Raw genomic sequence first — 111,976 nt, 5'->3', positions numbered from 1 at the left:
GGGAGCAGGAGCGGGCGGTGCCTGAGGCGCTCAGCCAAGAACAGGTCCGGCGGCTGGTCTGCGAAAACCTGGAGCAGCAGGAGCTGGCCTTGTACCGGGCGTTTCGCCAGCCGCCATACGGGCTGCGTTTCCCCGGCGGCGCCGAGCAGGCGCGGCAGGTGTACGGCCAATGGCTGGATGTGCTGGGGCTGGCCCCCGAACAGCAGCCCCAGGTGATCAACTGGGTAGGCAACCTGGAACTGGACTGTCAGGCGCCGGACATGGGCCCGCACCTGCAGCCCTGGAGTGACTATTTCGACGAAGGCCTGGAGTGGTGGGGCGTCTGGTGCCTGACGGTGTGGAACCCCGTGCGCCGGACCCTGAGTGTGCTGGCCGCCAGCGCCACCGATTGAACAAGGAAAAAGGATCATGGAACACCTGGAGCGCCATCCCCTGAGCAGCGCCATGCGCGAGCGGGTATTGGCCGAGCTGGCGCGGATCGAGCGCGAGCGCAATGTGCAGGTGCTGTACGCCTGCGAATCCGGCAGTCGGGCCTGGGGCTTTGCCTCCACCGACAGTGATTACGACGTGCGTTTCGTCTACGTGGAAAAGCCCGAATGGTTCATCCAGGTGGATGCCGGGCGCGATGTGATCGAGCGGCCCCTGGACGACGAGTTGGACATCAGCGGCTGGGAACTGCGCAAGACCCTCGGGCTGTTGCGCAAGTCCAACCCGACCCTGCTGGAGTGGCTGGATTCACCCCTGGTGTATCGCAGCGAAGCGGCCGCCGCCGCGCGCCTGCGGGAGCTGGCGGAGGCGTTCTACAGCCCGCCGGCAGCGCGCAATCATTATCTGTCGATGGCCAAGAAGAACTTTCGCGGTTACCTGCAAGGCGACAGCGTGCGTTTCAAGAAGTACTTCTACGTACTGCGGCCCTTGCTCGCGGTGCGCTGGATCGATCAAGGCCGCGGCCGACCGCCGATGACCTTCGCCGACCTGCTGACCACGGTCGACCACCCACCGCTGCTGGACGAAGTGGCCGAGCTGCTGGCCTTGAAACGCAGCGCCGAGGAGTCCGCCTACGGGCCGCGACGCCCGGCACTGCACGCCTTTATCGCCGCCGAGCTGGAACGCCCGGTGCCGAAACTGGCGCGCACCCATGAAGACAATGCGTTGCTGGACGCCTACCTGCGGGAAACCGTCCGGCACTAAGCCTGAGGAATGAGATGAAACAGGATGTAATCGAACTGGACGGCGCCATCGGCGGCGGCCAGGTACTGCGCAGCGCCTTGAGCCTGTCGATGCTCAGCGGCAAGACCCTGCGCATTCATAATATTCGTGCCCGGCGCAGCCGCCCGGGGCTGCTGCGTCAGCATTTGACGGCGGTGCAGGCCGCGGCCCAGGTCTGTGGCGCCAAAACCTCGGGGGTCGAACTCGGCTCCCAGGCCCTGACCTTCGAACCGGGGCCGATCCGTGGCGGTGATTACCGCTTCGCCATCGGCACTGCGGGCAGTTGCACCCTGGTGCTGCAGACCCTGCTGCCCGCCTTGTTGCATGCACCGCAACCCAGCCGCGTGAGCATCAGCGGCGGCACCCATAACCCCCTGGCGCCACCAGTGGATTTCCTCCAGCAGGCTTGGTTGCCGTTACTGCGGCGCATGGGCGGGCGGGTCGAGCTGCAACTGCTGCGCCACGGTTTTGTCCCGGCCGGCGGTGGCGAGCTGGAGGCCTTTGTCCAACCGTCGGTGCTGCAGCCCCTGCACCTGCAAGAGCGTGGCGCACTGCTGGGCAGCCGGGCCTGGGCGCTGAGCGCGGGCCTGCCCGAGCATGTGGCGGAGCGCGAGTTGCGTCGGGTGCACAATCGCCTGGAACTGCCGCGGGAGCACCTCACCCCGGTGCAGCTGGATGAACAATACGGCCCGGGCAATGTGTTGTTGCTGGAGTTCGCCTTCGAGCACCTGACCGAGCTGTTTTGCGGCTTCGCTCAGAACAGCCTGCGGGCGGAGAAGGTCGCTGACCTTGCCATCGATCAGGCCCGGGACTGGTTGGATTCCGGCGCCGCGGTGGCCGAGCACCTGGCCGATCAACTGTTGCTGCCCATGGCCCTGGCCGGTGGCGGCAGTTTCACCACGCCGCGCATGACCGAGCACCTGGAAAGCAACATCCGGGTGATCGAAGCGTTCCTGCCGGTGCGCATCGAGGCACGTTCGCTGGGCGCGCACCTGTTGCGGATGGAGTGCCACGGCCTGGGATGACAGCCCGGGGCGCGAGGCCCTGGCGCGGCTCAACCCGCTGTTGCAGATGGCCACCCTGACGGCCGTAACCTCAGCGACAGCGCGGCGATCCTGATCCGCCTCGGCCTGGAGTGTCGCGACTCCGGGCTGCTGCCTGAAGCACCGTCGGCCTGCGCATCTGCACAGGCGCTGGCTTGCTGGCGGCCCCCTCGGCGGCCCCCCGCTTCTGCAGTAGGCGGGGTGAGGGCGACAGATTGCAGCGGCAGTTGAGTTTGTACCGGCGAAACTGGCAGTCTGCGCGCCCGCGCTGGTGTCGGTTTTTCTCACAAGGATGTACCCAATGGATGGCAATACCTGGCTCAAGGCCTTGAACGCACTGCTGACGTTTCTGCAACGCGTGGTGTTGCTCAGTGGCTGGTTTATCGCCGCGCTGATACTGGGGTTCACCATCAAGTCCGGGTTGCAGCCCTTTCTGGCGATGTTCCTGGCGTCGCTGCTGGGGGTGGTCGCGCTGGTGGTGCATGAGGGCGGGCATTACCTGGGGGCACGCGGGTGCGCAATGCCGGTGTTGCAGGTGCGGGTGGCCGCGGTGGAAATCCAGGTGCAACGACGCGGCTGGCGGTTGCGCTGGGCGCCGCAGCTCAAGCGCAATCGCCTGGGCGGTTATGTGGTTGCCGTGAGCAATCTGCAACGCCCGCTGCGGCGGCAGTGGATGGTGGTGGTCCTCTGCGGGCCGCTGCTGAACCTGCTGCTGGGCGCCGCTGCCCTGGGGCTCGGGCTGTCCTGGTCCGGGGTGCCCGGGGCCATGGCCCTGGCGTTCGCCGCGATCAATCTGGCCATGGGCCTGGGGAACCTGATGCCGGCCTGGCGGGTGTCGCCCAGCGACGGCATGCTCCTGCTGGGCTGGTTTATGCATCGCGACGATCAACGCCCGGAACTGGCCCAGGCGCGCCTGCTGGCCCAGACCGTGGCCGGGGTGCCCAGCGCGGAGTTGCCGCAGGAAGATCTGCAGCGTTTGGCCGAAGGCGCCATGCCCGGGCCGCTGCTCGCTTTCGGCTGTCGCCTCAATGCCCTGCAGGATCAGGGTGACTGGCCGGCCGCGGTGCAGATGGAACAGGCGCTGGAACAGCTGCTGGTGGCCCGGGCGACGGAGCTGAACGGCATGAGTGGCCTGATCGAATTGTTGCGTAGCGAATTGGCCTTCTGCCGCGCTTTTGCGCAGCGTGACGTCGCCCCCTTGAACAGCCCCCCGATGAGCGCCGAAGTGGATTGGAATGCACCCTGGCTGCGACCGCGCTGCCTGGCCTTGCAAGCCTTCCTGGAGGGCGACCGGCAGCAGGGCGAGCATCATCTGCAGCAGGCGCTGCAAGCGGCCAATAACAGCGTGGTGCTGGCCCAGGGCAAGAGCGAAGCGTTGCTGGCCGAATACCTGCGGGCGATGCCGGCACCAGGCCGCTAAGGCCCCGGCCCACGGCATCGAACAGGCCGTTGTGCCGGCGCGGGCTTGCCTGCGAAGGTTTGCCGCAGGGGGACCAAGGTCTGTGCAGCGCCCAGCCGGTTTCCGGTGTGATGGGGGAGTGGGCGGGGTGAAAATAATCGGTTCGCGGCGGCAAACCTCTTATACTCCGGCGCCTTATTTTCCCTACCAGCCAGAGGAACGCCCCGTGGCCAACGAACCGGATCAGGATTTCTACAACCGTGCCGATGCCATCATCGAGTTGACCAACTCCCACATCGCCGACAGCAGCCGGGGCAAGGCCAGCGCTTCGCTGATGTACGCCAATGCGCGCTTCAGCGCCTGGGTCAGCGCCTGTGGCTGCCGTAATGCCGAGGAGCTGGCGGCGTCCAAGCAGCAGGCGGTGGACTATTTCCTTGAGGAGTTCCGCCTGATGCTGGAGGAGAACCTCACCGACTACGTCGAGAACTACTCGCGCTACATGAACGCCAATCCGGATTGAAAACAGTCGACGCGGTCTTGCCTGGGCCGCTTTCGTGAGACTGTCGGGCAGTCGCTTGCTGCCGCGCTGCAACCCGGGCACTTATCGCCTCGGGTTGTCTGCCGCCCACCTTGCATAACCCTTTGATCTGAGTGTTCCAGGACTACGGCAACCGTTGGTCCTGTTGTCTTGCGGCCATCCCGAGCGCCGCCAGGGGCTCAACTACACTGCGCCTGCGGCAAGTCTTGCCGGGCGTCGTACCTCCTCCTCAGGGAGGCCGATGGCACGGTGGCTTCAGGCCCCGCGACAGACAGGAACACATCCAATCAGCAAGGAGTGCCAACCATGATCGTCATTCCACAACGTGTCATTGAAAACGGTAGTGTCATCTCGCTGCGCGGCGACTCGGGCAACTATATGTCGCGGATGGGCGCGACCGGGCTTGAGCTTTCCAAGGGCTCCATCGACCAATACTGCAAGTTCCGGGTGGTGCTGGTGCAAATCGGCACCGACAAGAAACTCGCGCTGCAGGGCGACACAGGCAAGTTCATGTCGCGCATGGGGGCGACGGGGCTGGAGTTGTCCAAGGACAGCATCGATCAGTATTGCCAATTCGCCTATGCCATCGATACCGCCAGCGGGCAGGTTTCCCTGCGCGGCGACAACGGCAAGTGGATGTCGCGGATGGGCGAGACCGGGCTCCAGTTGTCCAAGGACGGGATCGACCGGTTCAGCCAGTTCATGCTGGTTCTGGAAGGTTGATGCCCGGGTGATTGGGTAGCTCCCTGGCGCTGGCCGGGGCAAGACGGTGACGGTCATTCGCAGCTGCGAGCATTCGTCCACCGATTGAGCCCGTGGTGCAGGGCCGGACACACTCTGTCGAACGCGAGTGCTGTCATCAGCGCCGGTGCCGAGTCGCTCGCGGGTATTCACACACACATTCTGGTCACACAAAACGTGATCGGCGTCACTCTTTTCTCAAGTGATCCATGACCTTGGTCGATAAGCTCTGCATGCCTATTGATACGGAGTTCGTCATGGCCTTGCTACCGGTTCGTCTGTCTCATCGTTTGACCCTCGGCAGTGTGCTGCTGTTGCTGTTCACGGCGTTGGCGGTGTTCGCCGTGATGACCTTGCGGGGGCAGCCCAGAGTGGTGGCGGCGAGCTCGGCCCTGATTGAACAGACCGGCAGCGCCATTGTCCGGCAACTGGCCTTGCAGTTGGCCGGGATCGAAGGGGTGACGGCCAGCATGGCCCATCTGGTGGAAGGGCTGCCCAAGGAGCAGGCGCTGGTGATGGCCACCTTGCCCAAGCTGATCGATCACGAAGGCGACAAGGCGATCGCCGGGGGCGGCATCTGGCCGCAACCCAATGCCTTCTCTGCCGGGGTCGAGCGCCGCAGCTTCTTCTGGGCGCGCAGCGATGCCGGGTCCCTGACGTTCTCCGATGACTACAACGCTGCCGGCAGCGCCGGCTATCACCATGAAGCCTGGTACACCGGCGCGCGCAATAGTGCGCCGGGGCGTTGCCTGTGGTCCGAGGCCTACCAGGACCCGGTGACCCAGGTGCCGATGACCACGTGCAGCGTGCCCTATCGTCAGGACGGCGCCTTCGCCGGGGTCGCCACCATCGACCTGCGCCTGGATGACTTGGCGCGTTTCCTCAAGGAACAGGGCGCGGTCACCGGCGGTTATGCCTTTGCCCTGGATCAGGCCGGCAATGTCTTGTATTTCCCCGATGCCCAGGCCAGTGCCGGTGGGCAGATGCTCAGCTTCGACGCCTTGAGCAAGCAGCAGCCCTGGCTGCATCCGGTGGCCGAGGCCCTGGCCAAGGCGGCGCCTGCCGGGCAGGTGCGCAGCCTGGATCTGGCAGAGGATGGCCGGCTGATGGAAGCGGCGCGGGTCAGCCTGTTCAGCATGCCCGGCAGCGGCTGGACCATCGGCCTGGTGACCCCCGAGCAGAAGGTCACCGGCCTGGCTCGGGCCATGACCACCGAGATCCTGCTGTTCCTGCTGCCGTTGCTGGCGCTGTTGTTGTTCTTCGCCTGGCTGGCCGGGCACAAGCTGATTGCCCAACTGGAGGAAACCACCCAGCAGATCGATGCCCTGGGCCGTGGTCAGGCCACGGACAACGCCGAGCTGCATGTGGCCCGGGCCGATGAGATCGGCGCCTTGCGCGGTGCGGTGAACCGCTATGCCGGGCAACTGCGGCAGATGTTGCAGAAGATCGCCAGCGAAGCCCAGCAGTTGCAGAACGAAGCCGCGCGCCTGGGTGAACTCAGCAGCACCCTGGCCCATCGCGCCGAGCAGCAACGTCAGGAAAACACCCAGTTGGCCACGGCCATTACCCAGATGTCTTCCAGTGCTCTTGAAGTGGCGCAGAACACCAACAACTGCGCCGACACTGCCCGCCAATCCCTGGTGGTGGTGCAGGACGGCCAGCAGCGGGTCGCGGCCAACAGTCAGTCGATCCAGCTGCTGTCCACGGAAATGGCCGAGGCCACTGCGGTGATCCAGCGTCTGGAACAGGACAGCCAGCAGGTCGGCGCGGTGTTGGATGTGATCAAGGCCATCTCCGAGCAGACCAACCTGCTGGCGCTCAACGCCGCCATCGAGGCCGCTCGGGCCGGGGAGCAAGGCCGCGGCTTTGCCGTGGTGGCGGATGAAGTACGGACCCTGGCCGGCCGGACCCAGACCTCGGCCAACGAGATCAGCGGCATGATCAGCGATTTGCAGCAGGCGTCACGTCAGGCGGTCCAGGCGATTCAGGCCGGTGAGGCGCGGACCCGTGAAGCCGTGGGCGAGGCCTCTGGCGCGTCGCAGGCGCTGTCGAGCACCGTCACCAGCTTCGACGATATTTCCCAGCGCGCGCAGCAGATTGCCGTGGCGGCGCAGCAGCAGAGCCATGTGACCCAGGAGATCAACGAACTGGCGGTGCGCATCCACGGCATCAGCGAGGACAACGCTCGGGACGCCCAGGCACTGGACAAGGTCAGTGAGGCCATGCAGGCCCTGTCCGGGCGCTTGTCGCACCTGAGCCAGGGCCACAGCTGAAGACTCACTCACCCGGGCCGCCGGCGGCCCGGGTGAGTCTCAACTCCCTCTGCGGGGCGCTGTCGTCGCCCCGATTCAGTGTTGGCTGAACAGCACCAGTTGAAAGTTCAGCAACAGCCCCAAGGCCACCCCGCCAAAACCCAGCAGCCCGCTCGCCAGCGGTTTGCCCGCGGCCCTGTGCGTGGCCAGGAAGCGGGCAATGGCGGCGCCGACCAGCGCGCCCGGAAAATCGAACAGGTAGAACAGCCAGCCCATGCTGTCGATCGGGGAGGTGATCCACAGGCAGAACAGCTGCAGGTGCGCCGCCAGGGCCAGGGCCACTCCGGTGAACAGCGCCGGCGTGGGCCGGGTGCACAGCAGCAGGCCGAGGATCAGCCCTTGGGGCAGCCAGTAGGCGGCGAAGTTTTCCCAGAAATAATCCATCGGCTGCCAGGCCCGAACGATTGCCAGGGACAGCCCCCAGAGCAGCGCGACGATGGCGGGTAGGTACCTGAGGGGGGCAACGGGTACGGCTAGTGAGGGTGAGGGCATTGCAGAGTCTCGACGATCAGGGGCATCAGCGGTGGTGGCCGCCGGCTAGGGTATCTGTGGTGTCGCTGCAGAGTTCGTGGACGCATTGGCGCAACCAGCGATGGGCCGGGTCGGCCTCCATGCGCGGGTGCCAGAGCAGGGAAATGGTCAGCTCCGGTAGCGGTACCGGCAGGCGGAAACTGTGCAGGCCTTCTCGCAGGTTGCTGGTGTGGCGCTCGGGCACCAAGGCGATCAGGTCCGAACCCCGGGCCAGGGCCAGGGCCGCGGAAAAACCGCTGACCAGGGTGACGATCTGCCGCTGCCGGCCCAGGGCCTGCAGCGTATCGTCCATGCGGCTATGGTCGTGCCCCTGGTGGGACACCAGGATGTGCTGGCCGGCCAGGTAATGGTCGAGACTCACCGGGCCGCGGCTCAAGGGGTGGTCGCTGCGCACCACGCCGATAAAGCGATCGCGAAATAGCGCCCGGGTGCGCAACTCGGGGCTGGTGTCGGCATCGATCACTGCGGTTTCCAGATCGACGCTGGCCTCGCGCAGGGGCTTGCTGTCGCGGTCCAGCTTGGGCACGAAATGCACCCGTACCGCGGGCGCTTCGGCCCGCAGGCGGTTGATCAGGGCCGGGCCGAAGTTCTCGACGAAACCGTCGCGGCTGCGCAGGGTGAAGGTGCGCACCAGTTGCCTGAGGTCGATCTGCTCGGCCGGGCGCAGGGCGGCCTGAGCTTGCTCCACCAGCGGTCCGACTTGCTGGCGCAGCTCCAGTGCCCGGGGCGTGGGCACCAGGCCGCGTCCGGCGCGGACCAGCAGCGGGTCACCGGTGGCCTGGCGCAGGCGGGACAGGGCCCGGCTCATGGCCGACGGGCTCAGGTTCAGGCGCAGGGCGGCCCGGGCCACACTGCCTTCGCTCAGCAGTACGTCCAGGGTCAGCAGCAGATTCAGATCGGGAGTCGACATGGGCGGAATCTAGCACGCCCAGGGCTGACATGGCGTTGCATGCATCAATTAACTGCAAAGGCTGCGTCTTCCGCCAGGTCTGGCGCGGACATAGGCTGGCGGGCAAATGCCTTGATGGAGTCTGCGCAATGCCCACCCTTGAGTCGAACCGTCCCGCGCTTCGATCCCGTGCACGCTGGGCCCTGGCCAGCCTGTCGCTGGCGACGCTGATGCCGTCCCTGGACACCAGCATTGCCAACGCCGCGCTGCCGAGCCTGGCCCGGAGCCTGGAGGCATCCTTTCAGCAGGTGCAGTGGATTGTCCTGGCCTACCTGCTGGTGATCACCACCTTGATTGCCAGCGCCGGGCGCCTGGGAGATCTGCTGGGCCGGCGCCGGGTGCTGCTGGGCGGGATCGCCCTGTTCACCCTGGCTTCGCTGCTCTGTGGTCTGGCGCCAAGCCTCGGTTGGCTGCTGGCGGCCCGGGCCCTGCAAGGCCTGGGGGCGGCCCTGATGCTGGCCCTGAGCATGGCCCTGGTGGGCGACGCGTTACCCAAGGCTCACATGGGAACGGCCATGGGCGTGCTGGGCAGCCTGTCGGCCCTGGGCACCACTGTCGGTCCGTCCCTGGGCAGCCTGTTGCTGGCCGGCGTCGGCTGGCGCTGGATTTTCCTGGTCAATGTGCCGTTGGGACTACTGGCGTGGCTGCTGGCCTGGCGTTGCCTGCCACAGGACCCCAAAGCCACCTCAGCCAGCGCTTTCGATCTGCCCGGGACGCTGCTCCTGGCCCTGAGCCTGGGTGCCTATGCCCTGGCCCTGACCCTGGGTGACAACCCGCTGGCGCTGTTGAACCTGGGACTGTTGTCGGTAGCGGTGGGTGGGGGCGTGCTGTTGGTGTGGGTCGAGCGACGGGTCGCCGCGCCGCTGTTTCAGCCCGCCTTGCTGCGCCGGCCGCAACTGCGCCGCAGCCTGCTACTGAGCCTGCTGGTGTCCACGGTGATCATGACCACTCTGGTGATCGGGCCTTTCTATCTGTCCCAGGGGCTGGGGCTGGCGACTGTCTGGGTGGGCCTGTGCCTGTCCCTGGGGCCGCTGGTGGCGACCCTGAGCGGGGTACCCGCCGGACGCCTGGTGGATAGGCTCGGCGCCCGGCGCTTGTGCCGGCTCGGGCTGCTGGGCATGTTCTTCGGTCTGTGCCTGCTGGCGCTGTTGCCCGTGAGCCTGGGGCTGGCGGGGTACCTGCTGCCCATTGCCCTGGTGACCGCCAGCTATGCGCTGTTCCAGGCGGCCAACAACAGCCTGGTGATGCTCGACGTGGCAGCGCAGCAACGGGGGCTGACGGCGGGCCTGTTGAGCTTGTCACGCAACCTTGGCCTGATCAGCGGCGCGGCCGCCATGGGGGCGTTGTTTGCCGTGATGTCGCGGCCGGGCGAGGGCGGTCCTGCCGATGTCGCGGCGGTGGCCCGTGGCATGCACTGGACCTTTGCGGTCGCTGCCGTCCTGATGCTGCTGGCGCTAATTGTCGCCTGTTTCGACCGGTTGTCCGAGGCGCCTGATCCGGCTTGTCGGTTGCCGCGCCCGAACTAAGCTTGGCCTGCACACCCCACCAAGGAGCAGGTCACCGTGAGTACACTTCGCACCCCTTCTTTAGGCCCGATTGTCGGGCACACCACCGATACGTCCTGCCGTTTATGGATCGCTGCCTCCGATGCCCTGGACGAGAAGGGCGTGGCGGAGGATATCCGCACCATCGGCGTGATTGGTGTGGTGGGTAGCAATGGTCGGGTCGCGGCGGACAACATCTTCTATTTTCGCTTGCGACGCGAGTACCACCGTACCGGCACTTTCAATCTCGGTGTCGACACCAGCCTGTGGAGCAACCAGGCCGCGCGCAAGCAGCTCAAGCCCTTTGTGCTGACGCCTGACACCCGGTATCGGGTGCGCATGGCGTCGCTCAACGTCGATGACGCGGGCAGCAACGATGATGATGTGTCCAGCGAGTCGGTGGTGCAGCGTCTGCCCGAGCCTGGCGCCTGGGCCAATGATCTGAACCGCACCGGGGCCGACAAGATGTACGTCGAAGCCGAGTTCACAACCCACCCCAGTGCCGGCGCCAAACCAGCGCCCCTGAGCTTTCTGCTGGGGTCTTGCCGCTACCCGGGGCTGCTGTGGAAACGCAAGAATTCCGACACCATCTTCGGGCCGATGCTGGCCGACCATGGGGATGCGCAACTGGTGCTGATGGTGGGCGACCAGATTTATGCCGACCTGTTCAACCGCCTGGTGCCGGTGGGGCTGGCGGATACGTTCGAGGAATTCGAGGAGCGCTACCACAGCGCCTTCGGCTCGCCGAACATCCGCCAATTGCTGGCCCACCTGCCCACCTACATGATCCTCGACGACCACGAGATCGAGGACAACTGGACCCAGGACCGGATTCGCAAGGACCGTGACAAGCGCCTGCTGTTCAACCTCGCCATGGGCGCCTACATGAGCTACCAGTGGAGCCATGGACCCCGCTTTGCCGACAGCTATGTCCATGGCCGGGCCATGACCGGTGACGACAAGTACCTGCAGCACTTGCAGACCAACCAGCTGTTCTACGACTTCTCCTGTGGCGACTACCCGTTCTTCGTGCTCGACACCCGTACCCAGCGCTTTCTCGATGATGTGCCGGACGCCCTGGAGGACAACCATCTGCTGGGTCGTCCTTCACTGCACCCCAGCGAACCGGGTCAGCTCGACCGGCTGTGTGCCTGGTTGCGCCACATGCAGGAGGATCGGGGCAACATCCCCAAGTTCGTGGTCACTTCCAGCGTCTTTGTGCCCAACGGTGTGGATACCGTGGGCACAGACTCTGATGCCGTGCGCCACAAGAACGACAGCGACTCCTGGTCGGCTTTCCCCTCCACGCGGCGCGCCGTGCTGGAAACCATGATCGAGCACCAGGTGCAGAACGTGGTGTTCCTGTCCGGAGACATTCACTGCTCGAACATTTCCCGGTTGACGTTCAGTGCCGCGGGTCAGGCCCTGAAGTCCTATGCCGTCACCTCGTCGGCCTTCTACTGGCCTTTTCCCTTTGCCGACGGTGACCCGGCCGGTTACGTGCACGACTCAACGGCGCCGCAGACGCCCGATAGCTTTGCGCTTCTCGACGGTACCCACACCATGGATTACCACACCTGGGCCTTTACCCAGGCCGATAACTTCGCCCGTCTCGACTTGCATCCCGACAGCGCCGAGTTGGTGGTGCAGTTCTACGGCGCCGACGGTGCGCCGCTGTTGACCCGCAAGCAGGACGACAGCGTGAACAACCAGGAGGAACGGCTCCGGCTGGAGCCCTGGTAACGGCGCCTTACAACCCCAGTTCCAGCGCCAGCAAGTCCGCCAGGGGCTGGCGCCGGCGGATCAGCTGTGGCTGGCCGTTGGCGAACAGCACTTCCGGCAGCAGCGGCCGGCTGTTGTAGTTGGAGGACATGCTGGCGCCATAGGCGCCGGTGTCGTGCAGCACCAGCAGGTCGCCAACCTGGGCCTGGGGCAGCAGGCGCGGGGTCAGGCATTCGTCGTCCTGGGTGAAGATATCGCCGGATTCGCACAGTGGGCCGCCGACCACGGTCAGCTGTTGCGGGCGCTGCACCGGCTGGCCGCTGGCGTCCAGCAGGCTCATGCCGTGGTAGGCGCCGTACATGGCCGGGCGCATCAGGTCGTTGAAGCCGGTGTCCACCAGCACGAAGTGATGCTGGCCGGCGGTCTTCACCACCCGTACTTCGCTGACCAGGCAACCGGCCTCGGCCACCAGGAAACGCCCGGGCTCGATTTCCATGCGCACGCCGTGGCCCAGGTAGGCCTCGATCTCCCGGCGCGCAACGCTCCAGGCGTTGGCGTAGCGCTGCACGTCCACCGCGGTGTCGCCGTCGCGGTAAGGGGTGGACAGGCCGCCACCAATGGAGAACGCCTCGATGTCGTGGTCCAGGGATTTCACCGCCGCCACCATGGCCGCGCCCACTTGTTCCAGGTGGTCGTAGTCGACCCCGGAACCGATGTGCATGTGCAGGCCCACCAGGTGCAGGCCGTACTGGCGGATCACCGCCAGGGCTTCGCCGACCTGATCGTGCCAGATGCCGTGTTTGCTGTTCTCGCCGCCAGTGTTGGTCTTGCGGCTGTGGCCGTGGCCGAAGCCCGGGTTGATCCGCAGCCAGACCCGGTGCCCCGGGGACTGCTCCCCGAGTTGACGGAGCATGTCGATGGAGCCGGCGTTGACCTCCACTTGCAGTTCCACCACGCGCTTGAGGGTGGCTGCGTCGAACAGGTCGCAAGTGAAGACGATGCCGGCATCCACCGGGCTGAAGCCGGCCAGCAGGGCACGCTCGATTTCTCCCAGGGATACGGCGTCGACCCGTACCCCGGCTTCGCGGATCAGGCGCAGCAGGTGCAGGTTGGACGAGGCTTTCTGGGCGTAGCGCACCACGTCGAAGGCCTGCAGCTGGGCAATGCGCGCCTGGATGGTGGCGGCGTCATAGCACCACAGTGGAGTGCCATATTGGCGGGCGGCGGCGGCGAGTTGAGCAGGAGAGAAGGGAATGGCCATGGCGATTGCTGTCTGTGGTCAGTGAGAGTGGCTGCAGCATGCCGATTTCCGGTCATTCAATAAAATATCTATTATTTGTAGCCTGATTCAGATTTGATATGGGTTGAGCGATCAAGCGAGCCTCTGTTCATGGACATCTCCCTGCGGCACATCGAAGTCTTCCGCGCCATCATGCAGGCCGGCAGCGTCACCGGCGCCGCGCGCCTGCTGTTCACCTCGCAGCCCACGGTCAGTCGCGAACTGGCGCGGCTGGAGGCGCTTTCCGGTCTGCGCCTGTTCGACCGCGAAGGCGGGCGCCTGCTGCCCACGGCCCAGGCCCTGCTGTTGCTTGAAGAGGTCGAGCGGGCCTATGTGGGGCTGGAGCGGATCAACAGCGTGGCCCAGTCGATCCGCCGTTTCGAGCACGGCCAGTTGAGCCTGAGCTGCCTGCCACTGTTCTCCCAGACCCTGCTGCCGCGGGTGTGCCAGCGCTTTTTGCAAGCGCATCCGGGGATCGGCCTGAGCATCACTGCCCAGGAGTCGCCGTTGCTGGAAGAGTCCCTCAGCGCCCAGCGCCATGACCTGGGCCTCACTGAAAGCGAGCACCTGCCACGAGGTACTCAAGGGGAACTGCTGTTCTGCGCCGATATGGTCTGCATCCTCCCGGACGATCATCCGCTGTTGGCCAGGCCACGGCTGACTTCGGAGGATTTTCGCGGGCAGAACTTCATCAACCTCTCGGGCCTGGATATCTACCGGCAAACCCTGGACGAGCATTTTCGCCAGGCCGGGGTCGATCGCCGGGTGGTGGTGGAAACCACCAACGCCGCCTCGGTGTGCGCCATGGTGCGCCAGAAACTGGGGGTGGCGATCATCAATCCCTTGAGCGCCATGGAGGAAGTGGGGCGTGGCTTGGCGATCCGTCCGTTGCAGCTGTCGGTGCCGTATCGGGTGATGCTGATCCGCCCGGACTACCGGCCTTCATCGAGTTTTGTCGAGGGCTTTTGCCAATCGTTGCGGGCCCAGGCCAAGGGGCTGCAAGAGCAGGTGGGGCGGATAGTGCAGGGCGCTTAGGGGCATTCGAGGCCTATGTGCAATATCGAGAGTGGAACCTGGCTCTTCAGGGAAACATGTCCCTCTCGTCTGGCTGTCGACAATTACCGAGGATGGCCTCAGCTGTCGACTGAACCTCTCAAGCGAGTCGGGCGACAGCATTTCAATCCCTACCGACTGAATCCGCTGACGGGTTCCGGAGTTGAAGAAAATGCCTATCGCCATCCATGCCCGCAATAACACCGCTGCTGCGCAGCAAGTTGCCATCAGGGGCACTGCCCAGGGCAACAACCTGGCCAATGTGAACATTCCTGCTCAAGGCAATGTGGTTCTTTATGTTCTGCAAGCGGATGCCAATGCCACTCTGTATTTGATCTGCAATGGGGTGACAGCCCAGGCCACCCAGTTGAATGTGGTCTATCACGGCTTCAGTAGTGTGGAACAAGACAGTGACTGGGCCCGCCAATGGACGGTCGAGGGCGCGCCGGACGGTGTTCAGCTTGACCTGGCGTAACCAGGAGCCAGCTTTTTCTGTAGGGGCCAGCTTGCTGGCGAAGGCGATCTTGAGGGCGCCTTCGCTGGCAAGCAAAACGCCGTTCGGCCAGCGCCTTCACAAGCTTGTCTGGCATTGGCGCAGGCGGCGATTTTCGCCAGTAGCAGGCACAGGGTCCGTGCCTTGCTGGCGTTGACCAGCAGCACTGCGGCGGCACCGGCGTTGAGCGACAAGGCGTGGGGGCTTTCAGGGCAGGTTGGGATGCAGCAGGTCTTCGCGGATGACGGCCTGGATAGTGCTGTAAGGCATAATCATCTTGGGTTTGAAATCGCTGCTGGCCGCCGGTTCAAGAAAGTTCTCCAGCAATGGAAGGCCAGCGAGTGGCAGGGTTGGCGCAATGCCGGTGAATTTCTGCCGGCTGACTTCGTATTCGCCAATCAGGTGTCCCAGGTAGTCGTCCATGGTCTGCAGATTATCTGTCAGGTGTTTGGCGTCGTAGAAGGCCTTGGCGCTGGTCCTGATATCCCGCTTGAGATTTTCCAGCTCAAATTGAGCCTCATTGATCAAGTCGAAGAAAGTGTCGTATTGATTCAGCGAAAGCTGGCGCACTGTACCTATAAGCGTCATATGCGCTCGGGTCATGCGCCGGGCTTTCTTGGTCTTGCTATAGGCGTTCATGGTCCTGGAAAGCACTGAGGTCAACAGCGATTCTCGGTATTCGAAACGCTTCTGTTGCAGGTCGCGCTGTTTTTCGCTGGCTTGACGGGCTTGCTCCGCGGTTCTGTCGGTAGCTTGTCGTTCGCGCTGATACTCAAACACCAGCAACGAGACGGTTGTGCCGATCACCGAGACCATCAGCAGTTGTAGCGCCGATTTGCCGATCTCGCTGGGCAGGCCCGTCATGGAGGACGAACAACAGACAGAGAGTGTCGCCAATGTGCTCAAGCTCAAGAGGGCAATGCAGATTAGCGTTAAGGCGATCCATTTCTTCATGATGCAATCCTTGCAAACGGCTTAGCGGGTGGTACTGGACTGATTCACTGATAGGGACCAGACCATCGAGGTCAGGATGCTCAGGTCGAGCAGCAGAAGAACCTTACGCAAGGCGGGGTAGTCGGCCTTGGTTCTCTTGAAGCTGGTTTTTTCCATTATCTGGATGTACCGGGTAATCGCCGTGACCGCCAGTTCGGCGAGCGGTTTCTCGGTGGTGGACGTGGTCAGCTCCGGCTCCTTCAGGCGGCTCTGGAAGGCGTCGATGGCGTCTTTTTCCTCGTCCGTACCGGGCTGGTAGACGATCTTCTGCTCAGGCGCATCTGTGCTGACTTTGTTGAACGGCACGACGGATTGGTTGACGTGTTGCAACGCCAGCGCCTTGGCCTGCGCCAGGTTGGCGAGTATCTGAATTCCCTCTGAGATCTTCATGCTGCCTCCCGCTCGTTGGCGCGGGCACGACCCCGTACTGTTTCAGCGGTGAGTCAGTAGGAGTAAGTGTCGAAAAGCAGGATCGCGCCAGCCGTACAAGTTGAATGTAGCTGACGGCTATAGCGCCGCTAGCGGCTTGCGTGGGCCATCGGTCAGGTCGCGAAATGCACTCGGCGCACGGGTAAGTGCGCCGGGTGTGTTGCCGACAGGTCGCCGGGTATCGTGGGTCCGGGGGCCAGCCGTGAAGCGCGATAGCGGCTTAGCGCTCGATGGCCAATGCCACGCCCTGACCGCCGCCGATGCACAGGGTCGCCAAGCCTTTCTTGGCGTCGCGCTTGAGCATTTCATGCAGCAGGGTCACCAGCACACGGCAACCCGACGCGCCGATCGGGTGGCCGATGGCAATGGCGCCACCGTTGACGTTGACCTTGTTCGCATCCCACGCAAGCTCCTTGGCCACGGACAGGGATTGCGCGGCGAAGGCTTCGTTGGCTTCGATCAGGTCCAACTGGTCCAGGGTCCAGCCGGCCTTGTCCAGGCAGCGGCGGGTGGCCGAGACCGGGCCGATGCCCATGATCGCCGGGTCGACCCCGGCGTTGGCGTAGGCGGCGATCCTGGCCAGTACTGGCAAGCCCAGGGCCCGGGCCTTGCTGGCGCTCATCAGCATCACCGCGGCGGCGCCGTCGTTCAGCGCCGAGGCGTTGCCGGCGGTGACGCTGCCGTCTTTCTTGAATGCCGGCTTGAGCTTGGCCAGGGCTTCGGCGGTGGTGCCGGGGCGCGGTTGTTCGTCGGTGGCGAAGGTCAGCGGTTCGCCCTTGCGCTGGGGAATCTGGATCGGGGTGATCTCGTCAACAAAGCGCCCGGCCTCGATGGCCGCTGCGGCTTTCTGTTGGGAGGCGGCGGCGAAGGCGTCCTGGGCTTCGCGGCTGATGCCGTATTTTTCCACCAGGTTCTCGGCGGTGATGCCCATGTGGTAGTCGTTGAAGGCGTCCCACAGGCCGTCGCTGATCATGCTGTCGATCATCTGGCTGTGGCCCATGCGCAGGCCGGTGCGGGCGCCGGGCAGCACGTAGTTGGACAGGCTCATGTTTTCCTGGCCGCCGGCGATGATCACTTCGGCATCGCCGCAGCGGATGGCCTGGGCGCCCAGGTGCAGGGCTTTAAGGCCAGAGCCGCAGACCTTGTTCAGGGTCATGGCGGGCACGGCGTGGGGCAGGCCGGCCTTGATCGCGGCCTGGCGCGCGGGGTTCTGCCCGGCGCCGGCGGTGAGCACCTGGCCCATGATCACTTCGTCCACCTGGGCCGGGTCGATGCCGGTCTGGGCCAGCAGTTGGCGAATCACCGCGGCGCCCAGGTCGACGGCGGGAATGCCCGCCAGGGAGCCCTGGAAACTGCCCACGGCGGTACGAGTAGCGGCAACGATAACGACGTCTTGCATGGTGGGGCTCCTTAAGCGAACTGCATTTCAGGCACGTGGTCCGGCACGATCAGCTTGCCGGCGGTCTTGCTGACGATTTCCTCGACGCTGACCCCGGGGGCGCGCTCCTTGAGGATGAAGGCGCCGTTCTCGATCTCCAGGTAGGCCAGGTCGGTGAGCACGCGCTTGATGCACTGGGCGCCGGTCAGCGGCAGACTGCAGCGGCTGAGCAACTTGGATTCGCCGTCTTTCGAGGCGTGGGTCATGGTGACGATGATGTTCTCGGCACCGGCCACCAGGTCCATGGCGCCGCCCATGCCCTTGACCAGCTTGCCGGGGATCATCCACGAGGCGATGTTGCCCTGCACGTCGACTTCGAAGGCGCCGAGTACGGTGAGGTCGATATGGCCGCCGCGGATCATCGCGAAGGATTCGGCGGAGGAGAAGATCGAGGCGCCGATGCGTGCGGTCACCGTCTGCTTGCCGGCGTTGATCATGTCAGCGTCGACTTCGTCTTCAGTCGGAAAGGCGCCCATGCCCAGCAGGCCGTTTTCCGACTGCAGCATGACTTCCATGCCGTCGGGGATGTAGTTGGCCACTAGGGTCGGAATGCCGATGCCGAGGTTGACGTAGAAGCCGTCCTGCAGTTCGCGGGCGACGCGCTGAGCCATTTGTTCGCGGGTAAGAGCCATGTTGGTTGTCCTTGTTAGTCGGGCTGGGGAAGGGCGATCACTTGCGCACGGTGCGCTGTTCGATGCGCTTCTCGAAGGTGCCGCAGATGACCCGGTCAACGTAGATGCCAGGGGTGTGGATCTGCGTCGGGTCCAGCTCGCCCGGCTCGACGATTTCTTCCACTTCGACCACGGTGATCTTGCCGGCGGTGGCCGCCAGGGGGTTGAAGTTCTGCGCGGTGTGGCGATAGACCACGTTGCCGAAATGGTCGGCCTTCCAGCCCTTGACGATGGCGAAGTCACCGGTGATGGATTCTTCCATCAGGTAGGTGCGGCCCTTGAACTCGCGGGTTTCCTTGCCGTCGGCCACTGGGGTGCCGACGCCGGTAGCGGTGAAGAAGGCCGGGATGCCGGCGCCGCCAGCGCGCATTTTTTCCGCCAGGGTGCCTTGGGGAGTCAACACCACTTCGATTTCGCCGCTGAGCAGCTGTTTCTCGAACAGGGCGTTTTCACCGACGTAGGAGGCGATCACCTTGCTGATCTGGCGGTCCTCCAGCAGTACGCCCAGGCCGAAACCGTCGACCCCGCAGTTGTTCGACACCACGGTCAGATCGCGGGTGCCGCGGCGCTTGATCTCGGCGATCAGGTTCTCGGGGATACCGCACAGACCGAAGCCGCCGGCGATCACGGTCATGCCATCTTGCAGACCTTCCAGGGCTTCCTCATAGGACGCCACGCGCTTATCGAAACCTGCCATTTGCACCATCCTCTTTCTTGTTCGTTGGCGGCTGGCCAGCCGTTTGCGGATCAGTGTTGCGCTGCACGATTGATTTGTTAAGTTGATTTTTAAGGTTGATTGATTTGAAAAGAAGCATAATCAGCTCCAAGCTTGCGGCCTGAAGTTTATAGCTTGCCGCTGCCCCCCATGAGGATGACAGATGACGGTTAAACAGATTCGGGCCTTTCTGGCGGTGGCCCACAGTTTGAGCTTTGCCCTGGCCTGCGAACGCCTGCACCTGTCGCAGTCGGCCTTGAGCCTGACCATCAAGGCCCTGGAAGAAGGCTTGGGCGGACGGTTGTTTACCCGCAATACACGCAATGTGGCGCTGACCCCGGAAGGCGAGGCTCTGCTGCCCCTGGCCCGGCGCCTGATCGCCGATTGGGACAACGCCGAGGACGAACTGCGCCAGCGTTTCACCCTGCAGCGCGGGCGGGTGACGGTGGCGGCCATGCCGTCCTTTGCCGGTAACCTGCTGCCGCCGATTCTCAAGCACTTTCGTGCCCGCTACCCCCAGGTCAACGTCACGGTCAATGACGTGGTCAACGAGCAGGTGCTGGAGATGGTCCGCGACCGCGAGGTGGAGCTGGGGGTGGCCTTCGAGCCTCAGGACAGCACTTCCTTGCTGTTCACCCCGCTGTACATCGACCGTTTCGTGGCCGTGGTGCCCAAGGATTCGCCCCTGGCGCAGCGCAGCCGCATCGACTGGCAGACGCTGCTGCAGGAGCCCTTTATCACCCTGCAGCGGCCGTCCACGGTGCGGGTGATGCTGGAGGACCATCTGCGGGCCCGGGGCGTGCAGTTGCCGGTGGAATTCGAAAGCCACCAGTTGGCGACTGTGGGGCGCATGGTCGCCAGCGGTCTGGGCGTCAGTGCGGTGCCGGCGCTGTGTGCCCAGCACATGCGCGAGCTGGGCGGGCATTGCCTGACCCTGGATGATCCGGTGGTGGAGCGGGCCATCGGCGTCTTGACCAAGCCGGGGGAGGAGTTGTCCACCGCGGCCCAGGCGCTGTTCGACATCCTGCGCGAGGAAAACCTCGACCAGCGCGTGGCCATGCTTTGAGGCTTAGCGCAGCAGGCGTTCGGCCAACAGCGGCAGGAGCTGGTCACAGGGCTCGCCGAGCTTGAGGTCCAGCAACTCGTCGGCGCGGGTCTTGCCGAAGTTGATGGCCAGCAGCGGCTTGCCCTGGTCCGCCACGGCGCGGCACAGGCGAAACGCCGAATACGCCATCAGCGATGAACCCACCACCAGCAGGCCGGCGGCCTCGTGCACGGCACTCAAGGCCCGGGCGGCGGTGATCTGGGCCACGTTCTCGCCGAAGAACACCACGTCGGGCTTCAAGCGGTCACCGTCGCAGTAGGGGCAGCGGGGCACCTGGAAGCGTTCCTCGAAGGCCGGGTCCAGCAGGGTGTCGCCATCCGGTGCCTGCACCGCGTCGACGCCGGCCAGGTAGGGATTGAGCGCCTGCAACTGCTGCTGGATGGCATCGCGCTGGCTGCGTTGGCCGCAGTCCAGGCACAGCACCCGGTGCAGGCTGCCGTGCAGCTCGATGACGTCCAGGCTGCCGGCCTGATCGTGCAGGGTGTCGACATTCTGGGTGATCACCCCGGCGATGCTTCCTGCCGCCTGCAATTGCGCCAACGCCTGGTGCGCAGCATTCGGCCGGGCCTGGCGCATGCGCGGCCAGCCGAGCATGGCCCGGGCCCAGTAGCGGCGCCGGGCTTCGGCCTGGCCGAGGAACTCCTGGTACATCATCGGCTGCTTGCCGCGGCGCACGCCGTCGTTGTCGCGGTAGTCGGGGATGCCCGACGGGGTGCTGATGCCGGCGCCGGTAAGGACCATGAACGGCTGGCCGTGCATGGCGGCGGCGAGTTGTTCGAGCGGTGGGGCAGTAGGGCGGTCGATCATGGGCTGCACTCGTTTCCAGTGACCAGGGACGCCTACCAGAAATAGACGCAAAGCCTTCGCGGCGCCAGTGTCTTACCCGCGGTTCAGCGCCGGGGGCCGAACACCGACTTGGGTGACTTGCCATAGAACCGGGTAAAGGCCGCGCTGAAGTTGCCAGGAAAGCGGTAGCCCACCTGATAGGCCGCCTGGGCCACCTGGCAGCCGCCTTCCAACAGGCGGTGGGCATGGCCCATGCGGATTTCCAGGAGCATGCGCTGCGGCGTGGTGTGGTAATGCTCGCGCAGGCCCTGCTTGAGCTTGAACTCGTTCAGCCCCACAGCGGCGCACAGATAGGCCACGCTCAAGGGCTGGTGCATCTGCTCGAACATCAGGTCGCGCACCTGCTGCAGCCGTTCAAGATCGGCGGCCTTCAGGCGCCGGCCCGGGGCGACAGGGGCGGGGGCCAGGGCCTGCAATTGCAGGGACAGCAGGCTCAGGGCGTGAATGTGCAACTCCAGCGTCGCTGGCTGCTGCCGGCCCCAGGGTTGGGCCAGGGCACTGAGATGGCCGGCACTGGCCCGGGAGGTGGGCCCGCAGGCCAGCAATTGCACGGCGTCCTGGCCCAGCAACTGGCGAGCCCGGGTGGGGCCCAGGTACTGCTGGAGCAGGGTTTCGCCCACCAGCAGGCGCAGTTGCTCCACCGTTTCATTGGCGCCATAACGGCGTTCGCCGCGGCTGGCCTGGAAGGCGCTGACGCTGGTGTGCCCGGCGCGAAACACCAGGCTCGAACCCTTGGCGTCGAGGTAGCCCGAGGTGCCTTGCAGGGCACAGGTGATCACCAGTAGACGGCCAGCGTGGCAACTGCTGGCCTCTTCGATCAAGGGGCGATTGGGGTGGTAGCGCGAGCGCACCAGGGTGAGGTCCTGGGCCAGGGGCAGGCTGTCGCTGTAGCAATCGCCCAGGGCCTGGGGCAACTGCTGGCGTGACCCGCCGCCCGGGGCCTGGCGGTGCTCGCGTGGTGCGTGGCACGGCAAGCGATAGGACTGGGAAGAACCGGGTGCAACGGCCATGTTCGCGCTCCTGCAATGGATGTTCTGCGTTTGCCATGGGAATGGATCCGTTTCCCATATGAACACGCATGATAAGCATTCTCGCTAGAAAGTAAGCTGTTTCCCAAGCAGGGGTGAGCGTCGTCACCCGGCGGCGCGCCACCTGCCACGGAGCAAGGGATGAACCCTCAGAGCTTGAAAAACGCCAGTCCCCGTGGGCTCTGGCTGCGTACGGTGCTGGTGTGTGCCATGGGCCTGCCGATGCTGATCTTCTATGCCATCGGCGCCCTCGGGCCCCTGCTGATCGCCGATCTTGGGATTGCGCCCCACTGGCTGGGCTGGCTGCTGACCAGCGCCTTTGGCCTGGCGGCATTGCTGTCCCTGTGGGCGGGGCCGCTGGCCAGCCGACTCGGCATCCGCCGGGGCCTGGCCTTGCTGTTCTGGGCGACCCTGGCGGGGTATGGCCTGCTGGTCAGCTTGCCGGGCTTTGCCGGGGCGCTGCTGGCCCTGGCGATCTGCGGAGTGGCCCAGGCCCTGGCCAACCCGGTGACCCAACTGCTGGTGGCCGAATGTGTCGAGGCCCGCAGCAAGGCCGCGGTGGTGGGGCTGAAACAGTCCGGGGTGCAGTTGTCCGCGCTGATCGCCGGCCTGTTGCTGCCGCCTCTGGCCGGGTCTCTGGGCTGGCGCGCAGCCCTGGCCTGCCTGCTTGTGCCGACATTGCTGCTGGCCCTGTGGGGGCCCAGGGTGGCGCCGGACAGCGCCGTGGGCAAGGCCGTGAGCCTGACGATTCCCCGGCCCAATTCACGGCTGACGCTGCTGCTCAGCGTGCAGCTGTGTGTCGGCCTGGTGCTTTCGTCCTTCGTGACCTTTCTTGGGGTATTCGCGGCCCGCCAAGGAGTGACGGTCGGCGAGACCGGGGCCATGGTCGCCGGGTTCGGGGTCATGGGCATCCTGGCCCGAACCCTGCTGACGCCATTGGCGGCCCGCATGGCCGAGGAGTCCTGGCTGCTGCTGACGCTGATGCTCCTGGCCAGCCTGGCCCTGGCGGTGACTGCCCAGGCCACGCCTCAGGCGCACTGGCCCTTGTGGTTCGGCGCTCTGGGCATGGGCCTGAGCGCCGTGGCCACCAACGCCATCGCCATGAGCATGCTGCTGCGCGATCCGGCCTTTGGCAGCCCGGCCTGCGCCTCGGGTCTGCTCTCGGCAGGCTTCTTCGCCGGGTTCGCCCTGGGGCCGGTGCTGTTCGGCGCCGTGCAGCAGGGCGCGGCGGGTTTTGCCAGCGCCTGGCTGATGCTGATCGCGGTCCTGCTGCTGGGTGCGGGGCTGAGTCTGATGCTGGTGCGTGCCCGAGCGCTTGAGTCGGGCAGTGCCAGTGCCAGTCCTAGAGCCTGAACACACTTACCTGCTGTTCCAGGTTCTGCGCCAGTTGCTGCAGGGAGCGAGCTGTCTCAGTGGTTTCCTCCACGGCCTGGCTGTTCTGCTGGGACATCTGGGCGATGCGCTCGACATTGCGCGCCACATCCTGGCTGGCGGCGGTCTGCTCCCGCAGGGCCAGGGAGATTTGGTCCACCACCCGCACCACATTGCCGGACGAGGTGCGGATATTGACGATGGCCTCACCGGCCTGCTGGGCCAGTTCGACGCCGTTTTTCACCTGATTGACCCCCACGTCCATGCTGCTCACCGCCTCTCGGGTGCCCAGCTGGATCTTGCCGACCATTTCGGTGATTTCCTGGGTCGAGTTGGCCGTGCGCTGGGCCAGCAGGCGCACCTCATCGGCGACCACGGCGAAGCCGCGACCCTGTTCCCCGGCCCGGGCGGCTTCGATGGCCGCGTTGAGGGCCAGCAGGTTGGTCTGTTCGGCAATGCCCTTGATCACGCTGACAATGCTGGAGATCTGCTCGGCGTGCTGGCCCAGTTCACCAATCTGGGTGGCCGAAGCCTGCACGGTCTCGGCGATCAGGCGCATGCTGCCCAGGGTGTCCTGGATCACGCTGCCGCCTTCCTCGGACTGGCGCCCGGACTCGCTGGACAGGGCGTGGGCATCCCCGGCGTTGTCCGCCACATGGTTGATGCTCACGGTCAGCTCTTCCACCGTGGCCGCCATGGAGGAGGCCGAGTGGGACTGCTCCTGGGCCGAGGCCGAGAGCTGCAACGAAGCACTGGAAATGCTCTGGGAGGCGCTGACCAACTGGTCGGCCCCCTGCTTGATCTGGCTGATCATGCTCCGCAGGCGCTCCTGCATGGCGGCGAAGGCCTGCAGCAGGTTGCTCACCTCATCACGGCCGGTGGCGCTGATGCTGCTGTCCAGGCGGCCGGCGGCGATGGCCTTGGCCACGTCCACGGCCTGGCGGATACGGCCCACCAGATTGCTGGACAGCGACCAGGCCACCAGCATGGCCAGCACCGCCGCCAGCAAGCCACCGCCGATCAGGATCGCCAGGGCCGAGGCCTTGGCGTCGTCCATGGCCTGGCTGCGGGCGTCCTGCAGGCTTTTTTCCGCGTCGCGCAATTCACTGGTGAGCTGGCGCATGGCGTCCATCTTGGCCTTGTCGCGACCGGCGCTGATCTGTTCGGCCATGGCGGTAGCCGGTTGGCTGCCGGCGTTGATCGCCCGGCGCAGGTCCAGGTTGCCCTGGACGTCGTCGCGCAGCCACTGGTCGTGCAGGGCCTTGAGTCGCTCCAGGCGCGCCTGCTGCTCGGGGTTGTCGGAGGTGCTGCTTTTGATCCGGGCGTAATAGTCGGCAAAGGCTTTTTCGCCTTGCTCCAGAGGTTCGAGGAAGCTGTCGCGACCGGTGAGGGCATAACCGCGCATGCCGGTCTCGACATTGATCAGGCTGCGCAGCAGGGCGTCGGACTGGCTCAGGACCTCGTAACTGTGGATGTTGCTTTTGACACTGCTGCTGACCTGATCGAAACCGCGCAGGGCCGCTAGCACCAGCAGCAGGAGGATCAGCAGGACGACGCCGAAACCGGCATAGAGCTTTTGTGAAATGCTCAGATTGGAAAACATAGGAAGGACTGCTCCTAAACCGTTGACTGAATGCTTCACAGGGCTGTGTCTCGACGAGGCAGCGTGATAGCTCAATGATGTTCAAATGACATCAATGGTCCGACTTTTCCTGTACAAAAAAAGTTTCATGTACAGGAAAATATTTTTTGCGGGGCGTGTAGAGGGGCGCATCGAGCGTCGCCCGAAAGGGCGCTGCTCGATGTCCGGCAGGGTTCAGCTGGAATGGGCGCTGCTGTCTTCTTCGGGGTCGACGTTTTCAGGTTGCCCCGGCAACTCGGTAATCACGCTGAAGTCGCTGACTTCCACCGCGCCCAGGCCGTAGCCCAGAAGGTGGAAGGAGAACGCCTTGCGGGTTTCCGGGTTGTCGAAGCTGAAGTCCATCTGCAGCGGCTGGTCGGGGGTTACCAGCATTTCTTCCGGCAGGCCCAGGGGGACGTCCTGTTCCAGTTCCTTGCCCTTGAGCAGGATGTAGGCGTTCTGCTGCGGGTCGGCGGAGCGCACGGTGAAACGCACCCGGGTCTGGGAACCCTTGGGCATTTCCAGGTACTGGGCGCCGATCAGGTTGTCGGCCCAGTCATCCTTGATCTGCGCCTGCAGCGGGATGATCGCCGGGCTGCCGAACTGATAGTGCTGGTTCAGCGGCGATTGCAGCAGGCTGCGATCCAGGTGCGTGGCTCGGGCACTGATCTGCCGGGCCCGCAGGCCGCCGTACTGACCCTGCAGACTGGCGCTGTCGGCGATGAAACCGGTGCTTGAGTAGTAGCGGCAGCGCTGCTGGAAATCACATTCGGTGAAGGTGCCCTGGCCGTCGTGGTAGCGCAGCTTGCCGTTGGTGTAGGACATGATTTCCCGGCCCTGGGTGTAGTCGCGGAACAACGAGCGGCCGCTGAGGCTGGCGGGCACCGGCAGGCCGAAGTAGTCCAGCACCGAGGCGCTGAGGTCGACGTGGCCGTAGGTCCCGGACTTGAGATGGGGCAGCAGGTCCTGGTCCGGGGCCAGCATCAGGTTGAAGCCCCAGGACGAGGCCAGGCGCACGCCGTCGATGCCGTGGGATTCATCGGAGGTGATGATCACCAGGGTGTCCTTGAGCACGCCCTTGCGTTCCAGCCCCGTGAGGAACTGGTCGATGGCGTCGTCCAGGTAGCCGACCGCCGCCTGCTTGGGCGTCTCGTAGCGCTCCAGGTAGTCCTCGGGCGCGGAGTAGGGCTGGTGGGTGCCGACGGTCAGCAGGGTGAGCATCCATGGCTGTTTTTTCTTCTTCAACTGATCCACGTAGCTCAGGGCGCCTTCGAAGAAGGCCTTGTCGTCCTTGCCCCAGGGGAATTCCAGGTAGTTGTCGTTCTTGAACCACTCAAGGCCATGGGTCGCGTCAAAGCCGATGTGCGGCATGATCTTGTCTTTGGCCATGAAGCGCAGGCCGGCGCCTTGCAGGTAGTGGGTGTTGAAACCGAACTTGTGCATCTGCGCCGGCAGGCAGGCCTGGTTGCGCTGGTTCTGGGTGAGCATCTCGACGCCTTTGGGGGTGCCGTTGTCGAGCTTGTCGTAGTCGCCGCAGAGCATGGCGTACAGGCCGCGAATGGTCTGGTGGCTGTGCAGCACGTAGTCCGGGGTGTTCATGCCACGCTCGGCCCAGGCGCTGAGCTTGGGCATCAAGTCTTCCTGGTAATGGCTGTTCAGGGCCTCGCGGTTGGTGCGGATATAGGCCCCGGGAATGCCTTCCAGGGTAATCAGCAGCACGTTGCGCGCGCGGCCGGCGCTGGGCAGCAGCGGCTGGCCTTCAAGGTCGAGACGGGTCAGCCCGGCCATGGGCGGCGGCACATCGGCGACATCGCCTTGCAGCCAGTCTTCCAATTGCATCTGCGCCTGGCCGGTGGCGGTGGCCAGGGCCTGGTGGGGCAGGTTGAACAGCTGCCACTGATCGGCTTCGCTGGGTTTGAGGTATTGGGTGGCGCCGTGGGCCAGGAGCAAGCCCAGTGGCAGAATCCAGAGCGTGCGTGGCAGTGTCGGGGTTTTCACTGCACGACTGCTGCGCTGGACCACCAGCCACAGCACCAGCCCCAACACCAGGGTCAGCCCCAGCTCAGGGTGGGTCAGGCCGCCGCCGGTGGAATTGCCGACAAACTGCGGGTCCACCAGGTAGTGCAGATCGGCGAGGTTGGGCATGCGGCCCACCGCGCTTACCAGCTCGGCGCTGACCAGGGTCAGCAGCGCCCACACCAGCAGCACCGGCAGCGCCAGCCACCAGCGGCGGCGGTACAAGAGCAGGGTCAGCAGACTGGCGCTGGCCAGGTCAGACAGGTAACCCAGCGGATTGGACCAGCCCAGAGCCAGGCGTGCGCCCATTGGCACCAGCAACAGCAAGCCGAACAAGGTGCACAGGGGAGCAAGAGGGTGTTGGAGGCAACGACGGATCAACTTCACAAATAACCTGCCTGTCATCAAATCTTCACGCAAATGTGCGCGAGTTTAACAAGAGCTTCAGGTGAGACGTTTCTTATTCGTGGGGGGAATTCAGTTTTGGCCGAGTTGAGAATTGGCCCGGATGCTCTTCAGATTGAGCTGAAGGCCAGTGTTCAGGCGTCTGACGGCTGTTGTGGACAGGGCTGTCAGTGGCGGGATTTACTATTTCAGAGTGTGAAAAAAACCGCACCGCTGGATCTGCTCCAAGTTGATGGTGCCGCGCTGTTGCAGGTGCTGACTTGCCAGCGATGGCGCCCGGCAGGGCGGTGCGTGTCTTGAGGGGCTATTCGCCGGCAAGCCTGCTACTGGCTCAGACCACGCTACCGAACAGGCTGCCCACGGCGGCGGTAAGGCCCATGGCCAGGGCGCCCCAGAGGGTCACGCGCCAGGCACCCGGGAGCACTTTGGCACCACCGGCACGGGCTGCCAGGCCCCCCAGGCCGCCGAGGAACACCAGGGACATGCCGGCAATCCACGGCACCACGCTGTGGGTCGGGGCCATGAAGGTCACCGCCAGGGGCAGGGCCGCGCCCACCACGAAGCTCGCCGCCGAGGCCAGCGCCGCCTGCAGCGGGTTGGCCGCCAGGGCCTCGCTGATGCCCAGTTCGTCCCGGGCGTGAGCTCCCAGGGCGTCGTGGGCCATCAGTTGCTCCGCCACTTGCCGTGCCAGTTCCGGCTTCACGCCGCGGCTCTGGTAGATACGGGCCAGTTCGTTGAGCTCGGCCGGGTGGTCGCTGGCCAGTTCGAGCCGTTCCCGGGCCAGGTCGGCCTGTTCGGTGTCCGCCTGGGAGTGCACGGAAACGTATTCTCCGGCGGCCATGGACATGGCCCCCGCCACCAGCCCGGCCATGCCGGTCACCAGCAGTGTGCCGTGGCTGGCGCTGGCCGCGGCCACGCCGATCAGCAGGCTGGCGGTGGAGACGATCCCGTCATTGGCCCCCAGGACGGCGGCGCGCAACCAACCGATGCGGTCGTTGCGGTGCAGTTCGCGGTGTCGGTGCATGAATTTCATCGGCGATGGACTCAGGTTGATGGCATTGCAGACACGGAAGCTGCGGATACGGGTTTCAGCGGGCCTCGATCTCGGCCTGCAGCTGTCCACCCACAATAGACACTTCCCGCCACTGCGTACCGTCGCGGATCACGAACAAGGCATCCATACCGCGTTCCTGGGCCAGCCGTGGCCCCTCGACTTCACCGAGTACCAGCAGCGCGGTGGCCCAGGCGTCGGCCAGCATGCAGCTGCTGGCCACCACACTGACCGAGGCCAGACGATTGCGCAGGGGTTCGCCCGTCGTCGGGTCGAGGGTATGGGCGTAGGAATGCCCGGCGATGTCCACCCACCGGCGGTAGTCGCCGGAGGTGGCAATGGCCGCATCTTCCAGTTCCATTACCCCCATCACTTGGCGTTCGCCGCGCAGGGGTTTTTCCACGGCCACGCTCCAGGGCTGGCCCCCGGGCTTGCGGCCCCGGGCGCGCATTTCGCCGTCGATCCCTACCAGGTAGTCGCGGATGCCGGAGGCTTCCAGGGCCCGGGCCAGCTCATCGACGCCAAAGCCCTTGGCGATGCCGTTGAGGTCCAGGCGCAGTTTGCCGCGCTTGCGCAGGCGGTGGCGCCTGGGCTCCAGCACCAGGGCGCTGGTGGCCGGGCAGCGACGCTGCCGGCCCAGTTCACGCAAGGCCGGCAGGTCCAGGGTCCGTGGCGTGGGGCCAAAGCCCCAGCTCTGGACCAGATCCCCCACGCCAATCTCGAAGGCACCGCACGATTGCTCGCTGACCCGCAGCGCCGTGGTGATGACGCTCATCAGCTCCCGGGGCACGCTGATCCAGCGATGCCGGGGCGCGGCGTTGAGGCGGTTGAGATCGGACTGGGGGTTCCACCCCGACATCTGCTGCTCGACCCGCGCCACGGCCTGGGCCAGACGCTCGCCAAGGTCCTGGGTGGCGAAGCCCGGGGCGGCGTAGAACAGCGCGCTGTAGCGGCTGCCCATGGTCGGGCCGTTGAGGCTGTAGCGCTGCAGTGCGGCGGTTTCAGTAGACATCTTCACGGTAACGTCCTTGGGCCTTGAGGGTCAGTACGCTGAGATTGAGCGGGGCCAGCACTTCGTCCAGGGCCAGCATCACGCCCTTGGCCATGTCCCGGCTGCCGCAGACCAGCACCTGGGCGCCTTTTTCCACCAGCCGGCGCAGTGCCAGGGCATCGGCCAGCAGCCGGTCCTGCACGTAACCGCGCTCCTGGACCTGGGAGAAGGCCGCGCGCAGGGCGGTCAGGCGCCGGTCGGCCAGGTAGCCCTTGAGCTCCGGCTCGTAGAGAAAGTCCGAGGCTGGGTGACGCCCGCCCCAGTACAGGTGCATGGGCTGCCGGGAGCGGTTGCCGCGGATGAACCCCGCCAATGGGCCGATGCCAGTGCCGGCACCGATCAGGATCACCGGCTGCGCGCCTTTAAGCGGACGAAACTGCGGATTGGGCTGGATGAAACCTTGGATTCGCGCGCCCAGGTGCAGATCATGGAGAAAGCCCGAGCATAGGCCGCCCGGGTGCTTGCGCACGCAGATCTCCAGCACCCCGTCGACGCGGCTGCTGGCCAGGGAATAGAAGCGGGGCTGGGTCGTGCCGGGGGGCAGGATGCCCACCAGGTCGCCGGCCTGGAACTCGGGTAACTGTTGCCCGCTGCCGTTGGCGGCCTTGAAGCGCAGGATCCGCGTCGGCGCCTGGACCTGATCGCCATAGGCCACCGACTCCACCAGTTGCCACTCCTGGCAGGGCAGGGCGTGGGCCTGATGCTGCAGGTCCAGGGGCAGGCCCAAGGCCCGGCCCAGGGCCTGGCCCCAGCGGCGGAATTCCTGGGGCGACTGGCGATGGATGTTTTCCTGGGGCAGCAGGCACTGCGCACCGCTGGCGCTCAAGGCCTTGTGTGCCTGTTCGGCAAAGCCGCAGAAACGCGGGAACTGCCGGTCGCCAAAGCCCAGCACGGCGTACTTCAGATCAGGCGCCAGCGGCTGTTGTTGCAGGCGCGCGAGGAAGTCGCTGGCCGAGGCCGGGGCATCGCCGTCGCCGTGGGTGGCGGTGAGGATCAGTAACTGGCGGGCCTTGGGGTAGTCGCTACGCAGCTGGTTCATCGGTGCGCTGTGGACCTTGCGTCCTGCCGCCACCAGGGCCTGCTGCAGGGTCCGGGCAAAGCCCCAGGTGCTGTTGTTTTCGCTGCCCACCAGGATCACGCAGTCGGCGGCGTCGGCCGGGCAATTGTCGTCGATCGCCACCGCGTCGCGCCGCCGGCGCCACCACAGCCACAGGCCGGTGAGGCTCATCAGCGGTACCCCCAGGGCGCACACGCCCAGCAGCAGGCCCAGCCACCACAGGCCTTCCCCGGTGTGCAGTCGATAGATGAGCGCATCAAGCTGCTGCATCCCGCTGTCGGGTTGGAAGGCCAGCAGGGCACCGCTGGCCGGATCGACATAACCTTGGCCGCTGCGGGTGTGCAGGCTGTACAGGTCCTTGGGGTTGCCAGGGTCGGGGTAGACCAATTCGCGCAGATCGTTGAGGTCCAGGGCCTGCAGCGCCGCGAGGCTGGCCACCGGCAAGGCCGGGCCGGCGCTGATCGGGGGCGGCAAGGGCGGTTGGTTCTGGCCGTCGTCGGCGATCAGGCCCAAGGTGCCGGCCGACAGGTACAGCCCGCTCAGGGCCGACAGCAGCAGGCCAAGGATCGTCAGACGTCCCACTTCGGCGTGCCAGCGCTGGCTGAAATTGCCGCGCAACGGCCGCAGCAGCTTGCCCCAGCCACCGGCGCGGCGAGCCAGCAGCACGGCGCCGGACGCCGACAGCAACAGCATTGCCAGGGCGCCCAGGGCCGACACGATATGCCCCGGGGTGTCGAGAAACAGCGAGCGGTGCAGTTCCTTGACCCAGCGGGCCAAGGCCGAGGGCGTGTAGGGCGCGAGCAGCGCACCGGTCTGTGGATCGACGCGGCTGGCCAAGGTCTGGCCATGCTCTCGGTGATAGACGATCAGCGTGCCCGAAGGCGTGCGGCGGATCTGCTCGATCCCGCCCAGCTGGCCGGCCACGCGCCCGGCCAGTTGCGCCACGCTGATGTCGGCCGCCGCGGGGGGCGCCTGCAGGCGTTCCAGGGCCGGGATCAGCGCCAGGGTCGCGCCGCTGATGGCCAGCAGCATCACCAGCAGGGCGGCCAGCAGTCCGGGAATTGAGTGCAACGAGCGCAACATGGTCGGGCCTCCTCAAGGCGCAGGGCTTACAGGTCGTAGCGCAGCGACTGCACATAGGTGCTGCCGCTGGCGGGCTGGCCTGCGCCCTTGAGTGTCAGGGGCAGGACCACGTCCGCGCGCACATCGCGCTGGTCTTCCACGGCGCTGTCGATGCGGATCTGATAGCCGGCGTCGATCAGGCTGTCCGCCAGATCGGCGCTGACGGTCAGGGTCTCGCCGCTGCCCACGCTGGCGCCGCTGACGCCGTCGTACTGACCGGCAACCGTGCCGCCACCGCGGGCCCAGTCCGGCAGGTGCTTGTAGTACTTGGCCTTTTTGCCGGCGACCCACAGGGTCTTCTGGTAGGCGCCGTTGGCGTCGGTGAGGTAGATCGCCAGGTAAGCACCGTTGCCGCTGTAGGGCTTGAGCTGGGTGGTCAGGGTCACTTCACGGGCCTGGGCCAGTGCTGGCAGGGCCAGGGCCGCGGTGAGGCAACCGGCGACGACAAGCTTGTTCATGAGGCTGTCCTTTTTGCTGAATGTGGCTGCAGCCTGGGCCGGTTAGCTGACAGCAACCTGAAGGCCGGGGAAAAACTTCAGGTCGTGGTGCTCTCGGCGACTCGGGCTTTTGCTGATCTGCCTCGCATCCCGCGGGCGCGACACTGGCTACCCTGATCAGGCCGGCGGCGTCTTCAGATTCGCGTCAGGTTCAGCGGTTAAGGTGCAGCACCACACAGGTACAGGAGAACGTCGATGCGGGTGTTATTGGTCGAGGATGCGACAGGGCTGGGGGATGCGGTGCGCGAGCAGATTGCCGACGATGGCCACGCCGTGGACTGGGTGCAGCGCCTGGAGCAGGCCCGGGCCAGTGTCGCCAGCACGCCCTATGACCTGATCCTGCTGGACCTGATGCTGCCTGACGGGCGCGGCCTGGAGTTTCTGCGTCAGCGCCGCAGCGCCGGGGATGTGACCCCGGTGATCATCCTCACCGCCCAGGACCAGATTTCCGAGCGCATCGCCGGGCTCAACGCCGGCGCCGACGATTATCTGGTCAAGCCCTTCGACCTGTTCGAACTGTCGGCGCGGGTCGCCGCGGTGGCTCGGCGCTACAGCGGCAACCCCAACCCGCAGATCCGCCTCGGCGAGCTGCAGGTGGACCTGAGTGCCCGCACCGTGCAGCGCGGCGGCAGCATCATCGACCTCACTGCCCGCGAATGGGCGGTGTTCGAGGCCTTTGTCCAGCGTCCCAGCGCCTTGCTCTCCAAGTCGCAGTTGGAGGAGCGGCTGTATGCCTTCGGCGCGGAAATCGAAAGCAACACCATCGAGGTCTACGTCAGCCGCCTGCGCAAGAAGCTCGGCCGCGAACTGATTGAAACCGTGCGCGGCATGGGCTACCGGCTGATGCCCGCATGAAGCGTCCCATCAGCCTGCAAAAACGCTTGAGCCTGGGCCTGACCCTGGGCATGACCCTGCTCTGGCTGGGGGCTACCGCCGGCACCTGGCTGGTGGTCCAGCACGAGCTGGATGAAACCTTCGACAGCGCCCTGGAGGCCACTGCCCAGCGCATCCTGCCCCTGGCCGCGCTGGAGATCGGCAACCGTCGCGGGCCGCGTCGGGCGCGGCACGTGGCGACTCTGAAGATGGACAGCGAGTACCTGACCTACCTGGTGCGCGATGCCGAGGGGAGAATCCTCATGCGCTCCCACGACGCCAAACTGAAAATCTTCAGCCACCGCCCAAGCCCCGGCTTCAGCACCACGGACAAATACCGCCTGTACAGCGCCAGCATCGAGAACGACTCGATCGTCATCGAAATCGCCGAGCCCCTGGCCCACCGTCGCGAAGCCTCGCGGGAGGCGTTGCTGGCGTTGTTGCTGCCCTTGCTCGGGCTGATTCCCATCAGCCTGCTGGGCACCTGGGTGTTCGTGCGCATCAGCTTGCGCAGCGTGCTGGCATACCGGCGGGCGGTGGAATCCCGGGGTGTGGGCGACTTGTCACCGATCAAGGTGGCGCGCCTGCCGGCGGAAATCGATCCCCTGGCCGAGGCGGTCAATCATCTGCTGGAGCGCCTGCGCAAAGCCCTGGAAGCGGAGCGTAGCTTCACTGCCAACAGCGCCCATGAACTGCGCACGCCCCTGGCCGCGACCCTGGCGCAGATCCAGCGCCTGCGCCAGGAAGCCCCAGAGGGCCCCTTGCAGGTGCGGGCGGCGAAGATCGAGAACGCCCTGCGGGAACTGGCCAGGCTCTCGGAAAAGCTCATGCAGCTGGCCAAGGCAGAGGGCGGCGGGCTGCTCTCGCAAACCCCCGAGGACCTGATTCCGTTGCTGGCCCATGGCGTGGAGGAGTGGAATCGCGGCGCGGCGGCGCGGATCAACCTGCAGTTGCCGGAGGCGGCCCGGGTGTGCACGGCCATCGATCCGGACGCCTTTGGCATCCTGCTGCGCAACCTGATCGAGAACGCCCTGAAATATGGCGATCCGGCGCAGCCGGTAGAGATCAGCCTCGGCGCCGACGGTTGCTTGCGGGTGATCAATGGCGGGCCGCGGGTGCCGGCGGAGGTACTGCAACGCCTGACCGAACGTTTTGTGCGTGGCAACAGCGAAACCAGCGGTTCGGGCCTGGGCCTGGCGATTGCCCAGAGTATCGTCCACGGCGTCGGCGGCCAGTTGCACCTGGCCTCACCGGCCAGTGGCCGCGACGACGGCTTCGAAGTTCGCGTGCACTTTCCCCTGGAGAGGCCGAGCCAATCGTAGGCGCTGGCTTGCCAACGAAGGCGCCGGTTGGATCGGTGCAAGGCTTGCGGGCCTGTTCGCCGGCAAGCCGGCTCCTACGCAATGGGCTGCCGCTGAGCGAGCGTCTGTAGGAGCTGGCGGGCCAGCGAAGGCGCCGTTTGGGGCGGTGCAAGGTTTGCGGGGTTACTCGCCGCGAATGTACTGCTCCAGCTGGCGGATCAGGTCGGCCTGTTCGGCAATGGCTTCCTTGACCAGGTCGCCAATGGACAGCAGGCCCAGGAGTTGGCCGTTCTCCACCACCGGCAGGTGGCGCAGGTGGCTGTCGGTCATGATGCTCATGCAGGTTTCCACGCTCTGGTGGGAGTCCACGGTGATCACCGGCGAGCTCATGATGGCGCTGACCGGGGTGCCCACCGAAGAGCGCCCGTGGAGCACCAGTTTGCGCGCATAGTCGCGCTCGCTGATGACCCCAACCACTTGACCGTTCTCCATCACCGGCAAGGCGCCGACGTTTTTTTCGGCCATCAGCATCAGCGCTTCCAGGACCATCTGGTGCGGGGCGATGGTGTGCACTTGCTGGTTGTGCTTGGCCTTGAGTTTCAGCAGTTCTGCGACGCTCTTCATGGGGCGCTCCGAGGGTTCTACGTGGGGCGGCGATGCGCCGCCCTGAGGGGTTGTTAAAGAATCGTAGAGACTGGGCCCGTCGGCAAGGCTGAAAACGGCAGATAAACGGCGAAAAACGTCAGCCCGGGGGATTTTTTTTTCATCAGCGCCCCGATAAAGGGGGCGTTGCCTTCAGAGGAAGCGCTGCAGAGAGAAACTGCCCAGGTCGATCTCGCTGTGCCCGTCCACCTGCAACTGGGCCAAGGCTTCGCCAATCGCCGCCGAGTGCTTGAAACCATGACCGGAGCAGGCACTGACCACGGTGACGTGGGCAAGGTGCGGGTGGCGGTCGATGATAAAGCCCGAATCCGGAGTCACGGTGTAGGCGCAGACGCTGGCCTTCACCAACTCCGGCGCCAGCCCGGCGATATGCGGCGCTACCAGCTCGTGGAACAGGCGCTGGGCGTCGGCGAGGCTGGGCTGGCGGTCGAGGCTGTCCGGCTGGCTGCTGACGCTGTATTGCTCGGTGGCGATCTTCACGCTGCCTTCGCCGGGAATCGGTGGGAAGCCATAGCAGGTGTCGATATCGTCGGCGCTGTGGAGGATGAAGCTCGGCGAGCGGGCTGGGTAGTGTCGGGGCTCATCGAGGCGGAACCAGTACAGCTGCTGACGGCAGACCTGCAGCAGGGCGTCGAAGGGCGCGCCGAGCAGCTGCGCCGACCACATGCCGGCGCTGACGATGACTTTCCGGGCCTTGATCGGCGAGCCGGTGCTGATGATCTCCACGCCCCCGGCGTCGGACTTGAGCTCCTGCACGGTCTGGCCGGTGATCAGGGTCGCCCCCAGTTGCCGGGCCCTGGTCAGTTGCGCGTCGATGCAGCGTTCCGGGCGGACAAAACCACCGCCGGGCTCGAAGTAGCCCCGGGCGCTGTCATCCAGCGGGGCGAACTGCGGGAAGCGTTGACGGATCTCGGTGGCGTCCAGCACTTGGTGCTCGATGCCATAGCGCCGGGCCAGTTCGATGCTGTTGTCGGTGAAGTCCCGGGCGTCCGCCGGCCGCAGCGGATCGGTGCTGGCGGTCATCACCAGCACGCCGCACTGCTCGAACAACTGCACATCCAGTTCGGCTTCCAGCTCGCGCCAGATCTCTTGCGAACGGATCGCCAGGGGCACGTAGGCCGCGCCTTCGCCCACGGCCTGGCGGGTGATGCGCGTGTCGCCGTGGCTGGAGCCCTGATCATGGGGCGGGGCGAAGCGGTCGATGCCCGCCACCTTGACCCCGCGCTTGGCCAGTTGATAGAGGGTGGCGGCGCCCATGGCGCCCAGGCCTACAACGACAACATCGAATTCGGGTGTCTGCACGGCAAGATCCTTGAAGGGTGGCGGCTCAGCGACGGTTGATCGTGGCCAGGGTCATGGGCGCGATGATCCGGTGGAACGGCGCCACCGGCAGCATGTACAGGCGCCCCAGGCGGTTGTGCGGATGCACCACGGTGCTCAGCACCACCGGGCGCAGGCCCTCGGCGGTCAGGGGCTGGAGGTTGAGCGACAGGTGCACGTCCAGGTGCTTGTCGCGGTCCACCACCAGCACTTCGTCGGGGCTTTGGGAGATCAGGGTGAAGATGCCGACCCGGTCGCCGGGCTGGTAATCCTCGTCGGGGCGCGCCAGGTCGATGCGGGTCAGGCGCCCCAGGTCCTTGAGACCGAACAACTGCACCACGCGGTTGCGCAGGCCCATCATGCGGTCGATCCAGGCCGGAGTCTGGCTCATCAGGCACAGCAGGTGGCGCATGGCGCTGCGCTCGGGGTCCTCGGCCAGGGTGCGGCGACAGTCGATGAAGCTCGCCCCCGGGGCCAGGGCAGCGATGCTGGAGTCACTGGGCAGTGGGCAAGGGTGAACAGCGGTTTTCATCGATACGGCTCCCTGTAGAACTGGCGGCTGGGGCTGTATGCCGATCAGCCACGCCAGAAGCGGCAAAAAATACCACTTCCAGGAGCGGGGAACAGCCTGTTGCAGCGACAGGGGCCGCAGGCCCCTCTGCTGCCTTCAGGATCGCTGCGTTTGCTGCGTCGATATGCCGCCCAAGCCGTTCGCAGCCTGCGGCAGCAGGGAAGGCAGAGAACGCAAAAAAGGCGCCCGAAGGCGCCAAGGATTCACCCCAACCGAGGGAGCTGGGTGAAGCCGTTCGCAGGAGTGTCGCGGTGGTAAGGCGCGACATGAACGGAAAAAGGGCAGCCGTGCCCGCCCGCGGCGGGCACCTTGGATCATTTACCCAGCTTGATCCTGGTCCAGCCGCGGTTCATCACGCGCTGGATGGCAATCGGCTGGTCCGGCACCGCGTACAGGGTGGCCAGTACCTCTTGTGGCGGGTAGGACGCCGGGTCGTTGCGGATCGCTTCGTCCACCAGTGGCGTGGCCGCCGCGTTGGCGTTGCTGTAGCCGAGGCTGTTGGTGACCTCGGCGATGATGTCCGCGCGCATCAGGAAGTTCATGAACAGGTAGGCGTTGTCGACGTTGGTGGCGTCCTTGGGGATGGCCATCATGTCGTAGAAGCTGCCGGCGCCTTCCTTGGGAATGCTGAAGGCGACCTTCTCCTTGTTGCCGGCCTCTTCGGCGCGGGAACGGGCTTGCAGCACGTCGCCGGAGTAACCCACGGCCACGCAGATGTTGCCGTTGGCCAGGTCCGAGATGTACTTGGAGGAATGGAAGTAGGTCACCGAAGGCCGGATCTTCATGAACAGTTCCTGGGCTTCGAGGATCTGCGCCTTGTCCTTGCTGGTCACCGGGTAGCCCAGGTAGTGCAGGGCGGCGGGGAGCATCTCGGTGGGCGAGTCGAGGAAGCTGATGCCGCAGGCCTTGAGCTTCTCGGCGTTCTCCGGCTTGAACAGCAGGTCCCAGGAGTTGATCGGGGCATCAGTGCCCAGGGCCGCCTTGACCTTGTCCGGGTTGTAGCCGATGCCGATCGAGCCCCACATGTAGGGGAAGGCGTGGGCGTTGCCCGGGTCGCTGGCGGAGGCGTTCTTGAGCAGCACCGGGTTGAGGTTCTTCCAGTTGGGCAGCTTGGACTTGTCCAGTTCCTGGTAGACCCCGGCCTTGATCTGCTTGGCCAGGAAGCTGTTGGACGGCACCACGATGTCGTAGCCGGACTTGCCGGTGAGCAGGCGCGCTTCCAGGGTTTCGTTGCTGTCGAAGACGTCGTAGGTGACATGGATGCCGGTTTCGGCCTCGAACTTTTTCAGGGTGTCCGGGGCGATGTAGTCCGACCAGTTGTAGACGCGCAGCACTTTGTCGTTGGCTTGAGCGCCGGTCAACAGTGCGCCCATCAAGGACACTGAGAGCAGGGTTTTGGCGAACAGTGTCCTGCCAGGCATTTTCATTACTACAACTCCATTTCTTATTGTGCAGATTGCTGCGTTTGCAACTCGGGGGTTCGGGTGAGCCTTTTTCGCCAGCAAGCTGGCTCCTACAGGTTTGGGTTATCCGTAGGAGCCAGCTGGCTGGCGAAGAGGCCGTCAGGCCGTCGCCGGCGCGGGTACCGCAGGTTTTTTCGCCGCCGGTGGCTGCCAGGATTCGTTGGCGGTGAAGTCCATGGCTTCCTGGATCGCCCGCTTGCGTGCCGCTTCGGCGCGACGGCCGAAGTACCAGACCAGGAAGGTCACCAGCGATACCGCCAGCAGGATCAGGCTGGCCACGGCATTGATCTCGGGTTTGACCCCCAGGCGCACCGCCGAGAACACTTCCATCGGCAAGGTGGTGGAACCCGGGCCGGAAACGAAGCTGGCCAGCACCAGGTCATCCAGGGATAGGGCAAAGGACATCATGCCGCCGGCCGCCAGCGACGGCGCGATCATCGGGATGGTGATCAGGAAGAACACCTTGAACGGTCGCGCTCCCAGGTCCATCGCCGCTTCTTCGATGGACAGGTCCAGCTCCCGCAGGCGCGCGGAGACTACCACGGCCACGTAGGCGGCGCAGAATGTGGTGTGGGCGATCCAGATGGTGACGATGCCGCGTTCCATGGGCCAGCCGATCAATTGCGCCATGGCCACGAACAGCAGCAACAGCGACAGGCCGGTGATCACCTCGGGCATCACCAGCGGTGCGGTGACCAGGCCGCCGAACAGGGTACGGCCCTTGAAGCGCGTGACCCGGGTCAGCACGAAGGCCGCCAGGGTGCCCAGGGCCACCGCCGCCACGGCGGTGTAGCAGGCGATCTCCAGGGAGCGGGCCACCGAGCCCATCAACTGCTGGTTGTCCAGCAGGCCGACGTACCACTTGATTGACCAGCCGCCCCACACCGTCACCAGCTTGGAGGCGTTGAACGAGTAGATCACCAGGATCAGCATCGGCAGGTAGATGAACAGCAGGCCCAGCACCAGCATCAGTTTGGAAAATTCGAAGCGTTTCATGCCCGTGCCTCCATCTCTTTGGCCTGGCTGCGGTTGAACAGCAGGATCGGAATAATCAGGATCGCCAGCATCACCACCGCCAGGGCGGAGGCCACCGGCCAGTCACGGTTGTTGAAGAATTCCTGCCACAGCACGCGGCCGATCATCAGGGTTTCCGGGCCGCCCAGGAGTTCCGGAATCACGAACTCGCCGACCACCGGAATGAACACCAGCATGCAGCCTGCGATGATGCCGTTCTTGGCCAGGGGCACGGTGATCTTCCAGAAGTTGTTGAAGTTGCTCGACCCCAGGTCTGACGCGGCTTCCAGCAGGCTCTGGTCATGCTTGACCAGGTTGGCGTACAGCGGCAGCACCATGAACGGCAGGTAGGCGTAGACCACGCCGATATAGACGGCGGTGTTGGTGTTGAGGATTTCCAGCGGCTGGCTGATCAGCCCGGTCCACAGCAGGAAGCTGTTGAGCAGGCCGTTGTTGCTGAGGATGCCCATCCAGGCGTAGACGCGGATCAGGATCGCGGTCCAGGTCGGCATCATGATCAGCAGCAGCAAGACGTTCTGCGCTTCCTTGCTGGCCTTGGAGATGGCGTAGGCCATGGGAAAACCCACCACCAGGCACATCAGGGTGCTCAGCAGCGCCACCTTCAGCGAGCCCAGGTAGGCCGAGAGGTACAGCTCGTCGCCGGCCAGCATGGCGTAGTTGCCGAGGTTCAGCAGCAGCTGGAATTTCTGCTCGGCGTAACTGTAGATCTCCGAGTAGGGCGGGATCGCCAGGGCCGCTTCCGAGAAGCTGATCTTCATCACCAAAAAGAACGGCAGCATGAAGAACAGGAACAGCCAGAGAAAAGGAATGCCGATCACCAGCTTGCGCCCGCTGGGCAGCATACGGAACAACTTCTGATTGAACGTGCTCATGGTCGCAGTCCTCATGCCCGCAGCACCACGCCGCTGTCGTCTTCCCACCAGACGTAGACCTGGTCGTCCCAGGTCGGCCGCGCGCCACGGCGCTCGGCGTTGGCCATGAACGACTGGACGATCTTGCCGCCGGGCAGCTCGACGTAGAACACCGAGTGGCCGCCCAGGTAGGCGATGTCGTGCACCTTGCCTTTGGACCAGTTGTAGCGGGCGTCGGGCTTGAGGGTGGTGACCAGCATCTTTTCCGGACGAATCGCGTAGGTCACCGACTTGTCCTGCACCGAGGTGCTGACCCCGTGGCCGACGTAGATCTGTTGCTCAAGGTCCGGGCAGTCGATGATGGCGTAGCCTTCCAGGTCTTCGGTGACGGTGCCGTCGAAGGCGTTGACGTTGCCGATGAATTCGCACACCAGGCGGCTCACCGGCGCCTCGTAGATGTCCACCGGGCTGCCGGTCTGGGCGATCCAGCCCAGGTGCATGATGGCGATGCGCTGGGCCATGGTCATGGCCTCTTCCTGGTCGTGGGTCACCATCACGCAGGTCACGCCCACGCGTTCGATGATTTCCACCAGTTCCAACTGCATCTGCGAGCGCAGCTTCTTGTCCAGGGCGCCCATGGGTTCGTCCAGCAAGAGCAGCTTGGGGCGCTTGGCCAGGGAGCGGGCCAGGGCCACGCGCTGGCGCTGGCCACCGGACAACTGGTGCGGCTTGCGTCGGGCGTACTGGGTCATGTGCACCAGCTTGAGCATTTCCTCGACCCGGGCCTCGATCTCGGCGGGCGGCAGGCGGTCCTGCTTGAGGCCGAAGGCGATGTTCTGGGCCACGGTCATGTGCGGGAACAGGGCGTAGGACTGGAACATCATGTTGATCGGCCGCTCGTAGGGCGGCATGTCGGTGATGTCCACGCCATCCAGCAGGATGCGGCCCTCGGTGGGGCGTTCGAAGCCGGCGAGCATGCGCAGCAGGGTGGATTTGCCGGAGCCGGAACCGCCCAGCAGGGCAAAGATCTCGCCCTGGTGGATCTCCAGGGACACATCGTCCACGGCCACGGTTTCATCGAACTTCTTGGTCACGCGGTCGATCTTGACCAGGACCTTCTGCGGGCTCGGGGTGCCTTCGAGGGCCTTGCGGTAAGTGCTGGAGGCGTTTGCCATGTGAAACTCCCAACAGGTGTCAGCAGCCTGGCCAATTCGGCCGGGCCTAAAGGTTGATTGCCAGCCCGCAGGGGGGGCGGGCTGATTCGGCGCTGCCTTCCTGGCGGCCTGACGCTATTTGTTGTTGTGGTCTTGCCGTTTGCTGCTCACGCCGGACGTCGGGCGCGCACAGGCGCGCTCGCCGCGGGGCAGGGCGTGGTGAATCTCGTTGAATGCCTGGAAGGCCGCCGCAGCGGCCGGGGTTTGCCGGTTAGCGGCGTTGCGCGGCCCGTTGCCGGCAGGCGTCGCCAAAGGCCTGGAAGATTCGCAGGTAGGCCGGGTTCGACAGCACCTGCCATTCCGGGTGCCACTGCACGCCGAAGGCAAAGGCTGTGCTGTGTTCCACCGACAGCGCCTCGATCAGGCCATCCGGTGCCACGGCCTCGACCCGCAGGCCGGGGGCCAGGCGGTCGACGCCCTGGCTGTGGATCGAGTTGACCTGGATCTCGCCGGCCAGGCCCATGGCCTCGAACACGCCGCCGGGCTGGATCGCCACCGGGTGCGCCGGGGCGTACTGCACTTCGATGCGCGGGTCGTCGGCTTCGCGGTGGTCCATGTAGCCCGGCAGTTCATGCACCTTCTGGTGCAGGCTGCCGCCGAAGGCCACGTTCATTTCCTGGAAGCCGCGGCAGATGCCGAGCACTGGCACGCCAGCGGCAATCGCCGCGCGCAGCAGGGGCAGGGTGGTGGCATCGCGTTGCGGGTCGTGGGCGGTGCCCGGTTCGCTGGGCGTGCCCTGGTAATGGAAGGGTTCGACATTGGATGGCGAGCCGGTAAACAGCAGCCCGTCCATGTTGTGCAGCAGATCGTCGATATCGATCAGATCCGCCAGGGAAGGAATGATCAGGGGCAGGCCCTCGGCCGCGACGCTGACAGCACGCAAGTACTTGTCGCCGCTGACGTGGTAGGGGTGCAGGCCGATCTCTTTGACGCACGCAGTAACGCCGATCAATGGCTTGAATGCCATTTTTATCACCTCGAAATTCACGCTGGAACGAGTTTTTCCAGAGCTTATCCTCGTTGATTTTAATTAACAACTTCCATGTAAAAAATTCTAAACGTTAATCGTCCGAAACCCGCAGCTGGTGCGGATTGCGCCGGTTATTTGTCTCTAGTGGAGCAAAATAATTGACGAAAAGCCACTGTTGCTGGCTATTGACTCCGGTTTTTCTTTCGGGTTGACTGCTGGCGTGTCACAGCAGTGAACATAATAATTAACACAATAGGTGCATCATGTCGGTCCCCCCGCGTGCCATTCAACTCAATGAAGCCAATGCCTTCCTGAAAAAACACCCCGAGGTTCTCTACGTCGATCTGCTGATTGCAGACATGAACGGTGTGGTGCGCGGCAAGCGCATCGAGCGCACCGCGCTGCACAAGGTCTACGAGAAGGGCATCAACCTGCCAGCCTCGCTGTTTGCCCTGGATATCAACGGCTCCACGGTGGAAAGCACCGGCCTGGGCCTGGACATCGGCGACGCCGACCGCATCTGCTATCCGATCCCCGGCACCCTGAGTGTCGAGCCCTGGCAGAAGCGCCCCACCGCGCAACTGCTGATGACCATGCACGAGATTGAAGGCCAGCCATTCTTCGCCGACCCCCGCGAAGTGCTGCGCCAAGTCGTCACCAAGTTCGACGAGCTGGGCCTGACCATCTGTGCCGCCTTCGAGCTGGAGTTCTACCTGATCGACCAGGACAACGTGAACGGCCGTCCACAGTCGCCCCGTTCGCCGATTTCCGGCAAGCGTCCGCAGTCGACCCAGGTCTACCTGATCGACGATCTGGACGAATACGTCGACTGCCTGCAAGACATTCTCGAGGGCGCGAAAGAGCAGGGCATTCCGGCCGACGCCATCGTCAAGGAAAGCGCCCCGGCGCAGTTCGAAGTCAACCTGCACCACGTCAGCGACCCGATCAAAGCCTGCGACTACGCGGTGCTGCTCAAGCGCCTGGTGAAGAACATCGCCTACGACCATGAAATGGACACCACCTTCATGGCCAAGCCTTACCCGGGCCAGGCGGGCAACGGCCTGCACGTGCACATCTCGATCCTCGACAAGCAGGGCAACAACATCTTCGCCAGCGAAGACCCGGAAACCAACGAAGCCCTGCGTCACGCCATCGGCGGCGTGCTCGACACCCTGCCCGAGCAGATGGCCTTCCTGTGCCCCAACGTCAACTCCTACCGCCGCTTCGGCGCGCAGTTCTACGTGCCGAATTCGCCGACCTGGGGCATCGACAACCGCACCGTGGCCGTACGCGTACCCACCGGTTCTGCCGATGCGGTGCGCATCGAGCACCGGGTGGCCGGCGCCGACGCCAACCCTTACCTGCTGATGGCTTCGGTACTGGCGGGCATTCACCATGGCCTGACCAACAAGATCGACCCGGGCGCGCCGGTTGAAGGCAACTCCTACGAGCAGAACGAACAAAGCCTGCCCACCAACCTGCGGGACGCCCTGCGCGTACTGGACGACAGTGAAGTGATGGCCAAGTACATCGACCCGATGTACATCGACGTGTTCGTGGCCTGTAAGGAAAGCGAGTTGGCGGAGTTCGAAAACTCCATCTCCGACCTGGAATACAACTGGTACCTGCACACGGTCTGATGACCGTGTCACTTCCTGTCTTGAGTATTTGCCATGACTAAATCCCGCAGCGACTGGGAGCAGTACTTCCAGTCCCTCAGCCTCGAAGGCCGTGCCTTTATCGACGGCCAGTACTGCGCCGCCGCCAGCGGCGCCACCTTCGAATGCCTGAGCCCGGTGGACGGGCGCTTCCTGGCCAACGTTGCCAGCACCGATCAGGCCGATGCCGATCGTGCGGTGGCGGTGGCGCGCCAGGCGTTCAACAGTGGCGTCTGGTCGAGCAAGGCCCCGGCCGAGCGCAAGCGCATCCTGCTGCGCTTCGCCGACCTGATCCTTGCGCACCAGGAAGAACTGGCGCTCCTGGAAACCCTGGACATGGGCAAGCCGATTGGCGACTCCATGAGTATCGACATTCCAGCCACGGCCAACGCCATCCGCTGGAACGCCGAAGCCATCGACAAGCTCTACGACGAAGTGGCGGCCACGCCCCACGACCAGCTGGGCCTGGTGACCCGGGAGCCGGCAGGCGTAGTGGCGGCCATCGTGCCGTGGAACTTCCCGCTGATCATGGCCAGCTGGAAGTTCGCCCCGGCCCTGGCGATGGGCAACTCGTTCATCCTCAAACCATCGGAAAAGTCGCCGCTGACCGCGATCCGCATCGCCCAGCTGGCCCTGGACGCCGGCATCCCCAAGGGCGTGTTCAACGTCCTGCCGGGCTACGGCCACACCGTCGGCAAGGCCCTGGCCCTGCACATGGACGTGGACGTGCTGGCCTTCACCGGCTCCACCGCCGTGGGCAAGCAACTGCTGGTGTATTCCGGCGAAAGCAACATGAAGCGGGTGTGGCTGGAGGCCGGCGGCAAGAGCCCCAACGTGGTGTTTGCCGACGCCCCGGACTTGCGCGCCGCGGCCGAAGCGGCGGCCGCGGCCATTGCCTTCAACCAGGGCGAAGTCTGCACCGCCGGCTCGCGCCTGCTGGTGCAGCGCTCGATTCGCGAGCAGTTCATCCCGCTGCTGGTGGAGGCCCTCAAGGGCTGGAAGCCGGGCCATGCCCTCGACCCGCAAACCCGGGTCGGCGCGGTGGTGGACCAGCGCCAGCTGGACAACGTGCTGCGCTATATCGACATCGGCAAGGAGCAGGGCGGGCAACTGCTGGCCGGTGGCGTCCGTACCCTGGAAAGCACTGGCGGCCTGTATGTCGAGCCGACGATCTTCGACGGCGTGACCAACGCCATGACCATCGCCCGGGAAGAGATCTTCGGCCCGGTGTTGTCGGTGATCAGCTTCGATACCGAAGAAGAAGCGCTGCAGATCGCCAACGACAGCATCTTCGGCCTGGCGGCCGGGGTCTGGACCGCCGACCTCAGCCGCGCCCACCGCTTCGCCCGCGGCCTGCGGGCCGGCAGCGTGTGGGTCAACCAGTACGACGGCGGCGACATGACCGCGCCGTTCGGCGGCTTCAAGCAGTCCGGCAACGGCCGCGACAAGTCGTTGCACGCCTTTGACAAATACACCGAGCTCAAAGCGACCTGGATCAAGCTCTAACTCTTATAACAACAGCGGCGGCGGGCCTGGGCCCGTACCCGCTGGGGAATTTCTCATGCAAACCTACGTGAACAGCTACTACGCCGCGACCCGCAACCAGACCACCGACTACCCGCAACTCGAAGAGAGTGTGGAGTGCGACGTCTGCGTGATCGGCGCCGGTTATACCGGTCTGTCCTCGGCCTTGTTCCTGGCGGAAGCGGGCTACAGCGTCACCGTGCTCGAAGCGGCCAAGGTCGGCTTCGGCGCCAGCGGGCGCAACGGCGGGCAACTGGTCAACTCCTACAGCCGCGACGTGGACGTGATCGAAGAACGCTACGGCGAAAAAAGCGCCGAAGTGCTCGGCAGCATGATCTTCGAAGGCGCCGACATCATCCGCCAGCGCATCCAGCATTACGACATCCAGTGCGACTACCGCCCCGGCGGCATCTTCGCCGCCCTGAACAACAAGCAGCTCAAGGGCCTGGCGGAACAGAAACGCAACTGGGAACGCCTGGGCAATCACAACCTGAAGCTGCTCGACAAGGCGCAGATCGACCGCGAAGTCGGCACCAGGAACTACATCGGCGGCCTGCTGGACATGCAGGGCGGCCACATCCATCCGCTGAACCTGGCCCTGGGCGAGGCCAGCGCCATCATCGGCCTGGGCGGCAAGATCTTCGAACAATCGGCGGCGGTGGAAATCACCTACGGCGAACCCAACGTGGTGCGTACCGCCAAGGGCCTGGTGCGCGCCAAATACCTGCTGATCGCCGGCAACGCCTACCTGCAGCAAGACCTCGATCCACGAGTGACCCGCAAGAGCATGCCCTGCGGCTCGCAGATCGTGGTCACCGAGCCACTGCCCGAACAACTGGCCCGCAGCCTGATCGCCAACAACTACTGCGTGGAAGACTGCAACTACCTCCTGGACTACTTCCGTCTCACCGGCGACAACCGCCTGTTGTACGGCGGTGGCGTGGTCTACGGCGCCCGGGAACCGGACGACATCGACCAGTTGATCCGGCCGAAGATCCTCAAGACCTTCCCCCAGCTCAAGGATGTGAAGATCGACTACCGCTGGACCGGCAACTTCCTGCTGACCATGTCGCGCATGCCGCAATTTGGCCGGATCGAAAAGAACGCCTACTACATGCAGGGCTACAGCGGCCACGGCGTCACCTGTTCGCACCTGGCGGGCAAGCTGATTGCTGAAATGATCCGCGGCGACGCCGAACGCTTCAACGCCTTCGCCTCCCTGCCGCACATGCCGATGATTGGCGGGCGCACCTTCCAGGCCCCACTGACCGCCATGGGCGCCGCGTACTACGCCCTGCGCGACCGCTTCGGCATCTAAATGCACGTCACGGCTACAGCCCCCACTCTGTAGCCGCTGCCGCAGGCTGCGACGAGGTCCGCAGGACCTCCCGACGCTCCCCGACAGCACCCACATTTCCACTGCGACACCCCTCATCGCCAGCCTTTACAGCTTGCCTGTCAAACATGTTTAAATAGCCGCCTTTTCAGGCTCCAGGGCAGCCAAATCGCGATCCTCGCGACCCAACCGCCGCAAAAATACCCTTAAGTACTTCTCACATAAGGCTGTTATGGACACGGGCACCCGACTCAAACTCGTTCGCGAAAGCTACAAACTCTCCCAGCGCGAGCTGGCCCGTCGTAGCGGCGTCACCAATGCCACCATCTCCCTGATCGAACAGAACCGCGTCAGCCCCTCCGTCAGCTCCCTGAAAAAGCTGCTGGAAGGCATCCCCATGTCCCTGGCCGACTTCTTCACCTTCGACCAGCCGCCCCGGGAGCACCAATACGTGTTCCGCGCCAACGAACAGCCGGACCTGGGTCGCGACGGCCTGCGCCTGTTGATGATCGGCGCCCCGGTGGCCAACCGGCAGATGCGCTTTCTGCGCGAGCAGTACGCCCCCGGCGCCAGCTCCGGCGAAGAAGCCATCGTGCACAGCGAAGGCGAGGAGTGCGGCCTGGTGACTCGCGGTACCGTGGAGTTGACCGTGGACGGGCAAGTCAGCGTGCTCAACCCGGGGGATGGCTATTACTTCCCCACCACCTTGCCCCACAGCTTTCGCAACATTGGCCAGGATGAGGCGGAAATCATCAGCGCCAACACCCCGGCGAACTTCTAAGGGGCCGGGTAACTGATCCGGCTCGACCTGCTGCAACCCTATCCAGCCTGCGCCTTGTGTCGCAGGCTTTGTTTTTTAGGTCGGTGACTGCCGTTGCCGCGCTTGCGGTCAGGGCCTGGAGCGGGCGCCGTTCAGACAAGGAAGACCCATGATCAAGGACAGACGACAAACATTCCTCAGCGCTGCGCGCCTGGAGAACTTCTTCAGCAATTACCAGCACAGCGTGCAGTTCTTTGCCGAAAACACCTTTGAGGCCGACTCCGAAGCCCAGGAAAAGTCCCTCAGGGCCCGGCATTTCCAGAAGTGGATATTCAAGGAAATCCTCATCCGCTACACCGCCGGCCACGGCATCGACCTGCTGATTCCCTTGCTGGAAACCCTGGTGGACAGTTACGAACACCTGCAAAGACAACTGGCCGAGTACAACCAGATTCCGAATATCACCCCGTTGGCGATCGACGACTGGCTCGACCAGTACCAAGAGTGCGTCCAGGTGTTCAGCCTGTGCATCCTGCTGCACCGCACCGACCTGCTCCAACGCTTCGTGGCCCTGATCGACCCCGCGGGCTACGCCGGGGACGACACCCTCTACGAAGACCTGCTGTGCAAACTGCTGCCCGACCGATATGACGTCGATGACTGGTACCACGACGTCTACACACCGCTGATACAGGCCATCTACGCCGACGACCCGACCGAGGCCAGCGACCTTCTGCAGCAGTACTGTGACGACTGGTACCCCGCGTTCGAGCAAGCGCCCTGGCACGACAGCCACCTGCAAGGGGACGAGGGCAGCTATTGCGGGTATTGGGCGTTCGAGGCGGCGGCCATTGCCTTCCTATATGGCATCGATGACAGCGGGGTCGAGCACAGGGTCTATCCCAAGGATCTGGTGGCCTATGCGAGGAGTCTTCAGCCGAGCGATTCGAAGCATGTAGCGCCGGTGGTGGCGGGGCAGTCCTGCAGCAAGGCCGGTTATTGGTTTACCCCGGCGCAGCCGGAGTCGCGGCGCTGCTTTGCACAGGGGGAAGTGATGCCGGAGTTTGAGGGGGGAGCGGTCTGGTATTGGGTGGCGCAGGGGTAGGGGTGGGCTGCCATTCGTTGTAGCGTTTGCCAACCCTTGTTTCTGGTCGAATGCAGAAGGGGCTGCTATCGACTCAACGGCATCGTCCTTGAGTGGCAGTTTTCGGTCAGCAGTGGACTGCCCCTCGTCCGACGTACATGAGGTGCTTAATGAATAGCCGCTATTGCTTTTCTCATACCAGAGCAGCCCAAGACTTGCACACGGCACGTTTGCTGGTGGGTAAGCGACTGAGCGCGCTGATGCATGACCAGTACTATTTCAACGGGGAAAGGAGTCTGGGATATGTAGGCTCTATTGAATGGCATTTCGGCGGGCGAGAGGTGATATCCATGTACCTCTTGAGTGATGGTGAGAGTGTTGGGGCTGACATATACCCTATCAACACGCCTGTTTCCTTCGAGATAGAGCCTGGCGTGACCTGTGCCTGGAAAAGGGAAAACCTCCTTGCAGCGTTATCAGCGTCCCACCTTGAAGGCGAGAAAGTTCTCGAGGTCAAGGGCGTTCTCGATGCCCTCAATGGCCAGGTATCTCGGCTAGTCGGATTTAGGATCGAGTTTGAGTCCGGGGACTTCCTGATTTTTCTTAACCAGGGCGACGAGGCCGCCATGTTGGTCAATACGCTCCCGCCAGCATGCGTCGAAATTGAAACCAGCTTCGTGACCGTCATTCAATGAAAGCTATGGGGTGAAAAGCTTTCTCGTGGTGGGCTGTTTTCGTCCAAAAGCGGACGCGGGCGCAAGGTCCTGTCAGATGAGTACGCTGGATCTGTAGCTTCGCTATGAGCTCCGAAGGTATGTATGCAACCAGCTGCGATTCACTGAGGGGGGAGTGGCTGTTCAGGTGATATTACCGTGCTACTATCGCCGGCTTTTTTACAGAGTCGGTATCTTTTGTGTCGCTACCTATCGTTAGAGTTCCCCTGCTTGTTCGTGCCTTGTTGCTAGTGCTGGCATGTGGTGTAACCACACCCGCATTTGCCATGCAGATATTCGTCAAGACCCTCACTGGCAAGACCATCACGTTGGACGTTGAAGCTAGTGACACGCTCGAGAATGTCAAAGCCAAGATTCAGGATAAAGAAGGCATTCCTCCCGACAAGCAGACGCTGAGGTTTGCCGGAAAAACCCTGGAGGATGGCCGAACTCTTTCGGATTACAACATTGCAAAAGACTCGACGCTTCACCTGGTGATGGTGCAGATCGTATTGCAGCCTAGTGGGCTGGATGGACTTGCCCGGCAGGCGAGCGACGTGTCAAAACTCGCAGTGAACTCCGCTGTTTTAGTACTGAGTGGAAACCACGGGCACCCCCTGGATTTTCGTGTTGCCTCCGGCAAGCAAAATTGCGCTTGGCTAGCCGGAGATTGGGGCGGGGATGACCTCGGCGGTGCCGGTAGCTCGGTTGGGGTTGCTGAGGTCGGAGGGTGCCAGCGTCTTACGGAAAGCGGCGCGCAACTGGGGCTTGCGGTGGGCAAAAGCCGTGTACGCGACAGCTCTGGAGGGGCGAATGCCATCAAAGAGCAAGGATCCTACCTGTTGGTGGAGTTCATCGCGCCAGTGACCGCGCTGTCTCCCGATCTTTGGTCGACTCTGACCGCGTATTACAACCATGGCGATGCTGACATTCGCCGTGGTTATTCGACACTTTCAGGGGATGAGGGCTCAAGCGCCACTCCAGGAGTCGATACCGTGGCGTTGCGTACCCGGTTGGACTGGGAAGCTCTCTGGCGCCCCATGGGCGTCGAGCTCTCACCCTATGCAGACTTGAACTATGTGCAAACGCGAGTTTCATCCTATGACGAGGCCGGTGGTAGTCAGGCCATGTCGCTGGGTGAACGCAATCACAGCATTTCTGAGCTTCGGTTCGGGATGAATGGCAAGTACCTGTTAGCGGATCACCTTGAGTTGCTCGCCGGTATTGAAGGGGTTCGCCGTGTTCATGATGATGCTGACCCGATAGACGCCTATTGGGGGACGCAGCATTTTCGTCTGGACCCAGAGCAAAGCGACCGAGCCTGGATGCGCGGCCAGCTCGGAGTCGCGTGGTTGATGCTAGATAGTCGGTTGATGTTCTTGCTCAATGCCACCAATGAGGGGCAGCAGCCAGCACGCTGGGTGGCAATGAGTTGGACAGGTTCGTTCTGATACGGCCGCGATGAATCGTCACTTCTAGCCCCAAAACCTTTGCCATGAAGGAAAGCGGGACAGATTTTTTCCTACTGCTGGAAATCCTTGACTGCGCTTCTGGTCCGCAGGACCTCCCACAGATCCGCTTTGCCATCGGCCTGTTGCTCAGTGATGGCTTCGATCTGCTGCGTACCTTGGGTGATAGAACCTTAGGGCAGGCTGATCCGGCGTAACCTCGATTGAGTACTGAGGCAACGAAGAGGCGACGCAATGCGTCGCCTTTTTGCTTGAGCGGAGCACTTTCCAGAGATCGACCCTGCGCTGCTGTCCTGCCTCTGCCGTTGGCCTCAGCTCTGTTCGCTGACTTTTAAGAATGACCTTCGGGCCATGCCCGAACTCCTGCGATAGGGTCCCCTGTCTCCCGGATGGGAGGCTTTTTCACTCATGGCGCAGGGTGCCCAATGATCGCTTCTTCTCGCCTGGACGACAGCCATGTCTGCCCGATGCCGGGGCACGGCACCACTCCCATCGTGACCGCCTCCAGCAACGTCATCATCAACGGCATGGGTGCGGCCCGGGTCGGTGATGTCTGTGTCTGCGGCGCGGTGATTACCACAGGATTTCCTTCTGTGCTGGTCAATGGCCGGCCCCTGGCCCATGTGGGCAGCCTCAGCAGCCATGGCGGCACCCTTGTCAGCGGCTCTGGCGATACTTTCGGCGGCTCGCTCTTCGCGCCCGCCGATGGCTCGGTGGATGAGTTGCGCATGGCCACGCTGCTGGCCGATCCGGCGCTCACGGAAAAAGCCCAGGCGGCCAATGCGCTGGTCAGCCCGTTGGCTGCTTCCAAGGCGGCCCTTCAGGAGGGCGTCGAGCCGGGGTTTCATATTGTCGAGCAGCCCATGTCCCGCTCGGCACTAATAGAGCTTCGCTCAAGAGCGCCGGGCCAGCGGGGAGGCTGTTTCTAATGGGGAGTGTTGTTGGAGTGATTGCCTGGCCTGCGATGTACATCCGTGATGGGGGCGCAAGCATCGAAGATATCAATAACTTTCCCCGAGGCCTTAGAAGGAAGCTGGTGGTCTGGTACCGAGCAGGTGCAGTTCTATTGGGGGTTCTTCTTTTGCTGTGGTCTGTCGGTCAATACATGGGCTGGGTTAAGTGAGTGGTTGATGGCATTTCATATGCTTTACGTTTCAGGTAATGGTCGACTGATTCTGTTGCAAGTTCCGTCAGTATGGGATTCGGTGTCCCGACCCTGGGTGCGGGTGCTCTGTTCTGTGGGTTGATAGTAGTTGGAGGTTTTTTTAGGCTGCTGTCACTGCAAGTGGCTCCCTCTCCCAGGTCGAACAGAGCGTGTTAGCGCGTTGTACATTGACCTTCTTGAAGGAAGTCTTTTAACGCTGCCTGATAAATAGTTAACGGTTTGCTTTCGGTGCTGAGTAGGGCGAATGGGATTACTGCGAGGTGTGAGAACGATATTGAGCTTATGGAGTAGGATTTCTGTCTGCAAAAACCGTGACTATTGTTCAGTGTGAAATCGAACCTGAATAGGTTGGGTCTTGTACACCAGCTAGGAATCAAGCCAAGACTCAAGCCGGTTAAGTATTCTTGTACGCAAGCGCCGCCAGATGGAATCTCGGAGATTTTTATTTCTAATTCAGGAAGGCGTGGAGCTATAAGTCTTGAACTATTGTCTTGTGCATTTGGAATGATTTTCTGTGTTGCTTCGTATGCGCTCTTTGCGAAGCGGCTGTTTTTCCATGCAGAGTCCATTTTATAAGTGAAGCTGGAGATGGTTTCTTTTGTTCTGGGTTCGAAGTGTTCATTGATTGGTGGCTTGGACGTATATGATGTGCAGCCGGAGCATGTTATGGCAAAGCTGATAGCAATCAAGCTGTTAATTATTGAGTGACGCATCCTGAGCTTTCCCTGGCTATTAGTTGTTCGGTATTTATTTAGTTGAGCATTCATTACGTACCTTATGTACGTCAGGTTGACTCTGAGCAACCCCGATTGAGTTCTGAAGATACGAAAAAAGGCGACGCAATTCCTCTGCCGTTGCCCTCGGACCCGTTCACTGACTTTTAAAAACTACCTTAGGGCTCCGCCGTTCTGGTGGTGGGTGGCGCAGGGACAGCGGAGAGGCGGGTATCGGCTAGAGCAGAGAAAGGAAATCTACCCCTCTGCTCCAGTGCCTTGTTCTAAAAGTTGAAACGTTGGTCAAACACGGTCTGCTCGCCCACCGTCACGCTGCATTGGCGGGCTACTTCAGCCGGCATCACCTTGCCCAGCAACGGCGCCAGCGACTTGTAGAACACCTTGTCGCAGGCGTCGTCTTTGCTGAAGGCTTGGGTGTTACCGGCCGCGTCTGCCGTAATCCGGCAACCTGCCACCAATTCGGTGGGCAACTCGTTCAATGGCACTGTTGTCGAGCCGGAGCCCTGCAACTCGATCAGCTCGTTGCATGTGCCCTTGGCCAGACCTTCCTTGATGGCTTTGGTAAAGGCGACGCGTTGGTAGTCAGTACCGGTGAACAGAACCTGGTCGTTAACAGTGACTCGGTATTGTGAGGGTTTGAAGGCGATGGTCTTGATGCAGAATTGCGTGGTGACCGGTTTCCCATTGACCTCAGCGGTGGCCGCTTTGCAACCTGGGGTGGCCTGGGTGAAGGAGGTATCGGGCGAGCTGACACAACCGGCCAGTGATAGCAGACACACACCGAACAGCATTCTTTTCATGGGACTTCCTGTGCTCAAACACACCGCCTCCAGCAGGCGGCTCCGGACGCGGATCATACCAGCGACCTGTTGGCCAAAGGCGCAGAAAGGCAATGAGGCCCTTTAACTCGGCTACCGAACCCTATCTCGACAGCTGTCTGCTTCCGGCCCAGGCGGTGTGAAGAGCCCAGGTAAAAATCGAAACCCGCGTTTCTACATGAAAGCTGAGCTGTAGTGGTCGCCCCAAGAGACACGGACAGATTTATTTCTCTAGCCTAAACGTCCGCTGAACGATTTAGCCAATCTGTTGCATCGACCGGTTGAATCCACAGCCAAAAGCAGACATTCACGGGAGACAGCTATCGACCCATAGCGGCCCTTAGCGAAAGGCAGCTACCGGCCAGAAGCGGACTTCGGCTTGGTCCGCCTCGAGGCCGCGAATCAGAACGCCAGGGCTTTACGCGCCCCTAGAGCTGCATTACTGCGAGCGCCCTGCGCAGGGGCTCGTCGGATATCTGGATAGGACCATGAAATGGCACGTCCATGTCCAAAACAAGGTAAACGGAAGCCGCAATGAGCAATGACGAGATGATGAACATTCCTATCACCATCGAATTACGGGGAGCGCGGTATCCAAAACTGGCGAAAATGAGCGTCAACCAGGCAGCAAGCATCCCAATAAGCGGACCAGGAATCGCGCCCTCTGACTGCTCTACGATCCTCCAGCGTTGCTCAATGAGCGAATGATACTGCTGACGAATATCCTGAAGCATCGTTTCATGGTAGCGGTCCGGGGGCTTTATAAGAGCCAAAGACTTGCCTATATCATCCAGGTGTTTAGCCGCCTCGCTGTTACGATGCTGCAGCGCCTCGTCTCCCCGATACGGGGTCTCGATAGCGCGCTCAAGATAGATGATCAGACGGTTTCGCGTGTCTTGTGCCGCATCGCCATAGCCCCTCAGTGTCCGATCAAAAATGATCATGCTGGTTGCATACCCATGGAAGTTTGCATCAATGGACTCGAAAGTGTTTTTGGCAGAATTGATCATCAAACCAAAGACCAGCGATGTCATAACCACAAAAATGTTGGCTACTAGACGAATTACGGAGTTGGTGTCTTCATCCCTGTGGTGGGATGCCAGCTTTGGGTACCACTGCATCATGAGAAGCGAGGCAGCAACGAGGCACCCAAAAATGGCCAGTGCGATCCAGAGAGAGTTCATACATCAGCCCTGATCAATTGGAGTCAAGTCTTGAAGGATAGACCGTGGGGGTTCTCTGCGAATTCTGCTCGGTAGATACTGCGGTTGCACTCCGGGAATGCCCCCCATATTGGTTTTAACGCCAGCGCTGATCATCGGTAGATACTGGTCGAGTTCTGCCAATCCTTAGAGGCAACAGATCACGACCGTCTGCTTATGGCCGTTTTTAACGATGAGCGTGTCTCTTTATGTGGGTAAGCGCTTCAATCAGTCGTTCTTGAATCCCGGCAGTCCCTGGGCTTTCCGCCATTCCTTCACTGTTTTAGTAACTCCCTCGGCGGAGTTATCCGCACCGAGTTCAGGGTGGAAAATCAGGTCGTAGCCATCTGGATGGCCTGCGAGTCTGCTGAACTTTTCAAGTAACTCACCCAGCTCATCGTCCGTCCCGCCCTTGTTGACGACCCGTATGTTTTTGACGAAGGAAATGAATTCGGCTTCGGTAAAATCAGAAGTATCTTCCATGTTGTGCCTATTTTTTCTTGTGAAGATTAATGTGATTTTGTGGGTTTTTAACCCTCAAGCTTTCTGCCGTCATGCTGGAAACTCCACCCGTAGCCGCTAAACCCGCAACGGTGCTGACTGCACCCTTGGCCACGGCCTGTCCGGCCATTGATCGGGCCACATGATAGGCCGCGGTCTTGGTTCTTGGTGCGGTATGTGCGCTCGAAAGCACGGGTATTGGGTGGTGCAGGGGTAGGGCGTCCTAGCCCTTGTCGTCATGCACCAATATCCGGCCGTCATACCCACAACTGATCCAGCGACCGGCGCGGGTGGGGAGTACATCGGTTGCAAAGTTGTCGTGTGAGCCGATGATCGCCCCCTGCCGTGAGGGCAGGTTCCAGCGTCTGACGAATCCATCCTCGCCGCAGGTCAGCAGTATGTGTCGCGCCTCGAAGCGCACGCGCCGGACCGGCCCGTCATGAGCGGCCAGGCAATCCAGGAGCGCCAGCCTCGGTTCGGTCGCTAGCAGGTGCACCGCGCCGTCGAGATCACCAGCGGCCAAGGTGACGCTGCCATCGGCGTCGATCCAGCTCGCCAGCGTCCTCAGGGGGCGGCCCAGATCCAGTACTTGTACGCAGTCCCGCTCCTGGGGTTGCCACAGCCTGACGGTTCCGTCCTCCGATGCGCTGGCGAAACCGCCGTCGCCCGTAGGTGCGATCGCCCAGACCCAGCAGGCGTGGGCCTGACGCCGGTCCGCGGCACCTGTCGCCAGGTTCCAGACTGTCAGGCGTCCGTCAGCAGCCCCGGTCACGAAGCGGCCAGCGCCTAACCTTGCCGAGGACAGGACGGCCGAATCCGATGTGCCGACCAACCTTGACTTGCCGCTCGCCAAGGACCAATGCCGGATCGTACGGTCCCGCGAGTGAGAAACCAGCTCGCCAGGCGCCACTTCCACCAGACCCAGAATGGATTGTGTATGTCCGTCAAGCTGACCCAGGCAGCGGCCCTCGCGATCCCACAGCCGGATGGTTGCGTCACGCCCGGCGCTTGCCAAGCCCCTGTCGCCCAGGTCGGCAAGCGCCCATACGTACCCGTGGTGGCCCGGCTGGAAGGGACCGTCGACGTGCAAGGTATGCTGGGGCTCGTACATCAGGTCACTGCGCATGATGTATTTTTGGCCTGCGTCCACTAAGGCGCCGGCATGCCAGAGGGTGTGGTCGAATACGATCAGGCTGCCCTTTCGGGGGCGCAGCCTGAGCGTGGAATTCCGGTTCGACATGGCTGCGGACCGCCCCTCGAAGAACACGGTCTCTCCGCCGCTGAATGCATCGTCGTTAAGATAAATCATGAAGGTCAGGCGTGACTGCTGGCGCTGGCGATGGTGTACACCATCCTGATGGGCACGGAACTGGGTGCCGGGCCGGTAGCGGCAGAAGCGCAGCCGCTCATTGATGCCGACCAGACGCCACCCATCCTCATCGATCACCGTCCCCAGCCTCGGCATCCGCAAGGCGCAGTGCTTCAAACGCTCGAAGAGTCGACCAGCCAGAGCCGGGTCGTCTGTGACGATGCGGTCATTATCGCGGTACGAGGACGGGTAGTCAGACCCTGAGCTGGCGAACCCGCACTTCTGCGTGGCTTCTATCAACGCTTCGCACTCGCTGGCCGAAAGAAAGGCGTGGACCAGCACACAGCGTACCTGGTCACCCAGCGGTAGTTCGACCGAGGCCGACGGAGCAGTCGCCCCGGCCACCAGTTGTTCAGCGAAGGAATTCATCGTGATCTCCAAAGTTGGTCTGATAACCAATATTTGGAAAGCTAGGGTGCGACGGGGTCGATGTCAATGCTAAGCTGGTCGCGCAACCAACATTGGGAAGGTGACATGGCACGGCGCTCGAACACTGATGAAAGACGCGGCCAGATTGTGGCGGCACTCCAGGCCGTCATGGCCAAGGCCGGCTACGCAGGCGCAACCATAGCGGCCATCGCCCGGCACGCGGAGCTGGCGCCTGGCCTGGTGCACTACCACTTCAAGGACAAGCGCGAGATCTTGGTGGCACTGGTCGACTCACTGGCCGGCTACGCCCGTCAGCGCTACGAGGCCCGGGCCGCTGAGGCCCAGACGGCCGAGCAAAGGCTTCAAACCTATATTGCAGCACACCTGGCCTACGGTTCGGACGCGCAGCCCGATGCGGTGGCGGCGTGGGTGATGATCGGCGAGCAATCGGCCCACGACCCAGACGTGCGTGAGGTCTATCAGGCTGTGCTAGCGGCGCAGATGAAGCTTCTCAAGGGCCTGCTCCGGCAGCGATTCGCCGAACGCGGACGCCGCGCCCGAGGGCTCGACGCGCTGGTGGCGGGCATTACATGCTTTATCCAGGGGGCGTTCACGCTGTCCACCACGGCGCGGCCACTGCTGCCGACGGCCTTCGCCGCACCGACGTTGATCGATTGGGTGGAGCGCTACATTGATACGCAGGAGGAGCGATGATCAAACCGCCAGAAGGGCACAGTCTCTTTCCGGTCGGCGCGCACGGCGCCCCTGAGGTGCCTGATGGTGTGGGTTTCGCCGCCTGGGCCCGCCTCTGGGCAGAGCTCGGCGCCGGCTGCCCGCCGCGAGAAACCTACGAAGAGCTCCTTCGACGCTACCGCGAGCCCCATCGTGCGTACCACAACTGCCAGCATTTGCAGGAATGCCTCCAGGTGCGCCGACTGATCAACGCAGCCTGCCATGCCCCCGCTGAAGTCGACCTTGCACTTTGGTTTCATGACGCCATATACGACCCCCTTCGCAGCGACAACGAGTTGCGCAGTGCGCAATGGCTGGACGAGGTGGCACGTGATAGCGGCCTGGGCGATGAAATCCGCCGCAGGCTTTACGGCCTGATCATGGTGACGCGACACGACGGCGCTCCAGCGTCGGCAGACGAGGCCGTGTTGGTGGACACGGATCTGGCGATCCTTGGGGCACCGACCGCACGGTTTGAAGCGTACGACCGCCAAGTCCGTCGCGAGTACCGATATGTGCCTCTGTTTGTGTACCGCCGAAAGCGGCGCCAGGTCCTGGAAGGCTTCCTGGCACGCGGGCGCATCTATACGACTGCACCGTACTTCGATGCATTCGAACAGCAAGCCCGCGTCAATCTTGCCCGCGCCATCGAGCGTCTCGACTGAGAAACAGCCAACAGCGGAGGCGGGGCATTCGCCTTTTCAGGTGCCTGGTCACGCTGCAGTTCAACCGTCACCGCAAACAGATGACGGGGCATCGCCGGCCAAAAAACCATGGTTACCGGTCACACAGGCTGCCGTTGCGCCCGTGATATCGACCTAAGGCTTGGCCCGATCCCAGCGACATTCCGCCAATCGGTTCCGCTCTGTTCTGTCGATGTCGCAGCCGGCCGTTATCCACTTCCGGCTGCTGTGTGGCTTTTCGTGCTGACTGTCAGCAACCGGAGGCTTTGAGCCCGGTGCCGATGGTGACCGCGTTGACCTGCACCTTTTCAAAGGCCTTCTGCGCCGCGGCGTCGTATTTCTGGTCGCAGTTGAAGCGAGTTTCCATCACGTAGTCTTCGCCTTCTGCTTTGCGCATCTGCGATTCCCATTGGTCGGCGGCGCTGAGCGCGGCATCCGAGACCAGCACCACCTCCAGCAGCACCTCTCTGAAACCTATGGCGCGGGGGCCTTCCCAGTGGGCGTAGACGGAAGGGTCGGCGGCGTTGCCGCACATGCTCAGGCAACTGGCGCTGTAGCTCAGGCCGCCACCGGACGATTCGGTGAACGCGCCTACGGTGAGCGGCTTGCCAGGAGCGGGGGCGAAGGTGTCGACGAACTGGGTCAGGTCGGCCTGGCATTTGGGCGTCAGCTCCATGCGCAGTTTGCTGACTGTGCCGCCTTCTATGGTGGCGGTGATGTTGCAGCCCTGGACTTTGAACTTGTGCTCATCGCCGAAGGACTCTCGAGGGATTCCGGCGACGGATTCAAAGTACCGCTGATTGGTGCCCAGCATGTCGCCGGTGAAGACTTCGGCCACGGAGGCAGCATGGGCAACGTCAACGGACAGGGCCAGTGTTGAGGCAAAAAGGCTAAGGATCAGCTTGTTCATGGGAGAGTCCTTTCAATCGGCGACCAGAGTCTTTGGTCATCTTCAAGTGGGTTGGGGGACGGGAGTTTAGCAGGCGTTGCTGCTGTGTTCTTTGGGCGGCTTGCTGATTTCTCTGTGTACCGGCCATGCAGAAAGAGTTGTGGCCTGGTGCATTTTCTCGAGGAAATACCGGGTATCCGGAAAGCCGCGACCCATCCGTTCAAGGTCACCGACCGCCAAAGCAATCAGGGCCCGCAAATAGCTCATTCGACAGAAGGCACCGAGGCTTTGCTGCCCAAGCGAATCAGCTCATTGGAGAAGCACAGACCGAGGATGATCAGTGCCGCGCCCGCATACAGGCTTTCACGGGGAACTTCATTGAGCGCCACAAACGCCAGCAGCGCGGCGAACAGTGGCTCGGTCAACTCCAGCGCTTGCACTTGGGATGGCTTGAGGTACTCGATGGCCTTGGTGGTGCAGAAGAAGCCCAGGATTGTCGGCAGTGTGGCCAGCGCCAGCAGGGCGGCGATCGCCAGTGGCGACAGTTCGCCCAGCGTGAAGCCGTCGGCCGCCGCCGGCATCAGCAGGTACAGGCCGCCGAAGAACAACAATTGGCGGGTGAAATGCAGTCCTCCCGACACCCCCATGCGCTTCATGGCAACCGAAAAGGCCCCATAGCCGCAGCCGGCCATGGAGGCAAGCGCCGCACCTTCCAGGGTAAAGCCCTGCTGCAGGTCGCCGCCGAATATCACCGAGATCCCGGCGATGGCCAGTGCAGCGCCAACGGTGGCATTCGCGGTGATGGGATCCCTGAGAAAAATGCGCCCCAGAATGATCGAGGAAATGGAGGCGCTGGCCATCAGAACCACCACCACACCTGCCGCCGCGTAGTGTCGATAGGCGGAGGTTTCGAAATGGAACAGCACAAAGATGCCAAGGAAGGCGCAGATAGCCGCCTGGACCCATTGGCTCGATTTCGCCGGGCGCTTGAGGAAAAACAGCAAGATCGACAGCAGCACGCAACCCAGTAGGGTCTTGATGACAGCGACACTGCTCGCGGTGAAACCATTATTCATGAGGACTTTGCTGAGTACACCGATCGTTGCGTTCAGTGCCGCAGCACAGAGTGCAAACATGACGCCTTTGCTGAAAGTGGATTGCATCGATGACGATCCCTGTCGCTGAATGGTTGTTCGATAGAATGCCGCCCGCATCGACGGCGCACAGTTTGAGTGGACGAAGATCCCAGCCGTGATCGGGGCATAAGCTCGATCCCCCAGCTGGAGGTTGTCGAGCTTCTTGAAATGCCCGCAAGCAAGGCTGGAGAACGTGGCTGGATCAGGTGGACGTTCACTTCCGGGCAGCGCGGTAAAGTCCTGCCCAAGTGGATGGCCTAGGCAATGGGCTGTCCGGCAAACGAGCTCTCCACGCCGCAGGCGATTATGCACTGAGTACTCCCTCTACGGGATCCACACGCCCCGACAAGAGCCGAATGCAAGCACCCTGGTTGCGCTCGCCAGTTGATCAGCCCCCATCACTGAGCCGAGGAAAGCTCCTCCAGCCGGTGTCGCCCCGAAGGGACAGTCAGCCGGCCTGGCTCTTGGCGAGGCAAAGAGCGTTGACGAAGGTTGCAGTGTGCTGCAACGACTGACGTATATCCGGTTTGGCTATGCCATGCCTGCTGGCAAATTGCTCGACGGCCGCGGTATCAAAACGAGTGGTCTGGATGAAGTCCAAGGCTTCGGGCTGGGTATTCATGAATCGCGCGACAGGAGGAATGCTCAGTAGCCACTTCAGCAGTCGGAGCGAAACGTGATGCTTGGGAGACTTCAAGCCCAAAGGTTGTGCCACCTGCACCAACATTTCTCGCAAGTTGGGCGTTTGCGCATCCAGCGCCAGCAGTTCCTGGCCCGCCATGGCCGGATCAAAAGCACTCGCCGTCATCAGCTCCACCAGGTAGTCCACGGTGACCAGTGGCAGCCAGTGCCTGGCGGTACCGGGCACGGCCGTGAGCTTTCCCTGCACCAGGTTGCGTATCAGCGCCACCAGCGGCTGGCCGTCGAGAATATGCCCCGTGCGGCTGTGGCCACACACTGTCGCGGGGTGGACAACGGTCAGCTCTCCGCCCTTGGCGGACATGGTCTCCAGGGTCACAAAATGCGCTTCCAGCTTACTCGCCTCGTAACCACCGACATGCCGGTAAAGCGCAGGCCAATCGGTCCGCTGCGGATGGTGAGGATCGATGCCGATGCGTCGCAGGTGTTCATGATTTTGCAGCATGTAGCCGCCGATCATCACCAACCGGCTGTTTTGCTCAGCCGCCAGCAGCGCCACGCGCTTGGCTCCTTCCACGTTCACCGCACGAGACTGTTCCAAGGTAAGCCCCCAGGCGAAGTGGGCACCCAGGTGGAAGACGACTCTGGCGTGCCTCAACGCTTCTCGGTCGGCAGGACTCAGCCCGAGCTGATCCCGTTCCAGATCGCCGGCCACGGCCAATACCCGGGAGGCGCAGCCGCCCAAATGGTCGACTTGCTCCCGCAGTGCCGCGAGTCGCTCCGGGCGACGCATCAACACCCGAACGGTGTGACCTTTTGCACTCAGGTGTGCCAGCAAATGTTGACCGATGAAGCCGGTACCCCCGGTGACAAAGCACTCCACGCTCATTTCCCTGTTCCTTGTTGAAGGTGAGAAACCAAGCGTAAACTATCGACCCAACTCTATGGTCAAGTGGTGTTTTCATGAAAATTGGTGAAATCGAGGCCCGCAGCGGCGCCAGCCGCCATACGCTGCGTTACTACGAGCAAATCGGCCTGATCTCACCGCAGCGACGAACGAACAACTATCGTGTTTACACCGCGCAAACACTGCAGGACCTGGACTTTATCCAGCGCGCGCAAAGCATGGGGTTTTCCCTGGGGGAAATAGGCGAGATTCTCGATGCGCAGCGCAACAAGCTGATCGACTGTGCCGAGGGCGCCAAGCTCATTGAAAAAAAGATGGCAGAAATCAAACAGAAAATCGCCAACTTCCAAAGCATCTATCGGTATCTGGACGAAGAGCGTGCCAAGCTCGAAGCCAGTGCTGCCGAGCAACTTGCGCTGCAGCGGTTGAACGACGCTTCCAGCTGAGCGGCCCGCATCCAGCCATCGGCGTAGCCCCGCAGCAGTGCGTCATGCGCGGTCGACAGCAACAGGCCTGCCGAACCAGCACCTTTCCTGTGTGCTCAAGCCGGAAGCGGAGGTCGTGCTGGTTACCACAGGGCTCTGGCCGTAGTGGAGACCTAAGGTTTGGCCCGATCCCATCGACACTCCGCCAACCGCTGCACATCGGTTCCGCTCTTTTCTCGCCTGTCGATGTCGCCGTCGGCGTTCAGGTAGATATGGGTATGGGGCCATTGCGGGGTGATGCTGATGCAGTGATTACGCCCCGTGTTCTTGCTCCACCAGGAAAATTCCATGAAGAACTCGTCGTCGGGGAAGAGCACGCCATGATCGGTTGCGCCGCCTCCGGGAAGCATTCCTCCTTTATCAATCCGATCCTGGACATTCCAGATGTACCTGAGCTCATCCCGGCCGGCTTGGGAGTAGTGAACATTCACCCTTGGCAACGCGAAGTCCCAATGCGTGACCAGCCCAAACAGCAGCGGTATCCAGAGCAGCTTTACGTACCATGGCCGGCGCGTGCCTGCATGGAGGGGCCAGGGTTTCATCTCCATCCTTTGGGCGTATTTTTTTGGGGGGGCGTGGGTTGAGAGTGGAGACGGCAGTGTCGCAGCCGGTCGTTGTCCACTTCCGGCTGCTGGGCTGAATCGCCCTTAGCAATATTACGAAAAAATACAACGTTAAGACAGTCGATGAGTTGAAGGCTCTAACTAAAGGTGGCAGATCAACGACGCACAGGAATGATGGCGTTTTGAAGCATTCTGTAAGTCATGTAAACAAGTTATGAGTAGGCTAGAAATGGAAGATGGAGCCACACAATGATTGATAGTATAGAAGTTAAAGAGTTTGATGATCTGGAGGGGCAGTTGCTTGATGCGAATGTTTCTTATGGCGAGATGACGCGTGAGTACGCTAGTTATCTAATGGGTCTTATCCAAAGAGGTGAATTAAAAACTATTGCTGCCAGCAAGTTGGAAAAGTTGGTGCCGTTCTTGAAAGAGGCCATCTTGCGCGAGCGTATCGAAAGTGATGAGGTACTTCGAAAGAAGCTCACTGTCGATCTCTGGAAAATGGAGCAGCAAAGTCGCAAGGAAGATGAAGATTTTGCAAATTTCATCCGAGGTGTGCTCTATTGCTATGGTACAGAGGAGGTTTGGGAAGAGGAGGGCGATGGTCCAACCCCTATCTATCTTTACTTTTTGATCCTGAAAAAAATATTGCCGGGTCTGAGGAAAGATTTTATTAGTAGTTTTAATCGATTCCTTGGAGGGCGCAGCTAAGCCATTCTCTGTTTTTTTGTCGGGCTCAGATAATAATGGCTGGAGAGAATCTCTCCAGCATTACTTAGGCCAGAACTACAAAGATAGTGCAATCGGTTCATAAGAAATTTTAATCGCAAGGCTCAAAACACAACCCCGGACTAATACACAATGCAGGTTGGACAATAGTGGGGGCGGCTTATGTTCTTGAGGGGCTAACGGGCATCTTGTAATCCGCGATCAATGAGTCAAACCTGGCCACCAAGCCGGCCGAACCTGCTGCCATTGCCGCGGTCAACTCACTGGCGCGGTCAGCGCCGTTCAGCGCCTTTGAAAATCACCTTGGCCCCGCTGAAGCGGGGCAGTCCGTGCGTTCTCCTCGATATCACCCGGCAAGTGGTGCCGATCCGTCGTACTGCTCAAGCAGCTGCTGTTCAAGGGTCACGATGGCCTGTTTAACCTGCTCAACACAGTCGCTCACCAGGGGCATGTTCAGGTCGGGGCTCTGACAGGCATCTTCCAATTGCCGGCAGCTCTCCACCAGTTGCTCGCCTTTGACGACTCGTGCTGCCCCTTTGATGCGATGCGCCAACTCGGACAGTTCCGCTGTTGCTTGGTCGCGGAGCAGTGTCTCCAGGGTCTGCAGATCGGTGCGATTGTTGCTGAGCAATTCGCTCAGGATGTGCTGCAGCATGGTCGGCTCGCTGCCCACCAGGGTCTGCAACGACTCCAGATCGAATACCTGTGGGGATTGGCTGTTGACGCGTTCTTCGGGCGGCAGGGGGGCGCGTTCGTCTTCCTCGACTTGACCCAGGGCCAGCAGGCGCGCCTCCAGTTCATCCAGGCTGATGGGCTTGATCAGACAGTCATTCATTCCGGCCTGGATGCAGCGTTCCACTTCCTCAGGCTGGGCGTCGGCAGTCAGGCCGATGATCACGATCGGTTCGTTGTGCGTGTCGCGTTCATCCTGGCGAATTGAGCGGGCCAGTTCGGCACCGTTCATGACGGGCATGTGGCAGTCGGTGATGATCAGGTCAAGAGCGTGCTCGCGCCAGGTCTTCAGTGCCTGTTGTCCATTTTCCGCCTCGACTATGTCGTGCCCGAGAAACGCCAGTTGCTGTCCCAGGACCTGACGGTTCACCGGGTGGTCGTCCACCACCAGAATCTGCAGGCGGTACATCTGCCGTCGCTTGATGCTGGGTGCAGGTTCTACGGCGGCCAGGCGCTCCAGCACTTGAAGGCGAAGATCCACCTCCACCTGGGTGCCCTGGCCCAGGGTGCTGTTCATTGAGACAGTGCCGCCCATCATTTCGCACAGGGAGCGACAGATCACCAGTCCCAGGCCGGTGCCTTCGGTGTTCAGGACATTGCGTTCGACTTGGGCAAAAGGTTGGAACAGTCGCTGCTGGTTACTAGGAGATATGCCTATCCCTGAATCTTCGACGCGCAGTTTGACCTGTAGCAACGAGTTCTCCACCAGATCGCCGCTGATGCTCACTTTAATGAAGCCGGCTTCGGTGAACTTGATGGCGTTGCTTATCAGGTTGGACAGAATCTGCTTGAAGCGCATGCCGTCTACCAGCACATCGCAATTGATGCTGGAGTCGATTTCGAGGATGAGGCTCAGGCATTTCTGTCGTGCCAGACCTTCGAACACACGGGCTATGGATTCCACCAGCTCGCGCAGGTTGGCGCGTTTGGGCGAAAGGCTCAGGCGCCCCGACTCGATGCGGGCGATGTCGAGAATATCGCCGATCAGCTCCAGCAGGCTCTTGGCCGAGCTGTAGGCAATTTCGATGCTGGAGCGCTCAATCCGGTCGCTGTCGGCCCGTTTGAGCGCCAGTTCCAGAATGCCGATGATCGCGTTCATGGGGGTGCGGATTTCATGACTCATGGTGGCCAGGAACGTGGTCTTGGTGCGACTGGCCTGGTCGGCCAGGTTCTTCGCCTCTTTCAACTCCTGGACCAGATGCCGATGCTTGGTGATGTCCAGCCAGCCGCAGATAACGCCTTTGGTGACGCCATTGTTGTCCTGGAAGGGTTGGATCCAGTGATCGATCCAGACCTCCTTGCCCTGCAACTTGACCTGGTACACCGAACTGATGGTCTGACCGTCGCGTATGGCTTGCAGGTAGCTGTGATGCAGGTCGGGTTCAGCGCAGAAATGCTCCTTGGGCAGCTGTTGCACGGATTTGTGCAGAACCTGCTCGGCGCTCAGGCCGACACTCTGCAGGTAACTGCGGTTGCACGAGAGCATCTTGCCGTCCATGTCACGAATGTAGAGAACCGGAGGCATGTTTTCGGCCAGGGTCTCGATGAAGCGCAACTGGTCGTTCAGGGTTTTCTCGGCCTTGATCCGACGTCGCAGATAGAAGGCCCAGGCCAGTGTCAGCAACAGCAGGAGCGCCGCGGCGGCGATGATTTCGGCGATCAGCAGCGCATAGTCGCGCCAGGTTTCGCCACTCATGCCCGGTGGTGAGCGCCAGTGGTTGGCAATGGCGTTCAGATCGTCCGCTGGGAGACTGAGCAGGGCCTTGTCGAGTATGGACTGCAGCTCGGAGTCACTGCGCCGCAGAGCAAAGCTGGCGGTTGCCCGACTGGTGTGGATCAGGTCGGCGATGCTCAGGCGATTGTGAAACAGGCGGACAATGTAGTAGCGAGCGGCCGGCAACGACACCACGGCGGCGTCGGCGCTGCCGTCATAGACCTTGTTCATGGCATCCAGGGAAGCACTGGCCTCGATCAGTTGTGTGCGCGGATAGAGGTCGCGCAGATGTTGCAGGGTCACGTGACCTGATGGCACGGCAATACGCTTGCCTGCCAGATCCTCTGCTGTCAGCACCTGGTCCTGCATGCCACTGGGGGTGATCAGGACAAAGGGACTGGTCAAGAAGGGCCGGGTGAAACGTAGCTTGTCCTCGCGTTGCGGGCTGGCCGTCATGATGGCCATGTCCGCCTCGCCGTTGCTCATGGCTTCAATCTGTTGCGGATAGCTGCCGTTGCGCACCGTCACCTGGAAATGCAGGCCGGTGCGCTGCGAGATGATCTCCAGCAATTCGGCCGCGACTCCGGAGAACACCCCGTTGGCGTCGAAGAACGCCGCGGGGGCCAGGTCGTCGTTGATGATCAGGCGTATCACCGGGTGACGCTCGATCCAGCGTGATTCTTCTGGGGTCAACACAATCTTTTCGCCGGTGGGCACGAAACCGCTGCCAACCCAGCGCTGACTCAGATTGTTCAGTTTTTCCTTGCCGATGGCCTCGATGCTGCGGTCAAGGATGCGCTGAAGACGGGCGTTGTCCTTGTTGATCGCATAGCCATAGCCACCCGTCGCCAGGTCAACGAAGCGCTCGAACTTGAGAAAACCGTAGTAAGAGCGATTGATCTGGAAGTAGGCGCTGAGTACATCGTCCAGGTACATGTCGGCGTGACCGAATGCAGCGGCAGCCAGGGCTTCGTTGTGCGTGGGATAGATCATCAGGTGGGCACGAGGAAAGCGCGACTGCGCTTCGCCGCTGTGTTCCTTGACCACGGAGACTCGCAGCCCGGCCAGGTTTGCCGGGGACTGGCGCAACTCGTCGTTGCGCTTGAACAAGGCCAACCGGCCATCGGCGAACGGACGGGTGAAGCTGACGGCATTGCTGGAATGCCCGGGGCTGTTGTAGCTGCCCATCAAGTCGATGGAGGAGGCCTGCAGCGCCTGTAGGGCTTGTTCTCGGGTGGCGAAGGGAACCACCGTCATGCCGACTCCGAGCATCTGCCCGATCAATGAACTGACGTCCGCTGTAATGCCTTCGTAGTGACTGTCGTTGTAATCGACATTGAAGGGAGGCGACTCTTGTGCGACCACACCGATTTTCAACTCCGACTTATGCCGTAGCCAGTGCCAGTCCTCTTGTTCAAGTACCAGTTCTTGGTGATCGAGGCGCACCTCGCTATACAGCGTATTGGGCAGTAGGGGTGGCTGGGCCGCTGCCGTCTGAGCGGCAATGGTCACCAAGCAGGCAAGTAGCCAGATAAGTCGTGAGTGCATGGTCTCTTCAGAAAATGAGGGAGGCTTAGTTGAGTCGAGAACGCTGAAAATACAGAGTGAAAATAGTAGCTGTCGGGGGTTGCTTTGGCCTATCAATTTATATCGTTAGTGGGGGGACTTGAGGGCTTGTTGCAATAGGCGATGAAGTGACTTTCCGGCATGGGGCGGGCAAATAGAAAACCTTGGGCAATCGAGCCCCCCAACTTCAATAGTTGCTCCTGCTGTTCATGGGTTTCCACGCCTTCGATGATCACTGACATTCCCAGGGAGCCAGCCAGGGCCAAGGTATAGCGGATGATGGCGCTGCTTGCAGGGTGATGTCTCATCTTGCGCACGAAGTCGCGGTCCAACTTGATTTGGTTGAAGGGCAGCTCGTAGAGCCGTTCCAGAGACGCGAAGCCGGCGCCGAAATCGTCCATGGCCAAACCGCAGCCCATGAGCCGCAGGCGCACCATATTTTCCAGGCTGTACGCGGAAGCGCTCATCACACAGGTTTCGGTGATTTCAAAGGTGATGCAACTTGAAGGCACCTGGAAGAGCGCCAACAAGGACGTCACGGATTCAGTCAGAGTTGCGGAGGATAATTGTGAGGGGTGCAAGTTGAAGGAAAAATTCAGCGGTAGGTCGTTTCTTGCCAGTTTGCGCCGCAGCGCCAGACCTTGATCGAACAATTGCCAGAACAGTCGATCCAGTAGGTTGTGGTCTTCCATGATGTTCAGGAAGTGTGACGGCGGCAGCACCCCCAGTTGTGGGTGGTTCCAGCGAGCCAGGACTTCGGCGCCCAGCACGGCAGCGGTATCGAGTGCCGCCTTGGGTTGGTAGTAGGGTTCGAACTCTCCGTTGTCCAGACCGCGCAACACATCACCTAGCGTGGGCAGCGCAATGCTCTTGAGCGGACTGGCCAGGTCATGCCGCAGGGACTGGTATCGCTTCAGCAAGGTGGTCAGACGCTCCAGGTTGAAGGGTTTGCTCAGGCTTCCGAGAAAATGCAGACCCAGGCGCTTGATCATGGACACGGTGGTGTTGCGCAGCGCCAGATCAATCTGGCTGCAAAGGATGACCGCGCGCAGTTTGCCGCTGTGACTGGCGTGACGAAGGAAAGCCAGGCCGTCCATGCCGGGCATTTTCAAATCGCAGATGGCAATGTCGATGGCTTCACAACTTTCCAACAGTGCCAATGCCTGACTGCCGCTGATGGCTTCATGAATCTGGACGGGTATCACCTTCCTTAACGCAGTGATGGTAACCAGGCGTTGCAGGGGCTCATCTTCCAAAACTAGAACGTTCAGGTGTTGCATTGCTGGCTCGTGTTGTTGACTCGTCGGATATCTTGCTTAAGTCATTTGATACGGGGCCATTAGATGTATCTTCATGTCTTGTAGGAAATTTCCTAATGAAAAAATCAGAGCGTCTGAATTTTCCAATGATCGTCAATAACCACTTGTAAGTCGGGTCAAATCCGAGGAATTTGCGCCCTCGCAGTTGCTGCCCGGCGGCAAGTTATAAGGTGAAATGACATTATGCACAGCGTATTAATAGTGGATGATCATCCCGTCGTTCGATTGGCGGTGAAGGTTCTACTGGAAAAGCACGATATGCAGGTGGTGGGCGAAACCGATAACGGGCTGGATGCGATAGAACTGGTGCGCGAGCATGTTCCGAGTGTGGTGATTCTCGATATCGGCATTCCCAAACTCGATGGCCTCAAGGTGCTGTCCCGGATCAAGGCGCTGGGCTTGCCCACCGAGGTATTGGTGCTGACATCGCAGTCTGTCGAAAGCTTTTGCAAGCGCTGTATCCAGCTTGGCGCTAGAGGCTTCGTCAACAAGGAAGAAGACCTGAGCAACCTGGTGGTGGCGCTGAATGCGGTGCTGGCCGGCTATACCTTTTATCCTTCGCTGGTGAACGATGTTTCCAAGCCGGCTGCCGAGCAGTTGTCCGAGACCGAGCTGATTGGCTCACTGACCGATCGGGAAATGATCGTGCTGCAGTATCTGGCTCAGGGCTATTCCAACAAGGCCATCAGCGAGAAGCTGTTTCTCAGCAACAAGACCGTCAGCACCTACAAGGCTCGCTTGTTACAGAAGCTTGGTCAGGGCTCGCAAGTTGGCCTGGCAGAGTTCGCTAAGCGCCATGGGCTGATTCTCTGAAAGATGGCAAAGCGGCAACATTGATATTCGGCAACCCGATTTGAACTGCGGGTATCGGGGCATCCTCGTGGATGCTCCGATCAAGTCCGCAGATGTGCTGAATACGCCTGACTTCCCGATCCGCGCTCTTGTGAGCCATCTATAAAATTACCCCAAGCGCCAGTTCGCACGTCTGACGCTGAGCGCGCCGATCCCCGAAGACGCCACGATCATGAACTTCAGGCACCTGCTAGAAAAGCACCAACTGGCGCCCGTGACCCTTGTGGTCATCAACGGTTATTTGCAGGAAAAGGGGCTCTTTCTGCGCCAAGGCATCATCGTTGATATCACTATTGTTCATGCCCCGAGCTCGACCAAGATCGAATATTGAAAACGCAGGCGCGGGCCAAGATTGAGCATCCACTTCGGGTGATCAAGCGGCAGTTTGGTCAGGTGAGCGTGCGCTCTCGCGGACTGATGAAAAACACAGCCATCTGGCGACGCTGTTCGTCCTGTGAAACCAGCTGATGGGTATGGGCGTGTTACGCGTTTAACACGTGATACCGGGCAAAACATAATGCGTCGGCCGATGTTCGGAAATTGACGCTTCGTGACGCAGGAGTTTTGACTTGGAGCCGTTGCGCGACAAGTTGATCGGAGCATCACCGGGGATGCTCTGAGATTACTGGCACTGTTCAATACAGACATGAATCCTGACAGTCTGACCATTGTTGATGAGTCAATAATGGGCCTGGAGTATGACCGCTTGCGAGCCAGGTTTAACGAGATGTCAACTTCCTATGATTCGATTTTCCTCGTTGCCCAGTCGCAGATGTGGACTTTTAGTGTCTATGAAGTCGTGCGGACGAAGATCGAAAAAGCAAAGCACTATGTTAGAACTGCTGAGAGTTCCGGGCTGAGCCTAAAGCTGAAGGTCGAGAAAATTCAACTTCACTCAGCTGTCGTCCCATGGCATGAAGATATGTCTGGCGATCTTGGCGTCCATACATGTAGTGATCTTAGGGCGGTGAAATAGTTACTACTGTGGACCCACTGAATTGACCAGGCGTAACGTTTCCGCGCTTGACCAGGGTCGAGGTAATGGTCAGCGGTGTGGCCAGGTCTTGTGTAATCGGCACATTGATACCCGCTGTGGCATCCTTACCATTGACTGTTATCTTGCTGTACAGACTGCCATCGCTCTTGAGGCGTACGCCGTAGGAATCGGTCCGGGACGTCGAGACAGTCACGCTGGCTGGACCACGGCATTGCATCTGGATCTGCGTCGAGGCGGTTGCTCCGTCCACGGCATCGTCCATCAGGATCTTGTGGTCGATCACCGCATACCCTGTGACATTGCACTGCAGTGTTGGTAAAGCTACTGGGTAACAGTAACCAAGGGGATTTAGACCACCACCAATGGCTGGCCCAATTTTAACAGTAGTAAAACCGATGCAGAGGTCAGAGGGTGCATATTTCGAGGGTACAAAAATTGATCCGCTGAGCGGAATTCGAAACCCCTGATTCTGCAAATCCCTCAACAACTCCCCCATGTTAGAGTCACGACGCACGGGGACCTCCCAAGTGGCGTAATGAGCTGCTGAACTGTTGAAGGTCGACCTAATACGTGCACTCAGGCGTACAACACAAACTGTGTAAGCCGGATCTTTTGTTGAACAGGGGCTAGACGCATACGGATTATCCCAACTGGTCACATCGAAGTAGTAACGTGCCCCCCCTGAAACATACTCACTTTTAGTCGTGGTGATGGTGATGTTGTTGGACTGGGCCGACATACTCCACAGCAGCATCGCTGTCAGGGCGCCCTGCAGCACTGTCATATAGGCTTTCTTCATGATGATCACTCGTAACTTAAGGCAAAGGTCAGGGAGGCTTCGAAGTTGCCCTGTCCGATGGTGTGATTGGCCAGCACCTTAGGCTCGCCTTGCAGGTAGGCATTGAAGCCAATCAGGTTTTCACCACGAGTCAGCTCGCCCATGCGGTGGGTCTTGTTCAGCGGCAGCGGTTCGCCACCCATTGCCTCCAGCCCTACCAGCAGGCCTTGCACGGTTGTGCTTCGCAGCACCAGAAATCCGGGTGGTTCGCTGCTCTCGTTGCCGCTGAAGGTGATGCTGACCATGCGCTTGCCGACGTCCAGATCGCAGTTCTGCAGGTGCAGTTCGATGGGGCGACCCTTGGTCCTGCCGTTAAGGTACAGGTCCTTGTCGATCACGCTTTTGAAGTCTATTTCGATCAACTTATCCCCTTCGGCGAGCATGCAAGGCTCGTTCACCAAGGTGCCAGAAAAGTACAGGTTGTCTTCTGCCGCCTGGATCGCCGGCAACCACAGGCATACGATCCAGGCGCCCAGGTTCATGGCCCAATTGCTCATGGATCCTCCTAGTAGAGCTCGGCCATCAAGAGCGCCGAGGCGGTAAATTCGGTGCTGGGCAACGCCGCACCGGCCAGTTTTACCGGTACGGCCTCCAGCACGGGGGGTGTCGACGCGCGAACATCGATTTCTCGTGGCTCGTTGGGCGTCAATGCGCTGCCGCCAAGCAGGACCTTGATACCCAAATCGTTTTCCGAGGTTTTCAGCGCAGTGGAGTCGAAAGGCGCGGGCGTGCCCTTGAGGGTCAAACGCATGTGCCAGGTAATGTTGGCGTCGGCGGCTCCCGGGCAATCGATCTGGTAGGGGATTGCCTGGCGATAGCGCTCGCCATCGATGCGGTTGACGGCGATGTTTTGCGCGAAGCGCACGTTGATTCGGCCGCCCTGGTCACTGACGATGCAGCCGGGCGGTGCCAACAGGGTTCCACTGAACACCAGATTGTCCGCGTCAACGCACGACAGGGGCAGGGCAGTGATTGAAAGGATTGCCAAGGTGCGATGCAAGAGGATCATCGATAGTCCACCACCAGGGTTGCACTGGCCTTGAATGCGCCGGCCTTGACTTCGCTGGCGTCGCGTTTGACCAGCACGGCTTGCAGCACGGGCTGCTTGCGCGTATCGAAGTTGGACCAGGTGTTGAGTGCCCACCGGTCGCCGTCCTTTTTCAGGGCGATACCGATATTGTCGTAACCGGGTATCTGCAGCAGCGAACTGTCGAAGGCCCCATTGCCGCGCACCTGTATCCGCAGTTCATTGGTCGCTGCGCGGCTACAGTCGAGCGTGTAGTCGATGGAAATGGTCTTGTAGTCGCCATCGATGCTTGCAATCTGAACATCATGAAAAGGGGCGCTGATGGGCGCGTTTCTGTTGATCACGCAGGGAGTCGCCGCATGGATGACACCTTTTATCGTCACCCGGCTCTCGACGGCCTGGGCCAATGGGCCGCAGCCGAGCAAAAGTGTCAGCAAAGCGGGACGCGCGACCGTCATCATGAGGGGCTCAGTCATACGCTAGATTCACATTGAGGCTGGCGCGTAAAGCCCCCGGGCTGACGGCATGAGTGGTGACACTGGCACAGCACAGGCGTGCTGCTAGGGATACACGGAGTCTGGGCTTCATGATCGGCGCTCACAGAAACTGGTCATTGAACGTCAGCGTTTGCTGGCCACGGGGCTGGCAGTGCAGGTACTGATTGCGCAGCTGAACTGCAGCTGTGGGCGGCCGCCGTAGTCATTGACATAGGTCAGCACTGGCTGGTTGCCCAGCACTTTGCTGCTCACGCCCAGGTCGAGCTGGCCACTGGGTTCGATCATCAGTGGCTTGAAGCCGGCTGCTCCGTCGGCCTTGAGGTCGGGCGCTGCATCGATCAGCGTGACGTAATAGGGCGTTGGGTTGTTCACCAGGTAGCGGTCCTGCTGGCGGGTGAGGGTCAGCTTTTCCTGCCAGGGGGCTTCATTGACGCCGGCCCGTGGAGCAATCGCTGCGGGCCGGTAGAACAGTTTGACCCGCGTTTGCAGGGCGATTTGCAGCGTATTGGGTTTGTCGCTGCGTGGAGGGATCTCGCGTAGGTTGAAGTAGAACAGCGATTCGCGATCCTGGGGCAACCGGGTCAGCTCCGGCAGCCCCTGGATTTTCACCTGGCTGTTGGCTCCAGCTTCCAGGCGCTGTATTGGCGGTACCACCACCAGTGGGCTGGTGATCTTTTCGGCCTGTTCGTTTTCGATCCAGGCTTGGGCCAGGTAGGGCAACTGGGTGTTTTGGTTGCTGATGCCGAGGCTGACCGATTTCTCGCCTCCTGTGAAAATTACCCGAGTGCGGTCCAGCGATACGGCGGCCAGGCTGGCTTGCGCCGCGCAGGTGCCCAGCAGGGCGAGCAGGGACAAGGTGGTGCGTTTGTAGCAAGTTTTCATGAAGTTACCTGGTGTAGTGAGTCAAGCAGTGGCGTTATCCGGGTCGCTGGTCGGCAGGCACAGCAGCTCCAGTTGTTGGTCGGGCGAAACCACCTGCTCGGGTAGGGTGAAGTGGCAGCGCGCGCTGCCATCCCAATGCAGAGACATGAGCTCGCCCGGTTTCATACCGCTCAGGTAGGTCGAACCGTCCTCGCCGACGATGCCGGTTTCCTGGCCGCGGCTGTTCTGTACCGAGGCACCGAAGGGTGGCACGCGGTGGTTGGTCATGCGAATCACGACCATGGCCTTGTGGCCGGCGATCAGATCAAAGCGGCGGTAACCGATCGCCCCTTCAGTCAGGGTCGCCTGGGTGACGGACTGAGTGGCTTCGACATCCTCGGCCAGGCTGTCCAGCACGATGTTGGCCTGGTTGCGGTAGTAGCTGTTGATGTCGGTCACTACGGCCTTGCCGAAACGGTTGGTGCGTGTGACTGCGCCGTTTCCGCGCACTGGCACGTCGGCAACGCCTTGGGTATCGATCAGCAGCCGGGTGCCGCCCATGATGTTGCTGCGGTGCAGCGCTGCGCCTTGGCCGGTAATCGTCGCTCCGCCTTGCAGGGACAACCCGGCCGAGGTGTACTCGTCGGCTTGGTAGCTGGCCCTGGCCACAACCTCTGCCTGGTCGCCGTCATGGGACAGGTAGCCGCTGGCGGTTTGACCGCTTGAAGCCTGTCCGACGCTGACCATGTAGTGGTTGCGTTCATCGATCTGGTCGTAATAGCTCAGGTTATGTGAGGTGTCGCCGCGGTTGACCGACGAGCTGTAGCTGATCGAGCCATTACTGTCCCAGGGGATGTTGACCGACAGGTAGGCACCGTCATCGGCGGTGCCGTTGCCCTTGTTCTGGTAAGCGGTCAGCGACAGGCTGAGGTTTTTCAGGCTGCCGACATTGAAGTAGCGCGACAACGACAGGCTGTAGCGATCGCTCGTCCGGCTGTTCCAGTACGTCTGGTGGTTGTAGTTGAAGTACAGGCTGAGCGCGGAATCTCGAAACTGCTTGCTCAAGGTCGCGGTATACAACTCTTTACTCTGGTTAAACGACTGGCTGTCACGCCGGGCCTCGATGAATTCGCTCATGCTCAGGTAGTTCTGCTCGGAGAACCGGTAGCCTGCGAAGGTGACCTGGCTGTCGTACTCATCGAAGCGCTTGGAATAGCTGGCACGGTAGGATTTGCCGCTCAGCGTGTCGTCCTGCAGCGTCGCGCGCGACTGGGTGACGTCGAACGACAGTGCACCGAAGGCCATCAGGTCGCGGCCCACGCCCACGGCCAGCGAACCGTAGTCCTCGGCGCCGAGGCTCCCGCCATACAGCGACCAGCCGTTGCTCACCCCCCAGGAAAACTCACCGGTGGCGAACGCCGGCCCATCCATCTGGTGCTCCCAGTCGGAGGGTTTGCCTGCGGCAAGCTTGTAGCGAACGGTACCGGGACGGGTTAGGTAGGGGATGCTGGCGGTGTCCAATTGGAACTCTTGGACGCTGCCGTCCTGTTCCTCGACGCGCACGTCAAGCTGGCCGGAGACTGCATCGTTGAGGTCCTGGATACGAAAAGCCCCAGGTGGCACCTGTGTGTCGTAGAGCACCCGGCCTTGTTGGCGAATCACCACGCGCGCGTTGGTCCGCGCCACACCAGTGATTTCCGGGGCATACCCCCTGAGGTTGGGGGGTAACATGTTGTCGTTGCTGCTCAGGTTGGCGCCAGTGTATCGGAAGCTGCCGAACACGCTGGAGTCCAGATAGTCTTCACCGAGTATCAGGTTCGAACGTAGCGAAGGCACGGCGCGTTGCGCATAAAAACGGCTCCAGGCGAACTCGTTGTTTGATGGCTGGTCGTCACTGCGTTGCACCTGGGTCTGCCAGTCACCGCGCAGGCGCCATGCGCCTAGGTTGATCCCCATGGTGCCGTTGCCGCTGAGGGAGTCGCTGCGGCCTTTACCGCGTTTGCGCTCGGTGGTCTGGGCGTTGACGTTGTAGTCGAACAGCACCCCGGAAATGCCGTCGTCCCAGCGCGAGGGCGGGTCCCAGTTGGGTGAGCTGTATTCCAGCTGGTCCTGGGGGATGCTCACGTACAGCGCCGAATTGCCCAGGTTGCCACGTGCCTGCATGCCAGGAACGCTGGTCAGGTCCAGGCAGGCTCCATCGTGCCACCAGACCAACTGCTTGATGGCTTTTTCTTTCAGGCCCAGTTCATTGACCAAGGCCGGCGAAAGACAGGCAACGCTGCTTTTCGGATCGTCCTTGGCCGGGTAATAGTCGACGGCAAACTCCGTCAACGTATTGCGGTTCACGTGGACCATCAGGCTGTACTGGCCGGGCATGATGAAGTTGGCCGAAGCAAACACCCCAAGATCAAGGTTTTCGCGATCCTTGAGGTCTAGTACATCGGTGTTGAATTGGAATTCTTCGGCTGCACTTGCCAGCGTCGCGACACAACATAGCGCCGTGGTAGCCAGTACCTTACGGTGATCCACGTGACTTAATCCTTGAGCGAAACTGCACACCAGGTGATGCAGTTCAGAAGTGCTGAATACTCAGCTTGATCGTGGCGTGATAGCTGCCCGCTTCCAGTGCATGTCCGCTACCCACGAGCGTCAGCGAGTAGTTGAGCATCTAACTGTCGCTGGACAGTGTGCTGGGCTCAAGTAACATACCGGGCGAAATCAACTGCCCTTGTTCATCTTTAATCTGCAATGCGATGCCTTTTGCGCCGCCCTGAATGCCGAAGTGTTTACCATCAGGCTGACTTTCGAACTTCAGTTAGAAACGCTGGGAGGGCTTGGTGTTGTTCTTTGTGGTCGACGTAATGCAATTGTTGATATAGATCTTCAGTGATTGTTGGGATGACCTATTGCCGCTGACTAATCCGTTAAGTGCCAGGGGGTGAGCACAACCGTCTGATTATCCAAACCTTCGCAAGCTCCCCCGCAGTACGCAGCCAGTGCGTACTGCGGAGCACTTCAGTGACGCAATACGTTACTGATAAGCGAGGGTGAAGTTGGCGAAGGTTTCGAAGTTGCCTGGTACGATTTCGGCAGGCGCTGCTGCGCCGCCGCCCTCTGGGGTCACCATGTCGCCCTGCAGATAGGCGCTGAACTGCAAGAAGGTGTCGCCATTACTCAGCGTTTGTGCAGGCGAAGCGTTGCCCAGCTTGAGCAGCGCGCCGGTGTGGTCTGCGATTGCCAGGCTTGCGCCCTGTGCGGTGCCTTTGATTGCCAGCAGGTCAGGGTTGGACGAAGGCGAGCCAGTGAAGGTCGCCGTGGCCGATTTCAGGGCACCCAGTTCACAGCCGCGCAGTTCGATCTTGAAGGTCTTCGGACTTGATTTGCCGCCGTTCTTCAGGGCGACGTTGGAAACCTGATCCAGATCTACGGTCTGGTATTGCGACTCCTGAGCAATGGAGCATGGTGCGTCGATAATAGCGCCCTTAAAGGTAATCACACCGTGGCCTTGATCTTGGGCAAAGGTTATAGCCGAAGTAGCTGCCAAGGTGACGGTCATGATTGCACCAGCCAACAAACGAACTTTCATTTGATACTCCTAGGTTGAAATTTAAATCCCTGAAGGTACTCAATGGAGCACACAAGCTGCTCCGGTATCTGTGCACCGTTGAGGCAGGGTTATCCTAGAAAGAGGAAGGGAGGATGTAAGTAAGGCGATGCCGAGGTGGGCTTAGGGATTCTCCGAACAAGTCCGCAGAATTTCTTAAATGCACCGTGCGTCCCCATGAGCCAGATGAGCTTTGCCGATACACTTTGAGCTTTAAGCGAGGGGGGGGCTGAGACTAAGACGGCGCCGTTGCCCCCCCTGGCGCAACAGCACCTGCGGCCCGCGCGAGCGCAGCCTCGCTAAGCATGCAAATGCTTTTTCAGGAACGACCGGGTGCGTTCGTGGGTCGGGTTTTGCAGGATCTCCCGTGGCGCGCCTTCCTCGACCACCACGCCGCCGTCCATGAAGATGATCCGGTCCGCCACCTCGCCGGCAAAGCGCATTTCGTGGGTGACGATCAACATGGTCATGTGCTCGGCGGCCAGTTGCTTCATGACCTGGTTGACCTCTTCCACCAGCTCCGGGTCCAGCGCCGAGGTGGCTTCATCGAACAGCATGACCTTGGGGCGCATCGCCAGGGCCCGGGCAATGGCCACGCGCTGTTTCTGTCCGCCGGACAGGCGGGAAGGGTACTCGTCGAACTTGCTGGCCAGGCCCACCTTGGACAAGTACTCCATGGCCAGCTCACGGGCCGCGGCTTTGTTCAGCCCTTTGAGTTTGATCGGTCCGAGGGCGATGTTTTCATGCACGGTCAGGTGCGGGAACAGATTGAAGTGCTGGAACACCATGCCCATCTGCTGGCGCACGCTGTTGATGTGCTGTTCGAATGCGCGACCTTTCAAGGGCCGGTTGACGTGTTCGCCCTCCAGCCAGATCTCTCCTTCGTTCAGCACTTCCAGGTGATTGATCGAGCGCAGCAGGGTGCTTTTACCCGAACCGCTGGGGCCGATGATGGCGATGATCTGTCCGCGCGCGACAGACAGATCGATGCCTTTGAGCACTTCAAGTGCGCCATACGCCTTGCGCGCGCCCTTGACTTCAACCATGAACTTTTCTGTGGTCATCGTGACATCTCTACCTTGGTTTCAAGCAGGTGCAGGCCGGCTTCCAGAACAAGATTGACCGCGTAATAGATCACCGCGACGGCCAGATAGAATTCGAACGGGCTGTAGGTTTCGCTCACAGCGCGCTGGGCGCTGTAGACCAGTTCGGCAATGCCGATGATCGACACCAGGGAGGTGTCCTTGAGCAGGACGATCAGGTTGTTGCCCAGCGGGGCCAGGGTATTGCGCAGTGCCTGCGGCACCACCACGTAGCGTTGTGCCTGGCTGCGGCTCAGGCCAATGGAGCGCGCACCTTCAATCTGCCCGGGGTCGACCGACAGGACCCCGGCACGAATCACGTCGGCGTTGTAGACCGCAAAATGCAGGCTCAGGCCGATGATGCCGGCCGCGAGCGCCGGGATATCGATCCCCACTTGCACCAGGCCGTAATAGATCAGGTACAGCTGCAGCAGCAGGGGCGTGCCCATCAGCAGCCAGGTCAGGAAACGTATGGGCAGGGAGACCAGTTTCGGGGTGTAGAGCACGATCAGGGCAAAGGCTATTCCGGCGATCAGGCTCAGCACACTGGAGCAGAGGAACAAGACGATGGTCCACCAGAGCCCGGTGGCCAGCAGCTCGGAATAGGGGGTCACGATACTCAGGTCAAGGCTTGGCATGGAGGCGTCTCACTTGGCCGCGAAGCGTTTATCGAGGTGGTCCACCATCAGCCTGACCGTGTAGACCATGGCGATGTACAAAATGGCCGACACCATGAAGATCTCGAATGGCTTGTAGGTGGAGCTGATAAAACGCTGCGCCGTGTAGGAGAGTTCCACCACGGAGATGGTCGACACCAGGGCCGAGCCTTTGATCAGCGCGACCGCATTGACCCCCAGTGGTCTGATCATCAACTTGGCGGTTTGCGGGAGGGTGATCAGCCACAGGGTCTGGCCCTTGCCGAAACCGATTGAACGCGCCGCCTCGACCTGTCCGGGATCGACGTTGCTGATTGCGCCACGAATGGATTCGGCCATGTAGGCCGCGATGTTCAGGCCCAGGCCGATGACGCCTGCGGTGAATGGCTCCAGCTCAAGGCCGATTTGTGGGCCGCCAAAGTAGATGAGGAACAGCTGGACCAGGCAGGGGGTGCCGCGAAAAACGCTGATGTAGACCCGGGCCAGGCAGCGAAGCATGAAGAAGCCGGACAGCCGGGCCGCCACCAGCACCACCGCCACCAGCAAGCCCAGCAGCAGCGCCAGCAGCGAAACGTGCACCGTGACCCAGGCCGCCTCCAGAAAGAACGGCAGGGTGCGCTGTATAAGTGTCAGATCCATGGGCAGGCTCGAAAAGGTCGGATTGACTGGCCCGACCCCAGGTCGAGCCAGGCTGCAAATGAGTCAGCGAATGTCCTTGCCAATCCACTGCATCGAGATCTTTTCGTAGCTGCCATCGGCCAGCATGTCGTTCAGCGCCTGCTGCATCGCGGCCTTGAGCTCAGGGTTGTTCTTGCGCAGGGCAATGCCCATGCCTTCAACCCCACCGTCGCTGTCGGGTGGGGTGATGATGCGCACCTTCTGCCCGGTTTCCTTGACGGCCACCAGCACCGGAACGCTGTCCATCACCAGCGCATCGAGGCGCCCGGCGTCCAGGTCGACCAGCATCTCGGGAAGCCCTTTGTAGGTTTTCACCTTCAGGTTGCCCCGCGCCCTGGCCCATTTGTCGTGGGCATCGCCCAGGGTGACGCCCACCTTCACATCCTTAAGGTCATCCAGGCTGTGGATCGGCGAATCCTCTTTCACCACGATGGTGCGGCCGGCGTGGTAGTAGGGGCCGACGAAGTCCACGGCCTTCTGGCGCTCCGGGGTAATGGTCATGGAGGCGATGATGGCGTCGTATTTTTTTGCCAGGAGCCCGGCAATGATCCCGTCGAAGGGCGTGGTGACGATGCTGACTTTCACCCCGAGCCGCTGGGCCAGGGCTTCGCTGATGGAGGCGTCGAAGCCGACGATCTGGTTCTGCTCGTTGGCAAAGCTGAAGGGCGAGTACTGCCCGCTCATGGCGATGCGAATCTCTTTGGATGCCTGGATCGATTGCAAGTCATCAGCCTGAGCGGCCGCGGGGGAGAGGAGTGCCGCCGCCGCGACGGTGGATGCAGCAAGCAGACCCTTGAGCGTTCTGGTTAGCATTGGATGGCACCTTTGAAGAATTATTAATTATTGTTGTTTGGGCTCTTCACCCAGGCCTCGGGAAAAGCTTTGCATAGGCCGTTCTGGAAAGCACCCGGCAAGGTGTCCGCCAGCCGGACACATTGCCGGAGTTGGCCGACACTATGTCGGCCAGGCACGCAGGCTGTCACTCGTGCGCCGATCCGGGCGCTCTAGCGCAGGGCCGCCTTGAAGCTGTCGTCCAGCACCTCGAGCAGGAAGTCGGCGTTCTTGTGACTGAAAATCATCGACGGGCGCATTTTCAACACGTTGTCATGGGGGCCTTCGGTGCCGATCAGAACGCCACGCTCCCGGGCGCCATCGGCAACCTTTTTCGCCAGTTGCGTGGCCGGAGCCTTGCTCTGGTGATCGGTGACCAGCTCGATCCCGAGAAACAGCCCCAACCCGCGTACATCGCCAATGGCATCGTAGCGCTGCTGCAGTGTGCGAAAGCCATCGAGCAGGTAATTGCCCACCGTCAGTGCGTTGAGTTTCAGGTTGTCGCGCTCGATCACATCGAGAACGCTGAGCCCCACGGCACATGAAACCGGGCTGCCGGCGAAGGTATTGAAGTACTCCATGCCGTTGTTGAAGCTGTCGGCGATCTCGCGGGTGGTCACCACCGCCGACATGGGATGGCCGTTGCCAATGGGTTTGCCCATGGACACCGCATCAGGCACCACGCCCTGGGTTTCAAAGGCCCACCAGTGGCTGCCCACCCGGCCAAAGCCGACCTGGACCTCATCGGCCAGGCACAGCCCGCCCTCGGCGCGAACCATGGCATAGACTTCCTGCAAGTAGTTTTCCGGAAAGAACAGCTGCCCGGCGACACTGGGAATCGACTCCGCCAAAAAGAACGCCGGGGCTCGGCCCTGCCGGCGCATGTTGTCGATCTGCTCGGCAACACTTTGCGCAAAACGCTTGCCCAACTCTTCGAATGGCCAGTCATCCGCTGCGCGGTAAACGTCCGGTACGGCCGCCTCGAATACATGCTCTGCACGGCCCTTGCCGGCCTTGCGCTTGTACTTGTAGGGGCTCAGATCAATCAGCTCCTGGGTGGTGCCGTGGTAGGCCCAATCCAGCACGATGGCATCGTTGCGCCCGGTGTGATTGCGTGCCATGCGCAGCATCAGGCTGTTGGCTTCGCTGCCGGAACAGCCGAAGGAGGCGACGGCCAGGCCCTTGGGCAATGTTGCGGTGAGTCGCTCGGCATACTCGACGATGTTGTCGTGCAGGTAGCGGGTGTTGGTGTTCAGGCGTGAAGCCTGGCGGGCAAGGGCCTGCACCACATCGGGATGGCAGTGGCCGAGATGGCAGACGTTGTTGAAGCAGTCCAGATAGGCCCGGCCAAAGTTGTCGATCAACCAGACCCCATCGCCGCGCACGAACTTGATCGGGTCCGAGTAGGAAATCGACAAGTTGGGCAGCAGCAGTTGCTTACGCTTGGCCACGATCTGCGCTTTGCTCCTGCCTTCCTGGCTATAGGTTTCCGGAGGAATTCCGGCCAGGGTCGAAGCATCGGGGAACAGGTCGGCCCACACCTCAAGATAGGCGCACTCACCGACGCCGATGAACTCGCTGGCTTGCAACTGGGTGTCGGTGGACATCTGGAAATGCACATGGGGCAGCCAGCCGCCATTTTCCGTGTCCGCGCCCATGTAGCCCACCAGCGCGCCCGCTTCAAGGTGGTCGCCGGGCTTGAGGCGGGTCAGCGCTTCGTGGGCCATGTGCCCCCACAGGGTCAGGAAGGGCGGGCAGCCTTCAGGCGAGTGCTTGAGCATGATCAAACCGCCATAGCCCAGTGGTTCAGGCTCGACCTCGACGCTCTGCACCACACCGGCAAGCGGCGTGTACAGCGGCGTTCCGGCCGGCATGATCAAGTCGACACCCAGGTGGATGATCCGGCGCTGCCCTTCAATGAAGCGCGATTCAAAGGCGCTGTCGGTGTAGATGGTCCTGGCTTCGCCCCAGGGGCCGATGCCCAGCGGCACTTGATGCTCGGCGGAGAAATCGTTCCACCATTTCGTCGCTTCTGCCGGGCGCTGCGCGGCGGAGGCGATGGTCATTTCGTGGGCAGCGTCGGCGAACGGCACAATGGCCTTGTTCAGGGTCGCCGCCGATGGATGCACGATCTCTGCGAAGGACTGGCGGTTTTCATCCACCCAGCGGCGAATCGCCCCGGCACCTTCTATGGCGTCATAACCGCAGGCTTTGCGCAGGATTGCCGTGGCCAGGCGCGGGTTCATGCGATCCATCTTTTCCAGCAGGCGCCAGGCCGGGGCTTCGCTGATGGCCAGGTAGGGGTTGTCCTGGGTCTGTTCGTGGCGCGAGGCCGACAAGGTGACGCTGATCACCAGGCGCATGGCAATCAGATTGAACAGCACATCCAGCTCTTGCGGCTGCAGCGGGTAGCGCTCATGGAAGCCGCCGGTGAGGGCGGCCGCCGCGCCGATGGGGTCTGGCGTGTCGAGAATGGCGTAGGCGCAGGTGATGGCGACTTCGGCAATCAGTACCGTGTGCACGGCATCGCCAAAATCGATGATGCCCGAGACCTGCTGGTGGTTTTGCGGGTCGACGAGGATGTTCCAGTCATTGCCGTCGTTGTGAATGACCTGGGTGCGCAAGCGCGCAAGCTTGGGTTCGACCCGGGTTTCGAAATCATCGATGAAGCGCTGCAGAAGGGCGCGTCTGGCGGGGTCCTTGATGAAGTGCAGGCGGGCGCGGGAACGGGCGGCGTGCCGTAGGTCCCAGTCCAGATCGCGGACCGCGCCGGGATGCATGAAGCCCTGAAGCGCACGGTCCATGTCGGCGAATGATTGACCCAGGCTGCGCATGAGTTCGAAGGTGCGCGGGACCTCGGCCAGCGGAGTACCGTGCAACCAGCTCACCAGGCGCACCGCGTGGGTTTCGCCAGAGGGGGCCACGGCCGAGGCGAGTAAATCGCCGGCCAGGCTTTTCTTCAACTGCGGTACGCCAAGCTCGGGGCTGTGATGGGCCAGATGGCTGAGGATGGCGGTCTGCAGCTGGCTTTCAATGGGCGGTTCGCTGGCGTTGACGACTTTCAGAATCCATCCCGCATCGCTTGCTGTGTTCAACCGGAAGTTGCAGTCTCGCTCGCCGTCCAGAGGCGAAGCCGTAGCGATGACATTGAAAAGCTGCTCAGCCAAGTGTTCGGCATCGCGTGGCGAGAACTGCGGGGCGGGGTGGGAAAGGTCGGTCATGGTAATGGTTTTCCAAGTTATTTTTTTCAGTTAGCTTGGCATGCGAAATCTTCGAGGGCAGTAGGTATGCGGTCGGCTTTGGCCTGCATATTGTCGGAATCGACCGGCACAAACTCGGCAGTCAATGTGAGGAGTTTCAATGCGCGACCTGGACGTGAAAGATCGGGAAATACTCGACATTCTTTCTAAAGAGGCGCGGATCGCCCTGAAGGCCCTGGCCGCGAGAATCGGCTTGTCCAGAAGCGCCACCAGCGAGCGCGTCAGCAACCTTGAGCGCAATGGTGTGATCAGGGGCTACCGGGCGGATATCGGCGAAATCGACGCCAACGTGATTCGCGCCATGTTTCTGGTATGCCTGAAACGCACCCCGGCCATCAGCCTGCTGGACATGCTGGCCCAGCACTCGCAGGTGCGCCGCATTTCTTCGGTCAGTGGCCAGTTGGACCTGGTGATCGAGATCGAATCACGCACCATTGATGACCTGAACCGAGTCCGGGATGCCGTGGCCAGCCACGAATCGGTCGAGGACATCACCACCGCCGTGGTCCTTCGCCGCGATATCGATCGACAGACCTCCTGATCCGCCGCGGCGGCAAGACTTGATGGCGCGTGCCTGCGGGAAATGCCGGGCACCGCTCAGACGCAGCTGCAATCCACGCTTGGCACCTGATCCCGGTGGCCTGTCCGTGAAGGCGGGCCAGGCTCTTTACGGCAATCGCAATGTGCCGTGCTGTACAACTCCCATTCGCAAACCATAAAATGAGAAGCATTATCATTAATGCGAATCTCCCATGCACAACCACAGCCTCTCTTCGCCTGTCGCTCAGCTGTATGCGAACCATCACGGCTGGCTGCGTGGCTGGTTGCATCGGCGCCTGGGGCACAGCGCCGATGCCGAGGATTTGGCCCACGACACCTTTATCCGCGTGCTGCGGTCCCAGGAAGATGTGCGTGAGCTGCGCCAGCCCATGGCGTTTCTGGCCACCATCGCCAATGGCTTGCTGATCAATCGCTGGCGTCGTCAGGCCATCGAGCGGGCTTACCTGGAGGCGCTGGCGGCACGGCCGGTGGGGGAGGAGCCTTCGCCGGAGGAGCGGCATCTGATGATCGAGACCCTGTTGCAGCTGGATTCACTGCTGGTGGGCTTGTCGTCGCGGGTGCGGCAGATTTTCTTTCTGTCCCAGCTCGATGGCTTGACCTACCCGCAGATCGCCGCGCAGTTGGGCCTGACCGTGGCCCAGGTGCAGCGGGCCATGGGCAAGGCGTTCAGCGTCTGCTATGCGAGCCTGTTTGAATGAGTGGCGTCGCGGTCGATCCCCGGGTGCGGGACAGCGCCATTGATTGGCTGGTGCGGATGCAGTCCGGGCTGATGAGCGCCGCGGACCATCAGGCCTTGCAGCAGTGGCGCGAGGCCAGTGCCGAGCATGAGTACGCCTGGCAGCGGGTCAGCGGTTTGCCGCTGATGTTGCAGCCGGGGGCCCATCTGCTGGCGGATGCCACGGCGCGCCGGGCCTTGCAGGCGGCAGGCGCCGATCCGCAACGGCGGCGCCAGGTACTCAAGTGCCTGTTGGCGCTGGGACTTCTGGGAGGCGTGTCCTGGCAGGGGGCGGATTCCACCCTGGTGCGTTCAGCCTTGGCCGGTTATCGCACCGGCATCGGTGAGCGGCGGCGTTGGGCCCTGGCGGACGGCGGTTCGCTGTGGCTGAACACCGCCAGCGCGGTGAACCTGGACTTGAGTGCGGGGCCGCGCAGCGTGCAGTTGATCGAGGGCGAGCTGGCCCTGGATACCCCGGCCGGATCGGCCTCCCTGCAACTGCAAACGCCGGATGCGCTGTTGTACAGCCAGGGCGCCCATCTGCTGGTGCGCCATGATCGCCAGGGCACTCAGGTGACCGTGCTGCGCGGGTTGGTACAGGTCAGTGCCCGGCAGCCGTCGACCCCGCTGCCCTTGCAGGCTGGCTGGCAAACCCGGGTCGATGGCCGGGGAGTCGGGCGGCCGACTTCCATCGATGTGTTTCTGGCCCAGGCCTGGATGCGCGGCATCCTGCCCGCCGAGCGCATGCGCCTGGATCAATTGCTGGCAGAGCTTTCGCGCTATCGTCCGGGCTTTTTACGTTGCAGCGAAGCGGTTGCCGCTTTGCGGGTGACCGGCAGTTTCCAGCTGGACGACACCGATGCCGCCCTGGCCCTGGTGGCCAATACCCTGCCGGTGCGCATCGAGCGCAGAACCCGTTATTGGGTGACGGTGGTGCCGGCCTGAACGTTTTTTTTCACCTGCGCGATAGTTTTTTCGATCTGGCTTGGCCTTCAGGTATTACCCACCGGCACAGGTGGGTTTCGATCCCTAGGAGCCTTGCATGATTTTCCCCGCTCGTGTCTTGCGTACCCATACCTTCGGCCTGCTGTTGCTCAGCCTGCAACCGCTCTACAGCGAGATGGCGCTGGCGGCCGGCGAACGTCACTACAGCATCGGCGCCGGTCCCCTGGACCAGGTGCTGTCGCGGTTTGGCGCCGAGGCGGGGATCAGCCTGGCCGGCAGTGCACTGCTTACGGCGGGCAAGACCAGCCAGGGCCTGCAAGGTGATTTCAATGCCGAAGCGGGCCTCAACCGCCTGCTGGCGGGCACCGGCCTGGGCTACGTGCGCCAGGCCGACGGCGGCTATGCCTTGCGCCTGCGCTCTGATGCGGTGTCGCTGCCGACGCAGAAGATCAAGGGCGAGAACCCTGACGAGGAGGAGGTGTACCGGGCGCCGCGTTCGTCGGTGTACATCTCCGCCGACGACCTGCAGCGCTTCGGCGTGGTGTCGGTGGGCGACGTGCTCAAGGGCCAGCCCGGGGTGCAGGTCGGCGACAGCCGCAATGGCGGCGGCCTGGATGTGAACATTCGCGGCATCCAGGGCCAGAGCCGGGTGGCGGTGACGGTGGACGGTTCGCAGCAGGCGCTGGATGTCTATCGCGGTTATGCCGGCACCCAGCAACGCAGCTACATCGACCCGGACATGATCAGCGACATCGCCATCGACAAGGGCCCGAGCCTGACCTCCAGCGCCATTGGCGGCACGGTGAAGATGCGCACCCTCGGCGTCGGCGACATCCTCAAGGACGGTCAGCATGTCGGCCTGCGGCTCAAGGGCGATGTCTGGAACAATGGCGTGGCGCCGGCCCGTCGCGACCCTCATTCGAAGACCGAGGATCTGTACGCGGAGCCGCACCAGAGCCGCGGCGGGCTGTTCGGCTCGGACGCGGAGTCCGGCAGTGCCGCGTTTGCCTACAGCCATGACTTGTTCGATGTGGTGGCGGCCTACGCCCAGCGCAACCAGGGCAACTATTTCGCCGGCAAGAAGGGCCAGGATCGCTACCGCACCTTTGACCGCTACGGCGATGAAGAGACCAGCGTGGCCACCACCTACAACGCCGGGGAAGAGGTGCTCAACTCCTCGTCGAAGACCCAATCGTGGCTGCTCAAGACCACCCTGCGCCCAGCGGACGGCCACAGCTTCGACCTCGGCTACCGGCGCTATGACGGGCGCATCGGCGAGATCATGCCCTCGGACATCTTCCGTTTCGGCACCGGTGGCATCTATCAGTACCCTCTGGGCCACACCCAGATCGACACCTACACCGCACGCTACAACTACCTGCCTGCGGACAATCCGCTGCTGGACCTGACTGCCGACCTGTGGCTGACCGATGCGCAGACCAGCCAGTTGAGCGCCTGGTCGGCACCGGCGTCCCAGGCCTATCGCACGGATCGCTCCTGGGCCCGCCAGGCCAACCGCCGCACGGGCGGCGGTCTGGCCAATACCTCGCGTTTTAGCACCGACTACGGCGACTTGAAGCTGGACCTGGGCGGCTCGTTCCAGCTGGAAGAACTGCGTCCGCAGAAGGGCGTGGTCACCACCCAGGACGACATCAACGCCAACCGCAGCTTGCGCGAAGGCTCGCGGCAGGAGTTCAGCTTCAACGGCAAGCTGGAATACCAGCCGGTGGAGCGCCTGACGCTGTGGGGCGGCGGTCGTTACACCCACTATCGCAGCAAGGACCATGTGGCCAATGCCACGGCGCGCAGAGAGGAACGCGAACACAGGTACGTGACCGTCTCCAGGCCCGGCGACTATGGCTACCTGATGTGGTTCCCGGACCAGAACGGGCGGTACACCGATGCCACCGATCCACGCTTGAACAACGGCATTGTCTTCAACAACACCAACTACCCGTTCGAGGGCACGCCCTATAACCAGTACGGCGCCACCGATACCGAGGTGGGGGATTCGCAAGTGGATCGGGTGGTCACCGGCTACAACTATTCCGGCAAGGACAGCAACAGTGGCGGCGCCTTTGCCCCGGCGTTCGGCATCAATCTCGAGGTGCTGCCGGACACCTTCGTCTATGCCTCCTACACCCAGGGCTTTCGCATGCCTTCGCTGTTCGAAACCGGCTACGGCGTGCAGCAGACCACCCCCGGCAAGGGCCTCAAGCCCGAGCGTTCAAGCAACTGGGAGATCGGCGCCAGCACCTTGCACAAGGGACTGTTGGTGGATGACGATGCGGCGGCGATCAAGCTCGCCTACTTCAACAACAGCATCAAAAACTACATCACCCGTTACTACGACCCGAGCCCGGGCCTGTGGGGCCTGATGCGCTTCAGCAACACCGACAGCTACACCACCCGCGGCCTGGAACTGCAAACCCACTACGATGCCGGGCGGGTGTTTGCCGACCTGTCGTCCACCTACTACCTGAAGACCGAAACCTGCGACGCGGCCTTCGCCGCCACCCTGCGCGCCACCAGCAACCCCTACCGGAAAACCGCCGACACCCCGGACTGCACCCCGGGCAGCTTCATGGGGTCCTACACCAACACCCAGAACCCGCCGCGCTTTGCCGGCAACCTGACCACTGGCCTGCGCTTCTTCGACCAGAGCCTGACCCTCGGCACCCGCATCACCTACACCTCGGGGCCCACCGTCACCGCCGACAAGCCCTGGCAGACCGGCGCCACCACGCCGCAGCTGAACTACCGCGAAGTGGCGCTGGTCGATCTGTTCCTCAACTACAAGCTGCAGGAACACGCCAGCCTCAACGTATCGCTGCAAAACCTCACCGACCGCTACTACCTGGACCCGCTGGCGCAGAGCTTCATGCCGGCGCCGGGGCGCACGCTGCGGGTGGGGATGCAGGCGAAGTTCTGAGGGGCCGGCAGTGGCCTGCCGGTTGCGGTCAGTCAACGCGATGGCCATTCAGAGGGCGCTTTTGCGGCTACAGTTTTCAGTGCCCTGATTGAGAGGAATCCAGATGAACCTTTTGTCTTCTGTATCGCCACCCAAGCCTGTTGCCCTGCTGGGTTATGGCGGTTTGCTGCCGTTTCTCGGGCTGGCGTTGCTGGCCGTGGTTGCGCACGAACAGCGGCTGTTGTGGTGCCAGGCCCTGGTCAGTTACGGGGCGGTGATCCTGAGTTTTGTCGGAGCCCTGCATTGGGGCTTTGCCATGATCGCTCCCGGCATGAACGCGCAGCAGCGTCACACACGCTTTGTTTGGAGCATCGTCCCAGCGCTGATGGGCTGGGTCGCCACTTTGCTGCCGCTGTCATGGGGCGGGCTGTTATTGATTGGCGGATTCTTCGCGCACGGGTGGCATGACCGGCAGCTCCCGCAGGTCATGCACCTACCGGCCTGGTACCTGCCGATGCGTTTGCGACTGACCATCGTGGCCAGCGCCTGCCTACTGCTGGGTGTGCTCGTGATGGCCATCGGGGGTTAAGCGCGACGTTCAACTGCCGCCTCCTACCGAAGGGGCGGTGGTTGAAGCAACAGGCATCGCTGAGCAAGGGCGCAAAGGATCATTCGCTGGATCGGCAAAGAGTTACCAGCCCCGGCGAGCGGCGGCTGATATCATTCCGGCACTTAAAAAGCCGGGTAGCCCCACATGAATCGTCGCAAGAAAATCCAGCAGCTATTGAAGGCTCACGCCAAGAAGGCCAGCGCCAAACTGGCTCCGCAAAAAAAGTCCAAGTACATCAGCAAGGCTGACCGGGCGAAGCTGGCCACCGAGGCCAATGACGACGCTGTGGTTGCCACTGTGAGCTGATCCATTTGCTTGAAGCCCGATGGACCGTTATCTGGCGCGACTTGCGCGACGCTCTCTTTTCTCGGGCGGAGCACGCCTCTGGCCAGCAGAGGCGCGTCCGGGTCAGTTCTACAGAGGGCAGAGCATGGTCTGCACCTTCGATCGATCTAGATCGAGCCGACCGAGCGCAGGTATTTTCGTGCCTGACGGCCGGTGATCTTTTCTGGCTCAAGGACATACAGCGAGCTCCAAAGCGGCGGTAAACCCAGCTCCTCCATGTAGGAAGTGAAGCTGTTGAACGGCTCGGTAGCCATGACTTCGGCAGTGAGCCACAGCGACTCGCACTCTTGGCAAACGTACAGAATCCCCTGTGTTGCCCGCACTTGAACCTTGGTCACTTCGCCTTGTTCGCATTCTGGACAGAGCATTTTTTAGCCCGCAAATGGGCGCGGAGTCTATCACTGACCAGGGTGCACGCTGCCAGCAACGAAGGTCTGCTTCTGCTCAGAAACCCGCCATGCAGGACGGTGCTTTCGACCCCGTCACGGAGCGGGCCCTCTGTGCACCACATCCCAGGTTTTGGTCGCATAAATTTGAAATGCCCGGCATTGCCCGCCAGAATCGCCCCCCGATCCGGCCCTGGCTGGCGGACGTTTGTGGTGAAAAGGGGCAGCAGTTGAAGCAACAGACATTGTCCATGCGCCTGGCGCGTGTGGCGGCGCATGTGCCGGCCGGTGCGCGGCTGGCCGATATCGGCTCGGATCACGGCTACTTGCCGTTGGCCTTGATCAGCCGCGGCGCCATCGTTGCGGCGGTGGCCGGGGAGGTGGCGTTGACGCCGTTTCGCTCGGCCCAGCGCGCGGTGCGCGAGAGCGGCATGGAGCAGCAGATCGACGTGCGCCTGGCCAACGGTCTGGCCGCGATCGAACCGACAGACGGGATCACCGCGATCAGCCTCTGTGGCATGGGCGGTGAGACCATCCGTGACATCCTCGACGGCGGTCAGGCGCGCTTGAGCGGTGAGGAGCGTCTGATCCTGCAGCCCAACGGCGGCGAGCAGCCGTTGCGCCAATGGCTGATGGAGCATGACTACCAGATCCTCGCCGAGGAAGTGCTGCGAGAGAACCGCTTCGACTACGAAATCATCGTCGCCGAGCGCGTCGGGCCGGTGCAGTACAGTGCCCGGGAGCTGTACTTTGGCCCGCTGCAGATGCAGGCCCGCAGCCCGGCGTTCCTGGCCAAGTGGCAGCGCCTGCTGCGGCTGAAGCAGCGCACCCTGGCCAATTTCACTCAAGCCCAGGCCGTGCCCGAGGACAAGGTGCAAGAGGTCGTCCGCCAGACGCAATGGATCAGCGAATTGCTGGCTTGAGCCGGCGCTTCAAGTGGGCCGCAATGTCCGGGCCCCAGCGAGAGGGCACGGGGATCGTGCTCTCAGATCGAACGCTGGTTGACCCGGGCCATGAGTTGCTCGGCGCTTTCCTTGCGCTCCGAGTAGCGATCCACCAGGAACGCTTGCTGGTCCCGTAGTACAAGGGTGAACTTCACCAGCTCCTCCATCACGTCGACGACTCGGTCGTAGTAGGCCGAGGGTTTCATCCGCCCCGACTCGTCAAATTCCAGGTAGGCCTTCGGCACCGAGGATTGATTGGGGATGGTGAACATGCGCATCCAGCGGCCCAGCACCCGCAGCTGATTGACCACGTTGAACGACTGCGAGCCGCCGCACACTTGCATCACCGCCAGGGTCTTGCCCTGGGTCGGGCGCACGGCACCGAGCTCCAGGGGAATCCAGTCGATCTGTGCCTTGAACACCGCCGACATCGCGCCGTGGCGTTCCGGCGAGCACCAGACCTGACCTTCGGACCATTGCACCAGGTCCCGCAGTTGTTGAACCTTGGGATGGTCCACGGGAGCGTCGTCGGGCAGGGGCAATCCGGACGGATCGAAGATCCGGGTTTCGGCACCCAAGTGCTGCAGCAGGCGCGCGGCTTCTTCGACCAGCAGGCGGCTGAACGAGCGCTCCCGGGTCGAGCCGTACAGCAGCAGGATGCGCGGTTTGTGCTCGGGCCTGGCGTGCTTGCCATCGAGCAGGGAGAGGTCGAGGTTGGGCAGGTGTTCTGACAGGTGTTCTGACATGTAGCCTCCGGCTCAGAGTGTGCCGATACGGTTCAACTCGTGCTGCAGTTGCTCACGGCTGAGGTGGTTGAAAGGCAGGCCCAGGAAGGCCCGGCAACGTAGCTCGATGTGCGCCAGGGTGGCGCGGAAGGCGGCGTCGACGCAGGCTTCGTCACCCCGGACGTCGGAGGGATCTTCCAGGTTCCAGTGGGCCTTGAGTGCGGGGCCGAAGTACACCGGGCAGGCCTCGCCCGCCGCCTTGTCGCAGACGGTAATCACGATGTCGGGCGGGTTGTCGGCGAAGGCGTCGTTGCCCTTGCTGTACAGGCCGGCGGTGGCGATACCGGCCTGCTCCAGGGTGGCCAGGCTGCGGGGCAGCACCTGGCCCCTGGGAAAACTGCCGGAACTCAGGGCCTGGAAACCCTGGGGTGCCAGGTGGTTGAACAGGGCTTCGCAGAGGATGCTGCGGCAACTATTGGCTGTGCACATGAACAGGACTCGCATGGGGTATTCCTTGCGCTGTGGGCGGATGTCAAAGGCTCAAGACTTACGGGGTTGCGTTATCAGCAGCAGGCGGCGCGGACCGGGCGTCCCTCCATGTGCTGCAGGCGCAAGGCGTTGTCGCGCAGCCAGTCGCTGTTGGCCCGGAAGGTCACTTGCAGGATTTCCCCGACCCAGGCCGGCAGCTGCGGGTTGAGGCGGTAATAGACCCATTGCCCCTGGCGCCGGTCGAGCAGCAGGCCGCTGCTGCGCAATTGGGCGAGATGACGGCTGATCTTTGGCTGGGTGTCGTCGAGGGCGCACATCAACTCGCAGACACACAGCTCACCCTGGTTGGCGATCAGCAGGGTGGCGCGGGCGCGGGTTTCGTCGGCAAGACTCTTGAATACGTCGGCAGGCGTCATCATGGTGCTGGCTTGAATATATGGAAAATCGAATATACGGAAATCCATATGTTTCATGCAAGCCACGGGAGTAGCAAAGCCCGCACTTGCCATTTGCCAGCATCTTGTCGGTGCCGAAAGCCTGCCTTTATGATCGTCGCGTCATGCACGACGCCGCCGACGCAGTCCGCGGTTTTCTACAGGCTCACAGGGACGTTCAAGCGATGAAAATCACGATCAAGGCCGGTTCGCTCATGCAAGGCTGCTTGGGCAAAGGCCTGGCAGGCCTGCTGTTGTCCACCTTCACCCTGGCAGCGCCAGCGCTGGTCCAGGCCAAGGACGCACCGATCCCCCCTGGCGCGGTGCTTGCGGTGATGCAGAACGTCGAGGTGCCCGACCAGGATGAGGAAGTGGAACTCCAGGACGGCGTCACCGCGACCTTCTGGTACGGCCAGGAGCTGGACTTGGACGGCAAGCACTACTACGCCACCTTTGTCTGGCACACCCGGGACAGCGCGGCCCGCCAGGGCGAGGACTTTGCCGCGCCCGAGGTCCAGGTCCGGCTGGCGGATGCGACCTTCGAACTCACCCACCCGGGCCAGACGCCGGCCTATTCCATCCGCAGCATCGAACGCAAGATCGGTTTCTTCGGCGGCCGGGAAAAGCCCGAGGAAGTGGACAGCAAGCGCCAGGCCGTGCAGCACCGCACCGCCGATGGCCGGCTGTTGCTGGCAGTGCCCACCGCCACGTTCGACGACGGCGTGGTGACCAAGGGCTACACGATGTTGCTGTTCAACCCGAACAAGAAGCCGGAAGACGATGGCTGGGTCTGGTCCTATCTGGGGCAGGTGCGCACCGGCGAGGACAACTCCGCCGCTTGTGACGAGGGCGCGGTAATGCCCTGTATCGGCAGCGACGGCGAGTTGAATTTTGTTGCCGGCCAGGGGCCGTTGCCGCAGGTGCAGGTCAAGGTCAGCGGCACCACCTTCCAGGGCCCGGGTAAAATCCGCTCGCTGGCCGCGGCCGATGACCTGACCTACGTCTACGACAGCAAGACCCAGCAGTACACCAGCCAGGAACTGGCGGTGCGGCAGCCATGAATCCGCCGTCGGCATGAGCCGCCGCAGGGCCTCGGCGCGGGGCGTGCCCAGGCCTTTGCTCCGCCGGGGACTGCACCGGCGACAGACGTCGATGCTGACGGTCGAACCCGTGTTGCACAGGGGCGCGCGCAGTCAGCGCGCCCGGTGGCGCCGCTGCGGTCATGGGGCGCTGTGCTGCTTGAGCCAGCGGCGCAAGCGTCCGCGGGCGTTGGCGTAGGGCGCGGCGGTGTTGAGCTGGATCATCCGGCCCAGGGTCCACTTTGCGTACCAGGGGCATTGATAGAGCGCGGCATTGTCACGCTGCCGGATCAGGCTGACGATTCGTTGCTTGGCCGCGTCGAGGCGTTGGCGCTTTTGCGGGTAGGCCATGGCGGCATAGTCGCGGTAGAACTTCTGCGCGAGCGGGCCCAGCTGGTTCCACTTGAAGCCGACAGCCGGAAAGGCCATGGGCAGGCCGGCCAGGTCCTTTTCCAGCCAGTCCAGTACCCGCTCGTTCCAGCCCAGCAGGTAGGCCACCAGCTCGGAGACGCTGATCTGCGTGCCCTTGACGTGGCCTTCCAGGCTGCGTTCGTCGACTCGCGCCGGGGGCACTTGATCCAGCACCTGGCTCAAGGCATTGAAGTGGCTGTCGATGGCCTTGAGCAGTTGTTCCTTGTCCTGGGGAATCGCCATGATCGTTGTTCCTGTGCGGCGAAAGCCCGGAGTGTGCCAGCGATTGGCCGCTGCTGCCTGCGCTGCATCAACGCCTGCCAGGATGGGCCCCGGCATCGGGTATGCTGGCGGCCGATGAACCTGAGCAGAGGCACGCAACATGACTCGCCCGCAGTTGCTGGAAATCGATGTACGCGACCTGGTCACGGCCCGTGAGCTGCACCTGGCCTTGCGCGATGCCTTGGGCTTGCCCCAGTGGTATGGCTGCAACTGGGATGCCTTCTGGGATGCCATTTCCGGGCTGGTGGAGATGCCGCTGCAGTTGCGCATCAGCGGCTGGCACAGCCTCTCCCGACGCTTGCCGGACGATGCGCGGCTGATGGAACAATGCCTGCGGCGCCTGCAGACCCAGTACCCGGCATGGGCTGCGCAACTGCAGTTCGATTGAGGCTCAATGCAAAAAGCCGCGCCCGGGCGATTTACTAATGCCGCGCAATCCTCTATAAATTTTTCCCTCGGCGCCGACCTTTGTGGCGCCACCGGGTGATAACAGGAGGATGCTATGTCACCGTTAAACGTGTAACCGCAACGCTTTGCCCCATCGCCACACCCTCGCTTGAACACCTCGAAACACGCTGGTCCCAGCGCTGGCTGGAAGAGGGCACCTACGCCTTCGATCGCAGTGCCACCCGGGACGCGGTCTACTCCATCGACACACCGCCACCCACGGCCTCGGGCTCGTTGCACGTCGGCCATGTGTTCAGCTACACCCACACCGACATCATCGCGCGCTTTCAACGCATGCGCGGCAAGGCCGTGTTCTATCCCATGGGCTGGGACGACAACGGCTTGCCCACCGAACGCCGGGTCGAGAACTACTACGGCGTGCGCTGCGAGCCCCTGGCGCCTTACCAGCCGCAGTTGCAGCCACCGGCCCGGGTCGCCGAGCGCCGCGCCGACTATGCGCCGGTCAGCCGGCGCAACTTTGTCGAGCTGTGCCACCAGTTGACCGCCGTCGACGAGCAGGCCTTTCGCAGCTTGTTCATGCAACTGGGCCTGTCGGTGGACTGGGGCCTGACCTACGCCACCATCGATGAGCGTGCGCAACGGGTCAGCCAGCGCGCCTTGCTGCGCAACTACCGGCGCGGCGAGCTCTACAGCCAGCAGGCGCCCTGCCTGTGGGACCTGACCTTCCAGACCGCCGTGGCCCAGGCTGAACTTGAGGAACGGGAGGTGGCGGGGGCGTATCACGACCTGCGGTTCCAGGGCATCGAAGGTGAGGATTTATGCATTGCCACCACCCGCCCCGAATTGCTCGCGGCCTGCGTGGCGCTGGTGGCGCATCCGGATGACCCGCGTTACCAGAAACGCTTCGGCCAATACCTGCGTTCGCCGTTGTTCGAGGTCGAGGTGCCGTTGCTGGCCCACGCCCTGGCCGATCCGCAGAAGGGCAGCGGGCTGGCGATGGTCTGTACCTTTGGCGATCTGACCGATGTGCTCTGGTGGCGCGAGCTGCAGTTGCCCACCCGCTCGATCATCGAGCCGGACGGTCGGCTGCTGGCCCAGCCACCCGATTGGCTGAGCACGCCGGGCGCGCGTCAGGCCTATGAGGCCCTGGCGGGGTGCAGTTTGCCCCAGGCCCGCAAGTTGATACTGCCGATGTTGCGTGAATGTGGCGCTTTGCTTGGCGAACCGCGGCCGATCCGTCACGCGGTGAAGTTCTTCGAGAAGGGCGACCAGCCTCTGGAGATTGTCGCCACGCGCCAGTGGTACTTGCGCAACGGTGGGCGCAGCGCTGAGCTGCGCCAGCAGTTGCTCGGCCGCGGCCAGTCCCTGGAGTGGCATCCGCCGTTCATGCGCAGTCGTTACGAGCACTGGGTCGGCGGCCTCAATGGCGACTGGCTGATCAGCCGGCAGCGGGTGTTCGGCGTGCCGATTCCGTTCTGGTATCCCCTGGATGCCCAGGGCGTAGCGGACTACGCCAGGCCGATCCTGGCGGAGGAAACCTCACTGCCGGTGGACCCGACCCTGGACACGCCAGCGGGCTACCGCCCCGAGCAACGCGGCCAGCCCCATGGCTTTATCGGCGAGCGCGACATCATGGACACCTGGGCCACCAGTTCCCTGACCCCGCAGATCGCCGCCGGCTGGGAGGAGGACGAGGATCTGTTTCAGCGCGTCTACCCCATGGACCTGCGCCCCCAGGGCCACGACATCATCCGTACCTGGCTGTTTTCGACCCTGGTGCGCAGCCACTTCGAGGCGGCCGCGGTGCCCTGGAAGCATGTGGCGCTGTCGGGCTGGATCCTCGATCCGGACCGCAAGAAGATGTCCAAGTCCCGGGGCAATGTGGTCACGCCCCAGGGCTTGCTGGAGCAATACGGCAGCGATGCCGTGCGCTATTGGGCGGCCCTCGGGCGCCCGGGCAGCGACACCGCCTTCGAAGAGCAGCAGATGAAGATCGGCCGGCGCCTGGCGCTCAAGCTGTTCAACCTGTCGAAGCTGGTATTCGGCGTGCCGGGCGACCCGCAGGGGCCGGTCGAGCAGAGGCTGGACCAGGCCATGCTGCAACGCCTGGGAGCGGTCACCGCCGCCGCCGAGGCAGCGCTGGAGGGCTACGACTACAGCAGCGCGCTGATCGGCATCGAGGGCTTCTTCTGGTGGTTCTGCGATGACTATGTCGAACTGGTCAAGCGCCGCGCCTATCGGCCCGAGGGGCATTCGGCGCGCAACGCCCTGGCGGCGGCCTTGAGTGTGCTGCAACGCTTGTTCGCACCGTTTCTGCCCTTTGTCTGTGAGGAGGTCTGGCGTTGCTGGCAGCCGGGCTCGGTGCACCGGGCTCCGTGGCCCGAGGCGCAGGTGGCCGAGGACTATGTCGAACCGTTGCTGGAGGCGGTCAGTGCCACGCTGGCGGCCATTCGCAAGGCCAAGTCCGATGCCCGGCAGTCGATGAAGGCCGCAGTGGCGCGCGTTGAGCTGGTGCAGCACGCGCCGCTGCTGGAGTCCCTGCAATGGGCCCGACAGGACCTGATCGAGGCGGGGCAGGTGGCCAGCCTGGTGTTCATCGAAGGCGCGCAGCCTCAGGTGCGGGTCTGGTTGCAGGATTGACCTGCTCCACCTCGGCGCCCCCATGAAGCGTCAGCTGCGTGGGGGCGCCCCGGCAGGATGAATCTTGTCGTGATCTGAGCGGCAAGCGGTTTATGCTTCCCGGGCGCAGTAGGTCGCAGCCCATGGAGAAGCCGGTGAGCATCAAAGACAGTCCCGAGGATTATCAGGACCTGAAGCGGGCGGTCAGCCTGCTGGAATCCCCTTCATTGACCGCGCGCCTGTCCGGCCTGCTCGGCTCGCCGATTGAAAGCGCGGTCAAGGCCTTGCCCAATTGGGTGTCCGCAAAGATCAACGGCGCGGTGGTGGCTGCGCTGCATACCTCGGCCGATGCCGCGCTGTGGAGCCTGGAGAACACCCCGAAAAAACAGGCCTCGACGCTCTTGCACAAAGTCTATGCCGCCACTTCCGGCGCGGTGGGCGGCGCTTTCGGGTTTGCCGCGCTGTTCGTCGAGCTGCCCATTTCCACCACCATCATGATGCGCTCGGTGGCCGATGTGGCCCGCAGCGAAGGCTTCGACCTGGAGGACTTCGCCACCAAGCAGGCGTGCATCGAAGTGTTCGCCATGGGTGGCAACAGCCAGGCCGACGACGCCACCGAGACCGGCTATTACATCACCCGCAGCTTCACCACCCAGGCCATGCAGCAATTGTCCAAGGAGCTGGCGGCCATTGCCGCCAGGCAAGGCGCCGGGGCGGCCGGCAGGCTGTCGCCGGGGCAGGTGGGCAAGTGGCTGGCGCTGTTGATCGAGAAGGTCGCCAGCCGTTACGGCGTGACCATTTCCAGCAAGTTCGCGGCCCAGGCGGTGCCGGTGATCGGCGCTTTTACCGGCGCCACCATCAATGCGCTGTTCACCGACTTCTATCAGGACATGGCCCGCGGGCACTTCATCGTCAAGCGCCTGGAGCACAAGTACGGCTTTGAGCAGATCAAGGGCGAGTATGCGCTCATCCTGGGCAAGCGCTTGGCAGGCTAGGGCGGGTGTCGATATGAGCGACTTTCCGGTTATCCGTACCCCACGCCTGATCCTCAGGGAACTGTGCCCGGCCGATGTCCCGGCGTTGTTCGCGATTCACAGCGATGCCGAGGCCATGCAGTGGTTCGGCACCGATCCAATGACTGATTGCCAGCAGGCCGAGCAATTGCTGACGCTGTTCGCCGGATGGCGGAGCTTGCCCAACCCGGGCGTTCGCTGGGGCATCGAGCGCCAGTCCGAACCCGGTCTGCTGGGCACCTGTGGCCTGTTCAAATGGAACCGCCCGTGGCGCAGCTGCGCCATCGGCTTCGAGCTGGCGCGTGCAGCGCAAGGGCAGGGGCTGATGACCGAGGCGCTGCACGCCGTGGTTGGCTGGGGCTTCGAGCAGATGGCGCTGAACCGTATCGAGGCCCAGGTGCACCCGCAGAACCTGGCGAGCCTCAGGTTGCTGGAGCGGCTGGGGTTTGTTCGCGAAGGGCTTTCACGGCAGGCGGGGTATTGGCTGGGGGCTCATCATGATCTGGTGCAGTACGGCTTGTTGAGGGCCGAATGGTCCAGCCCGGCGCCGCTCGCCGCGCATGTTGTGTAACTGCGTGGCGTGACAATCAAGCCGGTGCTGGCACCTTCAGCGGTGCCCCGGCGTCGCTACATCGCTGTCCTCGACGGGCTCCAGGTGGTGGTAGGAGGGAAAGACCTTCCGCTGGCTGATCTGCAAGCCTGTTGGTGGTGCGAGCCCTTGGGTTTTACTGGAGCCCCAGGTCCGACGTTCGCCGCAATAGGTATGCACCACTTCCGAGCTGTCCCAGAACAAGCGCTCCAGCAGGGCTTCGTATTCGGCCAGCCACGAATCCTCGAAGTCATAACTGCCTTTGGGGGCGCAGGCGAAGTGCAGCATATGCCCGTAGTAGCAATGCCCCCGGCTGTTGGGCAGGAGGCTGAAAAGCGCCCTGGTGATCTGCGCCCCGGTCACTGGCAGGCTGTGCAGAACCGCGCGATTGTGCGCTTCGGCGGCCGGCGAAGGGTCAAGGCAGTGGATGTATCCGTACAGGTTGCCGCTCATGGGCTCAGTGGCCTCTGTTATCGGTGGGTTGGCGGCATCCGTTGTCGCGGGCCAGCCGATTGATCGCTTGCACCCCCGCGCGCATCTTTTCCACGGCGGAGGCATTGGCCGAGTGGATGTGAATGCGCGGTGGACAGAACCCGTGCAGCGCTACCGCCTCTTCGATCCACAGGATCACGTCATAACCGGTGCCGCGCGGGTCATCTCCGAGGTCGTGGTCGAGGCTGATCTCTTCGACGCCGCCGGCTTTGAGCAACGCGATGACTTCGTCCGGCCAGTAGGTGCGAATCCAGCCTTGCGGGGTTTGGCGTTCGTCGTCGAGGTAGATTTTCATGGGCGTTAGAAGCGGCTTTTCAGGAGTTGGAAGTGGTCGTTCAATGCAGCCTGTCGCGTAAAGCCTTGAGGGCGGCATCCTGATGCCAGGTTTCGACCCCAATGGCAACCGCCCCGGCCGCTTGAGGAACCCTCTCGACGCAGGTCGCGATGTTCTGTTGGGCGAGCAGTTGCTGCGCCACCTCAAGGTGCCGGCGTATGCCGGTGAACCAGTGACGCTGTTCATCGGTCAGCAACCGGATGACCTCGGGATAGGAGCAGCCGAGCTTCTGTCGCAGGTTGATCATTGCCGGCTTGTCGTCACGACCGAATGCCGGGGTCAGTACATAGCACTGGCCTGCTGCGGCACGCAGGTCGTACTTGTCTTGCAGGTACTCTTCAACACTGAAGCAGTTGGCGACCGTCTCGATTTCTCCGCTGAGTACATTGACCAGATGGGCATTGACGCCGACATAGCAGTATTGCGTCATGCCGTGCACCACATAGTCCTCGCTGTTGCAGCGCACCGCCCAGTAATCACCCTTGGCGGACAGCTCGCAGGATTGAATGGCAAAGCGTTCGGGCTTGCCATCCCTGAGGGTGCCGTCATGGAGGACAAGTACGGCATTGCAGGCTTGTTGTGCGGATAGCATCGGTCCGTGATCGTCGACAGTGAGTGTGGTGCTGTTTTTTCGCCCTGCTGTATACCTCGTTGCGGTTCTATAAGCCACAGTGCTGCGAATGCCGGTCAACCCCGATCCTGCGGTGGATGACTGCGCCACAGTTGTGTAAAAGCCCTCGCTTGTTCAGCTCCGTGACCCTGCCAATTTTCCAGGTGCAAGCCAATGAAACCCAATGCTGAGCTCCGGTTGTTTGCCGTCCCCCTGTGCGGCGGGCTGATCTATGCCGTCACCAAGGGGCTGGTCAATGGCTGGCACGCTTCAGAGCTGTTCTCCGGGTTTGTGTATGGCAGTGTCATCGCCATTGTCCTGGGCATTCCTCTGTTGCTATGGGGCGACCGACGTTGCCCGGCACTGCCCGGTCGGCATTTTTTCAGCAGCCTGGTGCAGGCCTTGGCGGCCGCGGTTCTGCTGGGGGCTTCAACGAGGCACTTGCTGTTGGCGGTGCTGGGCGGGCTGGCTTTGGGGGGGCTTTTTACTCTGCTGGTGCGCGGGATCGAGGCGTTGCCGGTTGCCGGTGAGGGGCCAGAGCGCCAGGGATGGTCACGGGTGCTGATGGTGCCACTGTCAGGTGCATTGACCCTGGGCAGCATCGCTACGGCGCTCTATCCCAAGGGCGTGGAAAGCCTGCCGATGTTTTTCTTCGGCGGGTTGATCGGCGCGTGGCTGAGCGTGCTGGTCTGTTGGCCGATGCTGTGGCTGGTGGAGCGGGTACTGGTCACCCCTTGGCGCTACGTAATCGGTGGCGGCCTCAGTGGTCTGGTGGTCTGGCTGCTGTCCGGGGCACAGGGGTTGATGGTCAATCCTCAGGGCTGGTCCGCGGGGCTGGGCTTCTGGGTGCCGCTGCTGACCCATGGTTTCTTTCCGTTCCTGCTGATCGGGCTGTTGAGCGGGATGCTGATGACGGCCTGCAACCGGATGCTCCAGCGCAGTAAGACGGGCCCCGGTTGAATTCGGTGACCTTGCCGCCTTCTAGATACTTCGATGGGGCAAATATGATAGCGTTGCGCCACTTTTACCCTGCCGATCAAGGGATTTTTCGTGCGTCGATTGCTCAGCCGCTTATCAACTGTGTTTGCCGGACCCTCGGATGAGTACTGGGACCAGAAAGCCACGGAGTTGACCTATTTGGGCAAGCTTCATCGTGGTGAGCTGGAGCTTGAGCAGAGCCGCCCGGGCCAGAGCCTTCAAGAGCGCGCCGTCACCGCCGTGGGACCGGTGAACTTTACCGAGCTGCTGGCTGAGCTGGAGGTCGATACCGGCTACAGAACCTTGACGGCGGCGCAGATCAGCGGCGCGGTCGGCATCGGTATTGCGGGGGTGGTCTCCGCTTACCTGACCAATCTGCACGCCGACAAGCTGGAGGAGCTGTTTCTCAAGTTGCATGAGTATTTCAAGCCGGAAGGCACCACCAGCCCCCTCGATTATCGGACCGGCGCCAAGCATCGCTACATCTTCGGGCATGACCTCAATGTGTTCCAGAAGCTGCCGGACGACTACACCTTCGGTGGCGAGTCCGTAGGCGGCAAGACTCTCTATTCTCTGGTCGTCGATTACATCGAGGCGGGGTACCCGGGCGCGGGACCGGTGCTCAAGCACCTCAAGGCGATTGCCCATATTCTTACCCATTGCCTCAGCGACCTTCCCACCAAGGATGGTCTTCCCCTGCCGTTCAGCTCCCTGTTCACCCAGTGGGTGAAGGATGAAAGCAAGGCGTCCGGCTACAGCGCTTCGAACCCGCTGATGGATGCCCTGGGCAGGGAGTTCGGTACGATCAATGCGGCGGATATCAGCTCCTACGCCACCATCAAGCTGCTGTTGAGCGGACGGCACGCCATCGCTTTCTACAAGTCCGAGGTGACCCAGGAGGACAAGGACCTGCACCTGGCGCTGATGAGCACCATCGCCTACGGCACGGGGTTGATGATCCAGATGTTGCTGTTGGTCGCCGGGGCAGGGGGGCGCACCGGTAAGATGAACTACCTGATTGCCGGACCTTTTCTCTGGAATGCCGGCAAGTCGACCTTGATTACCCATCGTCAGCACCAGCGGGTGGTGATGGACTACGAGCGCTCCATCCGTCTGCTTGACGATAAAACCACCACCTTCGATGACTGGATCAGAGTTCAATGCCAATGATCGACCATGCTGAAAATGCCGATACCGAATACCACTTCGAGTCGTCGGACGAGTACTGTTCTCCCGATCTCGTGGAGCAGGTTGCCCAGGCGCTGAAGCAGAACATGAGCCTGACGGCGGCCGACCTGGCTCAGTTGGCGACCATCGTGCACCTGGAGCGTCTTCGCCACGACTTTGCCCACAGCGGGCAAAGTCTTGCCGAGCATGGCAAGGAGATTCAGCGGCTGCGCAACGAGTTGATTCAGCATCACCGCCGCGAGCCATTCGACAATGGCAAGTTGGAAAAAGCCTTCTACAAGGCGTTGAACAAGGCTTACGGCTATGTCGGATAAAGTCGTCCGGGGCCTGTTCATAGCTGCGGGCGCCATCGTCGTCAGTTGTACGTCGGGGCTGATGGGCAAGCTCGCCTCCAACCATCGAGAGCGCAAGCGCAGAAGCCGGCTTGATGAAACCTTGAACAAGATGGAAGCCAAGATGGCAGCGGACAAACAGAACCGGGGAACTCCTTGATGGCGATTGTGGTAATAGGACTGTTTTTCCTGATCCTGGCCATTGTGGTGTTCAGCACGGTCTTTTCATTGCTTGAAAAATCACGCATCGCCAAACACGAGCAGATGAAAAAGGCCAAGGCCAAGACCTTCAGGAAAAAATAGGTAGCGTTTTGAGATTCCCTCCCATCCGCCATGTCGACTTCGAAGATGACGCGCTCTGCCTGAGCTGGGCCGACGGCCTGATCCTGCGCCAACCCTTGAGCCGTTACAGCCAGCTGCAAAGCGCCACACCCGAGCAGCGCGCGGATTTTCGGATTCACCCACATGGGATCTCGGTGTCCTGGCCGCACCTGGGAGACGCGGATGTCAGCATCGACGCCTTCGACTGGATCTGGGAGCACCTGTGCCGGGAATCCATGGGGCGGCTGCAAGCTCTGGAGTGGCAACTGGAGCAATTGCCAGAGGACGATCAGTTGATCGTGGCGCTCTGGCGCCTGGAAGCGGACGGTTACAACGGGGGATTTCTGCAGTTCTTCTGCAACTGGGGCGAGCATTGCTGCGAGCTGGCGCTCAAGGCGCTGGTTGCCATTGGCGCGCGTAGCACCCACGCCGTGGTCAGCCGCCAGCGGCAGTTGATCGGGCCTCTTGAAAATCACCCGCAACTGCAGCGGCTGTGGGACATTCCCGAGCTGCTCGGTGACGAGCAATATGAGCTGATCGGTGGCGAGCTGGACGAGCAATTGTGGTCGGCGATGGAGGAGGTGCCGACGCTGGCGGTAAAGTATTTCTACGCTGGCTGATGCTCATTGCGCCATGTTCTAATGCCGCGCCTTGCCCCCTTTGAATGGACTTCATCCCTTGGCTGAACCCCGTATTCGCGCGCTCGCGCTGTGTGTCTTCCACCACCAGGGCAAGATCCTGGTCAATCAGTTCGTTGATGCCGACACGCAACAGACGCTGTTCCGACCTCTGGGCGGTGGGATCGATTTTGGTGAGCACAGCGCCCAGGCCATTGTTCGTGAAGTGCAGGAGGAACTGGGACAGTCGATCAACAACCTGCGGCTGATCGGCACTCTGGAAAGCCTGTTTGTGTACGACGGTAAACCCGGCCATGAAATCGTCCAGGTGTACGATGCCTGCTTCGAGGATGCGACGGTCTATCAGCGCGCTCAACTTGACGCCCAGGAAAGCGACGGCGCGCCCTTTGTGGCCCGCTGGCAGGGCAGCGCCAGTTTCACCGAGCATACGCCGCTGGTTCCCCAGGGGTTGGGCGAACTGCTGAAGAACGCCGGCTTGCTGGACTGACCGGGCTCCGGCCGCGATTGGCCGCAGGCGCCCGACCGCGGCCTTGATTCACGAAACACCCCGCAACGCATCTGGCGCCCGATCGGCCTCGGCCTATGTCATTCGGCAGATGTGCACGTTTACCTGCTTCTCGATACTCAAGCCTCCCTGGCACAGCCCGCCGTGATCACGGCTGGCGGGTTGGCCGTTGTTCGAGTAGTGGAGTGATGCATGCGTAAATTGACCCTTCTGAGTACCAGCCTGCTGTTGTCTGCCCTGGCCGTTTCCACGGCCCAGGCTTTCGAGGCTGGCGACATTATTGTCCGCGCCGGTGCGGTGACGGTGGACCCGCGTGAGAGCAGCTCCAGCGTCAAGGTCGATCGCGGCGCCCTGGCCGGCACCAGCCTGGGGGGCAAGGCCAGCCTGGGCAGCGATACCCAATTGGGCCTGAACTTCGCCTACATGCTGACCGATAACCTGGCGGTGGAACTGCTGGCAGCGACCCCTTTTGAACACAACGTGAGCCTCAGTGGCACCGCTGGCGGCATTGCCGATGGCAAGCTCGGTTCCCTCAAGCACCTGCCGCCGACCCTGAGCCTGCTGTACTACCCGATGCACAGCAAATCGGCGTTCCAGCCCTATGTCGGGGCGGGGCTCAATTACACCTGGATCTACGATGAAAAGGTCGGCAGCCGGGCTTCAGCCGCAGGCTTCGACAACTTCCGCGCCGGCAACTCCTGGGGCTGGGCGGCACAAGTGGGCATGGACTACATGCTCACCGATCGGCTGATGCTCAACGCACAGATGCGCTACATCGACATCAATACCGATGCCTATGTGAACAACAGCCAGCTTGGGGTGCGCTCCAAGGTCAATGTGGATGTCGACCCGTTCGTGTACATGGTGGGCTTGGGCTACAAGTTCTAGGTGCTGCGCCGGGGCGCTGCGCCGAGGTCCAGCGTCCCTGGTCCGGTCAGCGTTTTTCAAGGGAATGTTTTAGTGGCGTCATGGTCGACTCGATATGGCCCGCTCATGACCCGTCGGTTGTCGCCGACGTGCCCGTGCGCCGGCCTCGGTGCGCGGCTCTGTCGCTTGAAGGCTCAGGGCTGGCGTTGACCCAGGGTCCATGACTTGTTGGAAGAGTCGATCATGCACATCATTGCAAGGCTTACCTGCTACGGTTTGATGCTCTACATCGCCCAGCTCCTGGCCGCCGAGCCGCAACCTGCGGTCCAGGAAGTCGCCGAGGACAAGGCCCAGGTCCTGGAGCAGAAGGTCGCGGACAAAGAGAGCCCCAAGGCCGAGCCCCAGGCGGCCCCCATCACCAAGACGGAAGTCCAGGCCGTGGATCCCGCCGGACAGGCACCGGTGGACGATGCCATCACCTGTCTGTCGCGGACTCTGTATTGGGAAGCCAAAGGAGGGGAGTCTGCCGATATGGAAGCGGTGGCCGATGTGGTCCTGAACCGTCTGGGCCATGAGGGTTTTCCGTCTACCCTGTGCGAAGTGGTCAAGCAGGGCTCGGAAAAAAGTCCCTGCCAGTTCTCCTGGTGGTGCGATGGTCGCCCGGATCAGGTGCAAGAGGAGGGGCGCTATAGCCTGGCCAAGGAGATTGCGCGCAAGGCGCTGAATCAGCAGCTCAAGGACCGCACCGGCGGCGCCCTGTACTTTCACGATCGCAGCGTTTCACCCCAGTGGGCCAAGAGCTACATCAAGACCACTGAAATCGGCAATTTCCTGTTCTACAAACCCAAGGACCTGGCGGCGCGCTAATGGCGGGTCGAGCAGTCAGGGTACTTGCGGGTATTGATCGCAGATCTGGTGCCAGCTGGCTTTCATGGCCACGCAGTGGTGCTTCTGCTTGGGGGCCGTGAAGGGCGTATCCAGGGTGGCGATGGCGATTGAAATCCACTCGGCGTATTCACCTCGCACATTTTGCCAGAACAACGATGAGCCACAGTGGCAGCAGAACTGGCGCAGCACGCCTGGGGAGGATTCATAGCCCTTGAGGGCTGTGCCGGCGTCGCTGACGTGCAGATTCGCGCGCGGGGTGCTGGCGTAGGAGGCAAAGGCCGCGCCATGGCCTTTCTGGCACTTGCGGCAGTGGCAGTGGGTGACGGCTTTCAGTGCGCCGGACACTCGGTAAGTGACTGCGCCGCACAGGCAACTGCCTTGATGGGGGATTTGCATGTTGTGAGGGATTCCGAGGTTTCAGGGCCATTCGCGCTGGAACCAGTCCAGTTGGGGGGGCAGAGTGGATGGGGACAATCAGGTCGAGGCCCGGAGGATGTCCAAATGCGTGCTGATGCTCAAGTGGGCAGTGCCGGCTTCCCAGGAATGTCTTGTCGCATTATTGAGCGACGGTAAGCTGTGGCGGGTGGCGGGCAACCTCTGGGGTCAGAGATCCGCCGCCCGTCTATTGCGCAACGTGTCGAGGGAAGAATCATGCTGCAGGCACTGGAAAACAAGGTTCCGCCCCCGCTGGTGGCGCTGGTCTTCGGCGGGCTGATGGGCGGTGCATCACTGGGGCTGCCGGGACTTGAGCTGGCATGGAGCACACGCCTGTTGTTGGCGCTGCCGCTGATCGGGGCGGGTCTGCTGTTCGTCCTGGCGGGCGGGATCTCGTTCCGGCTTGCCCGGACCACGGTCAACCCCTTGAAACCCGAAGCGGCCTCAGCGTTGGTCACGTCGGGCATCTACCGCTACACCCGCAACCCGATGTATGTCGGCTTTGCCCTGTGGTTGCTGGCCTGGGGGCTGTACCTGGCCTCGCCCCTGGTGCTGCTGGGCGTCCTGGGGTTCGTCCTGTACATGAACCGCTTGCAGATCGCTCCCGAAGAGCGGGCGCTCGGGCGGTTGTTTGGTGCGGATTTTACCGACTATCGACAGCGCGTGCGGCGCTGGCTCTAGGTCGCACGCCTCTGTGTTCGCGGCAGAGGCGTGACGGTTGTCTCAAGCCGCCACTTGCGCCTGAATCTGCAACTGGCCATCCACTTCGCGAGTCAGGCCGCTGGCGACGAACAGCGGCACCAGCAGCTTGTGCAGTTCGGGCTCGACGAAGTCCTTGACCGTCGCCAGGTCCAGCTCGCCGCTCACTGCAAGCTCGATCTTGGTGAAGGACAGCCAGGCTTTCTTCAGGGCCAGCAGCACGTCGCTGCCAGCGGTGCTGGCGAAGCGGCGGTGGGCCACGCGGCCGGCGAAGTTGAAGCTGTGCTGGTATTCATAGCCGGTTTCGTCACCCTGGCTGGCGACGCAGCGGCCACAGGTGCAGGGGCCGTCGGCGAAGGCGGCGCGCAGGTAGCTGTTGAAGTCGACGATGGGCTTGAGGGCCAGGCGCTTGTCGACTTCGAACAGGTCACCGGTCATTTTTGCTTCACTGCTCAAGGTCAGGTTCCTCAGGGTCGGGCGGTGTATTTCCAAGGCGCGCACCATACCAGCCGGATCGGCGCACGGGTACTTTTCTGGCATTGAGCGGCCTGCCACAGCGCGGCGTGCCCTTGGGCAAGGCCGATGACGCCCAGCATATGTTTGCCTGCATGCGTCAGCCGTCATCTGTGTCGCCGCGCCGCTCGATCATTCTCCGGCAAGCGTCAGGTAGCCGCGGATGGCGCGCATGACCCGGCGCTCCAGGTCCGGGGCGTCGGTTTCACCTCGCTCACCTGCGGCATCAATCATGCCGTGGGTCAGGGCGAACAGGTCGTGGGCCACCGTGACCACGTCATCGAGCACCCAAGGTGCATCGGCCAATTGCAGGGCCTGCACCAGGGTTTGATGAATGACCTGGGCCACTCGCTGATGGCGCTCCTGCAGCGGCAGCCGGCGCTCTTCGAAATCGATCACTCGGGCCAGTTCCGGCCGGCGCAACTGGTGGGCCACTGCGGCCTGGACCATGGCGCGGATGCGCTCCAGGGCGCTGCCGTGACTGCTCGCGCCGTGGACATCGCTGAGCAACTGCGCGGTCTCGCGCTCGATCAGCGCCACCGTCAGGGCATCGCGGTTGGGAAAGTACTGATACAGCGAGCCGATGCTGACACCGGCCCGTTGCGCCACGGCGTTGGTGGAGCAGGCGGTGAGTCCCTGGGTTTCCAGAATGCGAGCAGCCGCCTCCAGAATAGCCTCGACGGTGTGCGCCGAACGGCGCTGGCTCGGGGTTTTACGCGGGGTCAGAGGAGGGCTGGCAGGGTGTTTTGACATGGCGGCAATGCGAGTTTCAAAGGTGAGTGATGACTCGTATTCTGCTTGGGCAAGCAGCACTCATCAACCCTTTGTCTGTCAGGAGTCAACACCATGTCTGTCACCGTGCTCAGCGTATTCATGCTGGTAAAAACCACCCCGGAGTGGTTGGGGTTTCCGGTCGAGGAGCGCTTTCGCCTGTTGCGTACCCAGATGGAGCCGATTCTGCAACGGCATTCGGCCGAGGTATCGCTGCGCTTCTTCGATATCGAGTTCTACTCGGCGCGGGTCACCGATCTGTGGCTTTGGGAAGCCAGCAGTCACCATGCCTATGAGCTGTTGGTGGAGGAGTTGCGGGAGACGCCGTTCTGGGACCGCTACTTCTCGATAGTGGAAATCCTTCCCGGCGTGGAGAACGCCTACGCCAAGAACTATGAGCAGCAGCCCTTACTGGCGTCCTGAGTCGTTTGCGTCACTGAATCAGGTACCCTCCCGGATTTACGGGAGGGTTTTTGCATTGGCGGCTCATCAAACGCATCCGCCCCAGGCCGCTACAGCGCCGGCCGCGGCAACCGCAGCCATTCCTGCACCGCCGGCCGCTGCCATTGGCGCCGGGCATAGTCCACCAGGTTCGCGGGCATCGGGTCACCGTTGAGGATCAGCCGGTTGAGCATCAATGCCAGGTCGACATCGGCAATCGACCACTGGCCGAACAGGCAGTCACGGCCATCGGCCAACAGCGCTTGCGCCGTATCGATCAGCTTGGCCACCGCCGCTTCGGCGGGTGGCGACAGAGGTTCGCCCTTGCAGCCATAGAACACCACCAGGGTCGAGCGTTCCTGACGGATCGGCAGCAAGTCGCTGCGCAGCCAGGCCTGGACCTGTCGGGCCTTGGCTCGCTGTTGTCGGTCGAGGGGATAGACCGCGGGTTCAGGGAACAGCTCCTCCAGGTATTCAGTGATGGCCGAGGATTCGGACAGGGCAAAGCCGTTATGCACCAGGGTCGGCACCCGCTGGGTCTGGGACAGGCGGGCATAGTCCGGGGCGCGATTCTCATCGGCATCGAGGTCAAGGGGCATGAGTTCGAAGTCGATGCCCTTTTCCCGCAACGCCACGAACACTGACAGGGCATAGGGGCTGGTGAACTGGGCATCGACGTACAGGCGTGGACGGGCGTCGGTCACGGCGGGATCTCCAATGGGGGAACGGACACGCTAGGAGATCCCGGGCAATAAATAAAATGCGCGATTTTTATCCGTGCATTCCTCGCGGGAATACCGGCCGCTATCAAATGTCCTTGCCGAGAAAACTGTCGCTGTCCAACGGTGCCTGCTTGCGTGCCCTGAAGCGCCTGAGTAGCCGGCCGTCGATGGCCGCCAGGCCCAGGGCGATCATGCCCATGCCCAGCAGGTGCCTGGCGTGCAACTGCTCGCCCAGCACCAGGCAGCCCAGGACAATGGCGCTGATGGGAATCAGGAAGGTCACCAGCATCAGGTTGGTGGCGCCGGCGCTGGAGAGAATCCGAAAGAACAGCACATAGGCCAGGGCGGTGGACAGCAGGGCGATTCCCAGTAGCGCGCCCCAGGTGGCCAGGCTCGGCAGTGGCAGGTTCCAGGGCCGCTCCAGCAGCAGCGCCAGGGGGATCAGCAGCAGGCTGGAGGCGCAGATCTGACCGCTGGCGCTGAGCAGTGGGGCGACGCCCATGGCCTTGAAGCGCCGGCCGAAGACTCCGGCGAAGGCATAGGACAGTGCCGCACCCAGTACCGCCAACTGTGCCCCGAGATGATCCCCGAGGCCCGCCAGGGCATCGGGGCCGATCATCATCGCCACCCCGACAAAGCCGACCAGCACTCCTGCCAGTTTGTTGCCGCTGATTTTTTCATCAGTGGTCAGGACGTGGGCCACCAGTACCGCGAACAGGGGCGTGGTGGCATTGAGAATGGCGGCCAGGCTGCTGGCGATATGGGTCTGGCCCCAGACAATCAGGCCAAAGGGCAGCAGGTTGTTGAGCAGCCCCATGCCGAAGAACGCCAGCCACACTCGTCGGTCCCGGGGCAGTGACAGGCCGAGGATACGGATCAGCGTCAGCAGGGCGAGGGCGGCCAGGCTCACTCGCAGCATGACGATGGTCAGTGGCGGCAGCTCCTTGACGGCAATCGCGACAAAAAAGAACGAGCCACCCCAGAGGATCGACAGCACCAGCAATTGCCCCCATTCCATCACTCCCATGACTTTTTGCCTGGTCATGCCGCTTACTCCCACGTGTTTCAATGATTGAGTCCTGCTCGTCGATGCACGGACGCCTTGGCTATTTGAATGGCTGCCGTGTCGAATTATTCTGCGAGTTGCGACCGCGGACAAACGAGCGTTTTTCGCTCCATGGTTGAGGAGAGCTAAATCATGAGCATGGCCTTGCCGCCCCTTGCGGCACTGCGCGCATTTGAAGCCACAGCGCGTCATCTGAGCGTGACCCTGGCGGCCAGGGAGCTGAATGTCACCCTGGGCGCCG

Annotated in this window: 111 protein-coding genes and 2 pseudogenes (2 of these 113 running past the window's edge); 53 read left to right on the top strand and 60 right to left on the bottom strand. The window is 62.3% G+C overall.

What is annotated here, in order from left to right; genetic code table 11:
- The 7 genes from J5M73_RS08325 to J5M73_RS08295 form a co-directional block, all read left to right on the top strand.
- Window positions 1-392: the 3' portion of a hypothetical protein gene (locus tag J5M73_RS08325; RefSeq protein ID WP_243433713.1), read on the top strand. Its footprint begins 253 nt before the window's first position; 392 of the gene's 645 nt are visible here — the last part of the coding sequence; its start codon lies off the left edge, out of view; its stop codon occupies window positions 390-392.
- Window positions 393-408: 16 nt separating this feature from the next.
- Entirely contained in the window at window positions 409-1,191 is a 783-nt protein-coding gene (locus tag J5M73_RS08320; protein WP_102864170.1) for a nucleotidyltransferase domain-containing protein, read from the top strand.
- A 14-nt stretch (window positions 1,192-1,205) separates the two neighbouring features.
- The gene (gene rtcA / locus J5M73_RS08315) at window positions 1,206-2,234 is read left to right on the top strand and encodes an RNA 3'-terminal phosphate cyclase (RefSeq protein ID WP_102864171.1); all 1,029 of its coding nucleotides are present in this window, start codon (window positions 1,206-1,208) and stop codon (window positions 2,232-2,234) included.
- A gap of 319 nt (window positions 2,235-2,553) precedes the next feature.
- Complete coding sequence (locus J5M73_RS08310) at window positions 2,554-3,672, top strand: site-2 protease family protein (protein WP_102864172.1); 1,119 nt, start codon at window positions 2,554-2,556, stop codon at window positions 3,670-3,672.
- Between the two features lie 205 nt (window positions 3,673-3,877).
- Window positions 3,878-4,171, top strand: a complete 294-nt coding sequence (locus J5M73_RS08305) for a DUF3144 domain-containing protein (RefSeq protein WP_102864173.1) — start codon at window positions 3,878-3,880, stop codon at window positions 4,169-4,171.
- Between the two features lie 324 nt (window positions 4,172-4,495).
- The gene (locus tag J5M73_RS08300) at window positions 4,496-4,912 is read left to right on the top strand and encodes a hypothetical protein (protein WP_047285711.1); all 417 of its coding nucleotides are present in this window, start codon (window positions 4,496-4,498) and stop codon (window positions 4,910-4,912) included.
- A 251-nt stretch (window positions 4,913-5,163) separates the two neighbouring features.
- A complete protein-coding gene (locus J5M73_RS08295; RefSeq protein WP_242553920.1) occupies window positions 5,164-7,203 on the top strand; it encodes a methyl-accepting chemotaxis protein in 2,040 nt (679 codons plus the stop codon).
- 75 nt (window positions 7,204-7,278) lie between these two features.
- Here J5M73_RS08295 and J5M73_RS08290 read toward each other — a convergent pair whose 3' ends face one another.
- A complete protein-coding gene (locus tag J5M73_RS08290; RefSeq protein WP_102864175.1) occupies window positions 7,279-7,734 on the bottom strand; it encodes a hypothetical protein in 456 nt (151 codons plus the stop codon).
- A 25-nt stretch (window positions 7,735-7,759) separates the two neighbouring features.
- Window positions 7,760-8,683 (bottom strand): LysR family transcriptional regulator, encoded by a 924-nt coding sequence (locus tag J5M73_RS08285; RefSeq protein ID WP_102864176.1) that lies wholly within the window; start codon window positions 8,681-8,683, stop codon window positions 7,760-7,762.
- Between the two features lie 128 nt (window positions 8,684-8,811).
- On the opposite strand from J5M73_RS08285, the gene J5M73_RS08280 reads away from it, so the two are divergent.
- The gene (locus J5M73_RS08280) at window positions 8,812-10,248 is read left to right on the top strand and encodes an MFS transporter (RefSeq protein WP_102864177.1); all 1,437 of its coding nucleotides are present in this window, start codon (window positions 8,812-8,814) and stop codon (window positions 10,246-10,248) included.
- A gap of 36 nt (window positions 10,249-10,284) precedes the next feature.
- Window positions 10,285-12,009: an alkaline phosphatase D family protein gene (locus J5M73_RS31830; RefSeq protein WP_102864178.1), complete on the top strand. Its 1,725-nt coding sequence runs from the start codon at window positions 10,285-10,287 to the stop codon at window positions 12,007-12,009.
- Window positions 12,010-12,016: 7 nt separating this feature from the next.
- Here J5M73_RS31830 and lysA read toward each other — a convergent pair whose 3' ends face one another.
- Window positions 12,017-13,249, bottom strand: coding sequence for a diaminopimelate decarboxylase (gene lysA / locus J5M73_RS08270; protein ID WP_102864179.1), 1,233 nt, complete (start codon window positions 13,247-13,249; stop codon window positions 12,017-12,019).
- 129 nt (window positions 13,250-13,378) lie between these two features.
- Between lysA and J5M73_RS08265 the strand changes: the two genes are divergently transcribed.
- Window positions 13,379-14,302, top strand: a complete 924-nt coding sequence (locus J5M73_RS08265; RefSeq protein ID WP_102864180.1) for a LysR family transcriptional regulator — start codon at window positions 13,379-13,381, stop codon at window positions 14,300-14,302.
- Between the two features lie 190 nt (window positions 14,303-14,492).
- Window positions 14,493-14,795, top strand: a complete 303-nt coding sequence (locus J5M73_RS08260; protein ID WP_047303532.1) for a hypothetical protein — start codon at window positions 14,493-14,495, stop codon at window positions 14,793-14,795.
- Window positions 14,796-15,020: 225 nt separating this feature from the next.
- Here the strand turns inward: J5M73_RS08260 and J5M73_RS08255 are convergent, their stop codons facing one another.
- The 5 genes from J5M73_RS08255 to J5M73_RS08235 all read right to left on the bottom strand — a co-directional run bounded on the left by J5M73_RS08255 (window position 15,021) and on the right by J5M73_RS08235 (window position 19,041).
- On the bottom strand, window positions 15,021-15,767 hold the full coding sequence (locus J5M73_RS08255; RefSeq protein WP_146036421.1) for a hypothetical protein: 747 nt from the start codon (window positions 15,765-15,767) through the stop codon (window positions 15,021-15,023).
- A 21-nt stretch (window positions 15,768-15,788) separates the two neighbouring features.
- Window positions 15,789-16,196 carry a hypothetical protein gene (locus J5M73_RS08250; RefSeq protein ID WP_102864182.1) on the bottom strand — a complete coding sequence of 136 codons (408 nt, stop codon included), beginning with the start codon at window positions 16,194-16,196 and terminating at the stop codon, window positions 15,789-15,791.
- A 259-nt stretch (window positions 16,197-16,455) separates the two neighbouring features.
- The gene (locus J5M73_RS08245) at window positions 16,456-17,634 is read right to left on the bottom strand and encodes an acetyl-CoA C-acetyltransferase (RefSeq protein ID WP_102864183.1); all 1,179 of its coding nucleotides are present in this window, start codon (window positions 17,632-17,634) and stop codon (window positions 16,456-16,458) included.
- 11 nt (window positions 17,635-17,645) lie between these two features.
- Window positions 17,646-18,305 (bottom strand): 3-oxoacid CoA-transferase subunit B, encoded by a 660-nt coding sequence (locus tag J5M73_RS08240; RefSeq protein WP_011060620.1) that lies wholly within the window; start codon window positions 18,303-18,305, stop codon window positions 17,646-17,648.
- Between the two features lie 37 nt (window positions 18,306-18,342).
- Window positions 18,343-19,041 carry a CoA transferase subunit A gene (locus tag J5M73_RS08235; protein ID WP_011060621.1) on the bottom strand — a complete coding sequence of 233 codons (699 nt, stop codon included), beginning with the start codon at window positions 19,039-19,041 and terminating at the stop codon, window positions 18,343-18,345.
- Between the two features lie 181 nt (window positions 19,042-19,222).
- Between J5M73_RS08235 and J5M73_RS08230 the strand changes: the two genes are divergently transcribed.
- Window positions 19,223-20,125, top strand: coding sequence for a LysR family transcriptional regulator (locus tag J5M73_RS08230; protein WP_102864184.1), 903 nt, complete (start codon window positions 19,223-19,225; stop codon window positions 20,123-20,125).
- Window positions 20,126-20,128: 3 nt separating this feature from the next.
- On the opposite strand, the gene J5M73_RS08225 is transcribed toward J5M73_RS08230, so the two are convergent.
- Both J5M73_RS08225 and J5M73_RS08220 read right to left on the bottom strand, forming a co-directional pair.
- Window positions 20,129-20,971 (bottom strand): NAD-dependent protein deacetylase, encoded by an 843-nt coding sequence (locus J5M73_RS08225; RefSeq protein WP_102864185.1) that lies wholly within the window; start codon window positions 20,969-20,971, stop codon window positions 20,129-20,131.
- A gap of 83 nt (window positions 20,972-21,054) precedes the next feature.
- Window positions 21,055-22,020 carry an AraC family transcriptional regulator gene (locus tag J5M73_RS08220; protein WP_102864186.1) on the bottom strand — a complete coding sequence of 322 codons (966 nt, stop codon included), beginning with the start codon at window positions 22,018-22,020 and terminating at the stop codon, window positions 21,055-21,057.
- 159 nt (window positions 22,021-22,179) lie between these two features.
- On the opposite strand from J5M73_RS08220, the gene J5M73_RS08215 reads away from it, so the two are divergent.
- Window positions 22,180-23,391: an MFS transporter gene (locus J5M73_RS08215; RefSeq protein WP_102864187.1), complete on the top strand. Its 1,212-nt coding sequence runs from the start codon at window positions 22,180-22,182 to the stop codon at window positions 23,389-23,391.
- On the opposite strand, the gene J5M73_RS08210 is transcribed toward J5M73_RS08215, so the two are convergent.
- From J5M73_RS08210 to J5M73_RS08185, 6 genes are all read right to left on the bottom strand, one after another.
- Window positions 23,381-25,012: a methyl-accepting chemotaxis protein gene (locus tag J5M73_RS08210; protein WP_115582115.1), complete on the bottom strand. Its 1,632-nt coding sequence runs from the start codon at window positions 25,010-25,012 to the stop codon at window positions 23,381-23,383. The two genes, J5M73_RS08215 and J5M73_RS08210, sit on opposite strands and share 11 nt — an antisense overlap.
- Before the next feature lie 213 nt (window positions 25,013-25,225).
- Window positions 25,226-27,433, bottom strand: coding sequence for an LTA synthase family protein (locus tag J5M73_RS08205; RefSeq protein ID WP_347709943.1), 2,208 nt, complete (start codon window positions 27,431-27,433; stop codon window positions 25,226-25,228).
- Window positions 27,434-27,782: 349 nt separating this feature from the next.
- Entirely contained in the window at window positions 27,783-28,484 is a 702-nt protein-coding gene (locus J5M73_RS08200) for a VIT family protein (RefSeq protein WP_102864190.1), read from the bottom strand.
- Between the two features lie 55 nt (window positions 28,485-28,539).
- The gene (locus J5M73_RS08195) at window positions 28,540-29,514 is read right to left on the bottom strand and encodes an FAD:protein FMN transferase (RefSeq protein WP_180988606.1); all 975 of its coding nucleotides are present in this window, start codon (window positions 29,512-29,514) and stop codon (window positions 28,540-28,542) included.
- Window positions 29,504-31,693 (bottom strand): PepSY domain-containing protein, encoded by a 2,190-nt coding sequence (locus tag J5M73_RS08190; protein ID WP_102864192.1) that lies wholly within the window; start codon window positions 31,691-31,693, stop codon window positions 29,504-29,506. The genes J5M73_RS08195 and J5M73_RS08190 overlap by 11 nt, the downstream gene beginning before the upstream one ends.
- 26 nt (window positions 31,694-31,719) lie before the next feature.
- Window positions 31,720-32,190, bottom strand: a complete 471-nt coding sequence (locus J5M73_RS08185) for a DUF2271 domain-containing protein (RefSeq protein ID WP_102864193.1) — start codon at window positions 32,188-32,190, stop codon at window positions 31,720-31,722.
- A 234-nt stretch (window positions 32,191-32,424) separates the two neighbouring features.
- Between J5M73_RS08185 and J5M73_RS08180 the strand changes: the two genes are divergently transcribed.
- Both J5M73_RS08180 and J5M73_RS08175 read left to right on the top strand, forming a co-directional pair.
- Window positions 32,425-33,084: a response regulator transcription factor gene (locus J5M73_RS08180; protein WP_102864194.1), complete on the top strand. Its 660-nt coding sequence runs from the start codon at window positions 32,425-32,427 to the stop codon at window positions 33,082-33,084.
- On the top strand, window positions 33,081-34,424 hold the full coding sequence (locus tag J5M73_RS08175) for a HAMP domain-containing sensor histidine kinase (protein ID WP_102864195.1): 1,344 nt from the start codon (window positions 33,081-33,083) through the stop codon (window positions 34,422-34,424). The genes J5M73_RS08180 and J5M73_RS08175 overlap by 4 nt, the downstream gene beginning before the upstream one ends.
- A 162-nt stretch (window positions 34,425-34,586) precedes the next feature.
- On the opposite strand, the gene J5M73_RS08170 is transcribed toward J5M73_RS08175, so the two are convergent.
- The 8 genes from J5M73_RS08170 to J5M73_RS08135 all read right to left on the bottom strand — a co-directional run bounded on the left by J5M73_RS08170 (window position 34,587) and on the right by J5M73_RS08135 (window position 42,487).
- On the bottom strand, window positions 34,587-35,027 hold the full coding sequence (locus J5M73_RS08170) for a CBS domain-containing protein (RefSeq protein ID WP_102864196.1): 441 nt from the start codon (window positions 35,025-35,027) through the stop codon (window positions 34,587-34,589).
- A gap of 171 nt (window positions 35,028-35,198) precedes the next feature.
- Complete coding sequence (gene solA, locus J5M73_RS08165) at window positions 35,199-36,368, bottom strand: N-methyl-L-tryptophan oxidase (RefSeq protein WP_207815370.1); 1,170 nt, start codon at window positions 36,366-36,368, stop codon at window positions 35,199-35,201.
- Window positions 36,369-36,393: 25 nt separating this feature from the next.
- On the bottom strand, window positions 36,394-36,918 hold the full coding sequence (locus tag J5M73_RS08160; protein WP_060838658.1) for a DUF2867 domain-containing protein: 525 nt from the start codon (window positions 36,916-36,918) through the stop codon (window positions 36,394-36,396).
- 353 nt (window positions 36,919-37,271) lie between these two features.
- Entirely contained in the window at window positions 37,272-38,378 is a 1,107-nt protein-coding gene (locus J5M73_RS08155) for a polyamine ABC transporter substrate-binding protein (RefSeq protein ID WP_308811068.1), read from the bottom strand.
- 141 nt (window positions 38,379-38,519) lie between these two features.
- On the bottom strand, window positions 38,520-39,416 hold the full coding sequence (locus J5M73_RS08150) for an ABC transporter permease subunit (RefSeq protein WP_060838660.1): 897 nt from the start codon (window positions 39,414-39,416) through the stop codon (window positions 38,520-38,522).
- Complete coding sequence (locus J5M73_RS08145; protein WP_207815392.1) at window positions 39,413-40,294, bottom strand: ABC transporter permease subunit; 882 nt, start codon at window positions 40,292-40,294, stop codon at window positions 39,413-39,415. The genes J5M73_RS08150 and J5M73_RS08145 overlap by 4 nt, the downstream gene beginning before the upstream one ends.
- Window positions 40,295-40,338: 44 nt before the next feature.
- A complete protein-coding gene (gene potA, locus J5M73_RS08140) occupies window positions 40,339-41,481 on the bottom strand; it encodes a polyamine ABC transporter ATP-binding protein (RefSeq protein ID WP_060838662.1) in 1,143 nt (380 codons plus the stop codon).
- Window positions 41,482-41,731: 250 nt separating this feature from the next.
- Window positions 41,732-42,487, bottom strand: coding sequence for a gamma-glutamyl-gamma-aminobutyrate hydrolase family protein (locus J5M73_RS08135; RefSeq protein WP_102864202.1), 756 nt, complete (start codon window positions 42,485-42,487; stop codon window positions 41,732-41,734).
- A gap of 266 nt (window positions 42,488-42,753) precedes the next feature.
- On the opposite strand from J5M73_RS08135, the gene J5M73_RS08130 reads away from it, so the two are divergent.
- From J5M73_RS08130 to J5M73_RS08095, 8 genes and pseudogenes are all read left to right on the top strand, one after another.
- Window positions 42,754-44,130 carry a glutamine synthetase family protein gene (locus tag J5M73_RS08130; protein ID WP_102864203.1) on the top strand — a complete coding sequence of 459 codons (1,377 nt, stop codon included), beginning with the start codon at window positions 42,754-42,756 and terminating at the stop codon, window positions 44,128-44,130.
- A gap of 33 nt (window positions 44,131-44,163) precedes the next feature.
- Window positions 44,164-45,654 carry an aldehyde dehydrogenase gene (locus J5M73_RS08125; RefSeq protein ID WP_207815368.1) on the top strand — a complete coding sequence of 497 codons (1,491 nt, stop codon included), beginning with the start codon at window positions 44,164-44,166 and terminating at the stop codon, window positions 45,652-45,654.
- Window positions 45,655-45,709: 55 nt separating this feature from the next.
- Window positions 45,710-46,990 carry an FAD-binding oxidoreductase gene (locus J5M73_RS08120; protein WP_115582129.1) on the top strand — a complete coding sequence of 427 codons (1,281 nt, stop codon included), beginning with the start codon at window positions 45,710-45,712 and terminating at the stop codon, window positions 46,988-46,990.
- A gap of 250 nt (window positions 46,991-47,240) precedes the next feature.
- A complete protein-coding gene (locus tag J5M73_RS08115; RefSeq protein WP_015635120.1) occupies window positions 47,241-47,789 on the top strand; it encodes a cupin domain-containing protein in 549 nt (182 codons plus the stop codon).
- Window positions 47,790-47,937: 148 nt separating this feature from the next.
- Window positions 47,938-48,873 (top strand): PoNe immunity protein domain-containing protein, encoded by a 936-nt coding sequence (locus J5M73_RS08110; RefSeq protein WP_207815366.1) that lies wholly within the window; start codon window positions 47,938-47,940, stop codon window positions 48,871-48,873.
- A gap of 239 nt (window positions 48,874-49,112) precedes the next feature.
- Window positions 49,113-49,547 carry a hypothetical protein gene (locus tag J5M73_RS08105; RefSeq protein WP_243433712.1) on the top strand — a complete coding sequence of 145 codons (435 nt, stop codon included), beginning with the start codon at window positions 49,113-49,115 and terminating at the stop codon, window positions 49,545-49,547.
- Between the two features lie 305 nt (window positions 49,548-49,852).
- Window positions 49,853-51,016, top strand: coding sequence for a ubiquitin-like protein (locus tag J5M73_RS08100; RefSeq protein ID WP_180988595.1), 1,164 nt, complete (start codon window positions 49,853-49,855; stop codon window positions 51,014-51,016).
- Between the two features lie 443 nt (window positions 51,017-51,459).
- Window positions 51,460-51,846: pseudogene (locus tag J5M73_RS08095) on the top strand (PAAR domain-containing protein); the annotation flags it as partial.
- Window positions 51,847-52,351: 505 nt separating this feature from the next.
- Here the strand turns inward: J5M73_RS08095 and J5M73_RS08090 are convergent.
- The 5 genes from J5M73_RS08090 to J5M73_RS08070 form a co-directional block, all read right to left on the bottom strand.
- Entirely contained in the window at window positions 52,352-52,966 is a 615-nt protein-coding gene (locus J5M73_RS08090; protein WP_243433711.1) for a hypothetical protein, read from the bottom strand.
- A 230-nt stretch (window positions 52,967-53,196) separates the two neighbouring features.
- A complete protein-coding gene (locus tag J5M73_RS08085) occupies window positions 53,197-53,790 on the bottom strand; it encodes a hypothetical protein (protein WP_207815359.1) in 594 nt (197 codons plus the stop codon).
- Between the two features lie 389 nt (window positions 53,791-54,179).
- Entirely contained in the window at window positions 54,180-54,935 is a 756-nt protein-coding gene (locus J5M73_RS08080; RefSeq protein WP_102864209.1) for a DUF4239 domain-containing protein, read from the bottom strand.
- A 246-nt stretch (window positions 54,936-55,181) separates the two neighbouring features.
- The gene (locus J5M73_RS08075; protein ID WP_102864210.1) at window positions 55,182-55,436 is read right to left on the bottom strand and encodes a bacteriocin immunity protein; all 255 of its coding nucleotides are present in this window, start codon (window positions 55,434-55,436) and stop codon (window positions 55,182-55,184) included.
- Window positions 55,437-55,677: 241 nt separating this feature from the next.
- Window positions 55,678-57,192, bottom strand: a complete 1,515-nt coding sequence (locus J5M73_RS08070; protein WP_207815357.1) for a 2OG-Fe(II) oxygenase — start codon at window positions 57,190-57,192, stop codon at window positions 55,678-55,680.
- Window positions 57,193-57,297: 105 nt separating this feature from the next.
- On the opposite strand from J5M73_RS08070, the gene J5M73_RS08065 reads away from it, so the two are divergent.
- Both J5M73_RS08065 and J5M73_RS08060 read left to right on the top strand, forming a co-directional pair.
- Window positions 57,298-57,906 carry a TetR family transcriptional regulator gene (locus tag J5M73_RS08065; protein ID WP_207815355.1) on the top strand — a complete coding sequence of 203 codons (609 nt, stop codon included), beginning with the start codon at window positions 57,298-57,300 and terminating at the stop codon, window positions 57,904-57,906.
- Window positions 57,903-58,589, top strand: a complete 687-nt coding sequence (locus tag J5M73_RS08060) for a hypothetical protein (RefSeq protein ID WP_207815354.1) — start codon at window positions 57,903-57,905, stop codon at window positions 58,587-58,589. Before J5M73_RS08065 ends, J5M73_RS08060 begins: the two co-directional genes overlap by 4 nt.
- Before the next feature lie 268 nt (window positions 58,590-58,857).
- On the opposite strand, the gene J5M73_RS08055 is transcribed toward J5M73_RS08060, so the two are convergent.
- From J5M73_RS08055 to J5M73_RS08045, 3 genes are all read right to left on the bottom strand, one after another.
- Window positions 58,858-59,517, bottom strand: a complete 660-nt coding sequence (locus tag J5M73_RS08055; protein WP_115582135.1) for a hypothetical protein — start codon at window positions 59,515-59,517, stop codon at window positions 58,858-58,860.
- 242 nt (window positions 59,518-59,759) lie between these two features.
- Entirely contained in the window at window positions 59,760-60,659 is a 900-nt protein-coding gene (locus tag J5M73_RS08050; RefSeq protein ID WP_102864215.1) for an EamA family transporter, read from the bottom strand.
- A gap of 421 nt (window positions 60,660-61,080) precedes the next feature.
- Window positions 61,081-62,160 (bottom strand): SDR family oxidoreductase, encoded by a 1,080-nt coding sequence (locus tag J5M73_RS08045; protein WP_207815352.1) that lies wholly within the window; start codon window positions 62,158-62,160, stop codon window positions 61,081-61,083.
- Between the two features lie 74 nt (window positions 62,161-62,234).
- On the opposite strand from J5M73_RS08045, the gene J5M73_RS08040 reads away from it, so the two are divergent.
- A complete protein-coding gene (locus tag J5M73_RS08040; protein ID WP_102864217.1) occupies window positions 62,235-62,624 on the top strand; it encodes a MerR family transcriptional regulator in 390 nt (129 codons plus the stop codon).
- A gap of 152 nt (window positions 62,625-62,776) precedes the next feature.
- Here J5M73_RS08040 and J5M73_RS08035 read toward each other — a convergent pair whose 3' ends face one another.
- Entirely contained in the window at window positions 62,777-63,205 is a 429-nt protein-coding gene (locus tag J5M73_RS08035) for a hypothetical protein (protein WP_243433710.1), read from the bottom strand.
- 270 nt (window positions 63,206-63,475) lie between these two features.
- Here J5M73_RS08035 and J5M73_RS08030 point away from each other — a divergent pair, with 270 nt between their 5' ends.
- Window positions 63,476-63,937: a hypothetical protein gene (locus tag J5M73_RS08030; RefSeq protein ID WP_123393064.1), complete on the top strand. Its 462-nt coding sequence runs from the start codon at window positions 63,476-63,478 to the stop codon at window positions 63,935-63,937.
- A gap of 364 nt (window positions 63,938-64,301) precedes the next feature.
- Here J5M73_RS08030 and J5M73_RS08025 read toward each other — a convergent pair whose 3' ends face one another.
- A complete protein-coding gene (locus tag J5M73_RS08025; RefSeq protein ID WP_207815343.1) occupies window positions 64,302-67,949 on the bottom strand; it encodes a transporter substrate-binding domain-containing protein in 3,648 nt (1,215 codons plus the stop codon).
- A 92-nt stretch (window positions 67,950-68,041) separates the two neighbouring features.
- Entirely contained in the window at window positions 68,042-69,247 is a 1,206-nt protein-coding gene (locus J5M73_RS08020) for an EAL domain-containing response regulator (RefSeq protein WP_207815342.1), read from the bottom strand.
- A 222-nt stretch (window positions 69,248-69,469) separates the two neighbouring features.
- Here J5M73_RS08020 and J5M73_RS08015 point away from each other — a divergent pair, with 222 nt between their 5' ends.
- Entirely contained in the window at window positions 69,470-70,099 is a 630-nt protein-coding gene (locus tag J5M73_RS08015; protein WP_102879957.1) for a response regulator transcription factor, read from the top strand.
- A 134-nt stretch (window positions 70,100-70,233) separates the two neighbouring features.
- A pseudogene (locus J5M73_RS08010) lies at window positions 70,234-70,596 on the top strand (hypothetical protein); the annotation flags it as partial.
- Between the two features lie 501 nt (window positions 70,597-71,097).
- On the opposite strand, the gene J5M73_RS08005 reads toward J5M73_RS08010, so the two are convergent.
- The 12 genes from J5M73_RS08005 to J5M73_RS07950 form a co-directional block, all read right to left on the bottom strand.
- Window positions 71,098-71,934 (bottom strand): hypothetical protein, encoded by an 837-nt coding sequence (locus J5M73_RS08005; RefSeq protein WP_207815341.1) that lies wholly within the window; start codon window positions 71,932-71,934, stop codon window positions 71,098-71,100.
- A 5-nt stretch (window positions 71,935-71,939) separates the two neighbouring features.
- Window positions 71,940-72,470 (bottom strand): fimbrial protein, encoded by a 531-nt coding sequence (locus J5M73_RS08000; RefSeq protein ID WP_207815339.1) that lies wholly within the window; start codon window positions 72,468-72,470, stop codon window positions 71,940-71,942.
- An 8-nt stretch (window positions 72,471-72,478) separates the two neighbouring features.
- Window positions 72,479-72,982, bottom strand: a complete 504-nt coding sequence (locus tag J5M73_RS07995; RefSeq protein WP_207815338.1) for a fimbrial protein — start codon at window positions 72,980-72,982, stop codon at window positions 72,479-72,481.
- Window positions 72,979-73,461 (bottom strand): fimbrial protein, encoded by a 483-nt coding sequence (locus J5M73_RS07990; protein WP_207815337.1) that lies wholly within the window; start codon window positions 73,459-73,461, stop codon window positions 72,979-72,981. Before J5M73_RS07990 ends, J5M73_RS07995 begins: the two co-directional genes overlap by 4 nt.
- Window positions 73,462-73,620: 159 nt before the next feature.
- A complete protein-coding gene (locus J5M73_RS07985; RefSeq protein WP_207815336.1) occupies window positions 73,621-74,379 on the bottom strand; it encodes a fimbria/pilus periplasmic chaperone in 759 nt (252 codons plus the stop codon).
- 21 nt (window positions 74,380-74,400) lie between these two features.
- Window positions 74,401-76,887, bottom strand: a complete 2,487-nt coding sequence (locus J5M73_RS07980; protein ID WP_207815335.1) for an outer membrane usher protein — start codon at window positions 76,885-76,887, stop codon at window positions 74,401-74,403.
- A 502-nt stretch (window positions 76,888-77,389) separates the two neighbouring features.
- Window positions 77,390-77,944 carry a fimbrial protein gene (locus J5M73_RS07975; protein WP_207815328.1) on the bottom strand — a complete coding sequence of 185 codons (555 nt, stop codon included), beginning with the start codon at window positions 77,942-77,944 and terminating at the stop codon, window positions 77,390-77,392.
- A 317-nt stretch (window positions 77,945-78,261) separates the two neighbouring features.
- Window positions 78,262-79,026, bottom strand: coding sequence for an amino acid ABC transporter ATP-binding protein (locus J5M73_RS07970; protein WP_279381744.1), 765 nt, complete (start codon window positions 79,024-79,026; stop codon window positions 78,262-78,264).
- A complete protein-coding gene (locus J5M73_RS07965; protein ID WP_102864221.1) occupies window positions 79,023-79,682 on the bottom strand; it encodes an amino acid ABC transporter permease in 660 nt (219 codons plus the stop codon). The genes J5M73_RS07970 and J5M73_RS07965 overlap by 4 nt, the downstream gene beginning before the upstream one ends.
- A 9-nt stretch (window positions 79,683-79,691) precedes the next feature.
- Complete coding sequence (locus J5M73_RS07960) at window positions 79,692-80,339, bottom strand: amino acid ABC transporter permease (protein ID WP_102864222.1); 648 nt, start codon at window positions 80,337-80,339, stop codon at window positions 79,692-79,694.
- Between the two features lie 63 nt (window positions 80,340-80,402).
- Complete coding sequence (locus J5M73_RS07955; protein WP_102864223.1) at window positions 80,403-81,191, bottom strand: ABC transporter substrate-binding protein; 789 nt, start codon at window positions 81,189-81,191, stop codon at window positions 80,403-80,405.
- 191 nt (window positions 81,192-81,382) lie between these two features.
- Window positions 81,383-84,430 (bottom strand): aminotransferase class III-fold pyridoxal phosphate-dependent enzyme, encoded by a 3,048-nt coding sequence (locus tag J5M73_RS07950; RefSeq protein ID WP_207815327.1) that lies wholly within the window; start codon window positions 84,428-84,430, stop codon window positions 81,383-81,385.
- 139 nt (window positions 84,431-84,569) lie between these two features.
- On the opposite strand from J5M73_RS07950, the gene J5M73_RS07945 reads away from it, so the two are divergent.
- The 6 genes from J5M73_RS07945 (at window position 84,570) to J5M73_RS07920 (ending at window position 90,517) form a co-directional block, all read left to right on the top strand.
- Window positions 84,570-85,010: an Lrp/AsnC family transcriptional regulator gene (locus tag J5M73_RS07945; protein ID WP_102864225.1), complete on the top strand. Its 441-nt coding sequence runs from the start codon at window positions 84,570-84,572 to the stop codon at window positions 85,008-85,010.
- 211 nt (window positions 85,011-85,221) lie between these two features.
- Window positions 85,222-85,728 carry a sigma-70 family RNA polymerase sigma factor gene (locus J5M73_RS07940; protein WP_110595868.1) on the top strand — a complete coding sequence of 169 codons (507 nt, stop codon included), beginning with the start codon at window positions 85,222-85,224 and terminating at the stop codon, window positions 85,726-85,728.
- Window positions 85,725-86,690, top strand: a complete 966-nt coding sequence (locus J5M73_RS07935; protein WP_207815325.1) for a FecR domain-containing protein — start codon at window positions 85,725-85,727, stop codon at window positions 86,688-86,690. The genes J5M73_RS07940 and J5M73_RS07935 overlap by 4 nt, the downstream gene beginning before the upstream one ends.
- 97 nt (window positions 86,691-86,787) lie before the next feature.
- Complete coding sequence (locus tag J5M73_RS07930) at window positions 86,788-89,622, top strand: TonB-dependent receptor (protein WP_207815324.1); 2,835 nt, start codon at window positions 86,788-86,790, stop codon at window positions 89,620-89,622.
- Window positions 89,623-89,725: 103 nt separating this feature from the next.
- The gene (locus J5M73_RS07925) at window positions 89,726-90,190 is read left to right on the top strand and encodes a DUF3429 domain-containing protein (RefSeq protein WP_207815323.1); all 465 of its coding nucleotides are present in this window, start codon (window positions 89,726-89,728) and stop codon (window positions 90,188-90,190) included.
- Between the two features lie 165 nt (window positions 90,191-90,355).
- On the top strand, window positions 90,356-90,517 hold the full coding sequence (locus tag J5M73_RS07920; RefSeq protein WP_207815322.1) for a DUF2986 domain-containing protein: 162 nt from the start codon (window positions 90,356-90,358) through the stop codon (window positions 90,515-90,517).
- 146 nt (window positions 90,518-90,663) lie between these two features.
- Here the strand turns inward: J5M73_RS07920 and J5M73_RS07915 are convergent, their stop codons facing one another.
- Window positions 90,664-90,894, bottom strand: coding sequence for a hypothetical protein (locus J5M73_RS07915; RefSeq protein WP_207815394.1), 231 nt, complete (start codon window positions 90,892-90,894; stop codon window positions 90,664-90,666).
- A 278-nt stretch (window positions 90,895-91,172) separates the two neighbouring features.
- On the opposite strand from J5M73_RS07915, the gene J5M73_RS07910 reads away from it, so the two are divergent.
- The gene (locus tag J5M73_RS07910; protein WP_277989245.1) at window positions 91,173-91,865 is read left to right on the top strand and encodes a tRNA (adenine(22)-N(1))-methyltransferase TrmK; all 693 of its coding nucleotides are present in this window, start codon (window positions 91,173-91,175) and stop codon (window positions 91,863-91,865) included.
- Between the two features lie 62 nt (window positions 91,866-91,927).
- Here J5M73_RS07910 and arsH read toward each other — a convergent pair whose 3' ends face one another.
- Genes arsH through J5M73_RS07895 form a run of 3 tightly spaced genes read right to left on the bottom strand, consistent with a single transcriptional unit; the run spans window position 91,928 to window position 93,519 of the window.
- Entirely contained in the window at window positions 91,928-92,620 is a 693-nt protein-coding gene (gene arsH, locus J5M73_RS07905; protein WP_102864577.1) for an arsenical resistance protein ArsH, read from the bottom strand.
- Between the two features lie 24 nt (window positions 92,621-92,644).
- Window positions 92,645-93,115, bottom strand: coding sequence for an arsenate reductase ArsC (locus J5M73_RS07900; protein ID WP_207167466.1), 471 nt, complete (start codon window positions 93,113-93,115; stop codon window positions 92,645-92,647).
- 59 nt (window positions 93,116-93,174) lie between these two features.
- The gene (locus tag J5M73_RS07895) at window positions 93,175-93,519 is read right to left on the bottom strand and encodes a metalloregulator ArsR/SmtB family transcription factor (protein WP_207815318.1); all 345 of its coding nucleotides are present in this window, start codon (window positions 93,517-93,519) and stop codon (window positions 93,175-93,177) included.
- Between the two features lie 200 nt (window positions 93,520-93,719).
- On the opposite strand from J5M73_RS07895, the gene J5M73_RS07890 reads away from it, so the two are divergent.
- Complete coding sequence (locus J5M73_RS07890) at window positions 93,720-94,595, top strand: hypothetical protein (protein WP_115582151.1); 876 nt, start codon at window positions 93,720-93,722, stop codon at window positions 94,593-94,595.
- A 159-nt stretch (window positions 94,596-94,754) separates the two neighbouring features.
- Here J5M73_RS07890 and J5M73_RS07885 read toward each other — a convergent pair whose 3' ends face one another.
- Window positions 94,755-95,267 (bottom strand): ClbS/DfsB family four-helix bundle protein, encoded by a 513-nt coding sequence (locus J5M73_RS07885; RefSeq protein ID WP_102864235.1) that lies wholly within the window; start codon window positions 95,265-95,267, stop codon window positions 94,755-94,757.
- A 139-nt stretch (window positions 95,268-95,406) separates the two neighbouring features.
- Here J5M73_RS07885 and J5M73_RS07880 point away from each other — a divergent pair, with 139 nt between their 5' ends.
- The 4 genes from J5M73_RS07880 to J5M73_RS07865 all read left to right on the top strand — a co-directional run bounded on the left by J5M73_RS07880 (window position 95,407) and on the right by J5M73_RS07865 (window position 99,917).
- A complete protein-coding gene (locus J5M73_RS07880) occupies window positions 95,407-95,694 on the top strand; it encodes a barstar family protein (RefSeq protein ID WP_060838708.1) in 288 nt (95 codons plus the stop codon).
- A gap of 95 nt (window positions 95,695-95,789) precedes the next feature.
- Entirely contained in the window at window positions 95,790-98,354 is a 2,565-nt protein-coding gene (valS, locus tag J5M73_RS07875) for a valine--tRNA ligase (protein ID WP_207815315.1), read from the top strand.
- Window positions 98,355-98,476: 122 nt separating this feature from the next.
- Window positions 98,477-99,328: an EcsC family protein gene (locus tag J5M73_RS07870; RefSeq protein ID WP_207815314.1), complete on the top strand. Its 852-nt coding sequence runs from the start codon at window positions 98,477-98,479 to the stop codon at window positions 99,326-99,328.
- Between the two features lie 13 nt (window positions 99,329-99,341).
- Complete coding sequence (locus J5M73_RS07865) at window positions 99,342-99,917, top strand: GNAT family protein (protein WP_207815313.1); 576 nt, start codon at window positions 99,342-99,344, stop codon at window positions 99,915-99,917.
- Window positions 99,918-99,953: 36 nt separating this feature from the next.
- Here J5M73_RS07865 and J5M73_RS07860 read toward each other — a convergent pair whose 3' ends face one another.
- The 3 genes from J5M73_RS07860 to J5M73_RS07850 are packed head-to-tail and all read right to left on the bottom strand — an operon-like array spanning window position 99,954 to window position 101,452.
- Window positions 99,954-100,388 carry a hypothetical protein gene (locus J5M73_RS07860; RefSeq protein WP_115582153.1) on the bottom strand — a complete coding sequence of 145 codons (435 nt, stop codon included), beginning with the start codon at window positions 100,386-100,388 and terminating at the stop codon, window positions 99,954-99,956.
- A 4-nt stretch (window positions 100,389-100,392) separates the two neighbouring features.
- On the bottom strand, window positions 100,393-100,722 hold the full coding sequence (locus tag J5M73_RS07855) for a cyclic-phosphate processing receiver domain-containing protein (RefSeq protein WP_207815312.1): 330 nt from the start codon (window positions 100,720-100,722) through the stop codon (window positions 100,393-100,395).
- Window positions 100,723-100,762: 40 nt separating this feature from the next.
- On the bottom strand, window positions 100,763-101,452 hold the full coding sequence (locus J5M73_RS07850) for a hypothetical protein (RefSeq protein WP_243433708.1): 690 nt from the start codon (window positions 101,450-101,452) through the stop codon (window positions 100,763-100,765).
- A gap of 93 nt (window positions 101,453-101,545) precedes the next feature.
- On the opposite strand from J5M73_RS07850, the gene J5M73_RS07845 reads away from it, so the two are divergent.
- From J5M73_RS07845 to J5M73_RS07805, 9 genes are all read left to right on the top strand, one after another.
- A complete protein-coding gene (locus J5M73_RS07845) occupies window positions 101,546-102,331 on the top strand; it encodes a hypothetical protein (protein ID WP_207815310.1) in 786 nt (261 codons plus the stop codon).
- A 177-nt stretch (window positions 102,332-102,508) separates the two neighbouring features.
- Window positions 102,509-103,519, top strand: coding sequence for a hypothetical protein (locus J5M73_RS07840; protein WP_207815308.1), 1,011 nt, complete (start codon window positions 102,509-102,511; stop codon window positions 103,517-103,519).
- The gene (locus tag J5M73_RS07835; protein ID WP_129406684.1) at window positions 103,510-103,851 is read left to right on the top strand and encodes a hypothetical protein; all 342 of its coding nucleotides are present in this window, start codon (window positions 103,510-103,512) and stop codon (window positions 103,849-103,851) included. The genes J5M73_RS07840 and J5M73_RS07835 overlap by 10 nt, the downstream gene beginning before the upstream one ends.
- A complete protein-coding gene (locus J5M73_RS07830; RefSeq protein ID WP_207815306.1) occupies window positions 103,841-104,029 on the top strand; it encodes a hypothetical protein in 189 nt (62 codons plus the stop codon). The genes J5M73_RS07835 and J5M73_RS07830 overlap by 11 nt, the downstream gene beginning before the upstream one ends.
- The gene (locus J5M73_RS07825) at window positions 104,029-104,172 is read left to right on the top strand and encodes a hypothetical protein (protein ID WP_180988597.1); all 144 of its coding nucleotides are present in this window, start codon (window positions 104,029-104,031) and stop codon (window positions 104,170-104,172) included. The genes J5M73_RS07830 and J5M73_RS07825 overlap by 1 nt, the downstream gene beginning before the upstream one ends.
- An 8-nt stretch (window positions 104,173-104,180) precedes the next feature.
- Complete coding sequence (locus tag J5M73_RS07820) at window positions 104,181-104,810, top strand: DUF4375 domain-containing protein (protein WP_207815304.1); 630 nt, start codon at window positions 104,181-104,183, stop codon at window positions 104,808-104,810.
- A 58-nt stretch (window positions 104,811-104,868) separates the two neighbouring features.
- Complete coding sequence (locus J5M73_RS07815; protein ID WP_102864245.1) at window positions 104,869-105,315, top strand: NUDIX hydrolase; 447 nt, start codon at window positions 104,869-104,871, stop codon at window positions 105,313-105,315.
- Between the two features lie 210 nt (window positions 105,316-105,525).
- Complete coding sequence (locus tag J5M73_RS07810; protein WP_102864246.1) at window positions 105,526-106,221, top strand: OmpW family outer membrane protein; 696 nt, start codon at window positions 105,526-105,528, stop codon at window positions 106,219-106,221.
- Window positions 106,222-106,443: 222 nt separating this feature from the next.
- Window positions 106,444-107,067 carry a cell wall hydrolase gene (locus J5M73_RS07805; RefSeq protein WP_102864247.1) on the top strand — a complete coding sequence of 208 codons (624 nt, stop codon included), beginning with the start codon at window positions 106,444-106,446 and terminating at the stop codon, window positions 107,065-107,067.
- Window positions 107,068-107,082: 15 nt separating this feature from the next.
- On the opposite strand, the gene J5M73_RS07800 is transcribed toward J5M73_RS07805, so the two are convergent.
- The gene (locus tag J5M73_RS07800) at window positions 107,083-107,484 is read right to left on the bottom strand and encodes a GFA family protein (protein WP_102864248.1); all 402 of its coding nucleotides are present in this window, start codon (window positions 107,482-107,484) and stop codon (window positions 107,083-107,085) included.
- A 258-nt stretch (window positions 107,485-107,742) separates the two neighbouring features.
- On the opposite strand from J5M73_RS07800, the gene J5M73_RS07795 reads away from it, so the two are divergent.
- Window positions 107,743-108,204, top strand: a complete 462-nt coding sequence (locus J5M73_RS07795; protein ID WP_102864581.1) for an isoprenylcysteine carboxylmethyltransferase family protein — start codon at window positions 107,743-107,745, stop codon at window positions 108,202-108,204.
- A gap of 42 nt (window positions 108,205-108,246) precedes the next feature.
- Here the strand turns inward: J5M73_RS07795 and J5M73_RS07790 are convergent, their stop codons facing one another.
- Complete coding sequence (locus J5M73_RS07790; RefSeq protein WP_170003749.1) at window positions 108,247-108,678, bottom strand: hypothetical protein; 432 nt, start codon at window positions 108,676-108,678, stop codon at window positions 108,247-108,249.
- 189 nt (window positions 108,679-108,867) lie between these two features.
- Window positions 108,868-109,488: a TetR/AcrR family transcriptional regulator gene (locus J5M73_RS07785; protein ID WP_207815303.1), complete on the bottom strand. Its 621-nt coding sequence runs from the start codon at window positions 109,486-109,488 to the stop codon at window positions 108,868-108,870.
- 93 nt (window positions 109,489-109,581) lie between these two features.
- Between J5M73_RS07785 and J5M73_RS07780 the strand changes: the two genes are divergently transcribed.
- On the top strand, window positions 109,582-109,929 hold the full coding sequence (locus J5M73_RS07780) for a darcynin family protein (RefSeq protein WP_240321974.1): 348 nt from the start codon (window positions 109,582-109,584) through the stop codon (window positions 109,927-109,929).
- 89 nt (window positions 109,930-110,018) lie between these two features.
- Here the strand turns inward: J5M73_RS07780 and yfcF are convergent, their stop codons facing one another.
- Complete coding sequence (gene yfcF, locus J5M73_RS07775) at window positions 110,019-110,651, bottom strand: glutathione transferase (protein WP_207815297.1); 633 nt, start codon at window positions 110,649-110,651, stop codon at window positions 110,019-110,021.
- 103 nt (window positions 110,652-110,754) lie between these two features.
- A complete protein-coding gene (locus tag J5M73_RS07770; RefSeq protein ID WP_162884134.1) occupies window positions 110,755-111,714 on the bottom strand; it encodes a DMT family transporter in 960 nt (319 codons plus the stop codon).
- Window positions 111,715-111,867: 153 nt separating this feature from the next.
- On the opposite strand from J5M73_RS07770, the gene gcvA reads away from it, so the two are divergent.
- A protein-coding gene (gene gcvA, locus J5M73_RS07765) for a transcriptional regulator GcvA (protein WP_243433707.1) crosses the window boundary here: on the top strand, window positions 111,868-111,976 show its beginning. 788 nt of this gene lie beyond the right edge of the window; 109 of the gene's 897 nt are visible here — the first part of the coding sequence; the start codon lies at window positions 111,868-111,870; its stop codon lies beyond the right edge, outside the window.

Origin of the sequence: Pseudomonas sp. 50_B (genome assembly GCF_017491625.1) — a bacterium.
Taxonomy (GTDB): Bacteria; Pseudomonadota; Gammaproteobacteria; order Pseudomonadales; family Pseudomonadaceae; genus Aquipseudomonas; species Aquipseudomonas danubii.
This window is presented reverse-complemented; position numbering and strand designations above follow the sequence as displayed.

Excerpts from the sequence above, each read along its gene's own strand:
- J5M73_RS08215 (WP_102864187.1), top strand. The coding sequence starts at position 22,180 with ATGAACCCTCAGAGCTTGAAAAACGCCAGTCCCCGTGGGCTCTGGCTG.
- J5M73_RS08310 (WP_102864172.1), top strand. The coding sequence starts at position 2,554 with ATGGATGGCAATACCTGGCTCAAGGCCTTGAACGCACTGCTGACGTTT.
- J5M73_RS07935 (WP_207815325.1), top strand. The coding sequence starts at position 85,725 with ATGAGTGGCGTCGCGGTCGATCCCCGGGTGCGGGACAGCGCCATTGAT.
- J5M73_RS08240 (WP_011060620.1), bottom strand. The coding sequence starts at position 18,305 with ATGGCTCTTACCCGCGAACAAATGGCTCAGCGCGTCGCCCGCGAACTG.
- J5M73_RS07805 (WP_102864247.1), top strand. The coding sequence starts at position 106,444 with ATGCACATCATTGCAAGGCTTACCTGCTACGGTTTGATGCTCTACATC.
- J5M73_RS08005 (WP_207815341.1), bottom strand. The coding sequence starts at position 71,934 with ATGAAGAAAGCCTATATGACAGTGCTGCAGGGCGCCCTGACAGCGATG.
- J5M73_RS07955 (WP_102864223.1), bottom strand. The coding sequence starts at position 81,191 with ATGCTAACCAGAACGCTCAAGGGTCTGCTTGCTGCATCCACCGTCGCG.
- J5M73_RS07770 (WP_162884134.1), bottom strand. The coding sequence starts at position 111,714 with ATGACCAGGCAAAAAGTCATGGGAGTGATGGAATGGGGGCAATTGCTG.
- potA (WP_060838662.1), bottom strand. The coding sequence starts at position 41,481 with ATGGCAAACGCCTCCAGCACTTACCGCAAGGCCCTCGAAGGCACCCCG.
- J5M73_RS08170 (WP_102864196.1), bottom strand. The coding sequence starts at position 35,027 with ATGAAGAGCGTCGCAGAACTGCTGAAACTCAAGGCCAAGCACAACCAG.
- J5M73_RS07940 (WP_110595868.1), top strand. The coding sequence starts at position 85,222 with ATGCACAACCACAGCCTCTCTTCGCCTGTCGCTCAGCTGTATGCGAAC.
- J5M73_RS08295 (WP_242553920.1), top strand. The coding sequence starts at position 5,164 with ATGCCTATTGATACGGAGTTCGTCATGGCCTTGCTACCGGTTCGTCTG.
- J5M73_RS07830 (WP_207815306.1), top strand. The coding sequence starts at position 103,841 with ATGTCGGATAAAGTCGTCCGGGGCCTGTTCATAGCTGCGGGCGCCATC.
- J5M73_RS07865 (WP_207815313.1), top strand. The coding sequence starts at position 99,342 with ATGAGCGACTTTCCGGTTATCCGTACCCCACGCCTGATCCTCAGGGAA.
- J5M73_RS07990 (WP_207815337.1), bottom strand. The coding sequence starts at position 73,461 with ATGATGACGGTCGCGCGTCCCGCTTTGCTGACACTTTTGCTCGGCTGC.
- J5M73_RS07885 (WP_102864235.1), bottom strand. The coding sequence starts at position 95,267 with ATGGCGATTCCCCAGGACAAGGAACAACTGCTCAAGGCCATCGACAGC.
- J5M73_RS07965 (WP_102864221.1), bottom strand. The coding sequence starts at position 79,682 with ATGCCAAGCCTTGACCTGAGTATCGTGACCCCCTATTCCGAGCTGCTG.
- J5M73_RS08130 (WP_102864203.1), top strand. The coding sequence starts at position 42,754 with ATGTCGGTCCCCCCGCGTGCCATTCAACTCAATGAAGCCAATGCCTTC.
- J5M73_RS07835 (WP_129406684.1), top strand. The coding sequence starts at position 103,510 with ATGCCAATGATCGACCATGCTGAAAATGCCGATACCGAATACCACTTC.
- J5M73_RS07825 (WP_180988597.1), top strand. The coding sequence starts at position 104,029 with ATGGCGATTGTGGTAATAGGACTGTTTTTCCTGATCCTGGCCATTGTG.
- J5M73_RS08265 (WP_102864180.1), top strand. The coding sequence starts at position 13,379 with ATGGACATCTCCCTGCGGCACATCGAAGTCTTCCGCGCCATCATGCAG.
- J5M73_RS08065 (WP_207815355.1), top strand. The coding sequence starts at position 57,298 with ATGGCACGGCGCTCGAACACTGATGAAAGACGCGGCCAGATTGTGGCG.
- J5M73_RS08250 (WP_102864182.1), bottom strand. The coding sequence starts at position 16,196 with ATGAAGATCTCAGAGGGAATTCAGATACTCGCCAACCTGGCGCAGGCC.
- J5M73_RS08080 (WP_102864209.1), bottom strand. The coding sequence starts at position 54,935 with ATGAACTCTCTCTGGATCGCACTGGCCATTTTTGGGTGCCTCGTTGCT.
- J5M73_RS07925 (WP_207815323.1), top strand. The coding sequence starts at position 89,726 with ATGAACCTTTTGTCTTCTGTATCGCCACCCAAGCCTGTTGCCCTGCTG.
- J5M73_RS08110 (WP_207815366.1), top strand. The coding sequence starts at position 47,938 with ATGATCAAGGACAGACGACAAACATTCCTCAGCGCTGCGCGCCTGGAG.
- J5M73_RS08085 (WP_207815359.1), bottom strand. The coding sequence starts at position 53,790 with ATGATCCGCGTCCGGAGCCGCCTGCTGGAGGCGGTGTGTTTGAGCACA.
- J5M73_RS07845 (WP_207815310.1), top strand. The coding sequence starts at position 101,546 with ATGAAACCCAATGCTGAGCTCCGGTTGTTTGCCGTCCCCCTGTGCGGC.
- J5M73_RS08100 (WP_180988595.1), top strand. The coding sequence starts at position 49,853 with ATGCAGATATTCGTCAAGACCCTCACTGGCAAGACCATCACGTTGGAC.
- J5M73_RS08180 (WP_102864194.1), top strand. The coding sequence starts at position 32,425 with ATGCGGGTGTTATTGGTCGAGGATGCGACAGGGCTGGGGGATGCGGTG.
- J5M73_RS08150 (WP_060838660.1), bottom strand. The coding sequence starts at position 39,416 with ATGAAACGCTTCGAATTTTCCAAACTGATGCTGGTGCTGGGCCTGCTG.
- J5M73_RS07945 (WP_102864225.1), top strand. The coding sequence starts at position 84,570 with ATGCGCGACCTGGACGTGAAAGATCGGGAAATACTCGACATTCTTTCT.
- J5M73_RS07860 (WP_115582153.1), bottom strand. The coding sequence starts at position 100,388 with ATGAGCGGCAACCTGTACGGATACATCCACTGCCTTGACCCTTCGCCG.
- J5M73_RS07930 (WP_207815324.1), top strand. The coding sequence starts at position 86,788 with ATGATTTTCCCCGCTCGTGTCTTGCGTACCCATACCTTCGGCCTGCTG.
- J5M73_RS08200 (WP_102864190.1), bottom strand. The coding sequence starts at position 28,484 with ATGAAATTCATGCACCGACACCGCGAACTGCACCGCAACGACCGCATC.
- J5M73_RS08280 (WP_102864177.1), top strand. The coding sequence starts at position 8,812 with ATGCCCACCCTTGAGTCGAACCGTCCCGCGCTTCGATCCCGTGCACGC.
- J5M73_RS07920 (WP_207815322.1), top strand. The coding sequence starts at position 90,356 with ATGAATCGTCGCAAGAAAATCCAGCAGCTATTGAAGGCTCACGCCAAG.
- J5M73_RS08050 (WP_102864215.1), bottom strand. The coding sequence starts at position 60,659 with ATGCAATCCACTTTCAGCAAAGGCGTCATGTTTGCACTCTGTGCTGCG.
- J5M73_RS08185 (WP_102864193.1), bottom strand. The coding sequence starts at position 32,190 with ATGAACAAGCTTGTCGTCGCCGGTTGCCTCACCGCGGCCCTGGCCCTG.
- J5M73_RS07785 (WP_207815303.1), bottom strand. The coding sequence starts at position 109,488 with ATGTCAAAACACCCTGCCAGCCCTCCTCTGACCCCGCGTAAAACCCCG.
- J5M73_RS08190 (WP_102864192.1), bottom strand. The coding sequence starts at position 31,693 with ATGTTGCGCTCGTTGCACTCAATTCCCGGACTGCTGGCCGCCCTGCTG.
- J5M73_RS08060 (WP_207815354.1), top strand. The coding sequence starts at position 57,903 with ATGATCAAACCGCCAGAAGGGCACAGTCTCTTTCCGGTCGGCGCGCAC.
- J5M73_RS07780 (WP_240321974.1), top strand. The coding sequence starts at position 109,582 with ATGTCTGTCACCGTGCTCAGCGTATTCATGCTGGTAAAAACCACCCCG.
- J5M73_RS07985 (WP_207815336.1), bottom strand. The coding sequence starts at position 74,379 with ATGAAAACTTGCTACAAACGCACCACCTTGTCCCTGCTCGCCCTGCTG.
- J5M73_RS08235 (WP_011060621.1), bottom strand. The coding sequence starts at position 19,041 with ATGGCAGGTTTCGATAAGCGCGTGGCGTCCTATGAGGAAGCCCTGGAA.
- J5M73_RS08120 (WP_115582129.1), top strand. The coding sequence starts at position 45,710 with ATGCAAACCTACGTGAACAGCTACTACGCCGCGACCCGCAACCAGACC.
- J5M73_RS08015 (WP_102879957.1), top strand. The coding sequence starts at position 69,470 with ATGCACAGCGTATTAATAGTGGATGATCATCCCGTCGTTCGATTGGCG.
- J5M73_RS08000 (WP_207815339.1), bottom strand. The coding sequence starts at position 72,470 with ATGAGCAATTGGGCCATGAACCTGGGCGCCTGGATCGTATGCCTGTGG.
- J5M73_RS08210 (WP_115582115.1), bottom strand. The coding sequence starts at position 25,012 with ATGTTTTCCAATCTGAGCATTTCACAAAAGCTCTATGCCGGTTTCGGC.
- J5M73_RS07890 (WP_115582151.1), top strand. The coding sequence starts at position 93,720 with ATGAAAATCACGATCAAGGCCGGTTCGCTCATGCAAGGCTGCTTGGGC.
- J5M73_RS07855 (WP_207815312.1), bottom strand. The coding sequence starts at position 100,722 with ATGAAAATCTACCTCGACGACGAACGCCAAACCCCGCAAGGCTGGATT.
- J5M73_RS08020 (WP_207815342.1), bottom strand. The coding sequence starts at position 69,247 with ATGCAACACCTGAACGTTCTAGTTTTGGAAGATGAGCCCCTGCAACGC.
- J5M73_RS07870 (WP_207815314.1), top strand. The coding sequence starts at position 98,477 with ATGGAGAAGCCGGTGAGCATCAAAGACAGTCCCGAGGATTATCAGGAC.
- J5M73_RS08155 (WP_308811068.1), bottom strand. The coding sequence starts at position 38,378 with ATGCCTGGCAGGACACTGTTCGCCAAAACCCTGCTCTCAGTGTCCTTG.
- J5M73_RS08175 (WP_102864195.1), top strand. The coding sequence starts at position 33,081 with ATGAAGCGTCCCATCAGCCTGCAAAAACGCTTGAGCCTGGGCCTGACC.
- J5M73_RS08070 (WP_207815357.1), bottom strand. The coding sequence starts at position 57,192 with ATGAATTCCTTCGCTGAACAACTGGTGGCCGGGGCGACTGCTCCGTCG.
- J5M73_RS07800 (WP_102864248.1), bottom strand. The coding sequence starts at position 107,484 with ATGCAAATCCCCCATCAAGGCAGTTGCCTGTGCGGCGCAGTCACTTAC.
- J5M73_RS08220 (WP_102864186.1), bottom strand. The coding sequence starts at position 22,020 with ATGGCCGTTGCACCCGGTTCTTCCCAGTCCTATCGCTTGCCGTGCCAC.
- J5M73_RS07975 (WP_207815328.1), bottom strand. The coding sequence starts at position 77,944 with ATGAAAGTTCGTTTGTTGGCTGGTGCAATCATGACCGTCACCTTGGCA.
- lysA (WP_102864179.1), bottom strand. The coding sequence starts at position 13,249 with ATGGCCATTCCCTTCTCTCCTGCTCAACTCGCCGCCGCCGCCCGCCAA.
- J5M73_RS08025 (WP_207815343.1), bottom strand. The coding sequence starts at position 67,949 with ATGCACTCACGACTTATCTGGCTACTTGCCTGCTTGGTGACCATTGCC.
- J5M73_RS07900 (WP_207167466.1), bottom strand. The coding sequence starts at position 93,115 with ATGCGAGTCCTGTTCATGTGCACAGCCAATAGTTGCCGCAGCATCCTC.
- J5M73_RS08320 (WP_102864170.1), top strand. The coding sequence starts at position 409 with ATGGAACACCTGGAGCGCCATCCCCTGAGCAGCGCCATGCGCGAGCGG.
- J5M73_RS08135 (WP_102864202.1), bottom strand. The coding sequence starts at position 42,487 with ATGGCATTCAAGCCATTGATCGGCGTTACTGCGTGCGTCAAAGAGATC.
- J5M73_RS08245 (WP_102864183.1), bottom strand. The coding sequence starts at position 17,634 with ATGCAAGACGTCGTTATCGTTGCCGCTACTCGTACCGCCGTGGGCAGT.
- J5M73_RS07960 (WP_102864222.1), bottom strand. The coding sequence starts at position 80,339 with ATGGATCTGACACTTATACAGCGCACCCTGCCGTTCTTTCTGGAGGCG.
- J5M73_RS07970 (WP_279381744.1), bottom strand. The coding sequence starts at position 79,026 with ATGACCACAGAAAAGTTCATGGTTGAAGTCAAGGGCGCGCGCAAGGCG.
- J5M73_RS08035 (WP_243433710.1), bottom strand. The coding sequence starts at position 63,205 with ATGAAACCCTGGCCCCTCCATGCAGGCACGCGCCGGCCATGGTACGTA.
- J5M73_RS08105 (WP_243433712.1), top strand. The coding sequence starts at position 49,113 with ATGCATGACCAGTACTATTTCAACGGGGAAAGGAGTCTGGGATATGTA.
- J5M73_RS08290 (WP_102864175.1), bottom strand. The coding sequence starts at position 7,734 with ATGCCCTCACCCTCACTAGCCGTACCCGTTGCCCCCCTCAGGTACCTA.
- J5M73_RS08225 (WP_102864185.1), bottom strand. The coding sequence starts at position 20,971 with ATGATCGACCGCCCTACTGCCCCACCGCTCGAACAACTCGCCGCCGCC.
- J5M73_RS07895 (WP_207815318.1), bottom strand. The coding sequence starts at position 93,519 with ATGATGACGCCTGCCGACGTATTCAAGAGTCTTGCCGACGAAACCCGC.
- J5M73_RS07950 (WP_207815327.1), bottom strand. The coding sequence starts at position 84,430 with ATGACCGACCTTTCCCACCCCGCCCCGCAGTTCTCGCCACGCGATGCC.
- J5M73_RS07880 (WP_060838708.1), top strand. The coding sequence starts at position 95,407 with ATGACTCGCCCGCAGTTGCTGGAAATCGATGTACGCGACCTGGTCACG.
- J5M73_RS08090 (WP_243433711.1), bottom strand. The coding sequence starts at position 52,966 with ATGAATGCTCAACTAAATAAATACCGAACAACTAATAGCCAGGGAAAG.
- J5M73_RS07995 (WP_207815338.1), bottom strand. The coding sequence starts at position 72,982 with ATGATCCTCTTGCATCGCACCTTGGCAATCCTTTCAATCACTGCCCTG.
- J5M73_RS08260 (WP_047303532.1), top strand. The coding sequence starts at position 14,493 with ATGCCTATCGCCATCCATGCCCGCAATAACACCGCTGCTGCGCAGCAA.
- J5M73_RS08075 (WP_102864210.1), bottom strand. The coding sequence starts at position 55,436 with ATGGAAGATACTTCTGATTTTACCGAAGCCGAATTCATTTCCTTCGTC.
- J5M73_RS07810 (WP_102864246.1), top strand. The coding sequence starts at position 105,526 with ATGCGTAAATTGACCCTTCTGAGTACCAGCCTGCTGTTGTCTGCCCTG.
- J5M73_RS08040 (WP_102864217.1), top strand. The coding sequence starts at position 62,235 with ATGAAAATTGGTGAAATCGAGGCCCGCAGCGGCGCCAGCCGCCATACG.
- J5M73_RS08300 (WP_047285711.1), top strand. The coding sequence starts at position 4,496 with ATGATCGTCATTCCACAACGTGTCATTGAAAACGGTAGTGTCATCTCG.
- J5M73_RS08045 (WP_207815352.1), bottom strand. The coding sequence starts at position 62,160 with ATGAGCGTGGAGTGCTTTGTCACCGGGGGTACCGGCTTCATCGGTCAA.
- J5M73_RS08030 (WP_123393064.1), top strand. The coding sequence starts at position 63,476 with ATGATTGATAGTATAGAAGTTAAAGAGTTTGATGATCTGGAGGGGCAG.
- J5M73_RS08285 (WP_102864176.1), bottom strand. The coding sequence starts at position 8,683 with ATGTCGACTCCCGATCTGAATCTGCTGCTGACCCTGGACGTACTGCTG.
- rtcA (WP_102864171.1), top strand. The coding sequence starts at position 1,206 with ATGAAACAGGATGTAATCGAACTGGACGGCGCCATCGGCGGCGGCCAG.
- J5M73_RS08125 (WP_207815368.1), top strand. The coding sequence starts at position 44,164 with ATGACTAAATCCCGCAGCGACTGGGAGCAGTACTTCCAGTCCCTCAGC.
- J5M73_RS08195 (WP_180988606.1), bottom strand. The coding sequence starts at position 29,514 with ATGTCTACTGAAACCGCCGCACTGCAGCGCTACAGCCTCAACGGCCCG.
- J5M73_RS08055 (WP_115582135.1), bottom strand. The coding sequence starts at position 59,517 with ATGAACAAGCTGATCCTTAGCCTTTTTGCCTCAACACTGGCCCTGTCC.
- J5M73_RS08160 (WP_060838658.1), bottom strand. The coding sequence starts at position 36,918 with ATGAAAACCGCTGTTCACCCTTGCCCACTGCCCAGTGACTCCAGCATC.
- J5M73_RS08255 (WP_146036421.1), bottom strand. The coding sequence starts at position 15,767 with ATGAAGAAATGGATCGCCTTAACGCTAATCTGCATTGCCCTCTTGAGC.
- J5M73_RS08115 (WP_015635120.1), top strand. The coding sequence starts at position 47,241 with ATGGACACGGGCACCCGACTCAAACTCGTTCGCGAAAGCTACAAACTC.
- J5M73_RS08230 (WP_102864184.1), top strand. The coding sequence starts at position 19,223 with ATGACGGTTAAACAGATTCGGGCCTTTCTGGCGGTGGCCCACAGTTTG.